This is a genomic window from Prevotella sp. 10(H) (assembly GCF_000711235.1).
In the GTDB taxonomy this organism is placed as follows: domain Bacteria; phylum Bacteroidota; class Bacteroidia; order Bacteroidales; family Dysgonomonadaceae; genus Dysgonomonas.
In genome coordinates, this window is sequence record NZ_JOMI01000002.1 from 230,687 (window position 1) to 346,029 (window position 115,343).

A 115,343-nucleotide genomic window follows, 5' to 3' on the forward strand; every position below is an offset into this window, starting at 1 on the left:
AAACGAATACTGCGAATACTGATGTTATAAATGTTGCTTTCATGATTTTATATTTTTTGTTGTTATTTTTTAATTGCTTATCTACAATATAATATGCCAAAGTCGTGCCAAAAAATATAATAGTCAGTAAATCAGTTGTTTGTTAAGATGTGATGCTTGCCGAATTGTAAACTTTTTTTACAACAGTAGTAGAATTTTATACAATTCTGATATTCTTAATGATTGTGGTTCAGGATTATGGGGTAGGAGATTATAAGTGTATTAAATGGTGTCCGCAATGTACGGATATGGACACACGTATATAAAAGCATAAGGCTGTCTTCACAGACAGCCTTAATGAAAGTTGTTTTAATTGAACCTTGCTATGGAAATTTATGTAGTGTTATCTTATTTGCTTGCCAGCGATTCTTGGCTTTCGCTATCTATATTAGCAGCGAAATATACTTCGTCACCCCAAGAGTCGTTTTTATTATCCCATTTTGTATATGTGTATGCGATATTTTTACCGGCAGTGTATTGGTATTCATATTTTGCACGTTCCTGCCAACCTTTTTCACTGTTCCATACGCTTACTACTCTTTCCAGCATGTTGCCTTCATTGTCGTAGAAGTAATATGTTTTTGAAATCGGTTTTTGATCTTTGTCTACTTTTATATATTCTTTTTTTGTGCCCGCCTCATCTTTTGAAATATTACTGAGAGTTACTCCGTTTTTTGCATTAAGACTCATTGTTGAAACTAATAATGCGATTGCTGAGATTAAAATAGTTGTTTTCATAATTGTATATTTTATTTTGTTATTATTATTAATCGTTCATCTGAAATATAATATGCCAAAGCCGTGCCAAAATTTATAATATTCAGTAGGTCAATATCTTGTGTGCTTTATGGGTATTAGCTGATTGTAAATTATTTTTACACCGACAGTCCATTTTTTTACAATTATTTCTGAGAAAGCAAAGGATAATCTATAACATTGTTGTTTACCTGCATTTGCTTTACGGAAAGAAAGTTATTGTTCTCATCGTATACGTGAACCAATATATCCGATTTGTTTGACCAGTCTTCTGCCTTGTTGTCCCATTTCGTATAAGCTACATAAGAGAGCATATCATTTTCACCGTAGATGTATGTATAATTGCTTGAATTTACCCATCCTTTTTCATTGTTCCATGTACTTGTTGTTTTTTCCAGTACATTTCCTTTTTCGTCGTAGTGGTAGAATTCCTTGCTAAGTGGTTTTGCGGTTTCTTTATCCAAAGTCACATATTCTTTTTTTGTTCCGGATTCGTTGCTTTCCACATTGCTGTAAGTTATTACATTCTTTGCGCTTAGGTTAGTTACTGAAACTAATACTGCGAATACTGAAGTTAAAATTGCTGCGTTCATGATTGTATATTTTAAAAGTTATTGTTTGTTATTTTACTAGTGTATTACTAAACTAGTACACTGCAAATGTAAGTGAAGTTTTTGACATACCAAATTTTTCAGCAACTTTTTTTAGAAAAAAATAAAAATATTTTATAATATATTGATAATCAGTAGTAACTTTGAAGAAGTTTTTTGGTAAATTATTCGTAATTTTGGAAATCTTTTAATTATAACCAATCTGATACCGAATGTATAACCTGAAAATAGCTACAGCACAATTCGAAAACAAAAGCGGGGACAAAGAATACAACCTGAGTATAATAGATAAAATGTCCGGTGGTGCGGCAAAAGCAGGAGCCGATGTAATCGCGTTCCATGAATGTTCCATAACCGGCTATACATTTGCCCGCCACTTGTCCAGAGAGCAAATGCTGGATTTAGCAGAATTGATTCCCGAAGGGGAAAGTGTGAAGCAGCTTATCAGTATAGCAAAGAAAAACAGGATAACTATCCTCGCCGGGCTATTTGAAAAAACATCAGACAGAGAGTTATATAAAGCTTATATTTGTGTCGATTCTTCCGGTATGAAAGCAAAATACCGGAAACTACATCCTTTTATAAACAAATACCTGAAACCGGGGAATGAATATGTTGTGTTTGAAATAAAGGGCTGGAAATGCGGCGTCCTTATTTGCTATGATAATAACATAATAGAAAATGTAAGGGCAACTACTCTTCTCGGCGCAGAGGTGATCTTCATGCCGCATGTTACTATGTGCACCCCTTCTACCCGTCCCGGAGCCGGTTTTGTTGAGCCTCAATTGTGGTATAATAAAGAACAAAATCCTACATCGCTCAGGGCAGAGTTCAACAGCCTGAAAGGCAGGGCGTGGCTGATGAAGTGGCTTCCTGCCCGTGCATATGATAATGGTATATATGCGGTATTTTCTAATCCTATAGGAATGGATGACGACCAATTGAAAAACGGATGCTCTATGATAGTAGATCCTTTCGGAGATATACTGGCAGAGTGTACATCATTGGGGGATGAATTTGTATTAGCTACCTGTACCCGCAATAAACTCGTCGAATGCGGGGCTTACCGCTATAAGAAAGCAAGGCGTCCCGATTTATACAGGGATATAATAGGCATGGAACATGAGCCGGAACAAAAAGTAGTGTGGCTGAATATGGAAAAATAATATCAGGCTCTGGAATAAGCCTTAATATTTATTATAAAACGCACAAGTAAATACTATTATCTTTACTTTTGTACAAAACATATTACAAAATGAAAAAGATTACTTTACTAGGTGGTTTTATCCTTTTATTTTCTTCTTTGTTTTCGCAGGAATACAATTATAAATTCCGGCTGACATTGAAAGATAAAGGACAGACGCACTACACAATTGACAAGCCGGAAGAATTCCTCTCTTCAAAATCTATCGAAAGACGTCAGAAACAAGGAATCGCAATAGATGCGACAGACCTTCCAATTTCACAGGACTACCTGAAAGCCATAGAGGCGGTCGGCGGCGTTATTGTTGCTAAAAGTAAATGGCTGGGTTCGGTAAGTGTTCATTGCAGCGACAGTGCAATGGTAGAAAAATACAAGGAACTGCCTTTTGTTTCCGATGCCTTATTTGTATGGAAAGGTAAACCTAAAGGTGAAGCCCGCAAGGATAGCATTATCAATTATCCGGCAAAAGAAATGGTTACCTTCGGAGATTATTATGCCCGCTCGGGTACAAATATAAAGATGAATAACGGCCAGTATCTGCACGATGCCGGATTTAAGGGCAAAGGTATGACGATTGCCGTTATCGATGCCGGATTCAATCATCTCCCTCAGATAGAGATGCTCGATAACCTCGATATAAAAGGCCATAAAGGATTTGTATATGAGAATGAAGATGTATACAGCAATGCTAATCAGCACGGGCTGAATGTGCTTTCATGCATAGGTACAAACAAACCGATGCAATTTGTCGGCACTGCGCCGGAAGCGAGTTTTTGGCTGCTGGGTTCGGAAGATGCCCGCAGTGAGTTCCCTATAGAGGAAGACTATTGGGCGACAGCCATAGAGTATGCGGATAGTGTAGGGGTGTATGTTGTAAATACTTCGCTCGGATATAATAATTTCGACAGTCCGGCAAAAAGCTATACACATAAAGATATTGACGGTAAAACTGCATATATTTCACGTGCAGCAGACGGGGCAGCCCAAAAAGGTATGCTTGTAGTGGTAAGCGCCGGAAATTCAGGTGACTCGGAATGGGTGAAAATTACTCCGCCGTCCGATGCTTTCAATGTGTTGACTGTAGGAGCTATCATGAGTGACTCTACTGTTGTCGGGTTCAGTTCGCGCGGACTGACTGCCGACCTTCGTATAAAGCCCGACGTTATGGCTCTGGGATTGAGGGCTGCAACGATTGCCGATAATGGCTTATTAAGTTATAAAGCGGGAACATCTTTCTCATCGCCTATCATGTGCGGCATGGTTGCCTGTTTGTGGCAGGCTTTCCCTACATTGACAAATAAGGAAATAATACAGGTAGTCAGGGAATCGTCCGATAATTATGAAACACCCGATCAGGATTATGGATACGGTATTCCTGATATGAAAAAAGCAATGGAAATAGCCCAAGCGCGTGTAGATAAAAAATCCGGAAAATGAATAACTCCGCCATCTCCCTCTACGAACTGAATAATCTGATAAAGGGTGTCCTTACAGACAGCCTACCGGAGATGGTTTGGATAAGGGCGGAGATGAGTGACGTGCGTGTTAACCAGAATGGGCACTGTTATCTTGAATTCATAGAAAAAGACCGTAAAGGAAAAACACTTGTAGCTAAAGCCCGTGGCATGATATGGGCGAATACATTCCATTTGCTCAGGGCGTATTTTGAAAATTCTACAAAGCAGACATTTTCATCGGGGTTGAAAGTGTTGGTACAGGTGAGTGTCGAATTTCACGAACTGTACGGGTTCAGCCTGACGGTTCACGATATCGACCCTAGTTATACACTGGGTGATCAGGCGTTAAACCGTGCAACTATCCTGCGGCAGCTGGAAGAAGACGGCGTATTAAATCTAAATAAAGAATTGGAACTACCCGTTCCGACAAACCGTGTAGCTATCATATCTTCGCCTACCGCTGCCGGATATGAGGATTTTCTCGACCAACTGAACCGCAATGCTTTCGGATTTGTCTTTTATACAAAGCTCTTTCCGGCAATTATGCAGGGCGACAGGTCGGAAGAATCTATTATATACGCACTGGAACGCATTTATGAATATCAGAATTGCTTTGATGCGGTAGTAATCATACGGGGTGGGGGAGCCACTTCCGACCTCAGCAGCTTCGACTCCTATCTGCTTGCTGCCAGTTGTGCACAGTTTCCTCTACCGATAATTACCGGTATCGGACACGAGCGCGACGAAACGGTGCTTGATATTGTAGCCCATACGCGGGCAAAAACACCTACGGCAGTCGCCGAATTCCTGATAGATAACCTGTCGGATACAGCTACGGAATTATCTGAGATTTCTCATGATATTGTCACATTAGTATCGCAGCGTCTGCAGGACGAAGCGGTGCTCCTGAGCGTTTTCGAAACAAAGAATACATTCATTCTGAAAGGATGGTATAAAGAGCAGGAGAGTATTCTTTCTTCCGCAAAGAGTGTTCTTAAAAAAGGTATGCTTCGTATACAGAAAGAAAACCAACAGGCATTTACTTTATTGGAAGATGTATTAAAGAAAAGGTCAAAGCAATTGGTTAAAGATGGACTGGACGAATTTGCATCTATAGAAGATACGCTGAAGAAAGGTATACAACAACAATATAAGAATGAATCAATCAAACTCGATACCCTCGAAAAACATCTTCATCTGTCTTCTCCCGAAAATATTCTGAAAAAAGGTTATACGCTGACAATGAAAGATGGAAAAGTAATAAAACGGAGCACAATATTAAATCAGGGAGATGAGATAATTACCGTTTTTACAGACGGGGAAATAGAATCTATTGTAAAGTAATATTATAGAATGAACACTGATAAGAAACCGATTCCTTACTCCTACGCATTCAGCTTTACGGATGGTATGGCGCATATCATACGTAAGTCGGGCACAGGCTTTATCAATAAATACGGTGAGCTTGCCGTGCCCTGCATATATGAGATGGCATACAGCTATTTTGACGGATTGGCACTTGTGCAGAAGAATAAGAAAGTCGGTTTTATAGATAAATCGGGGAATGTAGTTGTACCTATCGAGTACGACCATGCCGACGCTTTCTCTGAAGACTTAGCCGGAGTAATGAAAGATGGAAAATGGGGATTTATCGACAAACAGGGAAAAATTGTTATTCCATTTAAATATATAGGATGCAACTGGTTCTCAGAAGGTCTTTGCTGTGTGTTCGAAGAGGGAGTAGCAGGAGTAATAGATAAGCAAGGGAATTTGGTTATTCCTTATGGTATTTATGAAGAAGTCATGGACTTCAATGACGGGCTTGCTTATGCATACAAAGGCGGGCATGGCGGATATATAGACAGAACAGGCAAAGAAGTCATCCCTTTTATTTACGACTGTAAAGGTAGTGGAAAGGTTAAGGACGGACTTATATGTATATCCAAAAACGGTAAATGGGGCGTATTAGATAAAGACGGTAACGAAGTCATTCCGTTTATTTACGATGATATGGGATTAGAGTTTTCCGAAGAATTGCTTGCCGTGAGAAAGGATGGTAAATTTGGCTGTATCGATAAGCAAGGTAATGAGGCTATACCATTCATATATGACGACCTTTTCAGCTTTTCCGAAGGCCGCGCTGCTGCCCGCTTAGGAAATCGGTGGGGTTTTATAAATAAGGAAAATAAAGCTGTTGTGCCTTTTGCATTCGAGTCGGTTTACAGCTATTCCGAAGGATTGGCATTGGTGATGCAAAAAGGACGGAATGCTTACTTTATAGATAAGAACGGAGAAGCTGTTATTTATTTAAAAAGAAGTTATAACATACTGGATTATTCAAAGATTGTGTTTCTGGCTTTGGCTTTAGCTGCACTTATATTTATGCTGGTCAGAGCTTTTATTAGTTGACAATGGAATATTCTCGCTGTAAATTGTCAGCTATCCACTGTCAACCGTCCATTAAAAAACTTGTAACTCGTAACTGTCCGCAGTGCAAAGTAACTTGTAACAAAAAAAAATATGGCAAAGAAAGAACAAACATATGGCGAGGCCATGCAGGAATTGCAGGATATCATGTACCGCATCGAAAATGAAGACCTCGATGTAGATATCCTTCTCGAAGAAGTGAAGAAAGCTGCAACCCTTATCAAATTCTGTAAGGACAAATTGCAGAAAACGAATGTAGAAATACAAAAGATACTGGATAAAATAGAATGAGCCGGAAAAGTGTCATTATAGTTGCCGGAGGTAAAGGGCTTCGCATGGGTTGCGACCTGCCGAAGCAGTTTATCCCTGTTGCGGGTAAGCCTGTGTTGATGCGGACTATCGAAGCATTCTATAATTACGATAATAATATAAATATCGTATTGGTTTTACCCTTATCTCACCAAAATTACTGGAGGGAATTATGCGCTGAATATCACTTTACCATAGCTCATGAAATAGCTACGGGAGGAGAAACGCGTTTTCACTCTGTAAAAAATGGCCTTGCTATGGTTGAAAACGGTATAGTAGGTGTACAGGACGGTGTAAGGCCGTTTGCTTCGAAAGAAATGATTGCACGCTGTTTTGATGCAGCAGAACGATACCCTGCCGTCATTCCCGTAATCGATTCTACCGACAGCCTTCGTGAAATGGTTGGCGAAGAAAAGAGCAGGATAATAGATCGCTCGAAAATCCGGCTTGTACAGACTCCGCAGGTATTCCATACCGATATTTTGAAAAAAGCGTACGAAACCGAATATAAAGATACATTTACCGATGATGCCTCCGTTGTGGAAGCAGTGGGCATAAACGTGCATCTGGTAAGGGGAGAGGTTACGAATATAAAAATTACTACTCCGTTGGATTTGAAAATCGGGGAGTTGATAGTAGATTCACCTTTATAATAGATCTATGGATAAAGAAGAAATTATCAAAGATTTTGTGAAGCAATTCTATAAAGAAAAGCAGTCATTTTATAATACTTGTTGCGTCAAAGAATATGTAGAAGATAAAGGAGCTCTAACCACAAAACTTGTTTCGGATTTGAAACTGAGTGAAGTGCAGCGGCCTGTATTCGAGAAATTTGTAGATACATTGCTGACGGATGTGTTCTATACTATTTTGTTAGGAATAGACGGAGAATCGAGTATCGGAGATCTTTATCAGACATATAAGATAATTGATGAAAAAGGCACCGATCTTTCGGGAGGGGATATTGAGGCATATGCTTATGAATATTTTCATGGCGGCTTGTATGAAAAAGAAGATAAAAACCAAAGAAATACCTGATGCTAGATACTCTCTCAGATTTTTATCTTCAACAGGAAGAACCGCAAAGAAGCTGTTTGTTCGCTTTACGGAGCATTATTCTGAACTTGGATAACGATGTTTCAGAAACGATGAAATATGGGATGCCCTGTTTTTGTTATAGGCAAAAGATGTTTTGCTATTTGTGGACTGATAAGAAAACCAACGAACCCTATATTTTGATGGTGGAAGGTAAATATCTGGACTATCCAGAATTGGAACAGGGAGAGCGTTCCCGCATGAAAATACTTAGAGTCGACCCAAGTGAAGATTTGCCTGTTGAAACAATTGAATTAATATTAAATCATGCGTTGGACTTGTATAAAAACGGCACGATAAAAATAAAGAACTGATTATGGAATACGATATCGACGCACTATACTATAATGCAGTAGACCTGCTGAAAGAAATGATTGAAACACCTTCTTTCAGTAGGGAAGAACATAATGTAGCTGAAATAATAGCCGCCTATATGCGGAAAATGGGATTCGAACCGCAGCGGAAAGGTAATAACCTCTGGATTCAAAGCAAAGATTTTGAAGAATCGAAGCCTACTATCCTGCTCAATTCGCATATGGATACCGTACGGCCTGTTTCTGGCTGGACAAAAGACCCTTTCACTCCCGAAACAGAAGATGATACATTATATGGTTTAGGAAGTAATGATGCGGGTGCGCCGTTTGTTTGCCTGCTGCATGCATTTTTCGTATTGACTGCCAAAAAGCAGGATTATAACCTTATTTTTCTTGCATCCTGTGAAGAAGAAATTTCCGGAAAGGACGGAGCAGAATCTGTAGTTCCTCTTCTTCCCGAAATAGAATTCGGCATAGTGGGTGAACCGACTCAAATGAATCCGGCTATTGCCGAAAAAGGTCTGCTTGTACTGGATTGTACGGCCTATGGTAAAGCAGGGCACGCTGCCCGTGATGAGGGTGAGAATGCCATTTATAAGGCAATGAAAGATATCGAATGGTTCAGAACCTACCAGTTCCCGAAAGTCAGCGAATTACTCGGGCCGGTAAAGATGACCGTCAGTATGATAAATGCCGGTACACAGCATAATGTGGTTCCCGATAAATGCGACTTTGTAGTGGATGTACGCAGTAATGAACTTTATAGCAATCAGGAATTGTTCGGACTGATAGATGACCAGACCTCCTGCGAGATTAAGCCCCGCTCATTCCGGCTCAATTCTTCCCGCATTGCATTGGAAAATCCGTTTGTTCAACGAGCGATAATTATCGGAAAAGAACCTTATGGTTCGCCGACATTGTCCGACCAGACTTTTATGCCTTTTCCCACTTTAAAAATGGGGCCCGGAGATTCGGCCCGTTCACATACGGCAAACGAATATATATTGCTGAGTGAAATAAGGGAAGGCATCGAGTTATACATAAAGCTACTCGACGGATTACGCCTGTGATTCATCTCCCGATTGTTTGAGAAGTTCCTTCAATTGTTCTTCCGTATGGTCTATCTGCCTTAACGGAACTGTTTCTATTACTGCTAGTGACGGGTCGATATCATACATCTGTGTGTCGGAAGTAGTCAGTTTCTTGACCAAATTATAGCATGCCAGTATTATCTGACGGCTAGGATTCATGTGTACATTCCGGAAGATGCGGTCTACAACCATATATTTGAAATCGCCGCGCTTATCCTGTCCTTCGAGTACCGACGGATAGCGTGAACTGAGATCTACCAGCCCGTGACGTTCGAGTTCGTTAGCTATAAGGGTCACATATTTATCGGTATGGATACCTAGCTTGAAGCCTGCGCGTATATTGATACGGAATACCTTTTTCGGTACATATACCGTTGTTTCGTAGCTGAATTCGTAAGGTTCGTCTGTCCTTTTTATACGTACAAACCAGTATGTATCCGCTCTCTTAGGTGTACGCTTAAACAAGGAATAAGCGATCTTGCTTTCAAGGAAATTTTTATTATTTGCTTTAACAATATATACCAGATGTGTTGCCGACTTCGGTATTTTCTCATCTTCACTGATGCGTACAATCTGGTTTATATACTGTTCATCTACCTGATCATATACGGTGTAGTGACGCTTGATTCTCCGCCCGTTATACCATGAATACATAAGCAATAGCAGAACTCCTGCAATAATAATAGGTATAAATCCTCCGTGTGCGAATTTTTCCATATTGGCAAGGAAGAAACTAAATTCGATAAACACAAAGAAGAGTGTCAGAGGAATACTGAACCAGAGTGGCTTGTTGTTCTTCATAAAATAAAGGAACAGCAATACGCTGGTCATCAACATACTCAGGGTAATTGCAAGACCATACGCCGCTTCCAGCTTCATTGATGATTGCATGGTAAGAATGATAATAATACATAATATCATCATCATACGATTAATAGACGGTATATAAAGTTGTCCTTTAATATTTGTCGGATATTGTATCTTCACATTCGGCCATATATTCAGTGAAATGGCCTCGCTTATGACGGTGAACGACCCGCTGATAAGTGCCTGACTAGCAATAATAGCGGCAAACGTAGCCATTAGTACACCGATAAGGCTGAACCATTCGGGCATCATAGCAAAGAACGGATTGATATCGTGGGAAACCTGTGCCGGATTGTTGGTGATCCATGCTGCCTGTCCCAGATAATTAAGAATGAGAGCTGTCTTTACATATACCCATGATACACGGATATTCTTCAAGCCGCAGTGCCCCAAATCCGAATATAATGCTTCGGCACCAGTTGTACAGAGGAACACAGCGCCAAGGATAATCATTGTGTGAGGTACTTCAATCAGGAAATTAATAGCATACATCGGACTAAAAGCCCTGAATACACTGACATCGGTAATGATCTGACTCAAACCCATAACGGCCATCATCGAAAACCATATTATCATCAGGGGACCGAAATACTTACCGAGCGAACCCGTACCCAATGGCTGCACCAGGAACAGAACCAGCACAATAGCAATGGTAACGGGAATAACAGGTATATGCGGTGCAATCGTATTAAGCCCTTCGACAGCCGACATAACGGTCATCGCCGGAGTAATAATACCATCGGCAAGCAATGTCGCAGCACCTACGCCCGCCAGAATATAAGCCCAGCGGTACTTCTGTCGTATTAAAGCATAAAGAGATAATATGCCGCCCTCGCCTTTATTGTCGGCGCGCAGGGTGATAATTACATATTTGAGGGTGGTCTGTATAGTCAGCGTCCATATAACGCAGGAAACAGCGCCCAGTACATATTTGGGGTGAGTAAGTTCTCCGGCAGGAAGTGCATTCAGTATGGCTCTCATCACGTACAACGGGGATGTACCGATATCACCGAATACAATACCTATTGCCAATACAACACCAAGGGCACTAAACCGGACTTTATGACTTTCTTTCATACATTCTAGTATTGAAAAATTGCTCCCAAAAGTACAAGATTATTCTGTATTAAAGTATTTTGGACGGTTAAATTTTGAACCGCCTTTTTCTCTGTCTGTGAACAAATATCTTAAAGAGCCTGATACTTGTCGGGAAGCAAAACAAACTACTCATTAATTAACATTTTTACAGCATTAATGTTTTATACCTTGTACAAAAAGAAAAACCGGATAGTTTGTATCCGGTTCGTTATAATATATAGTCTATTATTTATTTCATTGTGAAATATTCTTTAGCTCCCTGTATCAGCAATCCGATTCCTCCACCGAGCAGGGCACCGATAATTGCCATATCTATTATTCCGCCCTTGTTCCATAAAAGTGAAGTGACGACTATACCTACCGGTGTTAATACCGCACCGATAATCATATATCTTATACCTCTGCTTTTGCGGTAACCCCGAAGTCTTTGCATTGCGTCTTCTATTGCGGCAGTATTACCCGGATAATTTATACTAAGCAATTCACGAATTTTGTCAAGACTGGTGATTTTTTTCGCTTTGAACAGGTTTAAGGCCTCCGGATAAAGGTCGGCTTTGTAATGAATATCTTCCATAGTTGTAGTGTTGTTAGATTTGTAAATAGTTTTGCAGTCGAAAGGTATGTATTTTAAGCGGAATAGTCAAGAGCTTTTTCTTATTTAAAAAACTAAAACTCTTCGAATTGCTCCTGATACAGAGAGAAATACTTTCCTTTCATAGCAAGCAGTTCTTTATGGCTGCCCTGTTCTATTATCTGTCCGTGGTCCATAACTAATATTTTGTCTGCATTACGCACTGTAGACAGGCGATGTGCTATGATGAGGCTTGTACGGCCTTCCATTAGTTTGTCAAGGCCTTTTTGTATCAGTAGTTCACTGCGCGTATCTATGTTGCTTGTAGCTTCATCCAGTAAAAGGATAGGCGGGTCGGCGACGGCAGCGCGGGCAATATTCAGTAGCTGGCGTTGTCCCTGACTAAGGTTAGCCCCGTCATTTTCCAGAACTGTATCGTAGCCCTTCGGTAAGCGTTTAATAAAAGAATGCGCAGCTGTAAGTTTTGCCGCTAAAACGACTTCCTCGTCGGTGGCATCGAGCCGTCCGAATCGAATATTTTCACGCACAGTTCCTGTGAAGAGATGTGTATCCTGTAAAACAATAGCCATAGACTGACGCAGATCTGCCCGCCTGATATCTTGTATAGAATGTCCGTCTATAGTAATTTCACCCGATCTTATATCGAAGAAGCGGGGAAGCATATTCAGTATTGTAGTTTTGCCTGCTCCGGTTTCCCCTACCAATGCAATCTTAGTGCCGGGTGAGGCATGCAGCGATATTCCTTTAAGTATGAGTTTCTCCGGTTTATACCCGAAAAATACGTCTTTCATTATCAGGTCGCCTTTTACATCTTTGAGGCTGATAGCATCCGCTGCATCTGCCTGTTCCGGCTCTTCGTCTATTATCTGGAATATACGTTCTGCTCCGGCAATGGCTGCCTGTATACTGTTATAGAGGCTGGCAAGTTCATTGATCGGACGCCCAAACTGACGTGAATATTGCAGGAATGCGGCAAGCCCTCCGACGTCGAATCCACGAAAAATAGCCAGTAAGGCACCTACGATAGTAATAATCACATAGTTCAATGTATTCAGGTTCTGCATTACGGGCATCATCAGTCCCGAATAGAATTGCGCTTTCCCTGCTTTGTCCCTTAAGTCCTGATTTAATACTTCGAAGTCTCCTTCTACTTTCTTTTCATGTCCGAATACTTTGATTACCTTTTCACCGCTTATCATTTCTTCGATATATCCGTTCACCTGCCCGAGCGTTTCCTGCTGTGCTTTAAAATATTTACGGCTTCGTTTTACAATCAACTTGGCACTAAGAAACATCAACGGAACAGTAATCAGCGTAACCAGTGTAAGTATCGGGCTGATATATATCATCAGGGTAAATATACCGATAAGCATCAGGGCGCTGGACAACATATCCGATAAGCTGTCGGTCAGAGCAGTGCTTATCTGGTCTATATCGTTCGTATATCGGCTCATCACATCGCCATGCTGGTTTGTATCGAAATATTTGATAGGCAATCGTTCCATTTTTTTGAAAAGGTCGGTACGCATACGTGTCACGGTATTCTGCCCTATCTTATTCAGTAGAATATATTGTATATAGGTAGCTATAACTCCTGCAAGGTATATACCGCCGAGGATAAGAAGTATTCTTACCAGCCCACTAAAGTTACCCGGAATGATATAATCGTTGATGATCGGACGCAGCATATATGAACCTAATAAACTGGATATGATACTGATAATTATAAGCACACCTATCAGGAATAAAAGCTTCTTGTCGCATGTCAGATATGACATCAGGCGCAAAAAAGTTTTCCTTCCCTGCTTCGGCTTGCCTGTATGTTTATAATGGTCTCCGTGCGCCATATCTTAGAATGCTATTTGCTGAGAATTATATATTTCCTTATACACTTCCGATTTTTCAATCAGTTCCGACGGTTTGCCGATAGCATCTATTTCACCGTCTTCAAGTACGATAACCCTGTCGGCCGACTGCATTGTATTAATCCTCTGCGTGATAATAAATACAGTGGTGTTACTAAGCATCTTATTCAGGTTATAACGTATTTTCTGTTCAGTCTCCGAATCTACCGCACTGGTGCTGTCGTCGAGGATAAGTATCTTCGGTTTACGCAGTAAGGCTCGGACTATGCAGATACGTTGCTTTTGTCCGCCCGAAATATTTATTCCGCCCCGTCCGAGCAATGTATCGTATCCGTCGGTAAAAGACACAATAAAATCATGTGCTTGCGCTGCTTTTGCCGCCTCTTCCACCTCTTCAATCGTGGCATCGGGTTTGCCCCATCGCAGATTCTCGAGGATAGTGCCTGTGAATAACTCGTTTTTCTGAAGTACCATTCCTATTTCGGAATGTAGTTCGTCGAGGTTATAATCCTTTACATTTACGCCGTCTATTAATATTTCCCCGCCTGTGGTATCATATAAGCGTGGAATTAGTTGAAGCATCGAGCTTTTTGCAGCGCCTGTAGCACCTACAACCGCAACAGTTTCTCCTTGCCGTATGTCGAAGCTTATATCTTTCAATACATCATTTTCTCCGCCACTATAACGGAAATAAACATTGCGGAAAATTACTTCTCCTTTGTTTATTTTATGTGTATTCTGTAGTCCGGCCGGCGTATTTTTGAGTGAAGGTTCTGTATCGAGTACTTCCAAAATTCTTTGTGACGATGCCGAAGCACGGGCGATATTCATTATTACCATGGATAGAAGCATCAGCGCCATAAGTATCTGCACAAGATAATTAACAAAGGAAATCAGTTCGCCGACCTTGAGATCGCCTGATATTACTTTTGAACCTCCTACCCAAAGGATAACTATGGTAGAAACATTCATTATCAATTGCATGACGGGAAACATAGATACAACGATATTCGATGCCCTGATTACCATATCGCGCAGGTCTTCACTGCTTCGTTCAAATTTTTTGGTTTCGAAATCTTCCCTGACAAATGATTTTACTACGCGGATATTTATCAGGTTTTCCCTGACTACCCCGTTGAGGTTATCCACTTTCTGCTGCACTTTCATAAACAAGGGAAAGCCCTTACGCAAAATAAGGAATACACTTATACCCAAGACCGGAACTACACCTATGAGAATAAGAGCCAGATCGGTATTTATCCTCACCACAAAAAAAATAGCCATTATAAGCATAAGGGGTGAGCGCAATAAAAGACGCATTCCCATTAATATTACCTGCTGTATACGCGTTATATCATTGGTCAGTCGGGTAATTAATGAAGCTGAATTAAACCGGTCGATTTCCGTAAAAGAAAGCTGTTGTATTTTATTGAATAATGTCAATCGGAGATCGGTACCGAAGCCAATAGATGTTTTAGAGGAAACATAAATATTAATAATGCTGACTATCAATCCTATAATAGATACTGCCACCATCTTTACACCGACTTCCGTTATTACCGACATGTCTTTCGGCATCACGCCGTTATCGATAATCTGGGCCATATAAAGAGGCTGAATAGTTTCACTCATGACTGTTATCAGCACCAGAAACGGACTAATAATAAGGCTGAGTGAGTATTTTTTCAGTATCTGCCAGTATTTTTTCATAAATTATCTGGTTGGCACTCTTAATTTTGTTTTGTATAAAATGCTTACAAAGATAAATGTATTTTGCTGATAAACATTTATCCTTAGTAAATTGATCACAGGTCGCGGAGATTTATTAATTTTATCCCTTTAATATTTAAAACAGAGGCATTTGATTAAAGTCGACAATATATCAAAATATTACGGGGAGCAGGTTGCCTTATCCGCTATCGATTTCTCATTGCAGAAAGGAGAAATTGTCGGTTTATTGGGTGTAAACGGAGCAGGCAAGTCTACATTAATGAAAATATTATCAGGTATAATATTGCCGGATAAAGGGACTGTAACTTTTAATGGAAAAGAATTTACAAGCCATTCTTTGGAAATAAAAAAACAGATTGGCTATTTATCAGAAGACAACCCTTTGTACGAAGATATGTATGTCAAAGAATATCTTGGGTATGTAGCCGATATTTATAGGATAAAGAAGCAGCGTATAGATGAAGTAATTGGAATGACAGGCCTGCAAAACGAATATAAAAAGAAGATAAAGGATTTATCGAAAGGGAATCGCCAACGGGTAGGCATAGCACAGGCTATTCTACATAATCCTGATTTTCTGATTCTCGATGAGGCTACTTCGGGCCTCGATCCTAATCAGCGGGAAAGCCTGAATAACTTGCTTATCGATTTAGCAAAAGACAAAGTAATTTTTTTTTCTACACATATATTACACGAAGTCAAAGATATCTGTACGCGTTTTCTGCTATTGGATAAAGGCAAGCTGATAGTTGACAAGCAAATAAGCGAAATCGATTCTATTGAAGAAACATTTCACACACTCACAAATGAAAATAATAGCCGATAAGAATATACCTTATCTGAAAGGTATAGCCGAAAAGTTTGGAGAGGTCACCTATCTCGAAGGTGCAGCCTTTACCCGCGAAGCGATACAGGAAGCCGATACATTGATTGTGCGCACAGTTACCCGTTTTGATGAAAGTAATCTGAAAGATACAAATGTCGAGCTTATTTGCTCGGCCACTATCGGCTACGACCATATCGATACGGTATATTGCGATGCGCACGGAATTGCATGGCGGAATGCTCCAGGATGCAATTCGGGCTCTGTGATGCAATATATTATTTCTTCGTTGATAGTAATGTCACGCAAAAAGGATTTCGATCTCAGAGGAAATACAATCGGTATTGTAGGTGTAGGAAATGTCGGGAAAAAAGTAGCCCGCGCTTGCCGCATATTAGGAATGAATGTTTTATTAAACGATCCGCCCCGTCAGGCAGTTGAAAAAAACGATAGCTTTGTCACTCTGGATGTGATAAAAAAGGAAGCTGATATTATCACTTTTCATAGTCCTCTTATCAAAGACGGGAAATATAAAACATATCATCTGGCAGATGATAATTTCTTTTCATCACTAAAGAAAAAGCCAATCATTATAAATTCGGCAAGAGGCGGCATAGTTGATACTGTTGCTATCAAGAGTGCGCTGAAAACCGGACAAATATCCGGGGCCATAATCGATTGCTGGGAAAATGAGCCTTTTATAGATTTGGAATACCTTAATATGGTGGATATTGCAACGCCGCATATTGCAGGCTATTCGGCAGACGGTAAGGCGAATGCAACGCGCATGTCTCTCGAATCTATTGCAGAATTTTATGGCTTTAGTAAAGAGCCTGTAAAGGAAGTAAAAGAACCTTTAGCGCCTTACCCCCTTATCTATCTTGACATTTTCAACGGGTCTGATAACCGTATCTACGATGCTATACTGGAATCATATAATCCGGTAAATGATTTTGCCCGTTTAAAGCATGCTCCCGATACTTTTAAGGATTTGAGGAATAAGTATCCACTGAGAAGAGAATATTTTGCGTATGAAGTTATAAATGCTTTTCAAGAAGAAAGAAATACATTAGACAGTTTAGGTTTTCATTAAAGATAAATTGAAATTTAATACCATGAGACTAGTTAAAGCGAAAAGGGAAGATATAGCCCAGATTTTATATATAACCATAGATACAATAAGGAAGATATATCCGAATTACTATCCGAAGGACATTGTCGATTTCTTCCTCGATTATCATTCCGAGGAAGCGATATTAAAAGATATAGAAGAGGGTAATGCCTATCTTTTGGCACATGACGGTATGTATATCGGTACCGGTAGGATACATGGAAATGAATTGGGGCGGATGTTCGTCCTGCCTGCTTTTCAGAAAAAAGGATTCGGTACTTTTATGATCGATGCCCTTGAAGAAATAGTAGGGAAGAATTATGATACTGTTTTCCTCGATTCGTCTTTCCCTGCCTATAATCTTTATCTGAAACGGGGATATACTGCCGAAGAATATAAGACGGAGAAGGTCAATAGCGATAGCGTGTTATGTTATTATGTCATGAAGAAGGACATAATACGCAAGTCACGACGTCCGATAAACCTGAATAACAAAGTCTTTATCTCCATAGAAAATACGGCTGACGGAGAAGTGTCCGAAAAAACTATTTTCAGATATCACCAGCAGGAAGATATTATATGGGCCGAATATTATGGAGGACATGTAACAAGGGGGTACCTTATCGGAAAATTCGTATCCGATACAGTATTGACTTTTGTTTATCAGCACATCAATGTTAATGAGGAAATCCGTATGGGAGAATGCAGAAGTACTATAGAAATACAGCCCGACGGGCGGCTCCGCCTTTATGAAGAATGGCAATGGCTCTATAATGATAATACATCCGGACGTTCGGTAGTAGAAGAGATAAAAAAAGAGGAGTGACACAGTGTCGCTCCTCTTTTTTCTAACTATATAAAAGAATAAAATTAATTATTCTACGGCGTCAAAGTCTACAACAGTCTTCCTTGTAGCAGCAATCCTGTCGAAATCTTCTTTTGTACCTACAACAAGTTTTTCAAACTCGCGCTGGCCTGTACCTGCAGGAAGCAAGTGTCCGCAGATTACATTTTCTTTCAGACCTTCCAGTCTGTCTACCTTCGCATTGATAGCGGCATCGTTCAGTACTTTTGTTGTTTCCTGGAACGAAGCGGCAGACATGAAGCTTTGTGTCTGAAGGGCTGCACGTGTAATACCTTGAAGTATCTGGTTAGCTGTAGCCGGAATAGCATCTCGCACTTCTACCGGACGAAGGTCTCTACGTTTCAGCATAGAGTTTTCATCTCTCAGTTTACGTGCCGTTACAATCTGGCCCGGCTCGAATGTAGCAGAATCTCCGCCGTCGACAACGACTTTTTTACCCCAGATTCTGTCATTCTCTTCCATCACATCGTATTTGTCGATAACCTGTTGCTCGAGGAAGCGTGTATCTCCCGGATCGATCACTTCTACCTTGCGCATCATCTGACGCACAATTACTTCGAAGTGTTTATCATTGATTTTTACACCCTGCAGGCGATATACATCCTGTACTTCGTTTACAATATATTCCTGAACGGCAGTCGGCCCCATGATAGCCAGAATATCCGAAGGAGTTGTTGCTCCGTCCGATAATGGCATACCTGCTCTTACGAAGTCATTTTCCTGTACAAGGATTTGCTTCGATAGCGGAACAAGGTATTTTTTCACTTCACCGAGTTTCGATGTTACGATAACTTCCCTGTTACCACGCTTGATCTTACCGAATGAGATTTCTCCATCGATTTCAGATACAACAGCAGGGTTTGAAGGGTTACGCGCTTCGAACAATTCGGTCACACGCGGAAGACCTCCGGTGATATCGCCAGCCTTACCTACAGCGCGCGGAATCTTAACAAGGACATCTCCCGCCTTAATGGTGTCGTTATCGTCTTTCACGATGTGGGCACCCAGAGGTAAGCTGTATGTCTTGATTGTATTGCTCTTCTCATCGGCGATATGTGCTTCAGGAGCTTTCGTCTTATCACGCGATTCGATGATAATCTTCTCTTTCAATCCGGTCTGCTCGTCCGACTCAACTTTGTATGTTACGTTTTCAATAACATTTTCAAACTTGATGCGTCCTGTAGCTTCCGAGATGATTACTGCGTTGAATGGGTCCCATTCGCAGATCAGGTCATCTTTTTTCACTTTGGCTCCGTCTTTAAAGTAAAGTTTGGAACCATAAGGGATATTATGAGTAAGAAGTACAATCTTAGTATTAGGATCTACCAGACGAAGTTCAACCAGACGGCTGACAACGATCTGTACTTTCTTGCCTGTTTCGTCCACTGTTTCCACTACGCGCAGGTCGTCCATTTCGAGCACCCCGTCGTATTTGGCAATAATATTACTTTCGGCAGCAATGTTGGAAGCGATACCCCCAACGTGGAAAGTACGTAGTGTCAACTGTGTACCCGGCTCACCGATCGACTGTGCGGCAATTACTCCTACAGCCTCACCACGCTGAACCATACGGCCTGTTGCAAGGTTACGTCCGTAACATTTGCCGCATACGCCTTTCTTCGATTCGCAGGTAAGTACCGAACGAATTTCCACACTCTCGATAGGAGAATTCTGGATAGCGTTGGCTGCATCTTCTTTTATCTCTTCACCCGATTTCACAATGATTTCGCCTGTCATCGGATGCTGTATATCATGTACGGAAACACGTCCTAACATACGTTCATAAAGAGAAGCAACAACTTCTTCGTTGTTTTTCAACTCTGTACAAACAAGTCCGCGCAGTGTACCGCAGTCTTCTTCGTTAATGATAACGTCCTGTGAAACGTCTACCAGACGACGGGTCAGATATCCGGCATCGGCTGTCTTAAGGGCGGTATCGGCAAGACCTTTACGCGCACCGTGGGTAGAGATAAAGTACTCCAGCACCGACAGACCTTCTTTAAAGTTGGAAAGGATAGGGTTCTCAATAATCTGAGCACCTTCCGCTCCGCTCTTCTGAGGTTTGGCCATCAATCCACGCATACCTGACAACTGGCGTATCTGTTCTTTCGAACCACGGGCGCCCGAATCCAACATCATATACACAGAGTTGAATCCCTGATTGTCTTCCGATAATTGTTTCATCAGGATGTTAGACAATCTCGAGTTGATGTGCGTCCATGTATCGATAATCTGGTTGTAACGTTCGTTGTAGGTAATGAATCCCATGTTATAGTTATTCATTATCTGCTCAACCTCGTCGTAACCCTCAATTACCAGTTCGTCTTTTTCTTCCGGAATAATAACATCCTCAAGGTTGAACGACAGACCTCCGCGGAATGCCATTGTATAACCAAGGTCTTTGATATCATCGAGGAACTGGGCTGTTTTGGCAACTCCGGCTACTTTGATAACATTACCGATAATGTCACGAAGCGATTTCTTGGAAAGTACTTCGTTAATGAAACCAACTTCTACAGGAGTTTTCTCGTTTACAAGAACACGTCCTACAGTAGTTTCGCGCATCATGCGTGCTACTTTTCCTTCTTCGTTCAGGTCGTTTACATATACTTTGATAAGGGCGTGAATGTCTACTTTTCCTTCATTGTAAGCGATGATCGCTTCTTCCGGTCCGTAGAATGTAAGGCCTTCGCCTTTCGCACCCTTACGTATTTTTGTAATATAATATAGTCCGAGAACCATGTCTTGTGAAGGTACGGTAATCGGCGCACCGTTCGCAGGGTTGAGGATGTTATGCGATGCAAGCATCAGCATTTGCGCCTCAAGGATAGCTTCGTTACCTAACGGCAAGTGAACAGCCATCTGGTCACCGTCGAAGTCGGCATTGAATGCGGTACATGATAGCGGGTGCAACTGGATTGCCTTACCACCGATCATCTTCGGCTGGAATGCCTGAATACCCAAACGGTGAAGGGTAGGGGCACGGTTGAGAAGAACAGGGTGTCCTTTCATTACGTGTTCCAATATATCCCATACCACAGGTTCCTTGCGGTCTACTATTTTCTTTGCAGATTTTACTGTTTTAACGATACCGCGTTCGATCAGCTTACGGATGATAAACGGTTTGTACAGTTCGGCTGCCATATCCTGTGGAATACCGCACTCATGCATCTTCAATTCAGGGCCAACGACAATTACCGAACGGGCCGAATAGTCGACACGTTTACCCAACAGGTTCTGACGGAAACGTCCCTGTTTACCTTTCAAGCTGTCTGAAAGTGATTTCAACGGACGGTTAGCATCTGTTTTCACTGCGCTCGATTTACGCGAGTTGTCGAACAGTGAATCCACAGCTTCCTGAAGCATACGTTTTTCATTACGCAGGATTACTTCCGGAGCCTTGATATCGATAAGTCTTTTCAGACGGTTGTTACGGATAATAACGCGGCGATACAGATCGTTCAGGTCGGATGTTGCAAAACGTCCACCATCGAGCGGCACCAACGGGCGAAGTTCCGGCGGAATAACAGGAACAATCTTAACGATCATCCATTCCGGTTTATTCTTGCCTTTCGATCCGCGGAATGCTTCTACAACCTGAAGCTGTTTCAACGCTTCGTTTTTACGTTGCTGTGAAGTATCTGTACTTGCCTTATGACGCAGTGTATTTGCCAGCGAATCGAGATTGATGCGCGACAACAGGTCATATACGGCTTCTGCTCCCATCTTGGCGATAAACTTGTTAGGGTCTGTATCGTCAAGCAGCTGGTTTTCTTTCGGAAGCTTATCAAGGATGTTCAGATATTCTTCTTCTGTAAGAAGGTCTTTTTCTGCTATTCCTTCTTCTACTGCAGCACCCGACTGTATTACTACATAGCGTTCGTAGTAAATGATAGAATCGAGTTTCTTCGTAGGTATACCCAACAGATAACCCATCTTGTTAGGCAGAGAGCGGAAATACCAGATATGAGCTACCGGAACTACAAGGTGGATATGTCCTGTACGTTCGCGGCGGACTTTCTTTTCTGTAACTTCAACACCGCAACGGTCGCAGACAATACCTTTGTAACGGATTCTCTTATATTTACCGCAATGACATTCGTAGTCCTTTACAGGGCCGAATATACGTTCGCAGAAAAGTCCGTCACGTTCAGGTTTGTAAGTACGGTAGTTGATTGTTTCGGGTTTCAAAACTTCACCGCTCGATGCTTCCAGAATCTCTTCGGGAGAGGCAAGGCTCACGGTAATTTTTGAAAAGCTACTCTTTACTTTATTTTCTTTTCTAAAAGCCATATTACTTTTTTCCTTTAAAAGCTGTTAGCCGTTAGCTATTAGCTTATAGCTGTTGTTAGAGTATTATTTGAAACCATCAGCTAATAGCTAAAAGCTATCAGCTAACGGCTATAAGTATTTAGTCGAGGGATACACTTAATCCCAGTCCGCGCATCTCATGCAGCAATACGTTGAGCGATTCAGGTATGCCCGGTTGTGGCATCGGTTCACCTTTAACGATAGCTTCATAAGCTTTGGAACGTCCTACAACGTCATCCGACTTGATGGTAAGGATTTCTCTCAGGATATAAGCCGCACCGAATGCTTCCAGTGCCCAAACCTCCATTTCTCCGAAACGTTGTCCCCCGAATTGAGCTTTACCACCCAGAGGCTGTTGCGTGATAAGAGAGTAAGGCCCGATAGAACGCGCATGCATCTTATCTTCCACCATGTGTCCGAGTTTCAGCATGTAGATAACACCTACCGTTGCATGCTGGTCGAACTGGTCTCCTGTACCTCCGTCGAACAAGCGAACTTTACCGTAACGAGGAACGTTGGCTTTGTCAGTCCATGCGTTCAGGTCGTCCAGACTGGCTCCGTCGAAGATAGGGGTGGCAAATTTCACACCCAGTTCTTTTCCTGCCCAACCCAGTACGGTTTCGAAAATCTGCCCGAGGTTCATACGAGAAGGCACCCCTAGCGGATTCAATACGATATCCACAGGTGTTCCGTCCGGTAAGAACGGCATATCTTCCTGACGAACTATACGCGATACGATACCTTTGTTACCGTGGCGTCCGGCCATCTTATCACCTACCTGTACTTTACGTTTCTTAGCTACATAAACTTTAGCAATCTGAACGATACCGGAAGGAAGTTCATCCCCGATAGTCAGGTCGAAACGTTTACGTTTCAGTTCGGCGTCGAGTTCTTTATATTTACGCAGATAGTTTACAACTACGTCGCGTATCAGGTCGTTTTTATGAGCATCTGTTGTCCAGTTGCTTACCTGAATTGTTTCGTAGTCGATGTTATCCAATGCGCTCTTAGTAAACTTAGTACCTTTGGCAATAATCTCTACATTCAGATAATCTTTTACTCCCTGCGATGTCTTACCTTCGGTCAGTACGAGTATTTTATCTACAAGTACGCCTTTCAGCTTAGCCATCTTTTCTTCGTACTCTTCATCCAGTTTCGGAAGCAATGCCTTGCTCGAAAGTTTTGTCTTCCCTTTCTTCGATGCTTTAGAGAACAGGTTAGTTCCCACTACCACACCTTTCAGTGAAGGAGAAGCTTTCAATGAAGCATCTTTCACATCACCGGCCTTGTCACCGAAGATAGCGCGAAGCAGTTTTTCTTCCGGAGAAGGATCCGATTCACCTTTCGGAGTAATCTTACCGATCAGGATATCTCCCGGGCCTACACGTGCTCCGATACGGATAATACCTCTTTCGTCGAGGTCTTTAGTAGCATCTTCGCTTACGTTAGGAATATCGGAAGTAAGTTCTTCCACACCGCGTTTAGTGTCGCGAACTTCGAGTACAAATTCTTCTACGTGAACGGAAGTGAATACATCTTCACGGACGATACGTTCGTTCAATACGATCGCATCCTCAAAGTTATATCCTTTCCAAGGCATGAATGCTACTTTCAGGTTTTTACCTATAGCCAACTCGCCTTGTTCGGTAGAATATCCTTCTGTCAGAATCTGATCCAGCACAACCCTGTCACCTTTGCGGCATGTAGGGCGAAGGTCGATAGTAGTATTCTGGTTGGTTTTTCTGAACTTAGGGATGTAATATGTTTTGATAGCATCATCGAATGCGACAAAGTCTTCATCGGATGTACGGTCATATTTAATTTTAATAGTGCTTGCATCCACATACACCACTTCTCCGGCTCCTTCTGCAACAATCTGGGTACGTGAGTCGCGGATCAGCTGTCCTTCGATACCTGTTCCCACAATCGGAGCTTCGGTACGCATCAACGGCACAGCCTGGCGCATCATGTTCGAGCCCATCAGTGCACGGTTAGCATCGTCATGCTCAAGGAAAGGAATCAATGAAGCCGCGATAGAAGCGATCTGTGTAGGAGATACATCCATCAGTTCGATTTCTTCCGGAGCTACTACCGGATAGTCTGCATCCTGACGCGCTTTTACGCGTTTAAGGATGAATGAACCGTCATCATTCAACGGAGCATTACCCTGTGCAATAAGCTTGTCTTCTTCCTCTTCGGCTGCAAGATATACGATACCTTCAGGAGATAAGTCGACTTTGCTGTTAGCAGCCTTGCGGTACGGAGTCTCGATAAATCCGAGATCGTTTATCTTCGCGTAAACGCAAAGAGACGATATCAGACCGATGTTCGGACCTTCCGGGGTTTCTATCGGACAAAGACGGCCATAGTGAGTATAGTGAACGTCACGCACCTCGAAACCTGCTCTTTCACGGGAAAGACCGCCGGGGCCGAGTGCCGACATACGGCGTTTGTGAGTAATCTCAGCCAGCGGATTCGTTTGATCCATGAACTGAGACAGTGCATTCGTTCCGAAGAATGTATTAACAACGGATGAGATAGTTTTCGCATTGATCAGGTCGATCGGCGTAAATACCTCATTGTCGCGAACGTTCATTCTTTCACGAATGATACGCGCCATACGATTGAGACCAACTCCAAACTGGTTGAAAAGCTGCTCACCAACAGTACGTACACGACGGTTGCTCAAGTGGTCGATATCATCAACTATTGCTTTTGAGTTTATCAACTCGATAAGGAATTTGATGATCTCGATGATATCCTCTTTCGTTAATACGCGGATATCCGTACTTGTTGCCAAGCCCAGTTTCTTGTTCAGCCTGTAACGTCCTACCTCTCCGAGGTCGTAACGTTTTTCTGAGAAGAACAGGTTGTTGATAACCTCGCGTGCACTGGTATCATCGGCAGGTTCTGCACTACGCAGCTGCCTGTAGATATGACGAACGGCATCTATTTCGGAGTTACTAGGGTCTTTCTGCAATGTATTGTAGATAATAGCAAAGTCAGAAATGTTTTGAGAATCCTTGTGTAACAGGATAGACGGCACGTTAGATTCCAGTATCAGGTCGAGATGCTCTTTGTCCAGCACTGTTTCACGTTCAAGAATAACTTCGTTACGTTCGATTGAAGTCACCTCGCCGGTGTCTTCATCTACGAAGTCTTCCATCCATGTTCTCAGAATTCTGGCTGCAAGCTTACGTCCTGCTACTTTCTTTATATTTTGTTTAGTAACTTTTATTTCTTCTGCCAGGTCGAATATCTCAAGGATATCGCGGTCGCTTTCGAAACCGATAGCGCGAAGCAATGTAGTTACAGGTAATTTTTTCTTACGGTCGATGTATGCATACATGACATTGTTGATGTCAGTCGCAAATTCGATCCATGAGCCTTTGAACGGAATGATACGCGCCGAATAAAGCTTGGTGCCATTGGCATGCATTGTCTGTCCGAAGAATACACCGGGTGAACGGTGCAATTGTGAAACTACTACACGCTCTGCTCCGTTGATGACAAAGGTACCTTTCTCGGTCATATATGGAATCAGCCCCAGGTATACATCCTGAATGACTGTATCAAAATCTTCATGGTCAGGGTCGGTACAGTAAAGCTTTAATTTGGCTTTGAGCGGAACACTGTATGTTAAACCCCTGTCGATACACTCTTCGATAGTGTAGCGCGGAGGATCAATGAAGTAGTCCAAAAATTCTAATACAAAGTTGTTTCGTGTATCGGCTATAGGGAAGTTTTCAGCGAAAACCTTGTATAAGCCTTCTTTTTTCCTTTTCTCAGGGGGGGTATCAAGCTGTAAAAAATCGCGGAACGATTTCAGCTGTACTTCGAGAAAATCCGGATATGGTAGCGGATTCTTAATTGAAGCAAAATTGACTCTTTGATTTGTATTTGTTGAAGACATGGATTACCAATTTTATTGAACTAATTATTTTTGACGCAAAAAGGTTAAGAACCCTCTTTCATGAAGGTTCCTAACCAAATATCCTTTCTCAGGACTTATCTTTACTTAAGTTCAATTTCGGCTCCAGCTTCTTCTAGTTGTTTTTTCAATGCGTCTGCTTCATCTTTAGTCACTCCTTTTTTAAGTTCGCTAGGAGCAGCATCCACTAGATCTTTAGCCTCTTTCAAACCAAGTCCTGTAAGTTCTTTTACAGCTTTAACAACCTGCAATTTGTTAGCACCTGCCGATTTAAGAACAACATCGAATGCTGTTTTTTCTTCTGCAACTTCAGCTGCACCACCGGCAGCAGGAGCAGCAACTGCAACAGCAGCAGCGGCTGGTTCAATACCGTATTCAGTTTTTAGAATTTCAGCTAATTCGCTTACTTCTTTTACTGTCAAATTTACTAGTTGTTCTGCAATAGCTTTGATATCTGCCATTTTTGTATAAATTAAAATTGTTATTATTCTTTTGTTATAAGTAAATTATTTCTTAGACAATGTTTCTAAGACGCCATGGATTGTATTTCCACCCGATTGAAGGGCAGAGATAACATTCTTGGCCGGAGATTGAAGCAATCCGATAACTTCGCCGATAAGTTCGTTCTTGCTCTTGATGTTTTCCAGTGCGGAAAGGTTTTCCGATCCCACATAGAAACTTTCCTGAACATACGCGGCTTTAAGCGCAGGTATTCCTTCTTTTTTGTATTTAGCGATCAGCTTAGCCGGAGCATTAGCCGAATTAGAGAACATGATAGCAGTGTTTCCCTTAAGCGCTGCGTTCAACTCTGAATAATCGCCTTCAAGGCTTTCAAGAGCTTTTTGCAACAGGGTGTTTTTTACAACCATCAGCTTAATTTCCTGCTTAGAACATTCTCTTCTCAATGCGCTTGTTTTAGCAGAATTGAGAGTAGCAATGTCGGTAAGGTAGAAATGCTCGTAGCCTTTGATTGTGGCTGCTATAGTTTCTATGATAGTGCTTTTATCTTCCTTTCTCATAATTTTCAGTCAATTTTTGATTAATTTTCTACTGATTTAGGGTCGATTTTAATACCCGGGCTCATAGTACTTGAAAGACAAACACTTTTTACATAAGTTCCTTTAGCTGCAGTAGGTTTCAGTTTGATAAGCGTGTTGATAAACTCTTTCGCGTTATCTCTGATTTGCTCAGGAGAGAAAGTAACTTTACCGATAGAAGCGTGGATGATTCCGGCTTTGTCTACCTTGAAGTCAATCTTACCCGATTTTACTTCCTGTACGGCTTTAGCAACGTCTACAGTCACAGTTCCGCTCTTTGGGTTAGGCATCAGACCGCGAGGTCCTAAGATACGTCCCAGAGCACCAACTTTACCCATGATAGCAGGCTGAGTGATGATAACATCGATATCAGTCCAGCCACCTTTTATCTTTTCGATATATTCGTCCAGTCCTACATAGTCGGCGCCTGCTTCTTTAGCAGCAGCCTCCGCGTCAGGAGCACATAATACCAAAACTCTAACTTGTTTTCCTGTTCCATGAGGAAGAGATACTACACCTCTTACCATCTGGTTAGCTTTACGTGGGTCTACACCGAGGCGTACATCTATATCTACTGATGCTTCGAATTTAGTTGTAGTGATCTCTTTTACAAGAGCCGTTGCTTCGGTTAATGTATATAGTTTCCCTGCTTCAATTTTGCTGAAAGCTAACTTTTGATTTTTTGTAAGTTTACCCATTTCTAAATTGAAGTTTAATTATTGAACATCCGGGAAAGCCCCTTTTACAGTAATACCCATACTTCTTGCTGTACCAGCAACCATTCTCATGGCTGATTCGACTGTAAAACAGTTAAGGTCGACCATTTTATCTTCGGCGATAGCTTTTACCTGTTCCCAGGTAATTTCTGCTACTTTCTTACGATTTGGTTCGGCCGATCCACTCTTTGTCTTAGCTGCTTCAAGTAATTGAATTGCTACAGGTGGCTGTTTTACAATGAAATCGAAAGACTTATCAGCATAGTAAGTAATTACCACAGGTAATATTTTACCAGCCTTGTCTTGAGTTCTGGCATTAAATTGCTTACAGAAATCCATGATGTTGATACCTTTCGAACCTAACGCAGGCCCTACCGGAGGAGATGGATTTGCTGCACCGCCTTTAATCTGTAATTTTAATTGTCCAGCAATTTCTTTAGCCATTTTTGTTTTAATTTTTAGTTTTTGTTAAAACTTAAGATCGAGCATTCGAATGCGTAACCAGACTTACTGCTCTTTTTCGACTTGCATGTAATTCAATTCGAGCGGAGTTTTCCGTCCGAATATCTTTACCATTACTTTCAGTTTCTTTTTCTCAGCGTTCACTTCTTCAATAATTCCCGAGAATCCGGAGAAAGGACCGTTGGTCACCTTCACGTTTTCGCCGACAATGTATTGAACGTCCATGCCCACTTCCTGCTCGTCCAGTTCGTCCATTGTGCCCAATATGCGGTTTACTTCCGACTGGCTCAACGGCTGGGGATTGGTAGTGTTGGGTAAGAAACCCGCTACGTAATTGATATTACGCAGTTCATGGATCACTTCACCTATCAGGGCGGCTTCAATCAATATGTAGCCGGGAAGGTAAGCTCTTTCTTTAAGAACTTTCTTTCCGTTACGCATGATATAAGTCTTTTCTGTAGGGATAAGAACTTGAGAGATATACTTTCCTAATTCAGTCTTTTTTATCTCAGCCTCAAGATATTCTTTGACTTTATTTTCTTTTCCACTAACAGCACGTAGTACGTACCATTTTTTTTCGATTTCAGTCATAGTTTCTGATGAGGATTACTTAATTTAACAGACCGTAGAAAAGCTTGACAATAGACTCGAATGCAGAATCGATACCCCAGACAATCAGTGCCATGATAATGGAAGCGATCATGACAATAACCGCACTACTGGTAAGTTCTGCCCGACTAGGCCAAGAAACCTTGTATACAAGCTCGTTATAAGAATCTTTTACGTAATTAATTATCTTTTTCATTACTCTCTTTGAGTTTTTTGGCACGGGCGGAGAGATTCGAACTCCCGACATTTGGTTTTGGAGACCAACGCTCTACCACTGAACTACGCCCGTAAATTAAAGTCGGTTATATCGCAAACCGACTTTAGGATATTTGATAAGAAATTTCTTATTCGATAATTTCTGTAATCTGTCCTGCTCCTACTGTACGTCCACCTTCGCGGATAGCGAAACGAAGACCTACGTTACAAGCTACTGGATAGATTAGTTCAACAACGATACTCACGTTGTCACCAGGCATAACCATGTCTGTTCCTTCAGGAAGAGTGATTTCTCCGGTAACGTCTAGCGTACGCAGGTAGAACTGAGGACGATATTTGTTGTGGAATGGAGTGTGACGTCCACCTTCTTCTTTCTTCAGGATATACACCTCAGCTTTGATCTTAGTATGAGGAGTGATTTTTCCCGGGTGAGTGATTACCATACCACGTTTGATCTCTTCTTTGTCGATACCACGAAGCAATAGACCTACGTTGTCACCAGCCTGTCCGTCGTCAAGAATCTTACGGAACATTTCTACTCCTGTAACAACTGATTTTTTTGCTGCAGCTCCAAGACCGATGATTTGTACTTCTTCACCAGTTTTGATTTTACCGGTTTCGATACGGCCTGTTGCTACTGTTCCACGACCTGTGATAGAGAATACGTCTTCAACAGGCATAAGGAATGGTTTGTCAACATCGCGTGGAGGAAGTGGAATCCAAGTATCCACAGCGTTCATGAGTTCCATTACCTGGCTAACCCAAGGCTCAACACCGTTAAGTGCACCTAGAGCAGAACCGCGGATAACCGGAGTATTGTCGCCGTCGAACTCATAGAATGAAAGAAGTTCTCTCATTTCAAGTTCAACAAGTTCAAGCATTTCTTCGTCTTCAACGATATCGCATTTGTTCATGAAAACAACCAGTCTTGGTACGTTTACCTGACGTGCAAGAAGGATGTGCTCACGAGTTTGAGGCATAGGACCATCAGTAGCAGCAACTACGATGATAGCACCGTCCATCTGAGCAGCACCAGTAACCATGTTCTTTACGTAGTCGGCGTGTCCCGGACAGTCAACGTGCGCATAGTGACGGTTAGCTGTTTCATACTCTACGTGAGAAGTATTGATTGTTATACCGCGTTCTTTTTCTTCAGGAGCGTTATCGATAGAATCGAATGAACGAGCTTGAGAAAGACCTTTGTCAGCCAGTACTTTAGTGATAGCAGCAGTCAAAGTAGTTTTACCATGGTCAACGTGACCGATTGTACCGATATTCACGTGCGGTTTCGCCCGGTTAAAATGTTCTTTTGCCATAATTAATCTTCTATTATTTAGTTAAATGTATATATTTAATTCTAATTGAATCCGTTTACAAATAGAGCCCATGACGGGATTTGAACCCGTGACCTCTTCCTTACCAAGGAAGTGCTCTACCACTGAGCTACATTGGCATAAATCTTTCGATTTATTCTTCAATAAAAAATCACCCTTCGTCTTGCTTAACTCAGGTGTTTGTTCTTTATCGAATTAAAAAAGAGAAGCTGAACTCAAAAAACGTTAAACTAAATAGCTTTTCCGTTGTTCTATCTATACTTCTTATTTTATACCTGAGCCTCTTGTCGGATTCGAACCAACGACCCCGAGATTACAAATCACGTGCTCTGGCCAACTGAGCTAAAGAGGCGTAAAAACTAATTTTGCCGTCATTTCTGCTTTTTTCATAGCGAAACGGCGACAAAATTAGAAATTATTTTTTAGAATCACAATACTTTATGTATTTATTTTTCCTTAGTTCTTCGTTTTGGAACATATTCCTCTATCCTTTGGATGGAAAAGGGATGTATAAGAGATTTCTTATTGTTTGATCTGAGCTTTTTCTTTCACTTTCAGTATTTGCTTTTCGAGGGCTTCCACGTTGAGCATTACTGCTTCTTCGAAGGTGTCGGCCACTTTATTGGCAAACAGCTCTCCGTTCTTGATGTTCAGCTTTACCGAAGCTTCCTTGTTGTTTGCTACTTCCGGTTTCACCACCTTGAGAATTACATCTGCGTCTACGATCAGGTCGGAAAATTTATCGAGTTTAGATAGTTTCTTTTCGATAAACTCTTTTAATTGAGCGCTTGCTTCAAAGTGCACAGACTGAATTGCAATATTCATAATATTTCCTCCTTTAATTTTAGGCTCTTGGATGAGCCTTGTTATAAATTTTCTTTAGTTCTTCAAATGAAGTGTGCGTATATATTTCGGTAGCCGCGAGGCTCGAATGTCCAAGTAGTTCTTTTACTGCGTTGATGTCAGCCCCGTCGTTCAGCATGCTGGTGGCAAATGAATGACGCAGGACATGCGGGCTGGTTTTGGATAATGTGGGTACCTGCTTCAGGTTTTCGGTCACAATGCGGTGTACCAGCATGGGATAGAGCTGTTCACCGTCGTTTTTTACAAACAGGTATCCTGATAAATTTTCTATCTGGGTATTCCTTATAGTTATATATTGGCTAAGGAGATCTTTCATGCCGTCGCTGAATGGGATAAGGCGTTGCTTGTTTCGTTTTCCCGTTACCTGTATCGTTTCGGCGCTGAAATCTACCTCCGTATCTTTGAGTCCGATCAGTTCGGCGCGACGGATACCTGTAACGTAAAACAACTCGATCATAATATGGTTTCGCAGCGATTCGAAACTGTCGTCGAAATTCGTTTCATCCAGCACCTTGTCCATATCCCCGTTGTTTACGAACGAAGGGATCGGTTTAGGCGTTTTCGGTCCTGTTATTTTCTTTACCGGATTTGTGGAAACTTCATTTATCCGCAGCAGGTATTTGTAAAATGATTTTAGTGTGCTCAACTTGCGGTTTACCGACCGGGCTGATATTTTCGCTTCCATCAGTGAAACTATCCACATGCGTACGATGTCGCTGTCTACATTCTTGATATCGGTGTCAGGGAAGTGCTGTTGCAGGAACTCAGCGAATTGATGAAGGTCTGTAGAATAAGAAATCTCCGTATGTAAAGAGAAGTTCTTTTCATAACGGAGATATCTTGTATATTTCTCTATTAGTAACATCATCTATCCGAATTGTAATCCTGAATGACGAAGTTAATAATATTATGCGAAAATGGCAATAGCTATTTATTCTTCTTCGCGGTGCATCGCCTGCACGTATACAGCGTGTAATTTTTGTTCTCTTTTTACTACCGACGGCTTGCGGAATTCCTGACGACGTCTAAGTTCTTTTACTACACCTGTTTTTTCGTATTTTCTTTTAAATTTCTTCAAGGCTTTTTCGATATTTTCGCCTTCTTTCAATGGAACAATAATCATAAATGTTATTCTGTTTTTTTATTATTTTTTGTTTTGTTTAATCAATTTAAAGATGTCGCTTTCAGCAGCGGCATATTGTTTATTCAGTATTGTGGATTTTTTATGTATAATAATCTTTCGAACACCGTTACGATGACGGTATTTCATTCACATGATATGTTTTGTTCAAAAGATCATTAAACCTCCCTTCTGTTTTCGGGTTGCAAATTTATTATTTAATTCTTTAGAAACAAAGATTTTATGTGAAATAATTCTTGTCAACGTCAAAAATAGCGCATTTGAGATAGTTAAAATAGAGGCTGAGAAACTGTGGATAAACAATTAATAATCCTCTCCGGTCCAACTACACAACGAAGACCGGAGAGGCTATAATCAGCAGAACAAATCTCGGATTGCTATTTTCACAAACCACAATCGATGATGAAGACAAATTAAAAAGACAAATAATAATCTGCTGAGATTTTTATCATAACCGGTTTGTGTTATTTTTATAGGGTTTTAGTCATTTTGTTTACACCTTACGGGATGCAGGTAGCTGCGCTCGGGCGAATGCCGCCTTACGCGTACGCTATATGTGTTTGACGGGCTTTGGTAACCACCGCTGATGTTGTACTCAAAAAGCCTAGTATATGCATTGCCTGCGCCCGAGGCACTGCTTGTCCACAGCTGGGTTGTTTCCCCGTAATTGTGTACGCTGCCGTTGTATATACTTCCTGTAATTATAATATCGAAGCCGCCTTCTATCGCCGTCAGGCTTTTCCCTGTATACAGTGGGGTAGGTGCTCCCGGCATCATGCATCGTCCTATCATTGCTAAGCCATGGCCTTTGTCGCTGCCCGACCCCCTGAGTGAATTCCGATCGGGAAATGTCGCCGTTTCCCATATACTTTCCCATCCCGTAACGGGAGAGGAGGGGATAAAGCCACTCATATCAGTATCATTGTATGAGCTGTACAGGCTAGCATTATTATATAGCTCTTTTTCCAGTGCGTTCCATTCCCTGTCGCTGGGCAAGTGCCACCCTTCGGGGCAAATACCTTGTATGATGTAATTCCCTTTACTGTCTTTTGTCCCGATATTTGAATCCGATTCCACCTCATCGTTTCCGGGTGCTACACCCGATGCCGTACTCTGAATCTGGTCTGTAGCCGTCGGGGTATATTTTCCGGTTGCGGCTGCCCAGCTGTACAGCATTCCCTGTTTGCGTGCCCATGCTGCCGGTTGAGAAGCGGATAATGTGTTCGACGGATAGGCATATTCCGCATTTGCCGGATTTATACCACCTGTATGTATATTCAATACCGGTGGTGATGCAATATTAGATGCGTAACTTTTTACAGCAAGGTTCTGTATCATCCATACTCCGGCCGAACCGAATCTGCGTGCTTTGAATTCCTTTCCTTCCTGATCTGTAAAGACCATAGTTCTGTCATTGCCGTCGTGAAGAAGTTCCCATCTGTCGCCATGCCAGACATACAAGCCCGGCGGTATAGGAGTGGAATCATCGCAGGGATCGGTAATCTCCTTACCTACATTATATACAACCAGTCCGATATGCGTATTTATTTCGAAATTATCGCCCGGTGTTCCGATAGATGCTGCCAGTTCGGCATCTGTAGAAGGCGTAAGATTATTTATTATTACGCGTGGCATGGACAGGCCGCGCACAGCATTGGTGTTGTCGGCTGTGGGTGCGTATTGTTTCAGGTCGAGTAGCGAACCTTTGTTGGGTTCCATATCTGCCCCGATTGTTACCTGTGCCGATGCATTATTAATAGAAATGATGTATATCAAAAATAAAAATACACCGGCAGCAATTCTGAGACTTCTCTGTTTCATTTGTTTGTGATTAGTTGAATTGAATATATTTAAAGTGCTAAAGGTTTATTAGTATGGAGAGAGTATCAGGCTCTTTTTTAATCATCTTTTTTACAACGTACAGATTGTAACATATACTTATATGTATGCAAGCGCATTACCTGTCCGAAATCATATGTAAAGCCTCTGGTCCATGCTCCATTGACTATACCGCTACTTGTCCAGAATCTTGCCGAGCCATAATAAGTATGCATCATAGGGCCCATACCCCAGCCTACACACATAACGTTAAATCCTCCTAAGGCAGGTTCTTTGCTGTAGCCATATGAATAAACCGAGAAATTGGCTTCGAAATCTCTTACCGGACATATCTCTTTGAAGACTCCGGCATAACCCTCATTCATAATAGAACTTCCTCCGCGCCAGCCTCTAGCGGTTTCGAAATTGGGATTCCACGTTGCAGGATTAAAAGTGTTGATAAGGTCATCCGTATAGTCGCTGTATTTTTTCGGATTATTGTAGAGTTCCCGTTCCAGTTCGTTCCATTCCCTGTCGGTAGGCAAGTGCCATCCTTCAGGGCAAATGCCTTGTATTTTTCCGTTTTTAGCGCCGGACGTTGTTTCGTAAATGCTTTCGATTTCATTTGGTCCGGCAGGAAGTTCGAGACCGGGTGTCGCCTGCCCCTGATTGAGTATGTAGGACTCATTCAGGTTTGTAGCGGCGTACCATGAATAAAGTACTCCCTGTTCGGAATACCACGGCTGTCCATAAGCAGCGTGTCTGATAGGAGGTGTGCCCCATCCTTCAGCACCAACTTTCCTTATAGTATCGTTTTGCGTGGGATTGACAACGTGGATATAGCGTGGATAGCCATATACCCGCGCCGAAGTATTGCGGGTAGCCAGACTGTCGCCGCTATATACTCCTAGTGGTGCGCCTCCCATATTATCTGCATAACGTGTGGCTGCCAGATTGGTAGTCATCCATCGCCCGGCATTACCGAACGATGCCGAGTAGAACCTGTTGTCTGACTGATCTTTGTGATAAAGAACCTTGTCCTGCCAGTCTGATACAGGAATGGCATCGCCATCCTGAATGGAGGAAAGATCGGGTAGGCCTGCACATTGGATAAGTGTGACGACGATGGAGTCGAAGCGATGATTGGGTGCAGGGATACTATCATAGAATGTTAAGGTAGCTGCTGTTTTGTACTGGTTCCTTTCAGCCACATAGCTGTCGGATGAACTGTTTGTTCTTACCGATCGATTGTTTCTTATCGGTGTATAACGTTGGAGTGTCGGCTCGTTGCCATAAGCAACGTTATAGTTAGTCACTTCTTTCCCCCCTTTAGACGGAATTACGATATTGCTAATGATATTGGGGGTTACTACCCTGTATTTGCTTGTCCATGAAGCGTTGGAAGCGATATCGAAAAAGAAATAATTAGCACTCCATCCGGGAAATGTTTGAGTATCTATAACAGTTATCAGATGCCTGAAACTTGTCCTGTTTCTGTAAGGTGACCATTGATGTGTGCTATTATCGACTGTGAGAGCGTAGTTGGTCTGATTAAGTACAAATGTCCTTTCTGCCGAGTCGCCGCATTCGTCCTGCGATGTTGTAAACTTTATGGTTGTTTCGCGGCTTTGCCATGGTTTATTGATAATATCTACTACATTGCTCATATTATTGAGGCCGAAACTGAAGTTGGTCGGATTTGTACTTAGCGGAGTCGTCCATCCCGAAGGGGGATTGGAAGAAAAAGAGAGGCCTCCGCCAACTGTATTCGTTATGTTTGTAATGGAGGTGGTAAGGCCGGCGGATTTCCATGCGATTTTCATGTTCTGAGTAGAAGCCAGCGGTGATTGTCTTCCCAATCCGCTAAGAATCGGAATAATAGTCTTGGTCCCCGGCATTTTGGTTTCGTCGTTCCACAAGATTTCCGCCACTTCTATCCCTTCATTCCTTGTGAGTTGTTCCCATTCGTTACCTTTCCAAATATATACTCCTTTGGCAAAACCCTGACATTGGTTCAGGTTGTATACAATAAGTCCTACATGTCTTTTGTCTTCTTCCTGTTTTTGCAATGCTGTCTGGTAGTCGCTGTTGGGGGTTCCCGAGCCGGGAGTATTTTCCAACATGGGATAAAGATTGTTTTTGTCGGTCAGTTTGACCCTTGGTAATGCAAGTCCCTTTGATGATGTGACCATATTATGATCGTTCGTATATTCTTTAAGGTCGAGTAGTGAACCGCTATTCGGATTTTTATTAGATCCTACTGTTACCTGTGCCTGCAACCCATAAAAGGTCATCCATAAAAGTGTTAATAATGTAATCTTTACAAATTTCATAGCAAGTATGTTTTGTGTACGTGTCTGTTAAATCAGAATGAAGTAAGTAACCGGAGCTAGTTTGTCGGATTGTAGGTGTTGTTGCCTTCAATATTTGTATGTTCCTTACGTGTCTTCTTTTCTTTACCGCAGACCAAAGGAAATATGCTTTTTTTTTAGAACAAAAAAAAAGTGATATTATCCCCTGAAATTGTGACGAATGGTAATATTTATATCATTCGTCACATGCTCTTTGTGACGAATGAGCAAGGGTGTTTTCGGGTAATTGGAGAGTTACAAGGCTTTTTATTGTTTTAAGATACGACCTCGATACCGGTATTTCGGCATTGGTTTTAGTGAGAGTAAGAGTGTAGGTCTGTGACTGACTGCGGATATTACAGATATAAGATGTATTGACAATATATGTCCGGTGGCATCTTGCAATTGAGAAATGTTTGCACAATATTTCGGTCATATTGGATATTGTTGCTCTCGACGATTTGCGCCGGACTTCATTGTTGTCTATATAGAAAATGATTACATAATTGCCTTGAGCTTCGGCATAAAGAAAATCTTGAGGAATGATTTCCAGTTTTTCTCTTGCATTGATTGTTATAGAAATAATATCTTCCCTCTCTTCGGTTTCCTCGATACAAGAAATTTCACTACTAGTAATGGCTTCATCCTGTTTCTCTGTGGCCCAAGTCTGCTTCACCTGAATAAAAATAATCAATGTGGGAACGATAGCGATAAACCATGCTATAGGAAACCAGAAGAACATCAGTTCGGTTCTTGTATGAATGATATTGGGGCATTCTTTCAGATAAATAGAATAGACATAATAAGTGGTGGCCGGAATGCTGAGAGAGGAAATGAATAAGCCGTAAGACAGGAGCTTATATATTTTCCAATTCTCCGGATTATAGAATTTTTTGAATATACGGGGGAAAATGTAAACGACAATAATTGCCGAAATGGTAGTGATAAGGGTAATTATAATAACAACCTTAAGCTTGTAGGTTATGGAACTGAGTCCCAGTGGTTCGAGTATATAAGTAAGCAGAAAAATCCATACAGTTGGTGCAGCTACTATAAGCCAGTTCTTATGGTAGTAGGGAAAAGGTTGTTTCAGGTAGTCTATAATATTTTTCATTATGACAGAATATACCAATCAATTAAATCTGGGCTATAAAATTATGTTAGCTTATAATGGATTATTGTCTTATATCAGGATAAGGCGTAACTTCTCTTTACAATAATGTTATATTTATTGACCCGCTCTTGTTGCTTCGAGTAGCAAATATAATATTAAAAATATAAGATAGCAACTAATTGTTTCTAAAAGAAACTACTATAATGCAGCTGGCTGGGTTTTGTATAGAAACTCGTCTAATTTGTTTATGGGCAAAATAAAAAAAGTAAAGCTTTGGTATTATTCTTTTCTCATTCTGATATGTGGTATGCCGTCTTCCATATATGTATCGGATACTTTGACGAAGCCATGGCTTTCGTAGAAGCGTTGCAGGCGTTCCTGAGCCGAGATAAGGATAACTCTTTCAGTTAATAAGACATTTGCCAGTTCAATCGCTTTTATCATAAGGTCGTGCCCGTATCCGTATTGCCTGTATTCCTGCGCTACTATCACACGTCCGATGCTGGCCTCTTCGAAATAATCGCCTGCGCTGAATATACGGCAGTAAGCAATGAGTTTACCGTCGATATAACCGTGAAGATGTACAGCTTTCTGGTCTTTATAGTCCATATCCAGATAGGGGGCATCCTGTTCGAGTACAAATACCTTGCATCTGAGATGCAATATTTCGTATAGCTCATCTGTCGATAGTTCGTCGAAGCGGCTGACTTTCCAGCTTATATCTTTTTTCATTGTTTCTTTACTTTAGAGGGCAAAGATAAGTATTTTGGAAAGAAATTTATTTATAAAATTGAAACAGGCTGTTACATACTAACTTAAATCCGTATTTTTACATTTTCAAGATTTACTCATATGGATAATATCAAAAAGATAAAGAGGACGGCGCGGGTTGCTGCCGTACTTTCTAAATACGGATTTGAAACACTGGTAACACAGACAGACCTGAAAAAACTTATCCCCGATGCCTACATCGAGCATAGCGAAAAGCGTAAAGAAGCTTTTTCGCTCAGTATCTACGAGCGTATACGCATGGTACTGGAAGAACTGGGCCCCGCTTATGTAAAACTGGGACAACTGATGAGTAACCGCGACGACCTGCTGCCGGAAGAATTGATCGTAGAATTGCAGAAACTGCAGGATCAGGTGCAGGCGAAAGATATAGATTTACGCGCCACACTGAAAGAAGAACTGGGAATAGAGCCCGACGATATATTCGAGGAAATAGATTTAGAACCGATAGCTGCCGCCTCACTGTCGCAGGTATATACTGCCGTAATGAGGGAAGGACAGAAGAAAATTATAATTAAAGTAAAAAGAAAAGGCATCCGTGAAATAATAGAGGCGGATATCCTTATCATGAAAGATTTGGCTAGTATCCTCGAAAAATATTATGATGCAGCAAGAAAAGTCGGATTATATAATATTGTCTGCACGTTTGAAAAAGCCGTGATAACCGAGTTGTCCTTTACGCAGGAGTTGGCAAATATCGAGCGTTTCAGAATTAACTTCAAGAATAACGATACAATATATGTGCCCGCCACTTACAAGGAACTTTCCAACAGTAATATATTATGCATGGAGTTTATCGACGGCATAAAAGTATCTGATAAGCAGCAACTGCTGGACAGCGGACTGGATACGAAAGTACTTGCCGAACGGATTGTCGACCTGTATCTGAAGCAGATTATCGACTACGGATTTTTTCATGCAGACCCGCATTCGGGGAATATATTTATTCTGCCCGACGGTAAAGTTGTCTTTATCGATTACGGTTCGGTAGGTAAACTGTTGCCGAAAGATAAGGAGAATCTGGGCGATTTTGTTATCTATGCTCTCCGCAAGGATGTGAAGCGGCTTATCCGCATCATTAAGAAGGTAGCTGTAAGGTATAGTATAAAGAATGAGGAACAGTTGGGGCGTGACCTATATGAACTGCTATATATAATGGATAATACTTCCATAAAAGAACTCGACCTGAAAGATATAGCGAAAATGGTTTCCCGCCTGCTGAATGAAAATGAAACCATACTGCCCGATTATATATACCTGCTTGTGAGAGGGATTATCCTACTCGAAGGCATTGGTCGCGAATTGGGTATAGAAACCAATATAATCGAGAATGTAAAGCCTTATGGTATAAAGTTGATGAAGCAACGGCTGAATCCGAAACATCTCACCAATAAAGTCCTCGATAAGCTTTACGATATGGGCGACAGGCTCGAAGAACTACCGGAAGATATTCATTCTCTCGTTCAGAAGGTGAATAACAACGATCTGGAGATAAATCACAGATTGAAAGGCCTCACAGATATCCGCAATACCATGAATCATCTGGTTATCGCCGTTATTATCGCCGCCTCTACTATCGGCTCGGCTATACTTATACAGGCAGCAATGCCGCCTACTGCATGGGGTGTATCGGTGCTGGGCTTTCTCGGATTCTTGGTTTCCGGTATAATGGGAGTGATTGTTATACTCTCCATTTTGCGGAATAAGAAGTCGGACTGACGCCTACTTTTTGAAAACCAGATATACGGCTGCGATAAGAAAAGCGAATGCCAGCAGGTGATTCCATTTGAAAGCTTCCGTCTTGAAAGCCAATGTGCTGAACAGGACAAATACGGTAAGGGTAATCACTTCCTGTATAATCTTCAATTGCATAAGCGAAAACGGGCCGCCGTTGCCCTCAAAACCTAATCTGTTGGCAGGAACCTGAAAACAATATTCGAAAAATGCTATTCCCCAACTGATAAAAATTACTCCTGCAAGCGGCAAGGCTGCAAACCATGAGTATTCCTTCATTTTGAGGTGTCCGTACCATGCAAATGTCATAAAGACATTGGATACGATAAGTAAAAGTACTGTATATAAGCCCGCTAAGTTCATATTCTACTAATTCGTTATATTCGTTTTTTGCGATGCAAAAGTAAAGCAAATTCTGATATCTGCATCATCTTATAATTTAAATTTCTTATCTTTGAAACCATTAATTATAAGGAATAGTTTATGAAAACGATCTTTATTTATATAGTGCTTTCCCTATGCTGTCTGCCGGCCTTGTATTCACAGACGCTGGCCGAAGCTAAGGCGCTTTACCTCAAGGGTGAATATGCGCAGGCATTGCCCGTATTCGAAGCCGAATATGCCGCCAAACCAAAGGATGCGAATATAAATCAATGGTACGGTGTCTGCCTGTACGAAACAGGCGGAGATATAGCTCTGGCTGAAAAATGCCTGTTGGTAGCATCACAGAAAAAAATACAGGATTCATTTTATTACCTCGGACAGATATATACAGATCAGTTCCGCTTTACAGAAGCTGAAGAAAATTTCGACAAGTATGAATCACTGTTGAAGAAGAAAGACGACGATGCCCGTGCCCGCCTCGAAGAAAGACGGAAGTATATGTCGCGTATGCACCGTGTGGTATCCAATACGGAAGATATACAGATTATCGACAGCATGGTAGTGAATAAGTCCGATTTCCTTTCGGCTTATAAGCTGAGCCTCAGTTCGGGGCGCATCGATTATTTCAATAAGGTCTTTACCTCGAATAAGCCTGTGGATGCAACCGTTTATTTCAATGAGAAGGAAACAAAAATATATTATTCGCAACCCGATAAAAACGGTTCTTATTCATTGTATTCGATGGAAAAGCTGCTGGATGAATTCGGTAATGAAAAGAAATTGTCACCAAATAATTTCAATCTCACCGGAGATATCAATTATCCATATATGATGACCGATGGCGTTACTATTTATTTCGCAGCCAAAGATTATGAAACACTGGGCGGATACGACCTCTTTGTATCTCGTTACAATATGAATAACGATACATATCTGGCGCCGGAACGACTGAATATGCCTTTCAACTCTGTATACAACGACTATATGATGGTGGTTGATGAAGAAAAAAATGTAGGATGGTTTGCTTCCGACAGATTCCAACCAGAGGGGAAAGTATGTGTGTATACTTTTATCCCTAACAATGTGGTGAAAATCGTACAAAGCGAAGATGAAAAATATGTAGCCGACAGGGCGCGTATAACATCGATAAAGGACTCGTGGGCAAAGGGCCAAAATTACTCGCAGCTGATCGCTTTAGCACGCAAAGCGCCTAAAGAAGAAGTGAAAGTGGTACACGACTTTGTTTTTGTAATTAACGATGCCAATACATATTACAAATTGGCTGATTTCAAAAACAAAACGGCACGCGATACTTACTACAGGGTAGTGCAAATGAAGTCTGATCTGAAATCGACAACCGATAAACTAAACGCGCTCAGGGATACATACAGCAAGGCTTCGGCAGAAGTAAGGCGCACAATGGCTACCGAAATACTCGACATGGAACGCAAGCAGGAACAACTGCGTAGCCAGATACAGCCGCTGGAAATGCAGGCCCGTAATCAGGAAATACAGAATCAGTAAGAAGCAAAATATTACATAAATATGGGGTAAAGCATGGATGTGCTTTACCCCGTATTCATTTTTGACGCGGCATTATTTATGCGACCTGCCCAAATAATAAGATAAAATGAGTGAGCCTGCCTGTATGGCAATTAATGCCCAGATCATATTCTGTCTTCTGTTTTTTCTTTTCAGCGCTTTCAGTTCTTTGTCATGCTTGTCATCAAATTCAAAATCTTCCATAAGTATATCTTTTTTATTATTTAATCAACTGTTAATATATAGAGTTTATCTTATATCAACAATCCAACTAACATTTTTGATTTGAGAAAAAGTTAATTTTTTTATTTTGATAGTAAAAATGGTATGATATTGAGGTTTTTAAGTATTTTATTTTTGAAAGTTTATCTATATTGTTTTATAGCTTTTAGCTATTACTTATAATTTAGTTATATATGTTTTTAAACACCATGAATATTTATCACAAGATTTGCATGCTTTAAAAATGTAAAGTATATTTGTCTTTTAGTAAAGTTTATTTTACAATTTTAATCTGATATAATATGAATAATAAATTACGTTTATTTCCGCATTATTTTAAGTACATAGGGATTGCCCTTTGTTTTATAAATCCTGTGTCATTTTTCTTTTTATTGAATACTGTTTTTAAGGGAGTGGATATAGATCTTATTAAGTTCTTTTCTTTTAGCTTGTTAACATTGGGATTGTCATTTATAGCCTTTGCCCGCGAGAGGGTGGAAGACGAAATGATGGTATCGATACGCTTACAGGCGATAGTATTTGCTTTTATTTTTTCCGTCTTTTATTTTTCCTTTATGAAACCATTGATGAGCTTTCTTCTCGAAGGAACTATATCTCAGGTAAATTCTAATGGTATAATAAGTACAATGTTAGTGGCTTATATCCTAATATTTTACTTTCTAAAATGGCGGCTTAAATGAAAAATACTATAAAACTGGAACGTGCGCGACTGAACTTCACCCAGCAGGAACTGGCCCGACAAGTAGGAGTTTCGCGTCAGACTATCAACTCGATAGAAGCCTGTCGCTATATTCCCTCTACGGTCTTGGCTCTTAAATTGTCTGCTGCTTTCGGCAAGCCTGTAAATGAAATATTTGAACTGGAAGATGAGGATTAATTCGGGTATGAAATGTGTTACTTTTGTTACCTTTTAACATTTTATCTTGCAAAGACGCAAGGACGCAAAGATATGTTGTTAACTGATAACTGTTGACTGACAACTGAATTATCCGTTACTTTCGTTACTTTTTAACTAAACATAGTTAATATATGTAAATAATATGGGTGCTTATATCACTAACAAAAGAATGACTATAGGGATAGCGGGGAGAGAACGGGCAAGGTAATAGGAGAAGCCTTTGGATTTCGGAGTAGAATTATTCCCGAGTGACAATTCACCTGAAGACTTGTATGCCTGCCATCCCGGATCGGCGTTATCATTATAACTCCAAAAATCTTCTACCGTAGAGTCGGGGAAGTAGAAGAGTTCCTGACAATAGCCGCTCAGTCTTCTCTTCTTTACTTTAATAGGATTAACAGAACCGATGCAGTCTACATCGCAATGATATACTATATCTTCTTCGATGCCATATTCGTTGACGGCACGGAACTTATAGTAGGTATAGCATTCTTTCATGTAATACTTGCCGTTGGCAGCTTTGGCAAATTCGAAACGGCCGATTTTTCTCAGTACCTGAACAAGTTTGCCCATGTAGCGCTTGGCAGGTTGAGAAGCTAGGACAGAATCGACAGATTCGATTTCCATTGACTTTATAGTCATATCGTCTTTGTTGATGAGTACTTGGCCGTTTGCCCAGCCATCTTTTCCTATCAGCGGTTCTATGTTAAGGATTATAAGCGAGCTGTCCGATGTGAAAGACCTGCTGGTTTCATTGTTGACGCTTTTGCCGAACGAAAGCAAGTGGGAAGCATGGTATTCCGCCCCGTAGAGCTCGGATGTGGGAGTGACCGATTTTTGAAGCCTTCTGATGTCTACAATGTTGTATATGTAAGGTATACGCTCTTTCTTCAGGCTCTTTTTCAGTGTCTTTTCGTCGAGGGAAGTAGTGTATTTCAGGTATATCTCATTTTGCAGGGTGTCGGTAGTTTTGGTTTGAAGGAAGTGTAGCAGATATCCGATTGAAGTTCCGGTTACGAGATTCTTCTTGGTATTAAGCATTACTTCTTCCAGCAGTTTATCTGCATCATAAGGACTGATAACTACCGGAGCCAACGATACAGGATTGAGCTCCATAACGACAATGGATTGTCTTTGCAAGGTGGCTTTAAGTACAGACTTTGATTTGTAGCCGATGCATTGGAAATAGATGATATCCTCGCTGTTGGCAGGAATCGAAAACTGTCCTTTATGGTCTGTATAGGCATAGTCTTTGGAAGTAGCGCCGTATTGGACGATAACATCAGGCACGGGCTTGTTCGTATCCTTGTCTATAACTGTTCCTTGTATGGAGGTTTGGGCACTGATAGTTATACTGGATAACAGAAGGAGTATGATTGTTTCTATTCTCTTCATTACGCTTTCCGGTTTTTAAGTATGAACGGATATATTGTCATGATATTTTATGGCAAAAATGAATAAGAGTTAATTAAGATATTATATTGCCTGTGTGAATATATCTTTCAGAACTAAAACCTGTGTTTATATAGTCTTTTTAATATCTTTGCACAGTTATTAAAATTAGTGCGTATGACATTCAATGTAGCAAATATTCTGCCTCTTATTATTATTGCTCTTACCGTTCTGACCAGTATAAAGGGTTTTAACGATATGGCTTTTTTCGACAGATACAAGTTTAATGTCGGGGCCATTCTCGGCAAATCGAAGCAATGGGATAGGCTATTGACCTCGGCTACACTTCATGGAGATTATATGCACCTTATCTTCAATATGCTTACGCTGTACTTCTTTTCGGATGTAATAATAGCAGCTTTCGGGATATGGCAGTATCTTCTCATTTATTTTTTATCTATAATAGGAGGAGGATTGCTTTCGCTATGGGTGCACAGGAGAGAATCCTATTATAGTGCAATCGGTGCCTCGGGTGGAGTAGTAGGAGTTTTATTCGCTTCCATAGCCATTTATCCGACAATGGGCATATACATGTTCTTTATACCTATTCCTATTCCGGGCTGGATTTTCGGGCTAGTCTATCTGGCTTATTCTATTTACGGCATGCGTACACAGCAGGGGAATATCGGGCACGACGCGCATCTTGGTGGTGCGGCTATAGGACTTATACTTGCTCTGATTTTCAGTCCTGCCCTTTTGCAGGAGAACACGCTATATATAGGTATTATGATCGTGCCTTTGATTATTTTGGCATATCTTGTTTTGAAAAAAAAATAATTGTACTTTTGTTTCGTTCTTAACACAAACAAGATACCTTACACAGGTCGCGCCTCTGTAAAAAACTATTCGTTTATTGAACATAGCACTTATTACTTTGTTATAAAAAATATATATATATCTTATAAATAAAATGTAATAATAATGGGCAACGAGAAAGACCTTATACAGTATGACGAAGATGATGCAGTAAAATTTATACAAAACTATCTTCCACAGGAAATGAAGGAAAAATATACCGATGATGAGATAAACTATATCATCGACATTGTATATGATTTCTACGACGAAAAAGGATTTATGGACGAAGACACTGATGAGAATTCAGTGGTGGATATCGATGAAGACGAGATTGTCGCATATGTCCTCAAATACACCAAGAAAGATAAGGTTAATAATTTTACCGCAGACGATATAGCCTTCATTATACAGGGAGAACTCGCCTATTGCGATTCTATAGGTATATTCGAATAAGAGACAATAAATCACAAACAATAATCATTTAATTTATATTAATTATGAAACAATTTTCAGTTTTAGCAGCAATCTTTATGAGCTGCGCGGTCATATTTTCTAGTTGTGGAGCTAGTGACACAGTCAAAGGCGGAGGTATCGGTGCTGGTGCCGGAGGTGCATTGGGTGCTGGTATCGGTGCTATCATCGGAGGAGGTAAAGGTGCTGCATGGGGTGCCGGTATAGGTGCTGTGCTTGGTGGTACTGCAGGTGCTGTTATCGGTAACAAAATGGAGAAACAAAAGAAAGAACTGGAGCAGATCAATGGCGCTCAGGTTGAAACTATCAATGACGGACAGGCTATTAAAGTTACTTTTGAATCAGGTATCTTGTTTGCAACTAATTCAAGTACATTGAATGCTGCTTCTCAGAGCTCATTGACAAGCTTTGCCAATTCTTTGAATAACAATCCTGATACGGATGTACAGATTTACGGACATACCGATAATACAGGTTCTGACGCTATCAATAATCCTCTGTCGGAAAAACGCGCTCAGTCTGTATATAACTTCCTTATGACAAAAGGTGTAGCAGGGAACCGTATGGTATCTCAGGGATTCGGTTCTACTCAGCCTGTGTCTGACAACAGCACAGTTGCAGGTCGTGCACAGAATCGCCGTGTTGAGATCTATATTCTTCCTAACGAGAAGATGATTCAGGATGCTCAGAAGCAAGCCGGAAAATAATTGCAGGTCTCAAATATAATATAGAAAGGTGGTCAGTTTTTGATCACCTTTTTTATTATAAAGATCAGGATATAAGAACATTTTCAGGATGAAAGATGTTATATAAAAACCTGCCGGAAATGAAAGCAGCAAACTACAAAGGTTAATAATTTCCCAGTATTAATCAGTTATTACGCACTGATTTGTTTGCGTAAGCATCAGTTCACTTTTATACAAGGCATCCTTATTCATTAGAAATTAAATAGTGTTTAATAAATAAAATAAAGAGTTATGAAGAAAGTATTAGTCGGAGCTGCACTTGGCGCTGCAGCAATATACGCCGTTTCAAAAATGTATAAACAAGGTAAATTGAATACATTGTGCAATGATGTAAGCGATATGGCAATGAAAGCAAAACGCAATCTGAGAAATGTTGCCGATATGGGTAAAAACCAGGTTGAATATGTCAAAGATCGCGTTGAATACGAATTCACAAACGGTAAAGAAGAGAAATAATCTTATCTTTTAGAATGTATAAATACAGGATGATTCTATTTGAATCATCCTGTATTTTTTATGCTCAATTCTTAAAGTCCAGTTCCCCGTCTCTCATATCTACCACAATCTTATTCTCCTTATCCACTGTACCTGCAAGTAGCTGCTTGGATAAGGTATCCAGTACGGTACGCTGAATAACACGCTTCACCGGACGGGCACCGAACTCGGGGTCATATCCCATCTGCGCTATCCATGCAATGGCTTCTTCGGTGAATTCGAGACGTACGCCATTGCCTTTCAGCATCTTTATCACGCTATTGAGCTGAATGCGCACTACTTGTTCTATTTCATTCAGTGTCAGTGGCTCGAACATCACCGTTTCATCGATACGGTTCAGGAACTCCGGACGCATATTCACTTTCAGCATATCCAGCACCTGACGTTTGGTTTTCTCCACTATCTCGTCATGATTCTTCGGCGTTATGCCTGCAAAATTCTCACGGATAAGTGGTGAACCCATATTGGAAGTCATAATGATAATTGTATTCTTAAAGTTTACCACACGGCCTTTATTGTCTGTCAGACGTCCGTCATCCAATACTTGCAGCAGTATATTGAATACATCGGGATGCGCCTTTTCTATTTCATCGAACAGCACTACGGAATATGGCTTACGGCGTATGGCTTCGGTCAATTGCCCCCCTTCATCATAACCCACATATCCCGGAGGCGCTCCGATAAGGCGTGTGGCACTGAATTTCTCCTGATATTCGCTCATATCGATACGGGTCATCATATTTTCGTCGTCGAACAGGAATTCAGCAAGCGCTTTTGCCAGTTCTGTTTTACCTACTCCGGTAGTACCTAAGAAGATAAATGAACCGATAGGGCGCTTTGGGTCTTGCAATCCGGCACGACTACGGCGAATAGCATTTGATACAGCAGAAATCGCTTCATCCTGACCTACGACACGTCTGTGCAGTTCAACTTCAAGGTTTAATAACTTGTCTCGTTCACTTTGCAGCATCTTATTTACAGGGATACCTGTCCAGCGTGAAACCACATCAGCAATATCGTATGCATCGACTTCCTCTTTTACCATCGCCTGGTTTCCCTGCATTTCGTGCAGTTGGTTCTGTAGTGTTTCGATACCGTCTTCCAGTTCTTTCAGTTTGCCGTAGCGCAGTTCGGCAACCTTGCCGTAATCGCCTTCGCGCTCGGCTTTATCGGCCTCGAATTTGGTATCTTCTATCTCTATCTTATTTTGCTGTATCTTGTTGATAACCTCTCTCTCCGATTGCCATTTGGCTTTCAGTTCGGTTTCTTCTTCTTTAAGTTTACTTATTTCTTTCGAAAGTTCCTCTTCTTTCAATTTGTCATTTTCGCGGCGAATAGCTTCGCGTTCGATTTCAAGCTGTTTGATACGGCGGCTTTTTTCGTCCAGTTCTTCGGGTACTGAATCTACTTCCATACGCAGTTTGGCGGCAGATTCATCCATAAGGTCGATAGCCTTATCCGGAAGAAAACGGTCGGAAATATAGCGGCTCGATAACTGCACGGCAGCAATTATAGCCTCGTCTTTGATACGCACCTTATGATGGTTTTCATACTTCTCTTTCAGTCCGCGCAAAATGGAAATCGCATCCGCTTCTGTCGGTTCGTCTACCAATACGGTCTGGAAACGTCGCTCGAGCGCTTTGTCCTTTTCAAAATACTTCTGGTATTCGTCCAGTGTTGTTGCACCTATCGAACGCAGTTCGCCACGTGCCAATGCAGGTTTCAGAATATTTGCTGCATCCATGGCACCTTCGCTTTTTCCTGCCCCGATAAGGGTATGGATTTCGTCAATAAAGAGAATAATCTGACCTTCCGATTTCGTCACTTCATTCACTACAGATTTCAGCCGTTCTTCAAATTCACCTTTATATTTTGCACCCGCTATTAAAGCACCCATATCGAGGGAATAAATCTGTTTGCTTTTCAGGTTTTCAGGAACATCTCCGCGTACAATGCGGTGTGCCAGTCCTTCGGCAATAGCAGTTTTTCCTGTACCCGGTTCGCCGATTAATATCGGATTGTTTTTGGTGCGTCGGCTCAGAATCTGCAAAACACGGCGTATTTCATCGTCGCGACCGATTACGGGGTCTAGTTTACCATCCTTAGCTCGCTGAGTCAGATTGATTGCATATTTTTCCAAAGCCTGATAGGTATCTTCTGCAGTCTGGCTTGTTACATTGCTGCCTTTTCTGAGTTCTTGTATAGCCTGTTGCAGTTCTTTTTCAGAAATGCCTGCATCTTTCAGCATTTGCGCTGCCGAACTTTTACCGGACAATATCCCTAAAAGTATATGCTCGAGAGAAATATACTGGTCACCCATTTTCCGGGCATATTCGGTAGCCTTGTCTAATGCAGCATTGCTTTCGCGGCTGAGGAATGTTTCTCCACCGCCAGATACTTTAGGGAAAGAATCTATTTCCCTGCTCAACACATTTGTTAGATTACCGGGATTCGCCCCCAGTTTTTGAAAAAGGAAGTTGACAACATTCTCTCCGGTCAGAATCACACCCATAAGGATGTGAGCCGGTTCAATAGCCTGCTGCCCTTTTTCTTTTGTAACCTCGATAGCCTTCTGAATAGCTTCCTGAGATTTGATTGTAAGATTATTGAAATTCATATATTTAGTTTTTTCGTTTGCTATTAATTAAATTAACTATTGTTTGTTTCTACTTGTTCAAAATATTTGCCAAGTTAGTGTTTTTGACAAAATGACAGTGGTAATTTTCGTGATTATTAATTTAGTATTTGTTAACAATGTTTGGTTAAAAAGTAACGAAAGTAATGGAAATTTCAGTTGACAAGTAAACAAGATACGAGATACGAGTTGAAGACTCGTCTACTTGTTTACCCGTTTACTTGTATCTAATCGAAAGATTTTACATTCATTAACCATATATTGTTAAAAGGTAACAAAAGTAACAGATTTTTCAAAGAGCTAATAGCCATCAGCTAACGGCTAAAAGCTACCCTAATATAGATAAATTTCTTTCTCAATATTTTGCTTAACTCTTGTCGCTTCAATTATTTTATGTAAGTTTGCACGTCACTGTTAGGGGTGTTCTTCACGGAAGAGCTGAGATTAAACCCTGGAACCTGATATGTTGTAATTGACATCGGAGGGAAACGGTAAATTGAAGCCTATAATTGTTAATAACATATTATTGCAAGCCGTTTCGAGCAGTCGAAGCGGCTTTTTATATTATAAACTCTTAGAAAATATGATAAATATCCAGTCTTTAGTTCGCGACCTGAATGCAGTACGCAGCAAGTCACCCCTTATTCATAACATTACCAATTATGTAGTGATGAACAATACTGCCAATGGCTTGCTGGCTGTCGGTGCATCACCCGTTATGGCTCACTCCTTGGAAGAAGTAGCCGAGATGGCTTCTATCGCGTCTGCTTTAGTGATTAATATAGGTACGTTGGAGCCGCAATGGGTAGAGGCTATGCTTATCGCCGGAAAAACAGCTTTGGCAAAAGGTACGCCTGTCGTATTCGACCCTGTAGGGGCGGGAGCAACCAAGTATAGAACGAAAGTTTGCAAACGGATAATAGAAGAGTGCCTTCCGTCTGTTATTCGTGGTAATGCTTCCGAAATAATGGCTTTGTGCGATGCAAATGTGCAGACTAAAGGCGTAGACAGTACCGATTCGTCGGATACAGCACTCGGGTCAGCAAAAGCTTTAGCAAAACAGACACGCGCGGTTGTGGTTGTAAGCGGTCAGACCGATTATATCACTGACGGAATAAATACCCAAACTGTAGAGAACGGCAATCCAATGATGGCACGTGTTACAGGTATGGGTTGTACGGCAACGGCGGTTGTGGCTGCTTTTATGGCTATCAATCCCGATATAATGCAAGCTGCCACGCATGGCATGGCTGTAATGGGTATTGCAGGAGAGATAGCTGCCCGTCGTTCGTCAGGAAACGGAAGCATGCAGGTCAACTTTCTCGATGAGCTTTACAATCTCAACGAAGAGACAATAAGGACTAATATAAAACAAACTAAATAAAATGCCGGCATTCGATTTGAATCTCTATCTGGTTACAGACCGCTCTCTTTCTCTAAACCGCCCATTGGAACTGGTAATAGAAGAAGCTGTGAAAGGCGGTGTAACTATGGTACAACTACGGGAAAAAGAAGCTTCCACACTCGAATTTTATAATCTTGCGGTAAGGCTAAAGGAAATACTCAAACCGAACAATGTACCTCTGATTATAAATAACAGGCTCGATATTGCTTTAGCTTGTGATGCTGAAGGATTACATATCGGACAAAGTGATATGCCTTATAATATCGCACGAAAAATTTTAGGAAAAGATAAGATTATAGGACTTTCAGTAGAAAGTATCGAAGATGCCGTTAAAGCGAATAAACTAGATGTAGACTATATCGGAATTTCTCCCGTCTTCGGCACTAAGACAAAAACAGATACCGCACCTGCTATCGGCCTCGAAGGTATAAAAGAAATAACCAAGATAAGCGTACATCCAAGTGTAGGCATAGGCGGTATAAACCTGTCGAATGCAAAGGATATAATACAGGCCGGCGCTGATGGTATATCGGTTGTGTCGGCAATTATGTCGGCAGAAAATCCGCAGGAATCTGCCTGTCAGTTGAAAGAAATAATAGTAAAATCAAAAAACAGATAAATTATGAAATGGAGTGAACAGGCATGGAATGCGGCAAAGCCAATTTATGATAAGATATTGGAGCAACCTTTTATACAAGGTTTGATAGACGGTACACTGGATAGGGAAAAGTTTATCTTCTATATTCAACAGGATGCTCTTTATCTGGCTGAATATGGTAAAGTACTGACAGGCATAGCATCAAAACTGACTAATCCCGAACATATAGAAGCATTCATCCATTTTGCCGGAGATAGTATGGCTGTGGAAAAGGATTTGCACGAAAGTTTTGTAAGCAAGATTGCTTCTGCATCTAAACCGGAACCCTCTCCGGGTTGTTTAATCTATACTTCATTCTTGTTGAGACAGCTGGCAAATTCTCCGGTTGAAGTTATTGCCGCAGCAGTATTGCCTTGCTTCTGGATATATAAAGAAGTTGGGGATTATATCATCGAGCATCAGACGAAAGGAGAGAACCCTTATCAGGAGTGGATAAATACATACGGAGGAGAGGAATTCGAAGCATCGGTGAAATCGGCAATCGCTATTTGCGACGAACTAGCGGATAAATGTACTGCGGAGCAACGGCAAGCAATGACTGATGCCTATGTCATGTGTTCCCGTATGGAATGGATATTCTGGGATAGCGCATGGCGATTGGAAAAATGGCCTGTGTAACCACAAAAGAATTATTGGTATATGAAACACTATAAAATTGCACTATCCATTGCGGGAAGTGACCCCAGTGGCGGGGCAGGTATACAGGCCGACCTGAAAACGTTCTCGGCATGCGGTTGCTACGGAGCAACTGTCATTGTTGCCGTAGTAGATGAAAATACGGTAGGAGTGACGGATGTTCACCCGGTTCCCGTTCCATTTGTATCAGGGCAGATAAAGTCGGTACTGGACGATATCGGGGCTGATGCGATAAAAATCGGTATGCTCCATTCTTCGGAGCTTATATTGGCTGTAAAGGAAACATTGTCGCGTTACGATATTAAAAATATAGTCCTCGATCCTGTCATGGTTGCTACATCGGGAGATAAGCTATTGCAGGATGAAGCCATAAAGACTTTAAAGGAAGAACTTATACCTTTCGTCAGGGTAATAACACCGAATGTTCCCGAAGCCGAAATTCTGCTGGGGAAGAAGATTTCTTCCCAGAAAGAACTTGCTGCCGTTGTAAAAGACCTCTCTTTCGGGAATCAGGTATCGGTGATGCTGAAAGCCGGACATCTGACAGAGGACAAACTTACCGACGTATTCTATAATGCCGAAACCGACGAAATAATCGAACTTAGTTCGCAACGTATCTCAACAAAGAATACGCATGGAACAGGCTGCACTTTTTCATCTGCTATTGCCGCGTTTCTTGCACACGGCCTGCCACTGAATGATGCGGTAAGGCAGGCGAAAGATTATATAAATAAAGCTATCGCTGCCGGAGCCGATTATGAAATAGGGAAGGGGCACGGGCCTGTGCATCATTTTTTTAATTTCTGGGAGTAGGATAAATTCATTGTGCTGTATTATAATTATTTCCTATATTTGAAAAGGTATAAAAGTATAATGCATGCATAACACAACCCGTTATCTTTTAATCATCTTATCTTTTCTCTGCATATTTATATCGTGCAAAGAGAATAATGAGAGAAGTTACATCGCCGCTTTTTCTATTCAGGGTCAAAGTGATAGTGCCCGCATAGATACTCTTTCCCGAACCGTTTATTATAAGATGCCGGCAGATGTAAAATCCGGTAAAGGGCTTGTTCCGGTATTCAGTTTATCCGGAAAAGGTAAGATTTATGCAGACGGCGAGGAACAAGTAAGCGGAGTAACGCAAGTAAACTTTGAAAGGCCTGTCGAATACACTATAGTCAGTAAAAATAAGAAGGACACTGCAAAATGGAAAATTGTTATAACCAATAACGATACCACTTACAAATGGGGCATGGGACGGTTCCTCTCACAAGCTAAAAGTAATGATAGCACCCGCCCCGGAGGATGGTATGTAACACAAAAACGAACAGGGAAATTTGCCTCGACTAATTGTGGCCCCGCCTGTGCCATAATGGCTGCAAAATGGAGCGATGCAGCATTCTCGAAAAACGTTGAAGATGCGCGCAATTCCTGCACAAGAAATAAATATTGGTATTTGGAGAATATCTGGAATTATCTGAAAGCGAATCACATTCCTTATACTGTAGACTTTCGCAAAGAAAATAACAGAGAAACTTTTTTTGATGATATAAAAAAACATATCGATGAAAATAAGATAGTAGTTGTAGGTCTTAATATGAAATACATAAGTCGAATCTTCGGACCGGCAAAAAATTATATGCAGGAGGGTGGACATTTTGTTATAGTTAAAGGTTATTGGATCGTTGATGATAAGACTTATTTGGAGATTTACGATCCTGAGGCATGGCAGGTTGGAAACTCTTATTACAAGGCAGAGGAGGTTTATCAGGGAGTTTTGAACCATGGCAATATACTCCTGATAGTATCACAAAAATAAAATAGACGATAGTTGCGATTGTTTAGTAAATAAAGAGGCATTTAGTCTATTCTTTTTATACCTTTGAGCCCGAATTCAAATGTCATAAACCGATGCCTCAAAACCACTCTCAGAACAAAAAGTTTTCTACACGAATCATAAGTGAAAAATTTAAGAAGCAGGATGTGCACGGTGCTATATCTATGCCCATATATCGTAATGCCGCATTCGAATTTCCCGATTCGGAAAGTATTGCCGCCGCTTTTCAGTATAAGGAAGAAGTTGCTTCACATACCTATACAAGGATAACGAACCCTTCGGTCGAAAATCTTGAATGCAAGATAAAAGCCGCATCGGGTGCCGAAAATGTAATGGCGCTGGCTTCAGGCATGGCGGCTATATCGAATACATTTCTTACAATAGCTTATACAGGTAGTAATATTGTGACTTCACCGCATCTTTTCGGGAATACCTTTTCCCTGTTCAACTTCACACTTGCGGCTTTTGGCGTAGAAGTACGTTTTGTAAATACGGATAATATTGAAGAAGTCGCTTCTGCTATCGACGAAAATACATGCGCTTTCTTCTGCGAACTGATAACAAATCCTCATCTCGAAATAGCAAACCTGCCCGAAATTTCGAAGATATTGAAGATGCGAAATGTGCCGATGATTGTAGATGCTACGGTTATCCCGTGGTGCGGATTCGATGCGCGCAAGGCAGGTGTGGATATCGAAGTGGTATCGACTACAAAATACATCTCGGGGGGAGCAACAACTATCGGCGGTGCTATTGTAGACTATGGAACTTTCAATTGGGCACACAATAAACGGCTTTCAACTGTGATAAAAAAAGACGGAATGTCGCAATTCTCATTCAAATTGAAACGCGAAATTGCCCGTAACATGGGCGCGGCTATGGATCCCGAAACGGCTTATTTGCAGGCATTAGGAATGGAGTCGTTGCAACTGCGTTTTGAGAAAATGTCTACTTCGGCATACGATCTGGCAAAATTCCTTTCCGAACAAAATAAAGTGGTTAAAGTCGGTTATCCAAAGTTGGAAAGCTCTCCGTATAAAAAGATATCAGACAGTCTGTTTTCAGGTAATCCGGGTGCAATGCTGACATTCTGCCTTGAAAATAAAGAAGCATGTTACAAGTTTATGGACAGGCTACAGATTATCCGCCGGGCAACAAACCTTTTCGATAATAAAACGCTGATTATTCATCCTGAATCTACAATCTACGGTACATTCCCGCCTGAAATGAAAGGCCTGATAGGCATAGAAGATAACCTGATGCGTTTATCTGTCGGATTGGAAGATGTGGCCGATTTGCAGGCTGATATTATACAGGCGCTCGAAGATAAAAATTAAGCTTTATTTTTCACATTAATTGTAAGATAATAGTTACTACTTTCAAAGAAAAATAGTACTTTTGTCCTCTAAACTAATAAAATAGCGCAATCCGGCGCTAATTATCTGATTAATAATGAAGATACTGATAATAAACGGTCCTAATCTGAATCTGCTGGGAAAAAGGGAGCCCGATGTATACGGGAATACTTCTTTCGAAGAATACTTCTCAGGCTTGCAGCAGACTTACAAGGATTGTGAATTATCATATTTCCAGTCCAATCATGAAGGAGCGCTTATCGATAAGATACACGAAGACGGATTTACGTGCGACGGCATAGTCCTAAACGCAGGAGCATACACGCATACATCCGTTGCGCTTCACGATGCTATAAAAGCGGTGACTACACCGGTTATTGAAGTTCATATATCCAATATTCATACGCGGGAAGAGTTCAGACATAAATCACTCATTGCAGCGGCCTGCAAAGGATCGGTCGTTGGCTTGGGGCTTTTGTCTTATGAACTGGCAATAGATTATTTCCTGAAAGCAGGAAAAGCTATATAAAACAGAATTGAAAAGAAACAATATACATTAATTAAATTGCATTTATGACTCAGAAGAAAACGAAAATTGTAGCTACAATTTCAGACATGCGTTGTGATGTTGATTTTCTGAAATCGTTGTACAACGAAGGAATCAACGTTGTTAGGATGAACTCTGCCCACATGACAGAAGAGGGCTTTATTCAGGTAATGACAAATGTACGCGCGGTATCTCCTCACATTGGTATTATGATGGACACAAAAGGTCCGGAAATACGTACCGCTAAAAATGCGTCGGGAGAGAAAATCGTTGTAAAAACAGGAGATAAAATCAAGGTCGTAGGAGACCTCAATTTCCTTTCTACTCAAGAACAAATAGGTGTTTCTTATCCTAGTATTGTTCAGGATGTGCCTGTAGGTAGCATACTTCTCGTTGACGATGGTGAAACTGCAATGAAAGTTATCGACAAAACAACTGACTACCTTCTTTGCGAAATTCAGAACGATGGTACTATCGGTAACCGCAAGAGCGTAAACATTCCGGGAGTAAGCGTAAACCTTCCTTCTATTACTGCAAAAGATAAAAGAAGTATTGAAATCGCAATCGAAAACAAAGCCGATTTTATCGCTCACTCATTTGTAAGAAACAAACAGGATGTATTAGATGTACAAAAAATCCTCGACGAATATAACAGCCCTATCAAGATTATCGCTAAGATCGAAAATCAGGAAGGTGTTGACAATATCGACGAAATTTTTGAAACAGCTTACGGTGTAATGGTTGCCCGTGGTGACCTCGGTATCGAAGTACCGCAGGAAAATATCCCTGCTATCCAGCGTTTACTTATCCGTAAAGCTATTGAATATAAGAAGCCGGTTATCGTTGCAACGCAGATGTTGCACACTATGATCGAGAATCCACGCCCTACACGTGCAGAGGTTACAGATATCGCTAATGCAGTATATTACGGAACTGATGCCGTGATGTTGAGTGGAGAAACAGCCTATGGTAAATATCCGTTGGAAGCTGTTCGCACAATGGCGCAAATTTGTGCTACTACAGAGCAGTCTAAACTGGACGAAAAAGTTATTCCTGTACCTTTCAAAGATGAAGAATACGATACTACATCTTTCTTGGCGAAACAAGCTGTTAAGGCTGCAACACAGTTAGGTCTTGCTGCTATTATTACAGATAGCTATACAGGGCGTACAGCACGTACGATTGCTGCATTCCGCAGTAAATGTCCTGTCTATGCAGTTTGCTGTAGCGAAGAAGTTGCACGCCAGCTTTCTGTATGCTATGGTATACAGGCCAGCTATCAGGAATCAACAGGGTTTACTACTCATCAGCACAAGCAATATTTCCTGAAAGCTCTTAACTCTATGCTGGAAGGCGGTCTGGTAAATAAAGAAGATCAGGTTGCTTATCTGAGCGGTTCGTTCGGTGAAGGTAAAGGAACATCATTCCTTGAAATCAACGGAGTTGGCCGTGTTGTAGATGCAGGTGATGCTTTTGAAGTGCCTGTAGATTAAGACTCGAAATTATAAGTGATGAATTAAATTATAAGTTTTAATTTTATTGCTTACCAAAATAAAAAGGGATACATTCTGATGTATCCCTTTTTCATTATTCTAAATCTGTCCTGTCGTTAGTTGTGTCATTGTCGGGCTGCGAAACGAGCAGAAAATCAATTGCTTCAGATGATTCATTAGCTATATAATGCCTCATCATCGGTTCTATAAGCACTCCTTGCTGTTCTTTTAGTGTCACGGTCTTGCCGTCCACTTTGATTGTTGCCGTACCTTTGAGAATAAAGAAGAATTGCCGCGATGAAGAATGGAAGTGTAATGTTTCACGTGTTCCGGCGGGCATTGTTTCAATTTTCACTGACAGTGAATCTCTGTTCATGAGAATCCAACTGCTGCATTTGTCACCCCAGAAATAATGAGGGGCTGAATTCTTATCTATCACTCTGCTCATAATACTACAATTTTAAAGGTAAAGTGTCTTAAAATTAAGAAATAATTTGGATAATATCGTTATTTTATCGATTTATATCGGATAAATAACGTATTGTATTTCTGTAAAACGAGTAGAGATAAATGTTTATTCTATCCTATTCTTTGAAGTATTTCTTGGCGTTCAGCTCACAACCATCCTTATAGGTTATAATATCATCATCGAATTCTTTGGATTCATGAAAACTTTTTCGTTTTACAGTCCAATATTCGTTCAGTACCGAACGGTAGCAGATTTCCATTTCCAGATTAAGAAATTTGGGATACATATATTGTAATATATCAGGACTTTGCAACCAGCTTATAATAACTATCATTTGGCCCGGCATAATAACTTTATTTCTCAGCGGTTCTATTTCAGGAGAACTCTTAATATGTTCAGGTATTTGCATCTGCTTGCGCAGATCAGACCACGATTCTATTTCAACGCCATCCAGTCTCATTACTACCTTTTCGATAATGGCAGGTCCGTTACCCTGATTGGTAATATTTATATCGAATTCGGTTGGTTGACCCTCGCTTTGGAAGCCTACACCTCTTCCGATATATAAATGAGGCCATGTGGAAGCTTTATTTTGTTCTATCAGAATATCGGTCTGCCTTGTCAGAAGGGCGGTTTGCTGTATGTACATTATCAGTGTAAAAAGGCTTACGGCAAGGGCCATGATAGTCAGTAAATTACTTTTTAAAAACCGTCCTGTTTTGTCTTTTTCCATGGTGTGTTAATCGGTATGAATAGTATTATTTATATGTCAGATTGTGAAATTACGGAAATATTTCATTTATGCGAACAATCTTCAGATAAATCATATCTTTTTGTTTAATTCTGAAATCATTATCTTTACTTTGTATCGTTTTAATAAATATAAGGAATGTCATTAGATAGAAACGAATCCATCGAGGAATATATACTTTCCCATATCGACGAAGAAAGCGATCTGCTGAAACAACTTAACCGTGATGCGCATGTCAACCTCTTGAAACCGCGCATGCTTTCGGGTCATCTGCAAGGCAAGATGCTGCAAATGTTCTGCAGGATGATGCAACCGAAATATATTCTCGAAATAGGTACATATACCGCCTATGCTACTCTTTGCCTTGCCGAAGGGGCTACCGATGATGCCGAAATACATACCGTCGAGGTAAATGACGAACTGGAAGATTTCATTATGAAATATCTTCATCAAACGAAACTGAAAGATAAGATACACCTGCATATCGGCGATGCAATGGAAATTATTCCACAAATCGACAGAATTTTCGACCTCGTTTTTATCGATGCCAACAAGCGACATTATATTGAGTATTATAATCTCATTTTCGATAAAGTTCGTTCCGGCGGGCTTATCATTGCAGATAATACGCTATGGGACGGGCATGTGCTGGAAAAACCCAAGCCATCGGATAAACAGACTATCGGCATACAGTTATTCAATGATATGATTGCTAAAGACGACAGGGTGGAAAAAGTTATTCTGCCTGTAAGGGACGGATTGACACTGATATGGAAAAAATAAATTGACTAATTAAAATCCTGAAATCAGAGATAACCATTGTTAACTGTTGACTGCTCACTGTTAACTGAAAAATATTACCTTTGTACCCTAAATTATACAAAATGGATACAACCAGACAACAAAAGATAAATCGCCTTATTCAGAAGGAACTAAGCGAAATATTCAGGAAACAGACACAACAAATGCGCGGTGTACTTGTTTCTGTAAGTACGGTGCGTGTAAGTCCCGATCTTGGTATTGCCAAAGTATACCTGAGTATTTTCCCGTCCGAAAAGGCTGAGGAGTTACTTGAGAATATAAAGATCAATGTAAAGACCCTGCGTTTCGACTTAGGGCAAAAGGTCGGCAAACAGTTACGCGTCATTCCCGAATTGTCATTCTATCTCGATGATTCCCTCGATTATCTTGAGAATATAGATAAGCTGCTCGGTAAAGAAAATAACAGCAAAGACGAATAAATTGAACCTTCCGTTTCATATAGCCAAACGTTACCTTTTTGCGAAGAAGTCGCATAATGCAATCAATGTCATATCGATGATATCGGTATGCGGCATTACATTGGCTACTGCTGCGTTAGTGTGTGTCTTGTCTGTATTCAACGGTTTTACCGGAGTGGTGGATAAGACGTTCAGCTCTTTCGATCCCCAGTTGCAGATAACTCCTGTACAGGGAAAAGTTTTCAATCCCGATACTCCTGAAATGCAGGAGGTAGAGCAGCTTCCCGAAATAGACTTTACATCCGAATCCCTCGAAGAAAACGCCTTATTGATGAATGGTGGCAGACAGGAGCCGATTTTGCTTAAAGGTGTTTCGGAAGGATTTGAAAAACTCGCTGATATCGACAGCCTTATTATTGACGGGCATTTTCTGTTGAGAGAGAAGACTGCAGATGCGGTGCATGCTACAGAAACAGATTCCGTAAGTGAATGGCATATCGATAACGGTGTTATCGGTGCAGGACTTGCCATGTTTATCGGTGTACGGGCAAATTTTGTCGATCCTGTAGAAATTTATATGCCGAAGAGGAATGTAAGGGTTAATCCTGCTAATCCGTCTACGGCATTTGACAGGGCTAGTGTATATATAAGCGGAGTATTTGCTATTAATCAGGCAAAATATGATGATCAGATACTGATCATATCTATCGAACTGGCAAGGGAATTGCTGAACTACGAAAAAGAAGTTTCTTCTATTGACATAAAACTGAAAAATGCCGGGGAAGTAGAAAGTGTTCAGGCAAAAATAAAATCCATATTAGGAGATAATTATTCGGTAAAGAACCGTTTCGAACAGCAGGAAAGCATGTTTCGCATGGTAAGTATCGAAAAATGGATGACATTTCTTATACTGGGTATAATTCTTATTATAGCTACATTTAATATTGTAGGGTCGCTGACCATGCTCATATTTGAAAAAACTGACGATATTACTATCCTTAGAAATATGGGAGCAGATAATAGGCTGATAACAAATATATTCCTGTTTGAGGGCTGGTTGATAAATATCAGCGGTGCAATAGCGGGACTGGTTCTGGGCATTATTATATGTGTGCTTCAGCAGCATTTCGGCTTACTTAAACTCGGTTCGTCCCCCGGAGCTTTTATTATGGATGACTATCCTGTTTCAGTAAATTTGATGGATATTCTTCTGATATTTGTAACGGTGAGTATTGTCGGATTTCTTGCCGTGCTTTATCCGGTGAATAATTTGAGAAAACGTTTATAATATCAGTTGCCAGAATTCGACGTCTATCAACTTGCCGAATTTCGTTCCCGCTTCTTTAAAATTCCCAATCAATTCGAAGTTAAATTTGCGGTGAAGTTTTTGACTTTCCGGATTTGGAAGTGATACGACCCCAATCAATGAATGAATATTTGCTCTTCGCGCGCGTTCAATTAATTCCTGATAGAGTATACTCCCTGTTCCGTGACCCGTCATTGTGTGGTCGAGGTAGACACTTGTTTCCATTGTGATGTCGTAGGCGGCTCTTTCGCGCCAGTTCGCGAAGTAGGCGTAGCCTGTTATTATGCCTCTCTCTTCGTATACAAAAAAAGGAAAATTTTTCTGTTCTATTTTTTCTATACGCCGCATTATATCTACATCTGTGACCGGTTCGTATTCGAAAGTGATAATCGTGTTTTCGATGTAGTAATTGTATATTTCTGCAATTCTCTTTGCATCGTTAAGATTTACATTTCTTATCATAATTCTTTACTCTGTTTGTGGAGGCATCTCATTCATGTCTTTATGCACTTCGAAAGGTTCGGCCGACACAATGCTATCCACTACGAATTTCGAATAGCCGCGCCAGGGCAGTCTCCCGTAATATTCTTTATAGTGAAGCTTCACATTCTGTCCGCTCATTCCCATCAGCTTTTTGGCTAGGTCGCTGTCGTCTATCGAAAACTGGAATTCATTCGACTGCAAGCCCTGCATTCCCTGCCCGAAGCCCGATTGGATAAGTTCCCCTTCGTATGTTTTGAATACAACGCCTTTGTGTTTTACATTATTCAGTGTTCCTGCCTTTACGCCCGAGTCGCTGAAAGGAACAAAATACCATACATATCCGAAAATAAGCAAACCTGCTATAATGATGGCTGCAATTATCGTAATAACCTTCTTTGCTGTCATAACCTTAAATCTTAAATATTTATAAGGTAAACAACAAATGAGATGTTATGTTCGGTAAACAAAGATATTCATAATTTTAGACTATTTTTGTATTGTAAAACAAAAAGCAACCGTATGAACGTTGAAGAATTAAGGGACTATTGCCTTTCGGTAAAGGGTGCGACCGAATCACTCCCTTTCGATGACAAAACATTGGTCTTCAAAGTTGTGGGTCGTATGTTTGCATATATTGTCCTCGAACCTAAAGACGGTGTATTTAAGGTTGACCTTAAATGTGATCCTGAGAAATCGGCAGATTTGCGCGAGCGTTATGAGGGGGTGCAAGGCGGAACCCATACGCGACACCTGACGTGGAATACTGTGTATATTGAAAGCGACCTCTCGGACAGTATGATAAAAGAATTGATCGATCATTCGGTGGATGAAGTAATAAAGAAGCTTTCGAAAAAGAAAAGAGAAGAATATTTAAACTCGTAAACAGAAAAGAACTAAATATGATTATAAAAGATGCTCAGTTTGTAATAAGTAATACCGATTACCGTAAATGTCCGCAGGACGGGAATCCCGAATATGCATTTATCGGGCGTTCGAATGTCGGCAAATCTTCACTTATTAATACGCTGACAAACAGGAAAGGTTTGGCAATGACGTCGTCTAAACCGGGGAAGACGCAACTGATAAACCATTTTATTATAAATAACGAATGGTATCTGGTCGACCTTCCCGGATATGGTTATGCACAACGGGGTAAAGAGGGGCGCGAACAAATAAGGAAGATTATCGATAGCTATATCCTCAAAAGAGAAGCGCTTACTTGTTTATTTCTTCTATTAGATAGCCGCCATGAGCCGCAAAAGATAGATATCGAATTTATGAACTGGCTCGGAGAGGAAGGTGTACCTTTTGCCATTGTATTTACAAAGATAGATAAGTTGAGTAAGGGTGCTCTGAAAAAGAATACCGATTCCTATATTGACACTTTAAAAGAAACATGGGAAGAGCTTCCACCCATATTTTACACCTCTTCGGAACATCGGATAGGCATTGAAGATGTACTTGGTTATATAGATCAGATAAATAAAAGCCTGTAAATAAAACTGCATACTATGTTATCAGTGCCAATGGCATATGTCAGAGAAGACGATTACTCATCAGTGATCGGGGCTTTGAAGCATGCAGACGAAAATAAGATTTCCTGTGTAAATTCGCCGCAACTATATCCAGCAATTCCGAAAGTAATATTTAAGATTCTGCACAACGACACACATCTCTTTCTGCAATACTTTGTAGAAGAAGATGAAATTCTGGCAGAGGTTACAGAAGATAACGACCGGGTGTGCACCGATTCATGCATTGAGTTCTTCGTCTCTTTCGGAGCGCCTTATTATTACAATCTGGAAGTTTCCTGCATCGGAACTGCTATGATGGCTTACAGGGAAATGGGAGAAGAAAAAGTTTATGCACCGATGGAAGTCCTAGCATCGATTAAACGCTATCCGAGTCAGGGTCGCGAACCTTTTGGTAAAATCAGAGGCGATTTTAAATGGGATATACTGCTTATCATTCCGGTGTCGGCATTCTGGCAATCGGGATTAGAATCGTTTAAAGGAGTAAAAGCAGAAGCAAATTTTTATAAATGTGGCGATAATCTGACGCTTCCCCATTACCTGTCATGGCAGCGGATAAAGTCGGAAAGTCCTAATTTTCACCTGCCTGCTTTCTTTGGCGAAATACATTTTGAATAAAAATTCACAATAGCAGCTAAAGTGCATTATTTTAACAAGATACATCCTTTATTTTTGTGTTAAAAATGCTTTCATCGTATTGATTTTTTTTTATCTTTGCATGCGCTTAGGAGAGCGGAATTTCCGCAGACCCGTCAAATATGGATATATTTAATTTTTATGAAAAATAATTTCTTCGATAGGTTCAAGCCTAAAGAAAACAAGTTCTTTCCTTTAATGAGTGAAATGGCTCAGGTAATTCTGGCCGCGTCTGATCTGATCATCGAATGTGTTCAGGTAACAAGCCACAACGAAGCTGTGGATTATTACAAAAAGATCAAAGAGCAGGAACGGAAAGCCGATGCCATTCAAAACCAGATTTTTGAAGAGTTAAATGAAACGTTTATCACCCCATTCGACAGGGAAGATATCAATCACCTGTCGTCAACAATGGATGATGTAACCGATCTGATCAACAGTTGTGCAAAACGTATTATGCTTTACAGCCCTAAGGTAATGCCCGAGGCAGCAACACGTCTGGCAATGTTTGTCCGCGAGTCGGCCGGTTTCCTTGTGCAGGCGATAGACGAACTGGATGTATTGAGAAAAAGTACCGTAAACATCAAAGAATACTGTGAGCAGTTGGGCGTTGTGGAAAAGAAAGCCGACGATGTTTACGAGCATTTCCTTATCGACCTGTTCGAAAATGAAACGGATGCCATCGAAGTGATTAAGCTGAAAGATATTCTTCACGAGCTCGAACGGGCCACAGACGCATCCGAAGCCGTAGGGAAGATTATTAAAACAATGATTGTAAAGTATTCATAACCAATACAACAGATGACATTACTGATAATAATTATTGTTTTAGCAATAGTTTTCGATTTCATTAATGGATTTCACGATGCAGCTAACTCGATAGCAACCGTCGTATCCACAAAAGTTCTTACTCCCACACAAGCCGTTATCTGGGCGGCATTCTTCAACTTTGTAGCCTATTTTATCGCCAAATTTATAATCGGAGGTTTCGGTATTGCCGATACTGTATCCAAAACGGTGGATATGAGTTTTATAGCCAATCCTTCGCATGTGATTATTGCCGGACTGGTTGCAGCCATCGTATGGAACCTGATTACATGGTGGCTGGGTATACCTTCTTCGTCATCTCACACCCTTATCGGTGGATTTGCAGGTGCAGGTATAGCAGCATCGGGATTTCAGGCGGTACATGCCGGAGTTATCGGCGTGATCGCTGCATTTATTGTTATTGCACCGCTTATAGGTATGGTCGGTGGTAATATGATTACTTTACTTACCTTACATCTGGTGAAAAAGGCCAAGCCCGGAAAAGCCGACCGATGGTTTAAGAATTTGCAGCTTATATCTTCCGCCATGCTCAGTATAGGGCACGGGTTGAACGACTCGCAGAAAGTAATGGGTATTATTGCTGCGGCATTGATTGCCTTTACGCAGACGAATCCCGATGTACATCCGTGGCTGTATATGAATTCCATGGATGATATGCACGACTGGGTGCCGATAGCCTGTTTTACAGCAATAGCATTCGGTACGGTTTGCGGCGGATGGAAGATCATGAAGACAATGGGTAACCGTATCACCAAAATAACACCTATCGAAGGATTCTGTGCCCAGACAGCAGGTTCACTGACTTTATTTATAACCGAAATACTGCACGTGCCTGTAAGTACAACGCACGTTATCACCGGTAGTATTATCGGGGTAGGCTCTGTGAAACGTTTGTCGGCAGTGCGTTGGGGTGTTACGAAAGACCTGCTTGTAGCATGGATTCTTACTATTCCTGTGAGTGCGGTAATGGCAATGCTTTGCTATTACGGACTCGGACTGCTCATAACAGATTGATATAAAAAAACAATCACACAGGCGCAACTACATAATATATTGCATAATTTTGTAGATTAATTTATGCAAAGATTCAGCATATGAATAAGGAGCAGGATTCTTCTAAAGTTCTTGCAAAGGATAATAAGATATACTTTCCAAATCTCAATGGATTGCGATTCTTCGCGGCTTTCGTTGTCCTTTTGGGGCATCTGGAGCAGATGAAGGAATATTATCTGGATATAGAGCCCTACCAGTTTCTTAAAAACCCCGATTCGGGGCAACTGGGAGTGATTTTATTCTTTGCCTTGAGCGGTTTCCTTATTACTTATCTGTTGCTTCTCGAAGAAGATAAGACAAAGACAATTTCCATTAAGGATTTTTATATCAGGCGCGTACTGCGTATATGGCCGTTATATTATTTCCTTATTTTGCTGGTTTTCTTTGTGCTGAGATATATCCCGTTCTTCGAACTGCCTCATGTGGATGTCGACAATGCCTATTCACCGCGGAATCTTATGCTTTATCTGATGATTCTTCCGAATGTGGTTATTCACGCATTCGAATCCGTCATTCCATATATAGGCCATTCGTGGTCGATAGGGGTAGAGGAGCAGTTTTATATTATCTGGCCGCTATTGATGAAGTTCGTGAAGAAGAAAGAACGGCTGCTTATCGGTGTCATAGTTGTTTATCTACTGATGAAATACGCTCTATTACCTGTCCTGCACGATGTTACAGGGAATTATCATCTTTATCTTTTCTATAAGATATGGAATAAGTTTAGTATCAGTTGCATGGCTATCGGCGGCTTGTTTGCTGTGTGGCATTATAAGAAAAGAGCGATAGTCAAAGTATTGTACAACCCGATTTTGAACTGGTGTATTGTATTGTTTTTATGTACGACGCTTTTCACTACTTTCCGCCTGCCATACCTGAATTATGAATTCTTTGCCTTGCTATTCGGTATATTGATATTGAATATGGCGACCAATCCCAATCCTATCATAAATTTCGAGAACCGTGTATTTAATTATCTGGGTAAGATATCATACGGTTTGTATATGTATCACATTATTTGTGTGGTTATAGCTGTGAAATTATTAGCCTATTTAGGTATCTATGCATGGGAAATTCAGGTGATTTTCTCACTTGGGATTACAGTACTGGTATCGAGCCTGTCTTATTACGGCTTCGAACAGCGTTTTATCCGTATGAAAGGCCGTTTCTCAAAGATATTGAGCGGTGACAATGCTGCCATTGGTAAAAAAGATGAATAATTTATACCCTCCTATTGCTTTATATCCTGAAAAACAATATCTTTGCACCGCTTTTAAAGCAAAAAATGTTTAACTTTTTAATGATACTGATCAGGACAGGCGCCAGATCGAATTTGAATGATTGATAATTTAAAAAATGTACAGCCGGTTGCAGACTTCGACTGGGATGCGTACGAAATGGGAGACTCTTACACAGGTAAGAGCAAAGACGAATTAGTAGAAACCTATGACCAGTCGTTGAACAAAGTAAACGATAAAGAAGTGGTAATGGGTAAAGTAACTGCTATGAACAAACGCGAAGTTGTTGTTAATATCGGTTACAAATCAGACGGTGTTGTTTCGATGAATGAATTCCGTTACAATCCTGATCTGAAAATCGGCGACGAAGTAGAAGTATACATCGAAAGCCAGGAAGATAAAAAAGGACAGTTGATCCTTTCTCACAAGAAAGCCCGTGCTACACGTTCTTGGGATCGTGTTAACGAAGCTCTTGAAAAAGATGAAATCATCAAAGGTTACATCAAATGCCGCACTAAGGGTGGTATGATCGTTGACGTATTCGGTATCGAAGCATTCTTGCCGGGTTCTCAGATCGACGTGAAACCAATCCGCGACTACGATGTATTCGTTGGTAAGACTATGGAATTCAAAGTGGTGAAAATCAACCACGAATTCAAAAACGTTGTTGTTTCACACAAGGCTCTTATCGAAGCTGAACTTGAACAACAGAAGAAAGACATTATTTCGAAACTTGAAAAAGGTCAGGTACTTGAAGGTACAGTTAAGAACATCACTTCTTACGGTGTGTTTATCGACCTTGGCGGCGTAGACGGACTTATCCACATCACAGACCTTTCTTGGGGACGCGTTCAGCATCCTGAAGAAGTGGTTAAACTGGATGAGAAAATCAACGTTGTTATTCTTGACTTCGACGATGATAAAAAACGTATCGCTCTTGGCTTGAAACAGCTTACTCCTCATCCATGGGATGCTCTTAGCTCCGAACTTAAAGTTGGCGATAGAGTGAAAGGTAAAGTTGTCGTTATGGCTGATTACGGTGCATTTATCGAAATCGCTCCGGGTGTAGAAGGCTTGATCCACGTATCGGAAATGAGCTGGGCTCAACACTTGCGCAGTGCACAGGACTTTATGAAAGTTGGCGACGAAGTAGAAGCTGTAGTGCTTACACTTGATCGTGACGAACGTAAAATGTCATTGGGTATCAAACAACTGAAACCGGATCCATGGGAAAATATCGAAGAAAAATATCCTGTGGGAAGCAAACATACAGCTAAAGTACGCAACTTCACTAACTTCGGCGTATTCGCTGAAATAGAAGAAGGCGTAGACGGCCTGATCCACATTTCTGACCTTTCTTGGACTAAGAAAATCAAACACCCTAGCGAAGTTACTTCTATAGGTGCCGATATCGAAGTTCAGGTGCTTGAAATCGACAAAGAAAACCGTCGTTTGAGCCTTGGTCACAAACAACTTGAAGAAAACCCTTGGGATGTATTCGAAACTATCTTTACAGTAGGTTCTATCCACGAAGGTACAGTTGTGGAAATGGTTGACAAAGGTGCTGTAATCTCTCTTCCTTACGGTGTTGAAGGTTTCGCAACTCCAAAACACTTAGTGAAAGAAGACGGTACTCAGGCTAAAGTGGACGAAAAATTAGACTTCAAAGTAATCGAATTCAACAAAGACTCTAAGAGAATTATCGTTTCTCACAGCCGCGTGTTCGAAGACGAAAGACCTGAAGCTAAAGAAGCTGCAGCTGAGAAGAAAGCAAGAAAAGCTGCTAAGAAAGAAAAAGACGAAACAGTTAGCCAGTCATCCAGTATGGAAAAAACCACATTGGGCGACATCGAAGAACTAGCTGCTTTGAAAGAAAAACTTTCAAGTGGTGATGCCAAATAAGCATTGAAATATTATTATAATAGAAGAGGGTAGCTATTTTTAGGATAGTCCTTTTCAAGAGTAATAGACTGTATATCAGATGTAGATATTTGTGGTTTTAGCCATATCCTGCATATGTTTCTACATAATGGCTTGGTTATTACTACAATTTTATAAATACAAATATATACAGTTTGTTTTAATCTAAAAGCCTATAGATGAAAAGATTTTGAAGTCTTACATTTATAGGCTTTTTGCTTTTGTTTGCTTGGAAATTATTTTTCTACATAACTAATTTCGCTTTAGTTGGTTGTAGTGAATGGAAGTAAAAAAATAAGCTATTGGTAATACTCAGTTCTGTTGTTCTGAAAAATCAATCCATAAATGTCTCAATTGGATATTATCATCATATACTCGATATGAAATAGAAGAATAACTAGACAAAGTATCGTTCTCGTTATTTATCACAAGTAAGTCATTCTCTAGCCAAGTTAATTTATCATCATTTGCGTTCTTAATTTGCTCCTGTATCCAATTATTTACTTTTTGAATCCAATACTTTGGAGAATCTGTCTGAATATATCCTATAATTCCAGCATAAACAACATCCTTGCCATGACGTCCATTCTTAAAACGTTCGATACCTCCTGAATTTTTTACACATTTATTATTTTGATATTCTCCACAAACATATTCCTTCTCTCTGTTTTTAGGTAGTTTAGAGTTTAATCTTTTAGCTTCAAATTTAATCAGTGAAGGAGAATCATCATCAATATTATTCTCTTGAGCATATGCATGAGTTCCAAATACAGCAAAATCTGTTGATGTATTTTCTTTATCATCTTCAATATTTTGATGATGAAAATAAAATGGATATTCAGACGGTTTTTTAGAATTCAGAGTTTTACAAAGTCTATTTGTTATCGCATTTTCATTTTCGTCATTTTTACCTTTAAAACCAATTAAAATCAGTGATAAGTAGTCATAAACCTTGTTGATTATAGTATTGTCAGGAGCACTACTTAATGTACCAAATGTATTATTTATTATTTCTCGCATCACTTCCCCTGTTTAAATAGATCAACAAATGTTTCATCCGCATCTCTCACAGCAATAGAAGGTAACCAATACCTTCTTTGATTGGGTTTGTATAAAAATATTACATTTTTATGATATACTTTTACTATTCGTTTAATCCATAAATTATATCCTTGTTTGCTATTTATTAGGTTTTTCAATTTAGATTCAATTTCTTCGATAGATGAAGGAATATCTATTTCTGGTTTATCTCCTAAAACAAAGGGATACGCAATAAATTCATTTCCTACAATCGGAGTGTAAGGTTTGAAATTATCATATATAGAATTAAGAATATCACAATACATTTTCCCATAGACTTCTAATTCTTGGAAATCAACATGAGCTAATACTATGCTCTTTTCTCCTGCTTTTCTAAAATCTGCATAATAATCAACTATATCATTCAATAATATTTTCTCTATATTATCCAAAGGAATTTGAGGATATGGCAAGTTTAGAATATCTCCTTTTAAAGGAACACCTTCTCTAGAAGTTAAAACTTGTCCACTTAGTAGCCACATTAAAGGAACACAATTTTCATCTTTTAGATAACTTCCGAGTTTATGTAAATCTGAAATATCACTTTTAGGTGAGTGGATTCCAAATATTTTATCTTTAAAAGTTAAATATTGATCACTATAAATTACCGGAATGGATCTACCAGTTACACTTTCCTTTATTAATAAATGCGGCGGTTGGAATATTTCTTTATTTTTTTTTCGAGGTCTCAAAAAATATTTACTCGTACATATTTCTATTTTTGAAATTCCATTCTCTGTAAAACCATCTGTTTCTACATAATTATAGTTTGTGATCCAATCTGCTTTATACCTTTTCTCTAGATTGTTCAGCTCCTTAATTTCTTCTTCTATTTTATTTTCCTTTAATGAAAGATTTTTAACCCTTTGAATATTTTTTGAATTCGCTGATTCTATCCAACCTTCTGCAACTTTCCAATTGTTGTTTTGCACTCTTTCATTCAAGTATTTTCCAACTGTTTGAATATCCTTAGCTGTGATTTTATCTAATAGCTGATGAAGTCTTCCTCCACCCAAAAAATTTGCCTGCCATACTCCAGGGAGTTTTATTGCTGATTTATAGGGTACCTTATGAATATCATAATGATCAATTTCAAAATCAATTTTTTCACCTGAAGCTTTTGTTCTTCTAAAAATGTTATGGAAACATGGTTTGCCAGGATTAGCTGCTTTTTCTGCAAAAACAGAGACTACTGCGGGCTTAGCACTAGAACTACTTCCGATAAATAACTTGGCTCTTAATGATGTAAAATCAAAAATACCCTTAATATAATATTGCTCAAATAAATATTTTCTAAAATCATACGTATTGGTATTATATAAAACAGGACCAGAAGGCAATATTAGACAACAATTTCCTCCCTCACTTAATAATTTGATAGATTGTTCTAGGAATAGTAATGCAATTTGATTGTCTGGTACAACAGGACGATCCTGATTATTCTCTTTTTCTTGTTTATCTACTGTATTTGCCCAATCAGTAAATTCAGAGTTAAAGGGAGGATTCCCAATTATGAGTTGAAAATCAGATTTTATTTTTTCTTCTTGTAATGTCTTAAAGAAATCACCTTGATATAAATTACAGCCAATAAGATCATCAAAATGTACATTCCTCCATATCTCTCTTGGTGACAATGAATCTAATAAAGCAAGCCCAAGACTGAAATAAGATAGGGTGACAGCTTCATCTTCTAAATCGCAACCGAAAATATTTTTTTGTAATAAATCTTTAAGCTCTTGAATGTTTTCTTTTTTAGGTCTCTTCCAATTATTTTGAACTCTCCACCATTGAATCATTCTTTTAAAAGCTCCGACAAGAAAAATTCCAGAGCCACAAGCCGGATCTAAAATTTTAAAATCTTTTTTAGGTTTTTTCAATGGCATGCATTGGTCAATAAGAAACTGAACTAAATATGGAGGGGTATAGACTACTCCTTTCTTCTTTTGTCCGTTCTCATCAGCTAAAAAATCTTCATATATATGGCTTATTAACTCAATTGGAAGGTAATTAAATTGATATAATCGCCAAAGGCTCATTTGCCCTATTCCTTGGTTACCTTCCGCAAAAAATGAAACATCTCCTCTGACAAAATACTGGAAAAGGGTAAGATCTATTTTCTTTTTGAGCGTTAATAGTTCGTTATCATCCAAATAAAAAATTTGCCCATTAAAATGTTCTTCACTAGAAAGCTCCTTTAGAACATTAACAAACGTATCCACATTCTCTAAGACTCCTTCTAATGTTGGATTATGAGGATTGTATGCTTTATAAAATTCGTTAGGATTCAATGCTCCGTTACCATCCTCATCTTTTCTCTCTTCAAGATACTTTATAAGTATCAGCATCATTAAGATTCGTTTAACTAATGCTGAATTTTCATTTCCTAGACGAGAAATTATATTTGACTTGACATTTTTTAGTTGGGATAGTAATTGTTCATATGCACCCTCTTCATATTTGAATTGCTTACCTTCATTAGAATCCCAGAATAAACCAGAATCGAATTGACGAACATTATAAATATCCAATTTCTGTTGTATATCATCTAACAAATCAATAAAATCATGAGGCGATGTAATAAATTCGCTCCCATCCGTATCCCATTCTGGTTTTTTACCACAATTATATATTAGAATTTGAGATGCCCTAATAATGAAACAAAAAGGAACTATTCCTGCATTCCACAATTTATGATGAATATCAGCTTCAGGAGTATTCAAATTTTGTCCAGACTCATCATAAATATAAATCTGGGGTTTAGGGGGGCGATTGTCATTATAGAATCGAAAATAAACAGCCGTTGCTTCAAATTCGTTAGCTTGTTCTAATGCTAGAAATAAATCTGGATCATTTTCGTCAGCTCTCTGAGAGACTAAACGCAAACCAGAATATCTATCATTAGACATTCCCAATTTACCTAAAGCAGAATGAAATGGTATGTTGGAACCGACACTCATTATACTAAATTATTATATAGACGAAATAAGATATTAATAAGCTATTATTTACTTGACAATTATTTATACTTTTCAATATAGTCTCTTATTATTTGTACATCCAATTCTGGAGAGAAACCAAGTCTTATAGTTTCTTTCCAATAAGGCTCTGAGTTGCAAGGATTATTACCTGTTCTGAATTTAACATGGAATAAATCTGCTGTTTCAGATCTTTCAAATATATCCATTATCAGATAATCATCATTTGCTAATTTTAAGAAATTCATATTACTCTTTGAACATTCTTGAAATCCAAAATGAAATAATATGGACTCTATTTTTTGTAATATACTCATAATATGGACTTTATTGAAAATTTCACTCTGTTCTTCGTATAATTGCTGGATAAAATTGAATAACCATGATAAAGATAATATAAACTTTTTTTCATAAAAAATCATTTTCTCTAAACCTTCCCTATCCTGACCTCCTATTCTTATACAAATTAATCGGTCCCAAGTGGGATTATGTCAAACAATTTAATTTTATAAGAATGGAAAACAATTCAAAATCAACAGTTTCAGAAGTTATCGATCACCTGATCGAAAAATTCAACACACAGGTCAGAGTAAAGAACGGAAAAGAGGTCATAGGTTCCACCAATGCCAAAGACTATAAGATGTTGAAAAACTCATTGGAGAAATTCGTCTCGGAAAATTATAAGAAACCTTTAGCTGGTTTTACCTTTAGGCAGATTGATTCTGATTTTCTGTCCGGTTATATTGAGTATCTTGAAAGACGCGCTGCTAATATGGGAACAAAGGGAGCTCTACCCAACCGTCTGAAAAAACTTCAGGCTGTATTCAACCACGCTCGTGATATGGGAATTAAGGGCACTGATTCAACTGTATTCAGTCATATAACAGAACAGATGAAAATATCAGGGGCAACACCCTTAATTCTTTCTGCTGATATAATGAGTAAGATAGAAAACATCGACCGTTCGTTTTTTTCTCGTACAGAACTGTTTCATATTGACCTGTTCCTGTTCAGTTATTATTCCGGAGGAATGAGTTGTTCCGATATGGCCTATCTAACTTATGGGCAGATCAAGAAAGGCATTATTACATACGAAAAGATGAGAACCCGAAAGACTATAGTTGTTCCTCTTATTACAAAATCTCAGGATATTATAAACCGTTATCGGGATAAATGTTATTCAAATTATGTCTTACCTATATTCTCCGCAAAACACCTGACAGAAAAACAACAGCGCGAAAAAATAGACCGTTTGGCATTCAATATCAACCAGACATTAATCAAAGTTCGGAAGCATATTAAGTTCCAGAAGAAAATAACACTAAGCTCCACGCAGGCTGCTTTTATTGCCAGACTAAAGTCTGCTGATGCCGGAATATATCATATAATCCAAAATACAGGATGCACAATGGAATATATCTGTAAACATTTTCTATAATGTCATACTATTATCTTATAGAATAAAGATAAAGATCTTTGTGAAAAGATTATTTTTTAAGTAAAAATTTAAGTTAGTAGGTTATAGGGTGTACAGTGCAACCAATATTTTAGGTTGCACTGTATTTTATTTATGTATGTTCAGAACAATTCATTCAGATGTATCCGCATCTGTTCCTTATTTGTGTTCACATAATAATATTTATAAATTGTCTGCGGGTTATTACCTACCTGTTCCGCTATTTGTAAAGGATGATAGCCCTTGTCAATCAGCATGGAGATAAAACAACTGCGGGCGGTACTCCATGTAACTTTTTCCCTGATATGTTCATTGCTACATATCTTGTATAGTGTTTTATTTACTTTCATGGTAAGCCTGCAAACCAGTTCATATTTATGTTTTTCGGACTGGTTGTATCTTTTGAAGATAGGAAAAACATAATTCATGTAAGCTTCTTTTCTGTATTTTTCGATTAGGTCTTTTGCCTTGTCTATTACTATTAATATTACACGGACCTGCTTGTTGCATTTTATCCTTTCAAACACCAGTTCGTCTTTTTTCACACACAAGCGTGTAAGAAAGCATATATCAATATTGGATATCCCGCCGGCATAATAACTGAAAAGGAACAGATCTAAATGGAACTGTTCGCATCTGCTCAGAAAGGATCGGTCTGTATTTTCGATTAACCGCATAGATTCGGATGTAATAGCTTTAGGTATGAAAAAACGGGATTTAAATTTATCACGTATAGGATCAAAGGCAGAAATATCTACCCCATATATTCCTTTCTTTCTGGCATATGTAAAAGTGGCACGAAGGTATTTCAGTTTGGCATAAACACCTCCGTTATTACCTTTTTTTGCTCCCTGCTGCTGTACATAAACACCATATTCTGTAATGAATTTCTCATTTATATCCCGAAACAGGAATTTGGAGAATTCTTTCCGGTACTTAAGTCTGGTAAAACTTTCAAGTGATCTCTTAAGAATTTTATAACCTTTGGCCGTATTGGCACTGCTGAGAGTTATTCCGTTTTTCACACGCTTACGATTCATGAAATAATCGATAATATGATCTAGCATGGAAGAAACCGTTGTAAACCGGTCTTTATATTTCCTGTGCTCGTCATAATAATGGGATAATTCCAAAGGCGTCCATTCCTTGCCTTGAAATTCCCATCTTTCTGCTACCTTCAGATATTTCAAGATTATTTTCCGAAGCAGATGATTCTTTGAGTTGATCTCGGTAGTATTTCCAGCAAAACACTGTTTCTTCTGATTCCAGTCTTTGTATAAACCGGATATACAGATAGCCTTGGTAATTCGTGAATAACCGGTTCGGTAGAATACAATTTTCAGGCGAACCATTTGGATGTCTTTTGGAGAACGCTCTCCTTTAATGCGGATAGTAAACATAGCTGATAATTTAGTATTGAAACAATAAAATGTCAGCATGAAAGAAAGTAAGTAAAATTTGTAATAATATGGAAAAATGTAAAAAAAGAAAGCCAAGAAATCAGAACGGTTTTTCTTTTTATTGAAGTCTGTACTATAAAATGGTGTAAACCTATTGTTTTAAAGCAAGTTACATAGCATCAGCTGTATATATTAAAAATACAGGTTGTCTCCCGACAACCTATTTATTTATAGAATATTAAGTGTATTTCGGATTCTCTTATTTTATGTATTAAATTGATAAACTGAGTTTTATACATTTTGACATTCTGCAGCCATTTTGAGGTGTAAATTGACAAAAAGAGAGAAAATACTCTTTAAATATTATATCTAAATCTCAATTAAATCAGTATGTAATGCAATACACAAAAGTGTTTGTAAAGATACATATAGTGTGCCATATTTTAAAACATCTCATTCATATGCTTAAGTACGTCATCTTTATGAGTCTGATCCCAATAATGCTTATAGATTGTATTGGGGCTATTGCCTGCAAATTTTGCCACAGCAATCGGATGGTATCCTTCATCAATCATCTTGGTAATAAAGGTACCCCTTGCTGCATACCAGGTAAATTCTTTTTCAAGTTTTAATTCCCGGGCAACTTTCTTTAATGTCCTGTTTACTTTCTCCTGAAGACGCTTTACACGTTTGAATTGCTGGTGTTCTGTTTTGTGCTTAACCGTAAATATAGGGAGTACATAGTTTTGGAAACATTTATCCTTATACTTTTCTACAATAGCTTTAGCCTTTTTATTGAATGGCATCTCAGCCTCTTTCGGGAATTTAGTCCGTTCATAAATGATTATATCATCCACAATACAATCCCATATCAGATAACAAACATCGATACTAGCCATACCTCCGGTATAGAAACTGAATAAAAAAATATCTATCCAGAAGATCTCTTTTTTACTGAATATGGATTTATCCATTTCTTCCATCTGTGTAATAATTTTGTAGGGAATTGTCTGAGGTGGATTTTCTTTCCTTTTGAAATGCTGACTGACACAATCAAAAATTCTCTTATCCGTATAGGGTTGTCCCATCAGGCTGGCATTATAAAATACACCGACAAACTTCTTAAGTCTTTCAGGAAGTCCTGCACTTGTTCCTTCTTTAAGCCCTCTTTCCTGAAGATAGAAGACAAAATCTTTCAGGAATTTCTCATCTATATCTCTGAAATAGTAAGTAGAAAAACTTCTGTCATATACTTCCTGTGTAAATTTTTGTAGCTGTGATCGAAGATAATAATATTGCCGAGCATTATTAACACAGGATATGAACTTACCGTTCTTGAGCCTCTTCTGGTCTTTCATATTCTCTATGATGATATCGATACACTGTGATATTGGTAGGACCTTTACCTTTTTCGTCCGTATATTTTTGTCTTCCGTATCGAAATAATGTGACCACTGGACAGGTGACCATTCAATGCCTTCAGCTTCCCATCCTTCGGCAACCTTCTGATATTTGAGCCTAAGATCGATAAGAATTTTATTCTTTCCGGCTGCATCTTTTGATTTGGGCTTAAAGTTTTGCGTTGCCTGATCCCAGTCTTCATACCTTCCCGATACATTTAATGCTTTAGATACTCTGGGATAACCTGTCTGGAATAAAATCATATCCAGTTTTACCAGCTTACCGTCTTTAGGGTGTGGTTTTCCTTTGAAGTTAATTGTATACATTATTAAGTGGTTTTAATTGCCATTTATGTAGGATTAATTCCTACATATTATTCTACATGAGAATAGGGCTATACCACGAAAAAGGTTTACTCTGAGTATATTTTAGTATATAACCCGTACGAGTAAACCTTTTAAATATCTTACAATCTTTTGGTTACAGAATATTACTCTGTATATATATGAAAAAGAGGCTGTCCTAAAAATAAGCTACCCTCTTTTTTTATTACCTGTTTGTTATTTCTTTATGTAATCCTGCAATGCTTTTACATATTTATCGAATGCATCTATACCGACTTCGGTGATTTTGCATACTGTACGTGGCTTTTTTCCATCGATGAATTTCCTGACACTTATATAGCCTGCTTCATTCAATTTATCTATCTGCACACTCAGGTTCCCTGCAGTAGCATTCGTTTTCTCCTTGATAAAGACAAAGTCAGCTTCCTCCACTGATAAAAGTAAAGACATAACAGCCAACCGGAGCTGAGAATGCAAAAGAGGATCCAGATCTTTAAACATGTTTTTTTGCTTTTCTGTTCGCTATATGGCCGGGGATGCTTAATCCCGCAATGACACAGGCAGCTAGTATAATAAATTGAAGAGAGCTGTCTCCCGTGAAATAGGTTGCGACAGATAATATTGCCCCTGTCCAGAAAATAATTGCTCCGTAAAAGTACAATCTGAAACGGCAGGCAACCGATGTAACAAATTGTGCCGTTCCCATCATCAGCAAGATGCACGGGGTGATGATGATAGTTAATGCGGCTGTTTTTAGTATACATGCACTTCCGAAGATGACAAGGATGAAGACAATTACCGATATGGCAAATGCTTTCCATATATTCGATACTATCTTATCTATATGAGTAGTTACAATAGCTTCTCTTTTCTTCTTTCGGTTTATGAATGCAACTATTGCCATCATTGGAATCATTAATATCCATACCCAGAACGATTGGCGCGGCTCACTCAGTGTATGCAGGAGAATGTAATTAAATATAGCTGTAAGCGCTACGAAATATCCGCAGAATATGCTTGTGTTACCCGCTCCTTTCCGAAAGTTATTCTGAGCCTGAGTAATCATCTCGTTAATTAAATTCAGGCTATCCTGTTCTGAAAACTTTTTTTCCATAGTTTATTGCTTTATTGCGGATACCAGATTTATGGATGTCGAGGTATTTCCATCTACCGTAAACTTGCATTCCTCAAATACAGGCGGTCTTCTAAGTGTTGCCGGATCGATATTATTGCTGAAACCGTACTTTTCTGTCGGTATTCCGTATTCTCCCAAATCCAGTTTTCCGTTGTCATTCTCGTCCTGAAACATTGTAATTGCGTAATCACCTTTTTTCAGATCATCGAATTTTACTTCCGTTTTACTACCCTCTATCGGTATTACTTTTCCTGTCCCTTTATTGCTGAGGAAAGGGGTTTCAGAATCGAACAAAGCTATATACAGCTTTCCCGATTGATTTTTTATGCCTGTTATTTCGACCGTCACGCTATGCTGGGCTTCAATCATGCCTGAAATAAACCCTGCTAAAAATAATATAAATATAAATCTTTTCATAATTTAATTTGTTTAAGCATCGTCCAACATTTGAATTATCTAAATCATGATTTATTGCAAATATAAACTAGTTTATAATATAAACCAAATTATTTCATAAATAAATATCAAATATTGAACCTATTGTTTGATTCAAAGGTTTTAATTATATTTATAAAAGGTATTAACTAAAAGGATTATGATATGGATGAACTGGTTACTGTAAAAACTTCTGATTTTGAAGCTGATCTGGCTATAGCAAAATCGTATCTTATAGATAATGGCATTGACTGTGTTGTCAATGGAGAATATATTACCATCGGTCTGCCTGAGGGTGGGGGAGCGAGATTGCAGGTAATGTCCGATAATTACAACCGTGCAGTGGAGTTGCTTGTCCAAGGTGGATTTCTCAGAAGAGAAGACGTCAAATAGTAGGCATCTTATGAAAAAAAACGACTATTCAGTTTTGAATAGTCGTTTCAATTTAGAAATATTATTAATCTTCGAAGGATAGCCATTTAAATTTAAAGTAACTAAGACTGGATGTGTTGACGAAATTAATTTACACGAGTATTATACAATAAATCAAAATACGAACAAGTTATTATTAGGTGGCTTATACTTAATCCACAAAATTCAGGCTTATGTACAATTTTAATCTTAATGAAAATGAGAAAATTATTGATTATTATTTTGATTTCATTAGCAGGTATGAATATGAATTTATTTTCGCAGGAAAATGATCAATGATTTTCTGTATCTATTGATTCAGTGAAGACAAAAGGAGATAATATATTGAATAAGGTTCTTCTTTTTTACGTATCTATTAAGAATCATTCATCAAAAAAATTAGAATTTCACCATACTCCTATTTACATGTCTGCCAATCAGGGTTGGAATATGATTTTAAAAAAGAATAATGTGGTAAAAGTTGAATGGGATGATAGTCGCTATATGGGTGATATTTATCGTCGCCTTAAAACTTTTATTATAGAAGGGAATAAAGAATTTAATGTAGAATTTCCAATACAAATATCTTCTATGGTAGTTTCTGGCTCTAATGACAATTTATCAGGGAATGATACTTGTCAATTGATATTATCTACTGCTGAATCAAGGGAAAATAACACATGTTCGGTAAGCAGTAATGTTATTGGATTTGAGATAAAATGATGTTTTATTTATATTTATTAAAAAGAGAGGATAATTTGTATTGTCCTCTCTTTTTTATCATACCATCCAATATTACTGCTGAATTACTTTCATTAAGTTGAAAATCAACCTTAAAATATTCCCCAAATATTTTTCACATTACTTTTCGCAGTATTCCACACCTCGTCGCCGCGTCCGGCTAATATCAGTTTTATCATAGCTTCTGCAAAACCTTTCATCTGATCGAACTCGACTTTTGGGGGCATTGCCAATGCATTCGGGTCGGTTTGCACACTAACAAGCACAGGTCCCTGAATAGCGAAAGCTGTACGCAAAGTTTCTTCGACTTTATCAGGTTCGTTAACTGTAAGACCTTTCATTCCCATTGCTTCGGCTATTTTTACAAAGTCAGGATTATACATATCGGTTTGCCAGTCTGGTAAGCCTGCAACTTCCATTTCCAGTTTTACCATACCCAGTGTCCTGTTATTGAATACGATCAGTTTTACAGGCAGATTGTATTGTACGATTGTTGCCAGATCTCCCATCATCATCGATAATCCGCCGTCGCCGCAAATTGCAACAATCTGTTGGTTAGGGCGTGCCATTGCTGCCCCTATCGACATTGGCATGGCATTTGCCATCGATCCGTGATTGAAAGAGCCGAGCATTTCGCGCTTGCCTGTAGCTGTCAGATAACGGGCACCCCATACGCAGCACATTCCCGTATCAACGCAGAATATAGCATCGTCGGTAGCTATTTTATCTATGAGGGTGGTTACATATTCAGGTGCTATATTTCCTTCGGTTCCGTTCTTTTCGGCAATCGATATCATATTATCTTTTACCTTTTTGTAGAGTTTAAGCTGACTTTTGAGAAAGCTGTCGTTGCTTTTCGTTTGTACCAACGGAATCAATACTTCAAGTGTATCCTTAACATCTCCGCCTAGCCCGAGATCGACTTTAGCACGGCGTCCTATACGTTCCGGTCTTATATCGAGCTGTACTATTTTACATTTGTCGGGCATAAAACTTACATATGGAAAGTCAGTTCCCAGTAATATAAGTAAATCGCAAGCATGCATAGCTGCAAAGGCCGACGGCATACCTAATAGTCCGGTCAGACCTACTTCATAGGGATTATCATACTGAATAGCCATTTTCGATTTAAAGCTGTAACCGACAGGGGCTTTTATTTTTGCTGCCAGTTCTACAATCTCATCATGTGCATCTTTCGCTCCCAGACCGCAATATATGACTACTTTTTCGTGTACATTAATCATGTCTGCCAGTTTTTGAATCTCTGACCTCCTAGGGTGATACACACCTTTGCTAGGAAGGGCAAAAGAAGCTGTCGGGCTTTCTACTGCTTTGCTGGCTGCCAGATCGCCGGGCATGCCGAGTACTGATACTTCTTTTTTGTGTATAGTGTGCTGAAGCGCTCCCTGCAGCATTCTTGAAAATTGGGTAGGAGTGACTGCCAGTTGATTATATCCGCTACAATCGTCGAATAATTTTACAGTACTTGTTTCCTGGAAATAAGATGTACCGAACTCATCGGAAGGGCAGGTAGAAGCCAGAACAAATACCGGAGCATTGCTTCGGTGTGCATCGTAAACACCATTTATAAGATGTACGTGTCCCGGACCACTGCTTCCGGCGCAACAGGCTATGCCGTTTAATTGTGCTTCAGCTGAGGCTGCAAAAGCGCCTGTTTCCTCGTGGCGTACATGTACCCATTTTACCGTCTCTTGTTTTCTTACCGCATCGTTTACTTCATTAAGGCTGTCGCCTGTGACAGCATAAATTCTTTTGATCCCAGCTTTATCTAATGTTTCTACAAGCTGTTCCGCAACTTTTTTACTCATAACTTTATAATAATTTTATCTGATAATCTTCTGTAAAACAGAAAATCCCTCCTGGAAGGAAAGAGGGATTTTCTTCATGTCAACTATTTTGTATGTAAATATCTAAGTGTGATTAATTGGCAGTAGCCTTTACCCTGTCTTCCTGACTCATTGCTGCCAATCCTTTCACTTTTTCTATATCTAATCCTAAACCTTGTGCCACGCGCGTTCCGTATTCAGGATGCGCTTTGTAAAATATGGCGCATTGACGGTACTGGATGCGTTGCTGTGCATTTTTAATATGCCCTACAATATTGCTTACAAGGTTGCCTCTGTCGTAATCGGACATTACGCGCGAATATAATTCGCCTGCCTGTATATAATCTATATCACCTAACGGATACTCATGACGTGCCGCCATTCCCTGTACATTTATGGACGGAGGAGTGAACGATACATCCAGTGTGGCACCGTTGAAAGAGTTCGGATAATAATTAGGAGCGGCGTCTTTTCCGAGATTCATATGTCCGTCACGCTGGTAATTATGCATCGGACATTTTGGTGCATTTACCGGTAGCTGTTCGAAGTTTGTTCCCAAACGGTGACGCTGTGTATCGGGATAGCTGAACAGACGAATCTGAAGCATCTTATCCGGAGAGGATGCTATGCCCGGCACAAAGTTGCTTGGTGAAAATGCAGCTTGTTCGATTTCATTGAAATAATTCTGCGGATTCCTGTTCAGCACGAAACGTCCTACCGGAATCAGTGGATAATCGCTGTGATACCATACTTTAGTTATATCAAACGGATCGAACTTATAATTGTCGGCCTCTTCGGGTTTCATTATCTGCACATAGGCTGTCCACGACGGGAAGTTGCCTTTTGCTATATTGTCGAACAGGTCGCGGGTGGCGTAGTCGGCATCCGTTCCTGCAAGTTCCACGGCTTGCTGATCGGTCAGGTTTTTAATTCCCTGATCAGTTTTAAAATGCCATTTTACCCAGAAGTGTTCACCTTTTGCATTATACCACATATAGGTATGGCTTGAGAAACCGTGCATATGGCGAAAACCGTCGGGAGTACCACGATCTGAAAAAAGGATTGTCACCTGATGGATACTCTCAGGTGTCAAAGAAAGAAAATCCCAGAATGCATCGGCATCTTTCAGGTTCGAAAGAGGGTTTCTTTTCTGAGTGTGAATGAAATCAGGAAATTTTATACCGTCGCGGATAAAGAATGTAGGCGTATTATTTCCTACCATATCGTAATTACCCTGATCAGTATACAGCTTAAGGGCGAAGCCGCGCGGATCGCGTGCAGTATCGGCAGAACCTTTTTCTCCTCCTACGGTAGAGAAGCGGGCGAGCATCTCTGTCCTCTTACCAACTTGTGAAAGGAAATCGGCACAGGTGTACTGCGTGACATCGTGAGTTACTTCAAAGTAGCCGAATGCTCCCGACCCTTTTGCATGTACTACTCTTTCAGGGATGCGTTCTCTGTCGAAATGAGCCAGTTTTTCTACCGTATGCACGTCCGACAATAATGTCATTGTAGGATTTTGTGTGGTGATAGAAGCCTGATCATTGTCAACAGGATTTCCCTGATTAGTGGTCATAATCTTTTTGTTTTCTTGCATAATGTAGTATGTTATGATTAGTATAAGTATAAGATCGTTTTGTGTAATACATATCCTGCCTGTATTGTTAACATGAAAATTATATATTTTGTTTAAAGGATATTGAATAAAATTTCCGCTAAAAAGAATTTACCGGGTAAAAATTTTTTTGCACAACTGACGGAAATTTGTTATATTTAGGGGAAGACAAATAATACACAAGCCTATGAATGATCTGGTTACCATAAAAATATCGGAAATACCCGGAGAACTGGCTATAGTAAAAAGTTATCTGGATGATAAGGGAATATTCAGTTACCTGAAAGACGAGCTTATGTTTCAGGTTCACCCCTATGCCATAGGAGGAGTAAAACTACAAGTGAAGGAAGAAGACAGGGAAGAGGCGATTAATTTTCTCATTGAAGGCGGCTTTGCCAAAAAAGAAGATTACGAAATCCCTCAGTCTACCCTGAAAATGGCAGACTTATATGAAAAAATAAGCCGTTGGTTTTCCGGAAAATAATAAAGCTGGTTTACTGCTTGTTCCTTGTCCTTACTTTATAATTCGGATCATAATTGCGTATCCACCATTTATACATGAATACGGCCGTGATGCAGTATACTCCTGCCTGTATCCATAAAGTAATGTATTCGAACCATACATCCGACAGGGTCGAACCCATTGTATTAATTTTAATAAACCCGTGTATGCCCGGTGTGGAAGGTATGATATACGCTATTGACTTTAACGGTGCAGGTATGGCAGTCCACGGCCATGAGATGCCCGACATGAATATGAAAAGTACGCTGGTAAACACAAACAGCATCATACTGAATTCGCGCTGTGAGCAGAAATAAGACAATGTCATGGCGAAGAAAGTTGCAGCCAGCAGGAACGGCATAAGGAATGCAGCTATAATAATAGGATCGCCTATCTGTGGAAACTTGAATATGTAAGGAACCACTCTCAATATCCAAACAGAAATAATCATATACAGCGAAACATAGCAGAAAGCTTTCCCGATAGTCAGTTTTACGGAATGCACATTCCGGCCCTCGGCAGTATGGGAAGCAATGGAAAAACGCTTCTTATCGTTGTGAGTTCCTACTATAGTAGCGATACCGAGAATGAGCGTCTGTTGTATAATCAGAATAAGTATGGCAGGCACCAGAAAACTGGCAAAACCGTTTTGCGTATTATACAGGGGAATCCATTCGTTTTCTACTGTCTGACGTGTTGCAGCTTCTTCTTCCTGACTGCCGCCGCCTGTTTCAGCTACACGTATATCTGCTCCCATATCAAGAGATACTTCTGTGGCGCTTAATAACATAGCCTTATAAAAGAGCAGGCTGCTCATGTCAGAGAATACACTCACCTGTGTCTGCTGCTGTGTATTGATTTTCTTACTGAAATCGCGTGGTATATACATGATGCCGTATGCTTCCTTGCGTCTCATGGCTTCTTTGGCTTCTTCCATATTGGTAGCGTAGCCAATTATATTTACATCGGCTGTAGCATCTACTTTTCTTTTGAACTCGCGGGAAAGAGCCGATTGTGAATCATCTACGACAACAACTTTAACTTCGTGTACCGTTTCATTGTTATAGATAAAGCTATATAAAACAGGATAAGCCAGCGGAACTATAAAGAAGAGCAGTACGATAGCCTCATCCCTGAAAACAACTTTAAATTCGTTGATCCAGACGTAATATATATCAAGTAATAATTTTTTCATATTATCATCTATATTTTCAGGCTCTACTCTTCATACAAATTATAAGCAAGCAATTTTCTTATTACTCCCAAGAAAAAGACCGACACTAAAGCAAAAGCTATCAGAGCGGCATACTGATACATCGAATATCCTACCGGAATACCATTCAGCGCCTGATCTACATATATAAGAAAAAAATGCCGCAACGGGAATATATTACTCAATGCACTCAGGCTGCCGTCCATTGCTAATGTAGAAAAGGAAAATCCTGTAATAGAGAACGATACCATTCCGATAAGGCTGGCAATACTCAAAGCCAGACGGTAATTACGGAATATGCCCAATAATATAATACCCGTTCCCTGTGCTGCAATTATCAGGCAGAAATAATTGAAGAACATCGGCCAGAAACCGCTATGCAACGGGAATTTGTTGTAATAATAGAATACCGACATGAATAATAAAGCAATTACGGTATAAAGAATCGTATAAGGCAATAATTTGCCCGTAACAACTTTTACAATCGAATTATCTCCCATATTCATTAAGAGACTTCCTGTGCGGGATTTTAGTTCCGAACCCAGACAGGATACTGTAAACATCAGTATTATGAGTTGAAGTATCCCCGGCAATATGATGTTGTTCAAATATACGGAATAGTTCAGCCATGGATTACCCAAGGGATGTGTATCTAATGTTATCGGCTGCAGGATAGGCATTATCTGGTTTACCGTAAATCCTTTTGCCTCGGCCGTTTGTAACCCTACCGATGCGGAAGCTAGTGTAGATATTGTCCTTAAATCCTGAAACAGAAGAGAGCCGGATATCAGAAATGCATTATTCGTATAATATACCAGCTTTGGGCGATCACCCGAAATAGCATCCTTTGCAAAATCTTTGGGTATCGTCAATACGGCATATACCTCCATTCTTTCCATCTGCTGACGGGCTTCCCTGAAAGAAAGGCTTTTATATTTGATATTGGTTTTTTCGAATGCATCCAGTTGGCGTACTAGGGCGCGGCTGGTAGTTGTATTGTCCATATCTACAACCGCAATAGGAATACGTGACGGCAAACCGCTGTGCATCATCCATACGAAGATAACAAGGCATAATATGGGTGTGACAAATAAGCCCCAGATACATATCTTGGATGAAGAAATGCGCAGCCATTCCCTCTTGAATATAGCCCATATGCCTTTTCTGGACTCCATCTATACTTATTCTTTTATAATGAGTGACATTCCGGGCAGTACATCGATCGCTTTATCCTTGAAGCGTGCTTTTACTTCGAAAGTCTTCCGGTCGTACTGGCCTGTTGTTTTTGTCGCTTTCCATGCAGCATACGAGCCTAAGTCTTTTACATAATATACAGTCATTTCCACATTCTGGTCCAGAGCGGGAACATAGGCAGTTATAGTAGTTCCTATATCTTTATAGTTCTTAAGCCTGTCTTCGCGAATGTTGAAAGAACCCCATTTGTCATCCAGTTTAGCAACATTCATTATCGGAGCACCTGTCCCTACAAGTTCACCCTCATTCGGGAACTTTTCGGTTACCTTGCCATCTGTCGGAGAAATAAGATAGCTTTCATCGATATAAGATTCTACTTCCGCTACAGCACCTTTTGCCCTGTCGAGCATTGCCAGTGCAGCTTCTTTATCTTCTCTCTCGGCACCGTTAACAGCCATGGTGTATTGCGATTTGGCTGCTTTTTCGGTAGCAACTGCCGCATCGTATTGTGCCTGTGCTTCGTCACGTTTTTGTGCAGTAACAACTCCTTTTTCGTATAGGTTTTGCACACGGATATATGATTTTTTGGCAATGTCAACACCGACAACAGCCTTTTGCCACATCTCATAAGCTCCCTGTATTTCTTCCGAGCGAGCACCTTTTATTGCTTTCTGATTTTGTGCTGCAGCTCCCTGTTCGGCAGCGCTCGCCTGTGCAAGTTTGGCTTCTACGTCAGGGATGCTAAGAATGGCAAGTGTATCGCCCCTTTTTACATAGCTTCCTTCATCTACAAGGTATCTTGCTATACGTCCGGGAACTTTGCTCGATATGCGAACTTCCGTGACGTCTGCTTCTCCCTGTATGATGTTATCTTCCTGATTCAGAAAGAAGAATCCGTAAAGTCCTACGATTATGATGACTGTAGCGAAAACCAAGATAGGTATGAGTTTCGACCCTGATTTTTTGTTCTCTGTATCCATATTTTTGTTTATTACGAGTTATCGGTGATTATTAATGTCTGTCTTGCTAACAGATAGTTAAAGTTTGCGACCCAATGCTTTGTTCAGATAAATCCTGCAAAGAATAATATCTATCTGTGCATCGATCTGATCCGAATGTGCTGAAAGCCATGCCGTATGTGCAGCCATAACATCTGAAGCAGAGATTACACCTTCTTCAAATCCTACAGTAGCATAACGCAGGTTTTCATCGGCTTTTTCGGTGTTTTTCTGTGTTGTGGCCAGTTTTTTATTCGCTTCGGACAGCTTGTATGCGGACTGGTTTATTTGAAGTGTGATTTTTTCTTTAGCATCTGCCAGTTGAAACTGTTTTATACGAGTTTCAGTCTTTGCTACGTTTAGTTTAGCTGAATTGGAAAAGAAATTCAGTGGTACTTTTACGATTACTCCTACATTCCACATGCCGTCGAACTTCTTTTCAAATCCGGCCGAGAGATTAGGATTTGTCCACAGATAATTCGCAGTAAGTGCTACATTCGGCATAAAGTCCGCCAACGCAATTTTCTCCTGCTTGCCTGAGATTTTTGTTGCCAGTTCGAGGCTTCTTATTTCTGTCCTGTTTGCCAGCGCTTCGTCTATGTTTGGAATGGTATCGTTGTCGGTAGTTATTCCCAGATTATCCAGATTTTCGTCTTTAACTGTAATTGCATTGCTGATCGGTAGCCCGCAAATCTGCGATAATAACATTTTGGCAAGGCTAAGACCATTTTCCGCTTTGGTGAGGGTCATTTCGGCTTCGTTCAGTTTTACGTTTACCGATAGCCTATCAGCCTTTGTAGCAACACCTTCTTCTTCCATGGCCGAAATATCGTAATCCATCTTCTTCATCAGTTGTACATACGATTCGGCGAGTTTCTTTTTATTGGCAACCGATACCACTTGCCAGTAGGCATTATCCACTTCTACGATGACGTCGGTCATCTGGGTTTCCTTCATTGTTTTGGCAAGCTCCTGCGCGTACGATCTGAGGTCGTTGTAGGCAATGATCTTACCTCCCATAAATATTGGTTGGGTAAGGTTAAAACCTCCGGCCCATACATTTTTTATATCTACTTCTCCTGCTTTATATATTCCATTCCTGATATTATCATCGAGAGGAATAGAAGTGATATCTCCGATCGGTATAGGAAGAGCTATTTCAGGAGGGAGCATAGGCAGCAGGTGCAGGCTTTTTTGATTACGCAGATATCCTCCTACAAACTGTATTTCGGGAAAGAACTTAGAGAGCGCCTCCTTCTTGTTGTAGTAGGCTGTCTTTTCCTGTTCGGATGCTATCTTGAGCGCCTTATTATTGTCGATTGCCAGTTGCCGGCATTGCTCCAGAGTTAATAGTTGCTGGGCAGCAATATTAATGTTAAGGGCAAATATGAAGAGGAGCATTGCTCCCAAAATCCTTTTCATCATATCGGGGATATTCTTTTAATTTTTCAATTGGTTGTCTGTGCAACTATTAAGCAAAATTATACACAGTTTTCTAAACCTACAATGCTTGCATTTGTTTTTTATTAATATTTTAACATCTTATAAATAAAAAGGTTCACTTTTTATTATTCTATTATCCTCGCATGAAATATAATGTATGTGAAATGAAGATTTTGAAAAAGATAATTATTTTGTTACTTCGTCTATCAGGTAGAATATAGATTTGAAATTAATATCGCTGTATTCACTTAGTCCGATCTCGCAGGTACGGCTGGTCGAATACCCATCTTTGCAGTCGGCAGGAACCTGTTCTGAGAGGTGTCTAAGCCCATGTTGGTTAAGTTCAGGATAAGTAAACCCCCTGTCCCCTGCAAATCCGCAACAATTACTGTCGACAAAGGCAACCTCTTTCGAACATAAATGAGCGATATGCAGCAGTTTCTCTTCCATACCAATTTTCTTCACAGAACATACGGGGAATATTGTAACTATGTCCCGTGGATTTTTTATAGTAAGTTTAGGCATTACAAAATCCAGCATAAATTCAATAGGGTCGTATATCCGCAGGTTTTTGTTTTCGTAAGCCTCATGAAAGGTATAAAAACACGGGCTCATATCGAACAGTACCGGATATTTGCCGTTCTCCGATGCTTTCAATAAAGCATTTTCGAGTTCTTTTGATTTACGCGAGCCTTCTTCTTTCAGTCCTTTACTGCTGAAGGCCATGCCGCAGCAAAGACTATTCAACCCTTCGGGATATACAATGGTAAAGCCTGCCCGTTCAAGCAGTTCTTTGGTTTTTTGAGTTAGTTCGACGTCGCCTTTTTCATATCCGTTCGATTTTCCCATCGAGCGGTTGATGCAGGAAGGAAAGTAGACAACTTTGTCTGCTTGTGTTGTATCGGTTGCTATATCCTTAATTTTATGCGCGCCTTTCGGCATATCCTTATTCCATTTAGGAATGGTCTTAAAAGATACAGTCCTCATTGCCGAAGCAATTCCTCCCATAAGTGTATCGCCTAGTACGGTATGAAAGAAGTGGACAAAATTAAGTCCGCCGCGCATCGCTGAGGTTGTTCCTGCCATATGGTTACCGATAGACGAAGCTATGCTTTTTGCCATGCCTGAAGCCTTGTCGTGTCGCCAGTCTTTTACATATTTGCCCGTATCTATCTTTACAGGACAGGCAATGCCACATAGACCGTCGGTAGCACAGGTTTCATCGGAGTAATACTGTGCATCGTGTTGCATTTGTTTCAAACGTGCGGGATTTTCCATTGTTGTCTTTAACCGTGAAATCTCGCGGGCAATGACGATACGTTGACGCGGCGAAAGCGTCAGTCCTTCCGATACACAGTGAGGTTCACAAAATCCGCATTCCATGCATTTGTCTACGATTTCATTGACGGCAGGCAGCGGTTTCAGGTTTTCCAGATGTATTTTTGGATTCTGATTGATTACTACACCCGGATTAATAAGGCGATTGGGATCGAAAATATCTTTTATTCTGACCATTATCTTATAGGCGGCTTCTCCCCATTCCTTTTCTACAAACGGTGCCATATTACGCCCTGTTCCATGTTCGGCCTTGAGTGAGCCGTCGAATTTATTGACAACAATATCTGCCAGTTCGTCCATCATATCCGCATATCGCTGCACTTCACTCGGAGTATTGAAATCCTGTGAAAAGACAATATGGAAATTGCCGTCGAGGGCATGCCCGTAAAGTACGGCATCCGCATAACCCGACCGTTTGAAAAGCTCTTTGAGGGCAACGCAGGCTTCGCCGAGCCTTTCCACCGGGAAAGCTACATCTTCTATCAGGCAGGTAGTCCCTGTCTTGCGCAGGCCGCCGATAGTAGACAATAAGCCTTTGCGTGCTTTCCAGTTAAAATTATATTCTTTTGGGTTGGAAGTAAAGCGATATGGCTGTAATGTTTCAATATAAGAAATAGTATTGCGCACTATCTTTTCCTTATCCGCCATTTCATCTTCATTGTTTCCTTGTATCTCTACTAATAGCAAACAAGCAGTTTCGGGCAATGTGCGGAAATAAGAAGGTGCTTCCGGATCATCTTCGATAGAACGGATAGAATCCCTGTCAAGTAATTCTACTGCCGAAACCGGAGTTTGTTTTAAAAGGGGAACAACACTACAGGCTTTTTCTATAGTATCATATATCATCAGGGTACAGGCCTTGTATTTTTCATCCACAACTGTATAGTATGTTATATCGGATATAAAAGCAAGCGTACCTTCCGAACCTATCATCAGATGTTTTATAATATCGATAGGGTCGTCGTAATCGACAAGTGCATTAATACTATATCCTGTTGTATTCTTAATCTTAAATTTATGCCTTATGCGTTCCGATAAATTAGGATTCGCCTTTATTTCATCCCGCAAAGACTCGATTTCCCTTATCAGGTCAGCATGTGTTTCTCTGAAACTTAGCTTGCTGGCTTCGTCGGCAGTATCCAGAATCGTGCCGTCATATAATACAATCCGGATATCGGCAATGGTTTTATATGAATTCTGATCGGTGCCGCAACACATACCACTGGCGTTATTAGCTGCTATGCCACCTATCATGGCTGCATTGATAGAAGCGGGGTCAGGGCCTATTTTTCTACCGAAAGGCTTTAAATAAATATTTGCCCTTGCTCCCGTAATGCCCGGTTGCAGTTTTATTTTCAATGCATCATCATCCAGAATGGTATATTTACGCCATTCGTGTGTAGCTACCATAAGCACTGAATCAGATATCGCCTGTCCCGAAAGGCTAGTTCCGGCAGCGCGGTAAGTGACAGGTATATTTAGCCGTCCTGTTTGGCGGATCACTTCCACGGCTTCTTCTTCGGTATGTACCTGTACCACAATCTTTGGAATCAATCGATAGAAACTGGCGTCCGTACCATATGCAAGCAATTGCAAAGGGTTTGTTATGATGCGTTTTACAGGAATAGTTTTTGATAATTCTTCTTTCAGTTGCTGATAATTTGCTGGTAACATAGCCGGTCTCTTAAGCGGATTCAATAGATTAAATACTTTGCAAGTTATAAAACATAATCGAGATATCCTTTTGCTGCGAAAAGAATATCCGGACAGTATATACATTTCATTAATTAACAAAAACATCATAAAGCGGTTTAATCAGTATAAAATCTTTGTGTGTAAATTAATGTCAAAGGGGCGATTAAAAAAATACAAAACTCATAAATAACATCCGTATAGTTCTTTATATATAATAAAAATGACTAATTTTGTGCGTCAAATTCAGCAAACGAAAAAACGAAATATTATTCATTTTTAAATTAATTAGAACAATGAGAATCGAGAAAATTTTCGCACGTGAAATCTTGGATTCAAGAGGAAATCCTACAATCGAAGTTGACGTAACGCTTGAATGTGGTGTGCTTGGCCGCGCTGCTGTGCCTTCAGGTGCTTCAACAGGAGAAAACGAAGCTTTGGAACTTCGCGACGGTGACAAAAAACGTTACGGTGGTAAAGGTGTAGTTAAAGCTGTAGATAATGTAAATAAAGTTATTGCTCCTGCTCTTTTAGGTGAGTCTTCTCTTGACCAAAGAGGAATCGATAATAAGATGCTTAAATTGGACGGAACAAAAACTAAATCTAAACTTGGTGCAAATGCTATTCTTGGTGTATCTCTTGCTGTAGCTAAAGCTGCTGCTAACTACCTTGAAATGCCGCTTTACCGTTATATCGGCGGTACCAATACATATACCCTTCCTGTTCCGATGATGAACATCATCAATGGTGGCTCTCACTCTGATGCTCCTATCGCGTTTCAGGAATTTATGATCCGCCCTGTAGGTGCAAAATCTTTCAAAGAAGGTTTGAGAATGGGTGCGGAAGTTTTCCACGCTCTTAAGAAAGTTCTTCACGACCGTGGTCTTAGCACTGCTGTAGGTGACGAAGGTGGTTTTGCTCCGGCTCTTGAAGGAACAGAAGATGCTTTGGAATCTATCCTTGCTGCTATCAAAGCTGCAGGTTACAAACCGGGCAAAGATATCACTATCGCGCTTGACTGTGCTGCTTCTGAATTCTTCGATAAGAAAACAAAAGTATATGATTATACTAAATTCGAAGGTAAGAAAGCTGCTAAACGTAAAATCGCAGATCAGGTTAAATTCCTTAAGGAACTTACTGAAAAATATCCTATCGATTCTATCGAAGACGGTATGGATGAAGGAGACTGGGACGGATGGAAAAAACTTACAGACGCTATCGGCGACAAAGTTCAGCTTGTAGGTGACGACTTGTTCGTTACTAACGTTGAATTCCTTCAGAAAGGTATCGAAAGCGGATGTGGTAACTCTATCCTTATCAAAGTAAACCAGATCGGTACACTTTCAGAAACTCTGGATGCTATCGAAATGGCTCACCGTGCAGGTTATACAAGCGTAACTTCTCACCGTTCGGGTGAAACTGAAGATGCTACAATTGCTGATATCGCAGTTGCTACAAATTCAGGTCAGATCAAAACAGGTTCGCTTAGCCGCACAGACCGTATGGCTAAATACAACCAACTTCTCCGTATCGAAGAAGAACTTGGAGACAAAGCTGTTTACGGTTGGAAGCGTGTACAACGTACAAAATAAGAAGTAAACTCTTTATATAGAAAAGGCCGGCACTCAAGTGCCGACCTTTTTTCTTTCACTTACAAACTTTTAATTTATAAATATGTGTGGAGCTAATACTATAAATACTATGAAAAAACTAATCTTTTTATTTTTTATTCTTTTTGCATTTGTTGCGTGCGGTAATGATGATGATACGGAGGTGATTGTGGAAGAGCCGCAAGAAGACTACACTAAATATGTAGGTTATAAGCTGGAATATTATGATCTTAAAGCAGATGTAAAGTCGGTAGAGCGGGTGTATTATAATATAGAAGGCGGTAACATTGATACTAAAAGGCCCAGCCGGAAGGAGAGATATTATTTTGATAAAAACGGAGTTCTTGTTAAAGCTGTCGGATACACCCTAGAGCTTGTTTCTATTTCCGAAGCTGGCGAATATGAATACAGGTTTAAATTATCAACAGAACAATTATATACATATGATGAAAAATACAGACTCACAGAACATACTTATACCCAATATAATTTCAGGGTATCAAAGACAATATATACTTTTGATGAAGAAAATAAAACGGCTGTTGGAATTGAATATGAAGTTAATAGTGACGGGCTAACGCCTAAACAAAAATATAATTATGTATTGGATGAGAACGGAAGAATAAATACAGAAAGTATTAGTGTTTATCTACCCAAAGAGAAAAAGTCGGAAACTTTAGTTGATAAAAGAGAGTATAAATACATAAAGGAAATAGATTTAAAAAGTAATGCAGTGTTGTTTTACGGAAATCATTTGAATGCTATGGGATATAATCAGATATCAGATTATTATGAGCAATCAATCGAATACTATGATGGAACTTCTGGAGGGTCTACAATAAGAGAAGAAACTATACCCCGTTCAAATGCATATGGAGTTTCAAAATATTCTGATTACCAGCTTAATGGTAATGCAAAATCTTTAATAGAATTTGTTTATACAGATGGAGAATTGGTCTGGGACAATGAAGATAATATTTTGGAAACAGGTCATCCTATCACTAAGAAGATTATGAATTTTGACTCGAATGGTGTTTGCATTGAATATACTAGTTTTAGAAGGGAATTTATAGAATATATTAATAATGTTCCTAGATTTGGTAGTCTCAGAGAAGAAGGTTATTTCAAGTATGAATATGATTCAAAATTTAGGATAACATCTTTGTATGACGAATATTTTTATTATGAAAATGTAGAAACGACCACTCCCAAAACGATTGATAAATCAATACGAATAATAACATATGACGATACTAAAAACACGGCAACAGCTCTAAATTATTTGTATGATGGAAACAATATATGCGAAAAACCATATAGTAAAACTGTATATAACCTTGACCCGGCAGGATTTATCAATATGTTTAATTATGAAGAATATAGTATTTCCGAAGGGAAAAAGACAAAAAATCAATTAACAGGAGATATAAATGAATTTAATGAAACACCATATGTGAAATCCGCCCTTATTAAAAGATTTGATACCCAAAAAAATATGATTGAGCAATATAATCTAAATAAATTTTATAATGAGGATGGAAGTATTGATAAAACAGAGATTCGTTCTTATAGAAAAAGAGAAATCACCTACTACTAAATATTCAACATAAAACTAAAAAACCGACAGTATAATCTTCTGTCGGTTTTTGTTTTAAATACGAATCTCACTATATTTGTGGCACAGCAAGTCGAAGCCTATGAACCGGATCTACATTATACTTCTCTTTTTGTTTTTTGTTTCCAGCGTCAACCTTTTTGCGCAAAAGGATAAAGATACACCACGAAACGGAGAAGGGATTCATTCTTTTCTGAAACGTAACAAGCGGAATGCCGACGATCACTATGATCTTTTTCGCCAACTCAATAAAGGGAAATTCGGTAAAAAGAATTCTCTTCTGAAAGGTGTAAGCTATACTCTGCCTTCTTTATCCGATAAGAAGAAAACAATAGATAACTCTTCAACAAATACTCAGTCCGGAAAAACGCGGACATATAAACTCTTTGGTAAAGACTATGAAAAATATACTGTTAAATCCAATAAACTTAAAGGCGCCTGTTTTTATCTATCCAGCGGACATGGAGGTCCTGATCCGGGTGCGGTAGGAAAAATAGACGGTTACGAAGTTCATGAAGATGAGTATGCTTATGATATAACTTTGCGCCTTGCCAGAGCGTTAATGGAAGAAGGGGCTACCGTTCATATGATTATTCAGGATGCAGTCGATGGTATTCGTGACGACAGGTATCTGGCTAACAGTAACCGTGAAACCTGTATGGGAGAAGCGATTCCTCTTAATCAGGTAAAAAGACTGAGACAACGCAGTAATAAGATTAACAGCCTTGCCCGACGATCAAAAGAAAAATATAAACGGGCAATCTTTATCCATGTCGACAGCCGGAGCCAGAATAAGCAACTCGATGTCTTTTTCTATCATGCAAAGAACAGCACGGCCGGTAAAAAACTGGCAACCAGAATGAGGCAGACCTTTAGCGAACACTATGACAAACATCAGCCCACACGCGGATTTACAGGAACGGTTACTCCACGTAGTTTGTATATGCTCGATAACACTTCACCTGTAGGCATCTATGCTGAACTGGGTAATATACAAAACAGTTTCGACCAGCGGCGGTTTCTCGATCCGAACAACAGACAGGCATTAGCCAACTGGATGTGCAGGGGATTTATAAAGGATTATGAAAGTTGGAAAAAAGGAAACTAGCAGATTTATCACCTGTTATTTAGATTAAATCGATACATTTGTTGCAATAAAAATATGAAATCATGAGACTATTATTAATTAGTAATTCAACAAATCCGGGAGAAGCCTATCTCGACTATCCGAAAAGCAATATTAAAGAGTTTTTGGGTGACAAGCCTGTAAAAGCTCTCTTTATTCCTTACGCTGCCGTTACTTTCTCTTACGACGAATACGAGGCAAAAGTCAATAATCGTTTTGCAGAAATAGGGCATAGTGTGGTAAGCATTCATCATTTCAGCGATCCTAAAAAAGCCACAGAAGAAGCCGAAGCTATTGTAGTAGGTGGTGGTAATACATGGAAGTTGGTGCGTATGATGCGCGATAACGGGATAATAGGACCGATACGCAAAAAGGTAAAATCGGGCACACCGTATATAGGATGGAGCGCCGGCTCGAATGTGGCCTGTCCCACTCTTCGCACAACGAACGATATGCCGATTATCGATCCTAAAGGTTTCGATGTTATAGACCTCGTACCTTTCCAGATCAATCCTCATTATCTCGATGCTCACCCCGAAGGACACGGCGGGGAAACACGTGAAGACCGCATTAGGGAATTTATTACTGAAAATCAGGATATGTATGTTGTCGGTTTACGCGAGGGTACTATGCTAAACCTTGAAGGAGATACTCTAAAAATGATAGGGATGAAAACAGCCCGTATATTTAAGTACGGACAAGATTCGAAAGAATTGACAAAAAATGATGATTTCAGTTTTTTGATGAAGTAATATATATTTGCTAACGGGGGAAGTCGTTCAGGCTTCCTCTAAGCAAACCATCACAAATTCTTTTTCCACCTTATAATAAGCCGTAAATCTGTGTTGAGAATCGGTGCGGGATTCCATAGTTGTAAATATTCCTGATTGTTGAGGTACAAACTTATTGACAAACAAATGTTCCCTGAAATCGATGCTGTCCGCATCGAGAAATTTAAACATCGCTTCTTTGGCCGACCAGTGTAATAGCAGGTGCACCAGTTCATGGCTTTCATCTACATATTCTTTAGGGCCAATAATGCGGCTCTGCACACGTCTTATCTTATCCGAAATTTGCTCTATATCTAATCCTATCGGCTTTTCTTTATTGATGGCAACAGCAACAAATCGCTTGGTGTGCGATATGCTGATGTAAGATGAGTTATCTGCAAAATATGGCTTTCCTGTATTATTATATAAAATTTCTTTTTCCTCGCCTGTCAGTTCTTTTATCAACAATCTGGCGGAAAGGATTTCCAGTATGCGGGATTCTGATTTAATCGAATATATATTACTGACCCATTCTTTATGGATTAACGACGTCAGAAGTTCTTCCTTTGTTTCTTCAATCTTCCACACGCCGAGTAAAGTCGAGGGAGTAATATATTCTTTGTAATAAAGCATTATGGCTTCAAAGGTAAAACTTTTTTCATCATATCGGTAAAGATAGCCGCCATGCGTTGCTGAATGTATTGCTCTTTTCCTTCATGCGGATGCCAGCCGAATTCTTCTCCATGAATAGATTCATTGTTATGCGCGTAAAAAGTACTCCATTGAGTTTCCGTTACAGGATGCAGGTGATTCTTCGAAAAACCGATGTATTTGTCGAATTCCACAACAGGAAAGCCCCATTTTTCTCCTAACTTGCGAATGGAAGAATTAAATGTAACCCGCCCATCGTGCCAATGCGTACAAAGAACGACTACGGCTGGCTTACCGTTTTCAGTTCCATAGTATTTGGATTCTTTATCGAATTTCAGATTATAGCATTCTGTCAGATAACGTTTGATTACATAATCGTAAGCAGTGGCATAATTAGAACGGTCGAAAGGAGTTGTATATTCCGTATAATCATTCTTTAATCCGACAGTATCCAAGACCTCTCTGTTATGTACATGCATGATGACAAATGCATCCATGTTTTCGAGTTCTTGCTTTGTATATAGTTCTCCGTTCGACATCTTATTAGCTGCGTCTACGATTGCCATACCGCCTACAGAAGGGTTGATCGGTTTTGCATTCAGATGTTTACATGCCAGTTCAAACCAGCCGTTATTCGCTGATGCAAATGATGCTCCTGTGATAAATAAGGTGTATTTAGTGTCTTTCTCTGATGAGCCTTTATGACATTGTGTTATAGATATGGTCAGAACAGATAATACCAGATAAAGCAATAGTTTTTTCACAGCAAGATTTCTTTAGTAATGAAGAAAATAAAAGGAGTTCTACTTTCATAAAACTCCTTTCAGTATTTAATTATAAGATATTAGTTGATATATGCTAATACTTGGTTCTTTTGCACTTTAGCTCCCTGTTTTGTTTCAATTTGTATGATTTTACCGGATGAAAGGGCTTTCACTTCCTGTATACCATAGTAAGTCTGAATGAAACAAACAGTATCGCCTTCCTTCACTGGGGTACCAATTACCGGAGCGGTAGATACATCATCCACATCGATCTGCCAGATTACCTGACCGCTTACAGTTGCTTGCAATGGCTTAGCGTCCGGATACTTCTGCTGGATAGCCTCTGCATCGAATGCAGGAACTTCAACTACCTGACGGGTAACAATGATAGGAGCGCCTGCTTTTTCTTTCTCTTTTTCAAGGTCGGCATTGAAACGTTCCTTAGCCAGTCCTGATTTATAATCGCGGTATTGGCGGTCGTGCATAGCCAGTTCGAACAATTCTTCGTCATCCTGTCCGTAATCCCATCCCTTTTCGTCCATTTCCTTACGGTATGTATCGAGAGCGTCAGGATATTCATCCTGAGGATTACCAGTATAGAATTCAAGATTTTTTGATTTAGCCAAAGCAATGATTTCATCGTCAAGTTTACCCGGAAGCGTACCTGTCTTACCCAAAATCATATTCCAGCTATCTTTGTCGATGTTGGAGAAACGAGGTTGTCCCTGAGCCATAGCGAAGATATTCATCAGCGCGATATTCTTCACATACTGGCTGAACGGTGTTACCAATGGCGGATAACCAAGTTTAGGCCATATATATTCTACTTCTTCGAATAGTTGTACTACGAGGTCGTTCAGTGTTACTTCAGCCTTGCCGTTGTTGCGCAACGCCATATTGATAGCAGAGTGCATACCGCGAAGGTCGGCCATCATTGATCCCATCATACCGCCCGGAAGCCCGCAACCTACAAGAAGTGAGTTCATGATCTTGTTGGAAGGGTCGATCCAGTATCCGAGGAAATCATCGATGAAAGACTGTGTCAGTGCACGGGCTTCCATATATGCGCTCATATTGATATCAGGAACAGAGAAGCCTGCATCTTTCAGCATAGCCTGTATTGTAATCACATCCGGATGTACCATACCCCACGCCAACGGCTCGATAGCCGTATCGAGATAATCGGCTCCGGCACGTGCTACTTCGAGCATAGAAGCTACGGAGAATCCCGGGCCAGTGTGTCCGTGATATTCGATTGTAATATTAGGATGCCTGTCTTTAAGTGCTTTCACCAGCTTACCGAGGAAAGCAGGACGGCCTACACCGGCCATATCTTTAAGGCAAAGCTCGTCGGCGCCGAAGTCCACCAGCTTGTCTGCAAATTTTACGTAGTAGTCAACAGTATGGATGGGAGAGTGTGTAATACAAAGTGTTCCCTGTGAAATCATCCCTGCTTCCTTAGCATATTTTACGGACAATTCGAGGTTGCGCGCATCGTTCAATCCGTCGAAAGAACGTGCTATATTTGTTCCCTGAGCCTTTTTTACCTTAAACATCAACTGACGTACATCTTTCGGAACCGGATACATACGCAATGCATTCAAGCCGCGTTCAAGCATGTGCGTCTGTATGCCTACCTTATTGAATGGGGCAGTCCATTCGCGAACCGATTTGTTCGGATTTTCGCCGTAAAGCAGGTTTACCTGCTCGAAAGCGCCACCGTTAGTCTCAACACGGGCAAAACATCCCATATCGATGATGACTGGTGCAATTTGTGTCAGTTGGTCGACACGCGGCTGGTATTTACCCGAAGACTGCCACATGTCACGATAAACAAGGCTAAATTTAATTTCTTTTCCCATGACTGTTTTTAAAGATGTTATATTGAAAAAGAGCAGCATAAAAATATCTTATACATGCTCTAAAATCTATTAATTCATTATCTGTATATCAACCTTTTGATTGCATTACAAATTTAGTTTTTTATATCTGAATATAAGAATAAAACAATTATTAAAATTATCAATTTGTCATAAAAAATCCATAATAACCGGACTTTTCCTTAACCATTTTTCCATATTGCACAAATGAGTTAAAAGTGAGCAATAAAAAGTTAGTGATATTTTTTATTAGCTATTTTTAGCAGGTATTCTAAAAACTTCTTAACCGCAAATACGTTAACATTAGAAATAAATTTATAAAACGAAAAAATAGAGATATGAAGAACGGGGTAATGATACAGTATTTCGAATGGAACCTTCCTAATAAAGGTGAATTCTGGAATCAATTGAAAAAAGATTCAAAGCATCTGCACGAAATAGGGGTAACTTCGGTATGGATACCACCCGCGTGTAAAGCTACGACTTCCGATGATGTCGGTTATGGGATATATGATTTATATGACTTAGGCGAATTCGATCAGAAAGGTTCTGTAAGGACAAAATACGGCACAAAAGAAGAACTTAAGGCGGCAATAGAAGAATTACAAAAAAATCAGATATGCGTATACTTCGATGCGGTAATGAACCATAAAGCCGGAGCGGATTATACCGAAAAGTTTTTAGTTAAGGAAGTGGACCCGAATGATCGCGAAAGACAAATTTCGGATGCATATGAAATAGAAGGCTGGACGGGCTTCGATTTTCCGGGCCGCGGCGATAAATATTCTAACTTCAAATGGCATTACTATCATTTTTCGGGAACCGATTTCAATCAGGAAAACGGAAAAGTGTCTATTTATCAGATTCAGGGAGACGGTAAAGCATGGGCTGAAGGTGTAGACGGCGAAAATAGCAATTACGATTATCTGATGTTTGCCGACATTGATTTCGACCATCCCGAAGTTATAGAAGATGTAAGCAATTGGGGTAAATGGGTTGCGAATGAACTTAATCTCGATGGATTCAGACTGGATGCAATTAAACATATAAACAGCAAATTTATAGGGCACTTCCTCGATACGGTCAGAAAGGAACGTGGCGAAGAATTTTATGCTGTAGGCGAATACTGGAGAAAAGATGTGCAATCGTTGAATGATTATCTGGCAGCTCTGGATTATAAGGTTGATTTATTCGATGTGGCACTGCATTATAATTTTTATCAGGCATCTAAAAAAGGAAAGGATTATGATTTACAGCATCTGATGGATGACACGCTTGTGAAGAATCACCCTGAAGTGACGGTAACATTTGTCGACAACCACGATTCCCAGTGGGGCAGTTCCCTCGAATCGCAGGTAGACGGCTGGTTTAAACCTCTTGCGTATGGATTGATACTTTTACAGAAAGAAGGTTATCCATGTGTATTTTACGGGGATTATTACAGCATAGGTGATAAACAGTCGCCTCACCACCTGATTATAGACATCTTGCTAGATGCCCGCCGTAAATTTGCATACGGAGATCAACAAGACTATTTTGATCATCCAAATACAGTCGGTTTTTACCGTACAGGGGATGACAAGCATCCGGGCTCGGGACTTGTATTCCTTATGTCGAACGGAGAAGAAGGGTTCAAAACCATAAATGTAGGAGAAAACCGCAAAGGTGAAGTCTGGTATGAATTTACAGGCAATATAAAAGATGAAGTAACTATCGATGAAAACGGAAACGGTACTTTTACTGTAGAAGGTGGAAACCTTGCCGTTTGGGTAAAGAAAGGATAATCGATTTAATGAGTTATAAAAAAATAAGATGACAGTTATTTGTCATCTTATTTTTTTATTAAGATATTAAAACTTACTCTTTATATTGTATTGCTTTATCCATAGCTACCGCCGCTTTGCGGCCGTCACCCATGGCAAGGATTACAGTAGCTCCTCCGCGTACAATGTCGCCTCCGGCATATACTTCCGGTAGTGCTGATTGCATGGTGTCCTGATTGACAACGATTGTTCCCCATTTGGAAACTTCCAGCCCTTTAAATGTAGAAGGGATAAGCGGGTTAGGGGATACCCCTACACTTACGATTACCTGATCTACGTCGAACCATTCGGTAGCACCCTCGATCGGCACTGGTTTACGGCGTCCGGATGCATCCGGTTCACCTAACTCCATTTTTTGAAGCAGCATACGTTGCACATGGCCTTTGTCGTCGCCTTCGTATCTCAGCGGATTATGTAATGTATGGAAAATAATTCCTTCTTCTTTGGCGTGTTTCACTTCTTCGATACGGGCCGGCATTTCTTCTTCCGAACGGCGGTATACGATATATGCTTTCTCCGCACCAAGGCGTTTGGCAGTACGTACCGCATCCATCGCTGTGTTTCCAGCTCCGATAACAGCTACTTTTTTGCCCATTTGCACAGGGGTGTCACTTTCAGGATTAGATGCATCCATAAGGTTGACGCGGGTAAGGAATTCATTGCAGGACATAACACCGATAAGGTTCTCACCCGGAATATTCATAAAGTTAGGAAGTCCGGCGCCACTCGCAGCAAATATACCTTTGTATCCTTCTTCTAACAGATCTTCACGGGAAATTGTCTTACCTACAATGCAGTTGTTTACGAATTTCACACCCATTTTGCGTAATACGTCTATTTCGACGTCTACTATCTTATTCGGCAGACGGAATTCCGGTATGCCGTATTTCAAAACGCCTCCGATTTCGTGCAATGCTTCAAATACTGTGACATCATATCCCAGTTTAGCCATATCACCTGCAAATGCTAATCCGGCAGGGCCTGAGCCTACTGCAGCTATTTTTATACCGTTAGCCGGAGCCATTTCAGGCATGGATACCTGTCCGCTTTCGCGTTCGTAGTCGGCAGCGAAGCGTTCGAGATAACCGATAGCTACCGGTTCTTTCTTCATTTTCTGTATATAGATGCATTTTGCTTCGCATTGTTTTTCCTGTGGGCATACACGTCCGCATACAGCAGGCAATGCACTGGTTTCTTTCAGTACTTTCGCTGCTTCGAGGAAATCGCCCCGCTCTATATTTTTTATAAATGACGGTATCTGTATTCCTACAGGGCAGCCTTCCATGCATGTAGGGTTAGCACAATCGAGGCAACGTCCTGCTTCGAAAACGGCCTGATCTGCCGATAATCCCAGATTTACTTCTTCCTTCAGGGAATGGCTGCGGTATTCGGCATCCAGTTCAGGCATATGTACACGCGGTCTCTCGCCGCGTTCTTTGGCTTTCACACTTTTGCGGAGTTCTTCTCTCCACGGTTCACTTCTTCTTGCCAGTATATATTCTTGTTCTGTCATTTTTTAGTTACGAGTTACGAATTACAAGTTACGAGTAAATAAAATTTGAGGGTTACAAGTTTGTTTGCATCCGTTACGAATCATCAAATGTAATACTCGTTTTTTACATCTTGTAATCCGTAACTGGTAACCTGTAACTAATTATATGCCTTCAATCTCATTAGCATTTCGTCGAAATCGACTTCATGCGCATTAAATTCAGGCCCGTCGACGCAGACAAATTTTGTTTTGCCTCCGACCGTAATACGGCATGCACCGCACATTCCCGTGCCGTCTACCATAATGGTGTTCAATGAGGCCATAGTCGGGATTTCGTATTTCTTAGTGAGTAACGAGACAAATTTCATCATGATAGCAGGCCCGATAGTAACACAAAGGTCTACCTTCTCGCGGTTTATAACCGTTTCGATACCGTTTGTGATCAATCCTTTCTGGCCATAAGAACCATCGTCGGTCATTACAATTACTTCATCGGAATATTCCGCTACTTGTTCTTCAAGAATTACCAGATCTTTTGTACGTGCAGCTATAACGGAAATAACTTTATTCCCTGCTTTTTTCATGGCTTCGATAATCGGCAACATCGGTGCAATACCTACACCGCCACCGGCGCAGATAACCGTACCGTAATTTTCGATATGCGTAGCTTGCCCGAGTGGACCTACAACATCGGTTATATAATCGCCGATATTGAGCGCACAGATTTTTTTCGAAGAGGCGCCTACTGCCTGTATTACAATGGTTATTGTGCCTTTCGCTACATCAGATGCAGCAATTGTGAGAGGAATACGCTCTCCTTTTTCGCCTACCCGCACAATTACAAAATGTCCGGCTTTCCGACTTCGCGCTATGAGAGGTGCTTCCACCTCAAATTTTACTACATTTTCAGAGAAATACTCTTTGTCAACAATTTTATTCATTCAGAATGTCAGGTTTAGGAACTTATATTAGATGTTATGCTTAGTTTTTTAGTGACCGGTGAACCTTTAAGTGTTTACATTTATTATAATGTATGATTTTATAATGTTAAAACGATAAAATGTCGCCTTTTTGCCGAAAGAATGTGAGGATAAATGTTTAAATTATCCATAATGTGTTACATTGCTATTTTTTTGAAATGGCAAAGTTACGATAAAGTTTAATTATAAGAACATTATATTCTTATAAAATATGGTATAATTTGTTAGTTAACATTTTTATGGAGAAATTCCACCAGATTTCCATAGCCTTCTATGCCCAGCTTTTTGCGGATAATGGATTTTTTCATTTGAATCGTATTGAGGCTGAACTCCATTATGTCGGCAATCTGACTATTGTTCAGTCCTCCGTATTCGAGGCAACAGATGCGTATTTCGGTTTCGTCCAGATGACTGTATTTTTTGCGCAGGGCGTCCGGGAAGCCTTTGTAAAGTTGGTTCATAATGTCAAATAGCATATTCCAGTCGAGGCGGTCCTGATTGTATACTATTTCGTACATTTTCTTTAGTAATCTTGCACCGTGCTTTTTTTCTTCTTCATTCCTGAGGGTATTTTTCAATAAGGCTACTTTTTTAAAGATATCAAAGTGCTGAAAAAGTATTCTTCGGAATGAATCCTCTTTCTCGTTGAGCTTATCCAGTGTATTTTGTAATTGCAATACCTTTTTCTGTTCTTTTGCCAGAGCTGCTTTGTTTTCTGTATCTTTTTTATGAGCTTTATGTATAATGCCGAATATGGCGATTATCAGCAAAAGAATAATACCGCATGCAATGAGCATCTGTATCGAAATGTCTGTATTACCTTCATTTGGTAACGATTGAAAATTGTTCGGGTTTGCAGATTGTGTACTTGATGCCAGTAGCTTAATGCCGCTTCTTGTTGCTATCTCTGTTACCTTTTCGAATCCTTTGACTGAGAATTCGTAATTATTATTTGAAGTACATGAACTACATATACTAAAAATGAGTAGTAGAAGTATGAAAAATGCGCCTTTCAACATATGGGATTTTATTCTCAAATTAACTAAAAAGAGTTCATAGTTAAATATAAAAATTTAAATATACAACTTTTTTTAACTAAATTCTTTTATGAAAAAATCTATATCAAAATTATCAATAAAAAACATAATTGATTATGAATGTAATATTTATAAAATCGGTTCTATTGTAAAATCTATATAAGATAAAAAATCGTTGTTTTTAACTATACCATCTGCTAGTTTTGTGTCGAACTTAGAAGTTCAGCCCCGCACTCTATAAAATCAGACTATGAAAAAATGTTGTGTATTGTTGTGTGTGTTCGTTGTTTCATTATTTATTAGTACATGTATGTATTCATTTAATAGCCTGAATTCTTATTCTGTTTTGGGACATGCTGACGAGAATGAAGATTGGGAAATTGATGTTAAAATCCTTAAAGGATCAATTAAATCACAGTCAATCTCTGTTCCTGCTTCTAAAATAGTTCCATTGTTTAAGCCGTATTATGTTTTTCAAAATAATTATTGCATAAAATTAAAATTTTTTACTGGTAAAAAGGTAAATATTAAGATAAATGATGTTACAGGATATCCTGTTTATCTGCGTCAGTTTTTACCGGGTAGTTCTGATAACACCATGGAGATAAATACTTCCGGGTGGAACGGTGGGAGATATGCTCTCGCTTTCACAGACGCTATCGGAACAAATTTTGCTATCGGAGAATTCGATATACGTTAGGTTTATTAGGCAAAAAAACTTTTCCCACAAGACTTAGCTTACTTACAATTACAATTTATTTTGGGGAAGTCTTTTGCAACAGCTAAATGCAAATAGCTATGGAGAGGGTGAATCTGGACAGATTTGCCCTTTTTGTTTTAAAAGACGTATATAATCCAAAAATAAGATAGTATTGCTATAATTGCCCACAGTATTATCCCCAGAAAAAATGTATTAATGCCTGTTTTCCTTACTTCTTTTATATTTATCGATGCTCCAATAAAAAACAGCGATATCATCATTCCTTTTTTACCCAGCCAGCTGAGATGTTTATTCGTTTCTTCCATATCCGGAATATAATTGCCGATTATAATGGCTATTACAAATAAAAATATGAACCACGGAATATTAATTTTCGTTGTTTTATTTTTATTGAAAAGGGCGATTAACAAAGCCAATGGTATAATCCATAATGTACGTGTCAGTTTTACAGTGGTGCCTACCTGCAATGCCTCTTCGCCGTATGCCGAGCATGCTCCTACTACTGAACTGGTATCGTGTATGGCAATGGCAGCCCAATAGCCGAAATGTGTCTGATCCATTTGAAGCAGATGCCCGAAAATCGGGAATATAAATAAGCCGACCGCATTCAAAACAAATATAACTGCTAATGAAAAGCTGATTTCGTTGTTTTTAGCATCCAATACCGGAGCGATAGCAGCAATGGCACTTCCTCCGCAGATGGCTGTACCACCCGATATCAGTGTCGTCGTATTCTTCTGCACTTTCAATATCTTGCCTAATGCAATACCGCAAAACATGGTGACAGCAACGGAAACAATTGTAATCATAAATCCGGACTTCCCAGTTTGCACCACATCATGCACCGACATGGAGAATCCCATACAAACAATGGATGCCTGCAAAAGATATTTTGTCAGCTTTCCGGTTTTTACAACCTCTTCACCTTTATAAAATACAGCAAGCAGTATTCCGCAAAACAGTGCAAGCGGTGCTGAAAAGAATGGGAATAAACAGCAAATAGGAATGATGTAGTATAGTTTGCCCAAATACTTTTGCATAGCTTTATTTTTGCAACATTTCGAGAGCCCTATTCTCGCACTCTGTCATATGTTTTCGTTCCTTCGGGCTCTTATCGTTTATGCCACATAAGTGAAGTATGCCGTGTATTATTATACGGTGTATTTCATCGATAAAATCGGTCTTGAACTGGCTGGCATTGCTTTTTACCGTATCTACACTTATAAATATATCTCCCGATATTATATCCTCTTCCGTATAATCGAAAGTAATAATATCCGTATAATAATCATGCTGCAGATATTGGTTGTTTATTTCCAGTATTTTTTCATCCGAACAAAAAATAAAAGCGATTTCACCGGTTTTTTTACCATATGTAGTCGCAATAGACTTAATCCAGTTTGATGTCTCACGTTTTTTTATCGCAGGAAGTTTTACTTCTTCTGCCTGATATATTATAGCCATAGCTGATTTGATTAATGATTTTACAAAGGTAGATTTAAATCAATAGCAGATATAGAAATCACATAAAAAAGCATGGAAATTCTCTTAAGAGTGAACATAGATTCCGTTTATGTGTTGATAAATAAACATTATTTAACAAAAGGCTAAAGGATATAAATATTACTTATCTTTGAAGCATTAGTAACTTCACATAATTATGAAAGATAATATGAAGAATATAGCAAGAAAAACCCTCGATGAATTCATTATCGAGAGGCAAGAGGATTTTAAGTATTCTACAGGGGAATTGTCGCGCCTGCTCAATTCCATTTTGTTGGCTGCGCGTGTTGTAAGCTATAAGGTGAATAAAGCCGGACTGGTCGACATTCTGGGTACTGCCGGAAGTGTCAATGTACAGGGAGAAGATCAGAAAAAACTGGATATATATGCCAACGATGTATTTATACAGACATTGGTGAATAGGGAGATTGTCTGCGGTATTGCTTCCGAAGAGAACGACAACTTCATAACGATACAAGGGCTCGACGAAGGACATAATAATAAATATGTAGTACTTATGGACCCGCTCGACGGCTCGTCAAATATAGAAGTGAACGTATCGGTAGGTACTATTTTTTCTATTTATCGCCGAATATCACCAATAGGCTCTCCTGTAACGATGGAAGATTTTCTTCAACCGGGGGTGAATCAGGTAGCAGCGGGATATATTCTCTATGGAACATCTACTATGATTGTTTATACTACAGGTCGCGGAGTGAACGGTTTCACACTGAATCCGGCTATCGGTAGCTTTTACCTGTCGCATCCGGATATGCGCTGCCCGAAAAATGCAAAGATATATTCGGTAAATGAAGGTAATTACGTGCATTTTCCTCAGGGGGTTAAAGATTATATTAAATACTGTCAGGAAGAAAAGGATGACCGCCCTTATACGGCGCGTTATATTGGTAGTCTGGTTTCGGATTGTCACAGGAACCTTATCACAGGCGGTATCTATTTTTATCCGTCTACGCATAAATCACCGAAGGGCAAACTTCGCTTGTTATACGAATGCAATCCTATGGCATTTATCACCGAGCAGGCCGGAGGGAGCGCTACCGACGGCAAGAACAGAATATTGGAAATACAGCCGAATGAGTTACATCAACGCACACCGTTCTATTGCGGCAGTTCGAATATGGTGGAAAAACTAAAGGATTTTATTGCGAGAGCGGAAGAGAGGGAAGGAAATAAATGAATTAAGAGGTCTTTATAAAAACTAAAAGAGTTGATTCAGAAAAAATCAACTCTTTTTTATTATTCTTACGTGTCATATTTTCATAGTCTGGTATATTCTGTTAAATGTGGAACTGTTTATGGATTATAGTATTAAATTGTCGATAAAAAGTCTTTTAGCAAATTTCACATTTAGTTAATTATTTGTCCCTAAAAATGTAAACTCAAGTTTGCATTTTTAGTATATTTGCGCACACTATTTATGTAGGGAATTTTTATCTTTTTAGGGCGGGTATACAATAAATAAAATATATATGGACTTAATTAAACAAATCGTAGAACGTGCGAAGGCGAATAAACAACGTATTGTTTTGCCCGAAGGCACTGAAGAAAGGACTATTACAGCCGCAGATCAGTTGCTGGCTGACGGAGTTGCAGACATTATCCTTATCGGAAATGAAAAAGAAGTAAAAAATCTGGCTGCAAAACTAAACCTGAAAAATATAGATAAGGCGACGATACTCGACCCGCTGAATTACGACAAAAAGGAAACTTATACCAATCTTCTTTTTGAATTGAGGAAGGCAAAAGGGATGACAATAGAGCAGGCTGCCAAGCTGGCCGAAGATTCTCTTTATATTGCCTGCCTTATGATAAAGAACGGTGATGCCGATGGTGAAATAGCCGGTGCAAAAAATACGACAGGCGACGTGCTTCGTCCTGCCCTCCAAATTATCAAAACAGCTCCCGGTATCAGTGTGGTATCCGGTGCTTTCCTGATGTTCACTACGCAGAAGCAATATGGTAAAGACGGATTGCTGGTAGTAGCGGATTGTGCTGTTACCCCTGATCCTACTGCATCGCAACTGGCAGAAATTGCTGTGGCTACAGGCCATACGGCACGTGCACTTGTTGGGGAAGAACCGCAGGTTGCTATTCTCAGTTTTTCTACGAAAGGTAGTGCAAAACATCCGATGGTAGATAAGGTTATCGAGGCTACACAGCTTGCACAGAAACTAGACCCAACTATGAATATCGACGGTGAACTTCAGGCAGATGCTGCTCTGGTTCCTTCCGTTGGAAATCAGAAAGCTCCGGATAGTAAAGTTGCCGGACATGCCAATGTGCTTGTATTCCCTTCTCTCGAAGTGGGTAATATTGCTTATAAACTCGTTCAGCGTCTGGGTGGTGCGGAAGCTGTAGGCCCAATCCTTCAGGGGATGGCTGCTCCGGTGAACGACCTTTCGCGCGGTTGTTCGGTGAGCGATATATATAATATGGTAGCCATAGCGGCTAATCAGGCTATTGCCGCAAAAAATAAATAAACAGTTACAAGGGAAAAGTTATGAGTAGCTTGTAAAAACTCATAATTTATAACTTATAATTTATCACTATAAAAATTACTTATGGCAGAAATCATAGAACCTATTGAAGAATACGGGTTAAGCAGTAAACATAAGAAAAGATCGCTGTTTTCCAAGATCGGGGTAGTCGGTTGCGGACGCGACGGTAGGCATATCGTTAGCCTCACGGCTTTATCCGGAATGGAAGTCGTTTTTATCGAAGTTTCGGAAGAAAGGATAAGCGAAGCGCTTAAAGATATAGGTCACGGCCTCGATACTAAAATCGAAAACTGGGGCCTGACTCAGGGTGAAAAGCGTGCAACTATGGGGCGCATAAAAGGCTCGTTGAATTATAATGACCTTAAAGGTTGCGACTTCGTTATCGAATGTATTCGTTATGAAGCTAACGGGGAACGTAGTATAGAGTTGCGTAAAGAAGTTTTCAGGAATCTGGAACAGGTGCTGGCTCCCGATGCTATTATCGCTACCAATGCTACTACTGTTATCATCAGCGAACTGGCTGCAGAACTTACTCATAAGGAACGTTGTATAAGCCTGCATTTCCCGATTACACATACCGAAGCCCGACTTCTTGAAGTAGTGAGAGGTACTTTTACATCACAGGAGGCAATAGATAAGATATATCTGTTTGCCCATATGATTAAGTATACACCTATTGCTGTTCATGAAAGTAGCGGCCTTGTCAGCTTCCGTCTGATGATTATCATGTTAAATGAAGCCTGTGAAATATGGATGGAGAATGTAGCTTCTATCGAAGATATAGATAAGGAGTTTACTATTATTTACGGGCAGCGTTACGGTATTTTCCATTTGGCGGATATTATAGGTATTGAGAAGCTTGTGATGATGATGGAAGATATGTTCCACGAATACGGGGATAAGAAGTATAAGGCTTCTCCTGTTCTTTGGCGTCTGTACCGCTCAAAACAGCTTGGAAAATCTTCCGGCAGGGGATTCTATATTTACGATGAGAATGGAAAACAACTTGGTCCGAACAAATTAATTTAATAGTATGAAAATATTAGTATTGAACTGCGGAAGTTCGTCTATCAAATATAAACTCTTCGATATGAAGAGTAACGACGTTTTGGCTCAGGGTGTTGTCGAAAAAATCGGTCTGAAAGGTTCTTTTCTTAAATTCCCTTTACCAACAGGAGATAAAGTAGTACTCGAAGGTGAAATCCTCGAACATCAGGCGGGTATAGAATATATTCTCGGTGTGCTAACCAGTGACAAATACGGCTGTTTAAAATCCCTCAGCGAGATTGATGCTGTAGGGCATCGTGTCGTTCACGGCGGTGAAGAATTCAATAGTAGTGTGTACATCACCGACGAAGTAATAAAGAAAATGGAAGAGTGTATAGAGCTCGCCCCTCTGCATAACCCGCCGAATCTGGCCGGTATTTATGCCGTCAGGGAACTGATGGGTGATATTCCACAGGTAGGGGTGTTCGATACGGCTTTTCACCAGACAATGCCGCCTAAGGCATATATGTACGGTTTGCCATATTCTTTATATCAGAAATATGCTATCCGCCGCTATGGATTCCACGGAACCAGTCACCGCTATGTTTCTCGTAAGGCATGTGAAATATTAGGAGTTCCATATGAAGAACAACGAATTATTTCGGCGCATATCGGTAATGGAGGTTCACTTGCTGCAATAAAAGGAGGTGTTTCTGTCGATACATCGATGGGTATGACCCCTGTGGAAGGTCTGCTGATGGGAACACGTTCAGGTGATGTGGATGCTGGTATTATTTCCTTCATCATGGAAAAAGAAAATATCGGCACACAGGCTATTTCTACACTTGTAAACAAGCACAGCGGATTGCTGGGTGTTTCCGGTGTATCATCCGATATGCGTGAAATCCGCGCTGCTATTGCAGAAGGGAATGAAAAGGCAAAACTGGCCTACGATATGTTCCTATACCGCATAAAGAAATATATCGGAGCTTATACCGCTACTCTGGGTGGAGTAGATATACTGCTTTTCACAGGAGGGATAGGAGAAAATGCTGTTTATCTCAGGGAAGAAATCTGTCAGGATCTTGAGTTTTTAGGAATTAAACTCGATGCGGAGAAAAACAGTAAAATCTTCGGGGAAGAAGCCGTAATTACAACACCGGATTCTAAAATAAAGGTGATGGTGGTTCCGACCGATGAAGAGTTTATGATTGCTTCCGACACAATGGAAATTGTAAACAAATGATTATTATCTGAAAATCAGATATTTATATAGACGGCTCAACATTGAGCCGTTTTTTATTTGTTTGGTAATTGCAAGGTAATTTAACATTTCAATTAACGTTTACCCGCTCTCCGTTAAACTAATTTAAACTGTTAAAATAACATATGACATTATTTGGAATATTCCCAAACGCCCCCTATCTTTGTAATGTGTTTTTCATAGTATTAGATTTAAGGTTAACAATGAAGATTGGTTGTCGTGAGACAACCTTTTCTTTTTTATATAAGTTTGATCAATAAACGCTATTAAAAAACTGCAAAAACCATATAAATAACCGGAGGCCTTCATAATAATCAAATAATTAGTGTGATAGCCTTTTAAAGGCAGTTCTATAGCCATTATTTTAATTTAAATTCGTTTTATTTTAAAATATAATTATAAGTTTACATTTTGAAATGCTATTGATCTATTAAGTAATAAAAACAATCCTATTTATAGTACTTTAAACTGATTCTGTTTAATCTTATGGATAAAAAGACCCTGCACGAACAATTAATCGAAGAATTGAAATTCCGAATACCGAACAATTCTGAATTAGTAAATAAACTGAGCGATATTCTTTATCTGGGAAGAGAAGCCATATACCGAAGGATGAGGGGTGATGTCCATTTTTCGCTTGAAGAAGCATCGATCATTTCTGAAAAAATGGATTTATCCTTAGACAGCCTTAGTAAAATATCGGGCCTGAAGAGGCCGTTTGTATTTAAAATAGCTAATTTTTCAAACCCAGAGGAAATAGATTATAAACTCATAAACGAAACTGTTGAATTTCTGGATTTTGTAAAAGATAGCCCTGACAGTGAAATGGGCACAGCGGCCAAACTCATACCTGATGCTATTCACTTAAGTTATGATTATATAACGCGATTTTATCTCTTCAAATGGATATACCAATATGACAATCAGAGCCAGATAAGAAAGTTTGAAGATGTGAAAGGTACCGACAGGTTATTGAAGATTCTGGGTAATATGACAAACCGGATACAGCACATAAAAAATTCATATTATATATTCGATAAAAGAATATTCGAATATTTGGTAGATGACATAAAATATTTTGAGAGTATAGGATTGATTACTCAGCAGGATATAAAATTGTTGAAAGAAGATTTATATGCATGTATTAACGATATTGAACTACAGGCTGCAAAAGGAATGAACAGTATGGGAAATAAAACTCAGATTTACCTTTCAAACCTTAACTTCGAAGCCGGCTTTTCTTATGTGAGATCTGATAATTATAATTTAAGCACAATAAGAGCATTTACTATGTATGATATTACCAGTACCGATAATGCCACATTTGCCAATTCCATGAAATGGATGCAATCCTTAAAAAGGGCTTCCTCATTGATTTCACAAAGTGGTGAAATAGAAAGAATGAATTTCTTCAGAAAGCAGAATGATATTGTGGACACATTATAGTGTAACGGATTAATATCGCTGTCCGATAATTTTTTAGTACTTTTGATTCCGTAGAAAATTTGGAGAAGTATTTAATTATGTCAGTATTACCTTTTAAAAAACTAAATGCGGCAAATGCCCCCGCTTATATATTAGCAGCGATTATAATTACCATTACGGGATTTATATTCTTATATAATTATCTATATCCTGCCGTAGAAGATGATTGGTTTTATGCAT

At 39.8% G+C, this 115,343-nt stretch carries 108 protein-coding genes, 3 tRNA genes and 1 riboswitch (2 of these 112 running past the window's edge); of the genes, 54 read left to right on the forward strand and 57 right to left on the reverse strand.

Translation table 11 applies throughout. The annotated features are described in order from the left end of the window. The 3 genes from K348_RS0104490 to K348_RS0104500 form a co-directional block, all read right to left on the reverse strand. Nucleotides 1-100, reverse strand: partial view of a DUF3836 domain-containing protein gene (locus K348_RS0104490; RefSeq protein ID WP_029903337.1) — the 5' end (the start) only. The gene continues 404 nt to the left of window position 1, outside the view; the window shows 100 of its 504 coding nt (coding positions 1-100); the start codon lies at nucleotides 98-100; its stop codon lies beyond the left edge, outside the window. Nucleotides 101-387: 287 nt separating this feature from the next. Further along, nucleotides 388-777 carry a DUF3836 domain-containing protein gene (locus tag K348_RS18360; RefSeq protein ID WP_081852513.1) on the reverse strand — a complete coding sequence of 130 codons (390 nt, stop codon included), beginning with the start codon at nucleotides 775-777 and terminating at the stop codon, nucleotides 388-390. Between the two features lie 164 nt (nucleotides 778-941). Beyond that, entirely contained in the window at nucleotides 942-1,388 is a 447-nt protein-coding gene (locus tag K348_RS0104500) for a DUF3836 domain-containing protein (protein WP_029903339.1), read from the reverse strand. 230 nt (nucleotides 1,389-1,618) lie between these two features. Between K348_RS0104500 and K348_RS0104505 the strand changes: the two genes are divergently transcribed. The 9 genes from K348_RS0104505 to K348_RS0104545 all read left to right on the forward strand — a co-directional run bounded on the left by K348_RS0104505 (nucleotide 1,619) and on the right by K348_RS0104545 (nucleotide 9,282). Further along, nucleotides 1,619-2,572: a nitrilase family protein gene (locus tag K348_RS0104505; RefSeq protein WP_029903341.1), complete on the forward strand. Its 954-nt coding sequence runs from the start codon at nucleotides 1,619-1,621 to the stop codon at nucleotides 2,570-2,572. 89 nt (nucleotides 2,573-2,661) lie between these two features. Next, nucleotides 2,662-4,047, forward strand: a complete 1,386-nt coding sequence (locus K348_RS0104510; protein WP_029903342.1) for a S8 family serine peptidase — start codon at nucleotides 2,662-2,664, stop codon at nucleotides 4,045-4,047. Continuing rightward, nucleotides 4,044-5,411 (forward strand): exodeoxyribonuclease VII large subunit, encoded by a 1,368-nt coding sequence (gene xseA / locus K348_RS0104515; protein WP_029903344.1) that lies wholly within the window; start codon nucleotides 4,044-4,046, stop codon nucleotides 5,409-5,411. The genes K348_RS0104510 and xseA overlap by 4 nt, the downstream gene beginning before the upstream one ends. A 9-nt stretch (nucleotides 5,412-5,420) precedes the next feature. After that, complete coding sequence (locus tag K348_RS0104520) at nucleotides 5,421-6,476, forward strand: WG repeat-containing protein (RefSeq protein ID WP_029903346.1); 1,056 nt, start codon at nucleotides 5,421-5,423, stop codon at nucleotides 6,474-6,476. Between the two features lie 111 nt (nucleotides 6,477-6,587). After that, nucleotides 6,588-6,785, forward strand: coding sequence for an exodeoxyribonuclease VII small subunit (gene xseB, locus K348_RS0104525; protein WP_029903348.1), 198 nt, complete (start codon nucleotides 6,588-6,590; stop codon nucleotides 6,783-6,785). Continuing rightward, nucleotides 6,782-7,456 carry a 2-C-methyl-D-erythritol 4-phosphate cytidylyltransferase gene (locus K348_RS0104530; RefSeq protein ID WP_029903350.1) on the forward strand — a complete coding sequence of 225 codons (675 nt, stop codon included), beginning with the start codon at nucleotides 6,782-6,784 and terminating at the stop codon, nucleotides 7,454-7,456. Before xseB ends, K348_RS0104530 begins: the two co-directional genes overlap by 4 nt. A 7-nt stretch (nucleotides 7,457-7,463) precedes the next feature. Further along, on the forward strand, nucleotides 7,464-7,841 hold the full coding sequence (locus K348_RS0104535; protein ID WP_029903352.1) for a hypothetical protein: 378 nt from the start codon (nucleotides 7,464-7,466) through the stop codon (nucleotides 7,839-7,841). Then, nucleotides 7,841-8,212 (forward strand): DUF1801 domain-containing protein, encoded by a 372-nt coding sequence (locus tag K348_RS0104540; protein WP_029903354.1) that lies wholly within the window; start codon nucleotides 7,841-7,843, stop codon nucleotides 8,210-8,212. The genes K348_RS0104535 and K348_RS0104540 overlap by 1 nt, the downstream gene beginning before the upstream one ends. 2 nt (nucleotides 8,213-8,214) lie before the next feature. Beyond that, complete coding sequence (locus tag K348_RS0104545; RefSeq protein ID WP_029903357.1) at nucleotides 8,215-9,282, forward strand: M20 family metallo-hydrolase; 1,068 nt, start codon at nucleotides 8,215-8,217, stop codon at nucleotides 9,280-9,282. Here K348_RS0104545 and K348_RS0104550 read toward each other — a convergent pair. The 4 genes from K348_RS0104550 to K348_RS0104565 all read right to left on the reverse strand — a co-directional run bounded on the left by K348_RS0104550 (nucleotide 9,271) and on the right by K348_RS0104565 (nucleotide 15,435). After that, nucleotides 9,271-11,247, reverse strand: a complete 1,977-nt coding sequence (locus K348_RS0104550) for a KUP/HAK/KT family potassium transporter (RefSeq protein ID WP_029903358.1) — start codon at nucleotides 11,245-11,247, stop codon at nucleotides 9,271-9,273. The two genes, K348_RS0104545 and K348_RS0104550, sit on opposite strands and share 12 nt — an antisense overlap. A 250-nt stretch (nucleotides 11,248-11,497) precedes the next feature. Beyond that, nucleotides 11,498-11,842 (reverse strand): hypothetical protein, encoded by a 345-nt coding sequence (locus K348_RS0104555; RefSeq protein WP_029903360.1) that lies wholly within the window; start codon nucleotides 11,840-11,842, stop codon nucleotides 11,498-11,500. A gap of 92 nt (nucleotides 11,843-11,934) precedes the next feature. After that, nucleotides 11,935-13,707, reverse strand: a complete 1,773-nt coding sequence (locus tag K348_RS0104560) for an ABC transporter ATP-binding protein (RefSeq protein ID WP_029903362.1) — start codon at nucleotides 13,705-13,707, stop codon at nucleotides 11,935-11,937. Nucleotides 13,708-13,710: 3 nt separating this feature from the next. Further along, entirely contained in the window at nucleotides 13,711-15,435 is a 1,725-nt protein-coding gene (locus K348_RS0104565) for an ABC transporter ATP-binding protein (RefSeq protein ID WP_029903364.1), read from the reverse strand. Nucleotides 15,436-15,586: 151 nt separating this feature from the next. On the opposite strand from K348_RS0104565, the gene K348_RS0104570 reads away from it, so the two are divergent. Genes K348_RS0104570 through K348_RS0104580 form a run of 3 tightly spaced genes read left to right on the forward strand, consistent with a single transcriptional unit; the run spans nucleotide 15,587 to nucleotide 18,216 of the window. Then, entirely contained in the window at nucleotides 15,587-16,282 is a 696-nt protein-coding gene (locus K348_RS0104570; RefSeq protein WP_029903365.1) for an ABC transporter ATP-binding protein, read from the forward strand. Next, nucleotides 16,263-17,372, forward strand: coding sequence for a 4-phosphoerythronate dehydrogenase PdxB (pdxB, locus tag K348_RS0104575; protein ID WP_029903367.1), 1,110 nt, complete (start codon nucleotides 16,263-16,265; stop codon nucleotides 17,370-17,372). Before K348_RS0104570 ends, pdxB begins: the two co-directional genes overlap by 20 nt. 22 nt (nucleotides 17,373-17,394) lie before the next feature. Then, nucleotides 17,395-18,216, forward strand: a complete 822-nt coding sequence (locus tag K348_RS0104580) for a GNAT family N-acetyltransferase (protein WP_029903369.1) — start codon at nucleotides 17,395-17,397, stop codon at nucleotides 18,214-18,216. Between the two features lie 48 nt (nucleotides 18,217-18,264). Here K348_RS0104580 and rpoC read toward each other — a convergent pair whose 3' ends face one another. The 19 genes from rpoC to K348_RS0104680 all read right to left on the reverse strand — a co-directional run bounded on the left by rpoC (nucleotide 18,265) and on the right by K348_RS0104680 (nucleotide 38,891). Beyond that, entirely contained in the window at nucleotides 18,265-22,548 is a 4,284-nt protein-coding gene (gene rpoC / locus K348_RS0104585; protein ID WP_029903370.1) for a DNA-directed RNA polymerase subunit beta', read from the reverse strand. 118 nt (nucleotides 22,549-22,666) lie between these two features. Further along, entirely contained in the window at nucleotides 22,667-26,479 is a 3,813-nt protein-coding gene (gene rpoB / locus K348_RS0104590) for a DNA-directed RNA polymerase subunit beta (protein WP_029903371.1), read from the reverse strand. A gap of 101 nt (nucleotides 26,480-26,580) precedes the next feature. Next, on the reverse strand, nucleotides 26,581-26,958 hold the full coding sequence (gene rplL / locus K348_RS0104595) for a 50S ribosomal protein L7/L12 (RefSeq protein WP_029903373.1): 378 nt from the start codon (nucleotides 26,956-26,958) through the stop codon (nucleotides 26,581-26,583). Nucleotides 26,959-27,003: 45 nt separating this feature from the next. Then, nucleotides 27,004-27,516: a 50S ribosomal protein L10 gene (rplJ, locus tag K348_RS0104600; RefSeq protein WP_029903375.1), complete on the reverse strand. Its 513-nt coding sequence runs from the start codon at nucleotides 27,514-27,516 to the stop codon at nucleotides 27,004-27,006. A gap of 20 nt (nucleotides 27,517-27,536) precedes the next feature. After that, nucleotides 27,537-28,232: a 50S ribosomal protein L1 gene (gene rplA / locus K348_RS0104605; RefSeq protein ID WP_029903377.1), complete on the reverse strand. Its 696-nt coding sequence runs from the start codon at nucleotides 28,230-28,232 to the stop codon at nucleotides 27,537-27,539. Between the two features lie 18 nt (nucleotides 28,233-28,250). Further along, on the reverse strand, nucleotides 28,251-28,694 hold the full coding sequence (gene rplK, locus K348_RS0104610; protein WP_029903379.1) for a 50S ribosomal protein L11: 444 nt from the start codon (nucleotides 28,692-28,694) through the stop codon (nucleotides 28,251-28,253). 63 nt (nucleotides 28,695-28,757) lie between these two features. Continuing rightward, nucleotides 28,758-29,303, reverse strand: coding sequence for a transcription termination/antitermination protein NusG (gene nusG / locus K348_RS0104615; protein WP_029903381.1), 546 nt, complete (start codon nucleotides 29,301-29,303; stop codon nucleotides 28,758-28,760). A gap of 19 nt (nucleotides 29,304-29,322) precedes the next feature. After that, a complete protein-coding gene (secE, locus tag K348_RS0104620) occupies nucleotides 29,323-29,517 on the reverse strand; it encodes a preprotein translocase subunit SecE (protein WP_029903383.1) in 195 nt (64 codons plus the stop codon). Between the two features lie 18 nt (nucleotides 29,518-29,535). Beyond that, nucleotides 29,536-29,610, reverse strand: a tRNA-Trp gene (locus K348_RS0104625). A gap of 55 nt (nucleotides 29,611-29,665) precedes the next feature. Then, nucleotides 29,666-30,853 carry an elongation factor Tu gene (gene tuf, locus K348_RS0104630; protein WP_029903384.1) on the reverse strand — a complete coding sequence of 396 codons (1,188 nt, stop codon included), beginning with the start codon at nucleotides 30,851-30,853 and terminating at the stop codon, nucleotides 29,666-29,668. Between the two features lie 65 nt (nucleotides 30,854-30,918). Further along, nucleotides 30,919-30,990, reverse strand: a tRNA-Thr gene (locus K348_RS0104635). A 159-nt stretch (nucleotides 30,991-31,149) separates the two neighbouring features. Further along, nucleotides 31,150-31,223 (reverse strand) — tRNA-Thr (locus K348_RS0104640). 170 nt (nucleotides 31,224-31,393) lie between these two features. After that, nucleotides 31,394-31,696, reverse strand: coding sequence for a ribosome hibernation-promoting factor, HPF/YfiA family (gene hpf / locus K348_RS0104645; protein WP_029903385.1), 303 nt, complete (start codon nucleotides 31,694-31,696; stop codon nucleotides 31,394-31,396). A 19-nt stretch (nucleotides 31,697-31,715) separates the two neighbouring features. After that, nucleotides 31,716-32,603 (reverse strand): tyrosine-type recombinase/integrase, encoded by an 888-nt coding sequence (locus K348_RS0104650; RefSeq protein WP_029903387.1) that lies wholly within the window; start codon nucleotides 32,601-32,603, stop codon nucleotides 31,716-31,718. 63 nt (nucleotides 32,604-32,666) lie between these two features. Then, on the reverse strand, nucleotides 32,667-32,858 hold the full coding sequence (gene rpsU, locus K348_RS0104655; RefSeq protein WP_029903390.1) for a 30S ribosomal protein S21: 192 nt from the start codon (nucleotides 32,856-32,858) through the stop codon (nucleotides 32,667-32,669). Between the two features lie 498 nt (nucleotides 32,859-33,356). Further along, nucleotides 33,357-34,697 (reverse strand): FISUMP domain-containing protein, encoded by a 1,341-nt coding sequence (locus K348_RS0104665; protein ID WP_029903392.1) that lies wholly within the window; start codon nucleotides 34,695-34,697, stop codon nucleotides 33,357-33,359. 77 nt (nucleotides 34,698-34,774) lie between these two features. After that, nucleotides 34,775-37,027, reverse strand: coding sequence for an FISUMP domain-containing protein (locus K348_RS0104670; RefSeq protein ID WP_081852514.1), 2,253 nt, complete (start codon nucleotides 37,025-37,027; stop codon nucleotides 34,775-34,777). 214 nt (nucleotides 37,028-37,241) lie between these two features. Beyond that, the gene (locus K348_RS0104675) at nucleotides 37,242-38,159 is read right to left on the reverse strand and encodes a LytTR family DNA-binding domain-containing protein (RefSeq protein WP_029903396.1); all 918 of its coding nucleotides are present in this window, start codon (nucleotides 38,157-38,159) and stop codon (nucleotides 37,242-37,244) included. Nucleotides 38,160-38,438: 279 nt separating this feature from the next. After that, nucleotides 38,439-38,891: a GNAT family N-acetyltransferase gene (locus K348_RS0104680; RefSeq protein WP_029903398.1), complete on the reverse strand. Its 453-nt coding sequence runs from the start codon at nucleotides 38,889-38,891 to the stop codon at nucleotides 38,439-38,441. 120 nt (nucleotides 38,892-39,011) lie between these two features. On the opposite strand from K348_RS0104680, the gene K348_RS0104685 reads away from it, so the two are divergent. Further along, nucleotides 39,012-40,667 (forward strand): AarF/ABC1/UbiB kinase family protein, encoded by a 1,656-nt coding sequence (locus tag K348_RS0104685; RefSeq protein WP_029903400.1) that lies wholly within the window; start codon nucleotides 39,012-39,014, stop codon nucleotides 40,665-40,667. A 3-nt stretch (nucleotides 40,668-40,670) separates the two neighbouring features. Here K348_RS0104685 and K348_RS0104690 read toward each other — a convergent pair whose 3' ends face one another. Beyond that, nucleotides 40,671-41,045, reverse strand: coding sequence for a DMT family protein (locus tag K348_RS0104690; protein WP_029903402.1), 375 nt, complete (start codon nucleotides 41,043-41,045; stop codon nucleotides 40,671-40,673). A gap of 120 nt (nucleotides 41,046-41,165) precedes the next feature. On the opposite strand from K348_RS0104690, the gene K348_RS0104695 reads away from it, so the two are divergent. Continuing rightward, entirely contained in the window at nucleotides 41,166-42,590 is a 1,425-nt protein-coding gene (locus K348_RS0104695; protein WP_029903404.1) for a tetratricopeptide repeat protein, read from the forward strand. A 72-nt stretch (nucleotides 42,591-42,662) separates the two neighbouring features. Here K348_RS0104695 and K348_RS19290 read toward each other — a convergent pair whose 3' ends face one another. Next, entirely contained in the window at nucleotides 42,663-42,812 is a 150-nt protein-coding gene (locus tag K348_RS19290; protein WP_197027631.1) for a hypothetical protein, read from the reverse strand. A gap of 320 nt (nucleotides 42,813-43,132) precedes the next feature. Here K348_RS19290 and K348_RS0104705 point away from each other — a divergent pair, with 320 nt between their 5' ends. Further along, entirely contained in the window at nucleotides 43,133-43,531 is a 399-nt protein-coding gene (locus K348_RS0104705; protein WP_029903406.1) for a hypothetical protein, read from the forward strand. Continuing rightward, nucleotides 43,528-43,728: a helix-turn-helix transcriptional regulator gene (locus K348_RS0104710; protein ID WP_029903408.1), complete on the forward strand. Its 201-nt coding sequence runs from the start codon at nucleotides 43,528-43,530 to the stop codon at nucleotides 43,726-43,728. The genes K348_RS0104705 and K348_RS0104710 overlap by 4 nt, the downstream gene beginning before the upstream one ends. 171 nt (nucleotides 43,729-43,899) lie before the next feature. On the opposite strand, the gene K348_RS0104715 is transcribed toward K348_RS0104710, so the two are convergent. After that, a complete protein-coding gene (locus tag K348_RS0104715) occupies nucleotides 43,900-45,144 on the reverse strand; it encodes a carboxypeptidase-like regulatory domain-containing protein (RefSeq protein ID WP_029903409.1) in 1,245 nt (414 codons plus the stop codon). 174 nt (nucleotides 45,145-45,318) lie between these two features. On the opposite strand from K348_RS0104715, the gene K348_RS0104720 reads away from it, so the two are divergent. The 4 genes from K348_RS0104720 to K348_RS0104740 all read left to right on the forward strand — a co-directional run bounded on the left by K348_RS0104720 (nucleotide 45,319) and on the right by K348_RS0104740 (nucleotide 47,672). Then, nucleotides 45,319-45,978: a rhomboid family intramembrane serine protease gene (locus tag K348_RS0104720; protein WP_029903411.1), complete on the forward strand. Its 660-nt coding sequence runs from the start codon at nucleotides 45,319-45,321 to the stop codon at nucleotides 45,976-45,978. 144 nt (nucleotides 45,979-46,122) lie between these two features. Then, nucleotides 46,123-46,452, forward strand: coding sequence for a hypothetical protein (locus K348_RS0104725; RefSeq protein ID WP_029903413.1), 330 nt, complete (start codon nucleotides 46,123-46,125; stop codon nucleotides 46,450-46,452). Nucleotides 46,453-46,496: 44 nt separating this feature from the next. Then, nucleotides 46,497-47,177, forward strand: a complete 681-nt coding sequence (locus K348_RS0104730) for an OmpA family protein (protein ID WP_029903415.1) — start codon at nucleotides 46,497-46,499, stop codon at nucleotides 47,175-47,177. 270 nt (nucleotides 47,178-47,447) lie between these two features. Further along, on the forward strand, nucleotides 47,448-47,672 hold the full coding sequence (locus K348_RS0104740; RefSeq protein ID WP_029903417.1) for a hypothetical protein: 225 nt from the start codon (nucleotides 47,448-47,450) through the stop codon (nucleotides 47,670-47,672). Nucleotides 47,673-47,736: 64 nt separating this feature from the next. Here K348_RS0104740 and clpB read toward each other — a convergent pair whose 3' ends face one another. After that, a complete protein-coding gene (clpB, locus tag K348_RS0104745) occupies nucleotides 47,737-50,328 on the reverse strand; it encodes an ATP-dependent chaperone ClpB (RefSeq protein WP_029903419.1) in 2,592 nt (863 codons plus the stop codon). Nucleotides 50,329-50,752: 424 nt separating this feature from the next. Beyond that, a riboswitch (TPP riboswitch) is annotated at nucleotides 50,753-50,850 on the forward strand. 79 nt (nucleotides 50,851-50,929) lie between these two features. Here clpB and thiM point away from each other — a divergent pair. The 8 genes from thiM to pyk all read left to right on the forward strand — a co-directional run bounded on the left by thiM (nucleotide 50,930) and on the right by pyk (nucleotide 58,280). Then, nucleotides 50,930-51,730, forward strand: a complete 801-nt coding sequence (gene thiM / locus K348_RS0104750; protein WP_029903421.1) for a hydroxyethylthiazole kinase — start codon at nucleotides 50,930-50,932, stop codon at nucleotides 51,728-51,730. A 1-nt stretch (nucleotide 51,731) separates the two neighbouring features. Beyond that, nucleotides 51,732-52,370, forward strand: coding sequence for a thiamine phosphate synthase (gene thiE, locus K348_RS0104755; protein WP_029903422.1), 639 nt, complete (start codon nucleotides 51,732-51,734; stop codon nucleotides 52,368-52,370). 3 nt (nucleotides 52,371-52,373) lie between these two features. Then, nucleotides 52,374-53,027: a thiaminase II gene (tenA, locus tag K348_RS0104760; RefSeq protein WP_029903424.1), complete on the forward strand. Its 654-nt coding sequence runs from the start codon at nucleotides 52,374-52,376 to the stop codon at nucleotides 53,025-53,027. Nucleotides 53,028-53,048: 21 nt separating this feature from the next. Continuing rightward, the gene (thiD, locus tag K348_RS0104765) at nucleotides 53,049-53,858 is read left to right on the forward strand and encodes a bifunctional hydroxymethylpyrimidine kinase/phosphomethylpyrimidine kinase (RefSeq protein WP_029903426.1); all 810 of its coding nucleotides are present in this window, start codon (nucleotides 53,049-53,051) and stop codon (nucleotides 53,856-53,858) included. Nucleotides 53,859-53,922: 64 nt separating this feature from the next. After that, on the forward strand, nucleotides 53,923-54,867 hold the full coding sequence (locus tag K348_RS0104770; RefSeq protein ID WP_156032780.1) for a C39 family peptidase: 945 nt from the start codon (nucleotides 53,923-53,925) through the stop codon (nucleotides 54,865-54,867). A 92-nt stretch (nucleotides 54,868-54,959) separates the two neighbouring features. Beyond that, nucleotides 54,960-56,222, forward strand: a complete 1,263-nt coding sequence (locus K348_RS0104775; RefSeq protein ID WP_029903430.1) for a PLP-dependent transferase — start codon at nucleotides 54,960-54,962, stop codon at nucleotides 56,220-56,222. Nucleotides 56,223-56,337: 115 nt separating this feature from the next. Next, nucleotides 56,338-56,769, forward strand: a complete 432-nt coding sequence (aroQ, locus tag K348_RS0104780; protein WP_036930185.1) for a type II 3-dehydroquinate dehydratase — start codon at nucleotides 56,338-56,340, stop codon at nucleotides 56,767-56,769. A 44-nt stretch (nucleotides 56,770-56,813) separates the two neighbouring features. Then, nucleotides 56,814-58,280 (forward strand): pyruvate kinase, encoded by a 1,467-nt coding sequence (gene pyk, locus K348_RS0104785; protein WP_029903433.1) that lies wholly within the window; start codon nucleotides 56,814-56,816, stop codon nucleotides 58,278-58,280. Nucleotides 58,281-58,374: 94 nt separating this feature from the next. Here pyk and K348_RS0104790 read toward each other — a convergent pair whose 3' ends face one another. Together K348_RS0104790 and K348_RS0104795 are read right to left on the reverse strand one after the other, a co-directional pair. Beyond that, entirely contained in the window at nucleotides 58,375-58,728 is a 354-nt protein-coding gene (locus K348_RS0104790) for a cupin domain-containing protein (RefSeq protein ID WP_029903434.1), read from the reverse strand. 136 nt (nucleotides 58,729-58,864) lie between these two features. Next, nucleotides 58,865-59,482 (reverse strand): hypothetical protein, encoded by a 618-nt coding sequence (locus K348_RS0104795; protein WP_029903437.1) that lies wholly within the window; start codon nucleotides 59,480-59,482, stop codon nucleotides 58,865-58,867. A gap of 156 nt (nucleotides 59,483-59,638) precedes the next feature. Between K348_RS0104795 and K348_RS0104800 the strand changes: the two genes are divergently transcribed. From K348_RS0104800 to K348_RS0104810, 3 genes are all read left to right on the forward strand, one after another. Then, nucleotides 59,639-60,283, forward strand: coding sequence for an O-methyltransferase (locus K348_RS0104800; RefSeq protein WP_029903439.1), 645 nt, complete (start codon nucleotides 59,639-59,641; stop codon nucleotides 60,281-60,283). A gap of 101 nt (nucleotides 60,284-60,384) precedes the next feature. Beyond that, nucleotides 60,385-60,741: a 30S ribosome-binding factor RbfA gene (gene rbfA, locus K348_RS0104805; protein ID WP_029903440.1), complete on the forward strand. Its 357-nt coding sequence runs from the start codon at nucleotides 60,385-60,387 to the stop codon at nucleotides 60,739-60,741. A 1-nt stretch (nucleotide 60,742) separates the two neighbouring features. Further along, on the forward strand, nucleotides 60,743-62,008 hold the full coding sequence (locus K348_RS0104810) for an FtsX-like permease family protein (protein WP_029903442.1): 1,266 nt from the start codon (nucleotides 60,743-60,745) through the stop codon (nucleotides 62,006-62,008). On the opposite strand, the gene K348_RS0104815 is transcribed toward K348_RS0104810, so the two are convergent. Both K348_RS0104815 and K348_RS0104820 read right to left on the reverse strand, forming a co-directional pair. Beyond that, nucleotides 62,003-62,488, reverse strand: coding sequence for a GNAT family N-acetyltransferase (locus K348_RS0104815; RefSeq protein WP_029903443.1), 486 nt, complete (start codon nucleotides 62,486-62,488; stop codon nucleotides 62,003-62,005). The genes K348_RS0104810 and K348_RS0104815 overlap by 6 nt on opposite strands. Before the next feature lie 6 nt (nucleotides 62,489-62,494). Further along, nucleotides 62,495-62,914: a hypothetical protein gene (locus K348_RS0104820; protein ID WP_029903446.1), complete on the reverse strand. Its 420-nt coding sequence runs from the start codon at nucleotides 62,912-62,914 to the stop codon at nucleotides 62,495-62,497. Between the two features lie 114 nt (nucleotides 62,915-63,028). On the opposite strand from K348_RS0104820, the gene K348_RS0104825 reads away from it, so the two are divergent. From K348_RS0104825 to rpsA, 7 genes are all read left to right on the forward strand, one after another. Beyond that, nucleotides 63,029-63,391: an MmcQ/YjbR family DNA-binding protein gene (locus tag K348_RS0104825; protein WP_029903448.1), complete on the forward strand. Its 363-nt coding sequence runs from the start codon at nucleotides 63,029-63,031 to the stop codon at nucleotides 63,389-63,391. 17 nt (nucleotides 63,392-63,408) lie between these two features. After that, nucleotides 63,409-64,005 (forward strand): ribosome biogenesis GTP-binding protein YihA/YsxC, encoded by a 597-nt coding sequence (gene yihA, locus K348_RS0104830; RefSeq protein WP_029903450.1) that lies wholly within the window; start codon nucleotides 63,409-63,411, stop codon nucleotides 64,003-64,005. A 15-nt stretch (nucleotides 64,006-64,020) separates the two neighbouring features. Further along, nucleotides 64,021-64,659 carry a carbohydrate-binding family 9-like protein gene (locus K348_RS0104835; protein WP_029903452.1) on the forward strand — a complete coding sequence of 213 codons (639 nt, stop codon included), beginning with the start codon at nucleotides 64,021-64,023 and terminating at the stop codon, nucleotides 64,657-64,659. A gap of 159 nt (nucleotides 64,660-64,818) precedes the next feature. Continuing rightward, the gene (locus tag K348_RS0104840; RefSeq protein ID WP_029903454.1) at nucleotides 64,819-65,466 is read left to right on the forward strand and encodes a DUF47 domain-containing protein; all 648 of its coding nucleotides are present in this window, start codon (nucleotides 64,819-64,821) and stop codon (nucleotides 65,464-65,466) included. A 12-nt stretch (nucleotides 65,467-65,478) separates the two neighbouring features. Next, entirely contained in the window at nucleotides 65,479-66,519 is a 1,041-nt protein-coding gene (locus tag K348_RS0104845) for an inorganic phosphate transporter (RefSeq protein WP_029903457.1), read from the forward strand. An 80-nt stretch (nucleotides 66,520-66,599) separates the two neighbouring features. After that, the gene (locus K348_RS0104850) at nucleotides 66,600-67,778 is read left to right on the forward strand and encodes an acyltransferase (protein ID WP_029903458.1); all 1,179 of its coding nucleotides are present in this window, start codon (nucleotides 66,600-66,602) and stop codon (nucleotides 67,776-67,778) included. A gap of 120 nt (nucleotides 67,779-67,898) precedes the next feature. Then, a complete protein-coding gene (gene rpsA, locus K348_RS0104855; RefSeq protein WP_029903460.1) occupies nucleotides 67,899-69,698 on the forward strand; it encodes a 30S ribosomal protein S1 in 1,800 nt (599 codons plus the stop codon). A 330-nt stretch (nucleotides 69,699-70,028) separates the two neighbouring features. Here the strand turns inward: rpsA and K348_RS0104860 are convergent, their stop codons facing one another. Genes K348_RS0104860 through K348_RS0104870 form a run of 3 tightly spaced genes read right to left on the reverse strand, consistent with a single transcriptional unit; the run spans nucleotide 70,029 to nucleotide 74,088 of the window. Next, nucleotides 70,029-70,736: a hypothetical protein gene (locus K348_RS0104860; RefSeq protein WP_029903462.1), complete on the reverse strand. Its 708-nt coding sequence runs from the start codon at nucleotides 70,734-70,736 to the stop codon at nucleotides 70,029-70,031. Continuing rightward, a complete protein-coding gene (locus tag K348_RS0104865; RefSeq protein ID WP_029903470.1) occupies nucleotides 70,736-73,753 on the reverse strand; it encodes a class I SAM-dependent DNA methyltransferase in 3,018 nt (1,005 codons plus the stop codon). The genes K348_RS0104860 and K348_RS0104865 overlap by 1 nt, the downstream gene beginning before the upstream one ends. A gap of 59 nt (nucleotides 73,754-73,812) precedes the next feature. Continuing rightward, nucleotides 73,813-74,088, reverse strand: a complete 276-nt coding sequence (locus K348_RS0104870; protein WP_029903472.1) for a hypothetical protein — start codon at nucleotides 74,086-74,088, stop codon at nucleotides 73,813-73,815. Between the two features lie 197 nt (nucleotides 74,089-74,285). Between K348_RS0104870 and K348_RS0104875 the strand changes: the two genes are divergently transcribed. Next, complete coding sequence (locus tag K348_RS0104875) at nucleotides 74,286-75,209, forward strand: phage integrase SAM-like domain-containing protein (RefSeq protein WP_029903474.1); 924 nt, start codon at nucleotides 74,286-74,288, stop codon at nucleotides 75,207-75,209. Between the two features lie 140 nt (nucleotides 75,210-75,349). Here K348_RS0104875 and K348_RS0104880 read toward each other — a convergent pair whose 3' ends face one another. The 5 genes from K348_RS0104880 to K348_RS0104900 all read right to left on the reverse strand — a co-directional run bounded on the left by K348_RS0104880 (nucleotide 75,350) and on the right by K348_RS0104900 (nucleotide 79,924). After that, entirely contained in the window at nucleotides 75,350-76,627 is a 1,278-nt protein-coding gene (locus K348_RS0104880; RefSeq protein ID WP_029903477.1) for a phage integrase SAM-like domain-containing protein, read from the reverse strand. 443 nt (nucleotides 76,628-77,070) lie between these two features. Beyond that, on the reverse strand, nucleotides 77,071-78,354 hold the full coding sequence (locus tag K348_RS0104885) for a phage integrase SAM-like domain-containing protein (RefSeq protein WP_029903479.1): 1,284 nt from the start codon (nucleotides 78,352-78,354) through the stop codon (nucleotides 77,071-77,073). 234 nt (nucleotides 78,355-78,588) lie between these two features. Next, nucleotides 78,589-78,873, reverse strand: coding sequence for a transcriptional regulator (locus K348_RS0104890; RefSeq protein WP_029903481.1), 285 nt, complete (start codon nucleotides 78,871-78,873; stop codon nucleotides 78,589-78,591). After that, on the reverse strand, nucleotides 78,866-79,486 hold the full coding sequence (locus K348_RS0104895; protein ID WP_029903483.1) for a hypothetical protein: 621 nt from the start codon (nucleotides 79,484-79,486) through the stop codon (nucleotides 78,866-78,868). The genes K348_RS0104890 and K348_RS0104895 overlap by 8 nt, the downstream gene beginning before the upstream one ends. Nucleotides 79,487-79,489: 3 nt before the next feature. Further along, nucleotides 79,490-79,924: a DUF2141 domain-containing protein gene (locus K348_RS0104900; RefSeq protein ID WP_029903485.1), complete on the reverse strand. Its 435-nt coding sequence runs from the start codon at nucleotides 79,922-79,924 to the stop codon at nucleotides 79,490-79,492. Nucleotides 79,925-80,107: 183 nt separating this feature from the next. Between K348_RS0104900 and K348_RS0104905 the strand changes: the two genes are divergently transcribed. Next, complete coding sequence (locus K348_RS0104905; RefSeq protein WP_029903486.1) at nucleotides 80,108-80,335, forward strand: hypothetical protein; 228 nt, start codon at nucleotides 80,108-80,110, stop codon at nucleotides 80,333-80,335. Nucleotides 80,336-80,674: 339 nt separating this feature from the next. Beyond that, the gene (locus tag K348_RS0104910) at nucleotides 80,675-81,076 is read left to right on the forward strand and encodes a hypothetical protein (RefSeq protein ID WP_029903487.1); all 402 of its coding nucleotides are present in this window, start codon (nucleotides 80,675-80,677) and stop codon (nucleotides 81,074-81,076) included. A gap of 110 nt (nucleotides 81,077-81,186) precedes the next feature. Here the strand turns inward: K348_RS0104910 and K348_RS0104915 are convergent, their stop codons facing one another. Together K348_RS0104915 and K348_RS0104920 are read right to left on the reverse strand one after the other, a co-directional pair. After that, nucleotides 81,187-82,923, reverse strand: a complete 1,737-nt coding sequence (locus K348_RS0104915) for a thiamine pyrophosphate-dependent enzyme (protein ID WP_029903488.1) — start codon at nucleotides 82,921-82,923, stop codon at nucleotides 81,187-81,189. A gap of 112 nt (nucleotides 82,924-83,035) precedes the next feature. After that, the gene (locus K348_RS0104920; protein ID WP_029903489.1) at nucleotides 83,036-84,538 is read right to left on the reverse strand and encodes a catalase; all 1,503 of its coding nucleotides are present in this window, start codon (nucleotides 84,536-84,538) and stop codon (nucleotides 83,036-83,038) included. Nucleotides 84,539-84,743: 205 nt separating this feature from the next. On the opposite strand from K348_RS0104920, the gene K348_RS0104925 reads away from it, so the two are divergent. After that, complete coding sequence (locus tag K348_RS0104925; protein WP_051697628.1) at nucleotides 84,744-85,040, forward strand: hypothetical protein; 297 nt, start codon at nucleotides 84,744-84,746, stop codon at nucleotides 85,038-85,040. Nucleotides 85,041-85,050: 10 nt separating this feature from the next. On the opposite strand, the gene K348_RS0104930 is transcribed toward K348_RS0104925, so the two are convergent. From K348_RS0104930 to K348_RS0104950, 5 genes are all read right to left on the reverse strand, one after another. Continuing rightward, nucleotides 85,051-86,253 carry an ABC transporter permease gene (locus K348_RS0104930; protein WP_029903493.1) on the reverse strand — a complete coding sequence of 401 codons (1,203 nt, stop codon included), beginning with the start codon at nucleotides 86,251-86,253 and terminating at the stop codon, nucleotides 85,051-85,053. 23 nt (nucleotides 86,254-86,276) lie between these two features. Beyond that, nucleotides 86,277-87,446 carry an ABC transporter permease gene (locus tag K348_RS0104935; RefSeq protein ID WP_029903495.1) on the reverse strand — a complete coding sequence of 390 codons (1,170 nt, stop codon included), beginning with the start codon at nucleotides 87,444-87,446 and terminating at the stop codon, nucleotides 86,277-86,279. A gap of 6 nt (nucleotides 87,447-87,452) precedes the next feature. Beyond that, nucleotides 87,453-88,445: an HlyD family secretion protein gene (locus tag K348_RS0104940; protein ID WP_029903496.1), complete on the reverse strand. Its 993-nt coding sequence runs from the start codon at nucleotides 88,443-88,445 to the stop codon at nucleotides 87,453-87,455. A gap of 57 nt (nucleotides 88,446-88,502) precedes the next feature. Beyond that, nucleotides 88,503-89,885: a TolC family protein gene (locus tag K348_RS0104945; RefSeq protein WP_029903498.1), complete on the reverse strand. Its 1,383-nt coding sequence runs from the start codon at nucleotides 89,883-89,885 to the stop codon at nucleotides 88,503-88,505. A gap of 207 nt (nucleotides 89,886-90,092) precedes the next feature. Continuing rightward, complete coding sequence (locus K348_RS0104950; protein ID WP_029903500.1) at nucleotides 90,093-92,918, reverse strand: FAD-binding and (Fe-S)-binding domain-containing protein; 2,826 nt, start codon at nucleotides 92,916-92,918, stop codon at nucleotides 90,093-90,095. Nucleotides 92,919-93,232: 314 nt separating this feature from the next. Here K348_RS0104950 and eno point away from each other — a divergent pair, with 314 nt between their 5' ends. The 4 genes from eno to pepE all read left to right on the forward strand — a co-directional run bounded on the left by eno (nucleotide 93,233) and on the right by pepE (nucleotide 98,039). After that, nucleotides 93,233-94,528, forward strand: a complete 1,296-nt coding sequence (gene eno / locus K348_RS0104955) for a phosphopyruvate hydratase (RefSeq protein ID WP_029903502.1) — start codon at nucleotides 93,233-93,235, stop codon at nucleotides 94,526-94,528. A 109-nt stretch (nucleotides 94,529-94,637) separates the two neighbouring features. Beyond that, complete coding sequence (locus K348_RS0104960; RefSeq protein ID WP_156032782.1) at nucleotides 94,638-96,143, forward strand: hypothetical protein; 1,506 nt, start codon at nucleotides 94,638-94,640, stop codon at nucleotides 96,141-96,143. Nucleotides 96,144-96,243: 100 nt separating this feature from the next. After that, entirely contained in the window at nucleotides 96,244-97,269 is a 1,026-nt protein-coding gene (locus K348_RS0104965) for an N-acetylmuramoyl-L-alanine amidase (protein WP_029903506.1), read from the forward strand. Nucleotides 97,270-97,331: 62 nt separating this feature from the next. Further along, a complete protein-coding gene (pepE, locus tag K348_RS0104970; RefSeq protein WP_029903507.1) occupies nucleotides 97,332-98,039 on the forward strand; it encodes a dipeptidase PepE in 708 nt (235 codons plus the stop codon). Between the two features lie 27 nt (nucleotides 98,040-98,066). On the opposite strand, the gene K348_RS0104975 is transcribed toward pepE, so the two are convergent. The 3 genes from K348_RS0104975 to K348_RS0104985 all read right to left on the reverse strand — a co-directional run bounded on the left by K348_RS0104975 (nucleotide 98,067) and on the right by K348_RS0104985 (nucleotide 101,334). Further along, nucleotides 98,067-98,690 (reverse strand): 4'-phosphopantetheinyl transferase superfamily protein, encoded by a 624-nt coding sequence (locus K348_RS0104975; protein ID WP_029903519.1) that lies wholly within the window; start codon nucleotides 98,688-98,690, stop codon nucleotides 98,067-98,069. Continuing rightward, nucleotides 98,690-99,472 (reverse strand): DUF5040 domain-containing protein, encoded by a 783-nt coding sequence (locus K348_RS0104980; protein WP_029903522.1) that lies wholly within the window; start codon nucleotides 99,470-99,472, stop codon nucleotides 98,690-98,692. Before K348_RS0104980 ends, K348_RS0104975 begins: the two co-directional genes overlap by 1 nt. A gap of 80 nt (nucleotides 99,473-99,552) precedes the next feature. Next, entirely contained in the window at nucleotides 99,553-101,334 is a 1,782-nt protein-coding gene (locus tag K348_RS0104985) for a biotin/lipoyl-containing protein (protein ID WP_029903524.1), read from the reverse strand. A 356-nt stretch (nucleotides 101,335-101,690) separates the two neighbouring features. Here K348_RS0104985 and K348_RS0104990 point away from each other — a divergent pair, with 356 nt between their 5' ends. Further along, a complete protein-coding gene (locus K348_RS0104990; RefSeq protein ID WP_029903526.1) occupies nucleotides 101,691-103,136 on the forward strand; it encodes an alpha-amylase in 1,446 nt (481 codons plus the stop codon). 73 nt (nucleotides 103,137-103,209) lie between these two features. Here the strand turns inward: K348_RS0104990 and gltA are convergent, their stop codons facing one another. From gltA to K348_RS0105005, 3 genes are all read right to left on the reverse strand, one after another. After that, complete coding sequence (gene gltA / locus K348_RS0104995; RefSeq protein WP_029903528.1) at nucleotides 103,210-104,688, reverse strand: NADPH-dependent glutamate synthase; 1,479 nt, start codon at nucleotides 104,686-104,688, stop codon at nucleotides 103,210-103,212. A 137-nt stretch (nucleotides 104,689-104,825) separates the two neighbouring features. After that, a complete protein-coding gene (locus tag K348_RS0105000) occupies nucleotides 104,826-105,608 on the reverse strand; it encodes a sulfide/dihydroorotate dehydrogenase-like FAD/NAD-binding protein (RefSeq protein WP_029903530.1) in 783 nt (260 codons plus the stop codon). Nucleotides 105,609-105,871: 263 nt separating this feature from the next. Then, complete coding sequence (locus tag K348_RS0105005) at nucleotides 105,872-106,666, reverse strand: LuxR C-terminal-related transcriptional regulator (protein WP_029903532.1); 795 nt, start codon at nucleotides 106,664-106,666, stop codon at nucleotides 105,872-105,874. A 328-nt stretch (nucleotides 106,667-106,994) separates the two neighbouring features. Between K348_RS0105005 and K348_RS0105010 the strand changes: the two genes are divergently transcribed. Then, nucleotides 106,995-107,384, forward strand: a complete 390-nt coding sequence (locus K348_RS0105010; protein ID WP_029903533.1) for a hypothetical protein — start codon at nucleotides 106,995-106,997, stop codon at nucleotides 107,382-107,384. A 137-nt stretch (nucleotides 107,385-107,521) separates the two neighbouring features. Here K348_RS0105010 and K348_RS0105015 read toward each other — a convergent pair whose 3' ends face one another. Together K348_RS0105015 and ybeY are read right to left on the reverse strand one after the other, a co-directional pair. Further along, entirely contained in the window at nucleotides 107,522-108,445 is a 924-nt protein-coding gene (locus K348_RS0105015) for a YeiH family protein (protein WP_029903539.1), read from the reverse strand. A gap of 4 nt (nucleotides 108,446-108,449) precedes the next feature. Further along, nucleotides 108,450-108,869, reverse strand: a complete 420-nt coding sequence (gene ybeY, locus K348_RS0105020; protein WP_029903541.1) for an rRNA maturation RNase YbeY — start codon at nucleotides 108,867-108,869, stop codon at nucleotides 108,450-108,452. Between the two features lie 196 nt (nucleotides 108,870-109,065). Here ybeY and fbp point away from each other — a divergent pair, with 196 nt between their 5' ends. From fbp to K348_RS0105050, 6 genes are all read left to right on the forward strand, one after another. Beyond that, a complete protein-coding gene (gene fbp, locus K348_RS0105025; RefSeq protein WP_231496747.1) occupies nucleotides 109,066-110,106 on the forward strand; it encodes a class 1 fructose-bisphosphatase in 1,041 nt (346 codons plus the stop codon). Nucleotides 110,107-110,398: 292 nt separating this feature from the next. Next, complete coding sequence (pta, locus tag K348_RS0105030; RefSeq protein WP_029903548.1) at nucleotides 110,399-111,409, forward strand: phosphate acetyltransferase; 1,011 nt, start codon at nucleotides 110,399-110,401, stop codon at nucleotides 111,407-111,409. 81 nt (nucleotides 111,410-111,490) lie between these two features. Beyond that, on the forward strand, nucleotides 111,491-112,456 hold the full coding sequence (locus K348_RS0105035; RefSeq protein WP_029903563.1) for a 3-hydroxyacyl-CoA dehydrogenase family protein: 966 nt from the start codon (nucleotides 111,491-111,493) through the stop codon (nucleotides 112,454-112,456). 4 nt (nucleotides 112,457-112,460) lie between these two features. Then, nucleotides 112,461-113,660 carry an acetate kinase gene (locus tag K348_RS0105040; RefSeq protein ID WP_029903564.1) on the forward strand — a complete coding sequence of 400 codons (1,200 nt, stop codon included), beginning with the start codon at nucleotides 112,461-112,463 and terminating at the stop codon, nucleotides 113,658-113,660. Nucleotides 113,661-114,164: 504 nt separating this feature from the next. Beyond that, nucleotides 114,165-115,124, forward strand: a complete 960-nt coding sequence (locus K348_RS0105045) for a hypothetical protein (RefSeq protein ID WP_029903565.1) — start codon at nucleotides 114,165-114,167, stop codon at nucleotides 115,122-115,124. A gap of 77 nt (nucleotides 115,125-115,201) precedes the next feature. Further along, a protein-coding gene (locus K348_RS0105050; protein WP_029903566.1) for a DUF6056 family protein crosses the window boundary here: on the forward strand, nucleotides 115,202-115,343 show its beginning. It continues 1,328 nt past the right edge of the window; 142 of the gene's 1,470 nt are visible here — the first part of the coding sequence; its start codon is at nucleotides 115,202-115,204; the stop codon falls past the right edge of the window.

Bases quoted from the DNA above. Each gene is read 5' to 3' on its own strand.
- K348_RS18360 (WP_081852513.1), bottom strand. From the start codon at position 777: ATGAAAACAACTATTTTAATCTCAGCAATCGCATTATTAGTTTCAACA.
- K348_RS0104500 (WP_029903339.1), bottom strand. From the start codon at position 1,388: ATGAACGCAGCAATTTTAACTTCAGTATTCGCAGTATTAGTTTCAGTA.
- K348_RS0104505 (WP_029903341.1), top strand. From the start codon at position 1,619: ATGTATAACCTGAAAATAGCTACAGCACAATTCGAAAACAAAAGCGGG.
- K348_RS0104510 (WP_029903342.1), top strand. From the start codon at position 2,662: ATGAAAAAGATTACTTTACTAGGTGGTTTTATCCTTTTATTTTCTTCT.
- xseA (WP_029903344.1), top strand. From the start codon at position 4,044: ATGAATAACTCCGCCATCTCCCTCTACGAACTGAATAATCTGATAAAG.
- K348_RS0104520 (WP_029903346.1), top strand. From the start codon at position 5,421: ATGAACACTGATAAGAAACCGATTCCTTACTCCTACGCATTCAGCTTT.
- xseB (WP_029903348.1), top strand. From the start codon at position 6,588: ATGGCAAAGAAAGAACAAACATATGGCGAGGCCATGCAGGAATTGCAG.
- K348_RS0104530 (WP_029903350.1), top strand. From the start codon at position 6,782: ATGAGCCGGAAAAGTGTCATTATAGTTGCCGGAGGTAAAGGGCTTCGC.
- K348_RS0104535 (WP_029903352.1), top strand. From the start codon at position 7,464: ATGGATAAAGAAGAAATTATCAAAGATTTTGTGAAGCAATTCTATAAA.
- K348_RS0104540 (WP_029903354.1), top strand. From the start codon at position 7,841: ATGCTAGATACTCTCTCAGATTTTTATCTTCAACAGGAAGAACCGCAA.
- K348_RS0104545 (WP_029903357.1), top strand. From the start codon at position 8,215: ATGGAATACGATATCGACGCACTATACTATAATGCAGTAGACCTGCTG.
- K348_RS0104550 (WP_029903358.1), bottom strand. From the start codon at position 11,247: ATGAAAGAAAGTCATAAAGTCCGGTTTAGTGCCCTTGGTGTTGTATTG.
- K348_RS0104555 (WP_029903360.1), bottom strand. From the start codon at position 11,842: ATGGAAGATATTCATTACAAAGCCGACCTTTATCCGGAGGCCTTAAAC.
- K348_RS0104560 (WP_029903362.1), bottom strand. From the start codon at position 13,707: ATGGCGCACGGAGACCATTATAAACATACAGGCAAGCCGAAGCAGGGA.
- K348_RS0104565 (WP_029903364.1), bottom strand. From the start codon at position 15,435: ATGAAAAAATACTGGCAGATACTGAAAAAATACTCACTCAGCCTTATT.
- pdxB (WP_029903367.1), top strand. From the start codon at position 16,263: ATGAAAATAATAGCCGATAAGAATATACCTTATCTGAAAGGTATAGCC.
- K348_RS0104580 (WP_029903369.1), top strand. From the start codon at position 17,395: ATGAGACTAGTTAAAGCGAAAAGGGAAGATATAGCCCAGATTTTATAT.
- rpoC (WP_029903370.1), bottom strand. From the start codon at position 22,548: ATGGCTTTTAGAAAAGAAAATAAAGTAAAGAGTAGCTTTTCAAAAATT.
- rpoB (WP_029903371.1), bottom strand. From the start codon at position 26,479: ATGTCTTCAACAAATACAAATCAAAGAGTCAATTTTGCTTCAATTAAG.
- rplL (WP_029903373.1), bottom strand. From the start codon at position 26,958: ATGGCAGATATCAAAGCTATTGCAGAACAACTAGTAAATTTGACAGTA.
- rplJ (WP_029903375.1), bottom strand. From the start codon at position 27,516: ATGAGAAAGGAAGATAAAAGCACTATCATAGAAACTATAGCAGCCACA.
- rplA (WP_029903377.1), bottom strand. From the start codon at position 28,232: ATGGGTAAACTTACAAAAAATCAAAAGTTAGCTTTCAGCAAAATTGAA.
- rplK (WP_029903379.1), bottom strand. From the start codon at position 28,694: ATGGCTAAAGAAATTGCTGGACAATTAAAATTACAGATTAAAGGCGGT.
- nusG (WP_029903381.1), bottom strand. From the start codon at position 29,303: ATGACTGAAATCGAAAAAAAATGGTACGTACTACGTGCTGTTAGTGGA.
- secE (WP_029903383.1), bottom strand. From the start codon at position 29,517: ATGAAAAAGATAATTAATTACGTAAAAGATTCTTATAACGAGCTTGTA.
- tuf (WP_029903384.1), bottom strand. From the start codon at position 30,853: ATGGCAAAAGAACATTTTAACCGGGCGAAACCGCACGTGAATATCGGT.
- hpf (WP_029903385.1), bottom strand. From the start codon at position 31,696: ATGAATATTGCAATTCAGTCTGTGCACTTTGAAGCAAGCGCTCAATTA.
- K348_RS0104650 (WP_029903387.1), bottom strand. From the start codon at position 32,603: ATGATGTTACTAATAGAGAAATATACAAGATATCTCCGTTATGAAAAG.
- rpsU (WP_029903390.1), bottom strand. From the start codon at position 32,858: ATGATTATTGTTCCATTGAAAGAAGGCGAAAATATCGAAAAAGCCTTG.
- K348_RS0104665 (WP_029903392.1), bottom strand. From the start codon at position 34,697: ATGAAACAGAGAAGTCTCAGAATTGCTGCCGGTGTATTTTTATTTTTG.
- K348_RS0104670 (WP_081852514.1), bottom strand. From the start codon at position 37,027: ATGAAATTTGTAAAGATTACATTATTAACACTTTTATGGATGACCTTT.
- K348_RS0104675 (WP_029903396.1), bottom strand. From the start codon at position 38,159: ATGAAAAATATTATAGACTACCTGAAACAACCTTTTCCCTACTACCAT.
- K348_RS0104680 (WP_029903398.1), bottom strand. From the start codon at position 38,891: ATGAAAAAAGATATAAGCTGGAAAGTCAGCCGCTTCGACGAACTATCG.
- K348_RS0104685 (WP_029903400.1), top strand. From the start codon at position 39,012: ATGGATAATATCAAAAAGATAAAGAGGACGGCGCGGGTTGCTGCCGTA.
- K348_RS0104690 (WP_029903402.1), bottom strand. From the start codon at position 41,045: ATGAACTTAGCGGGCTTATATACAGTACTTTTACTTATCGTATCCAAT.
- K348_RS0104695 (WP_029903404.1), top strand. From the start codon at position 41,166: ATGAAAACGATCTTTATTTATATAGTGCTTTCCCTATGCTGTCTGCCG.
- K348_RS19290 (WP_197027631.1), bottom strand. From the start codon at position 42,812: ATGGAAGATTTTGAATTTGATGACAAGCATGACAAAGAACTGAAAGCG.
- K348_RS0104705 (WP_029903406.1), top strand. From the start codon at position 43,133: ATGAATAATAAATTACGTTTATTTCCGCATTATTTTAAGTACATAGGG.
- K348_RS0104710 (WP_029903408.1), top strand. From the start codon at position 43,528: ATGAAAAATACTATAAAACTGGAACGTGCGCGACTGAACTTCACCCAG.
- K348_RS0104715 (WP_029903409.1), bottom strand. From the start codon at position 45,144: ATGAAGAGAATAGAAACAATCATACTCCTTCTGTTATCCAGTATAACT.
- K348_RS0104720 (WP_029903411.1), top strand. From the start codon at position 45,319: ATGACATTCAATGTAGCAAATATTCTGCCTCTTATTATTATTGCTCTT.
- K348_RS0104725 (WP_029903413.1), top strand. From the start codon at position 46,123: ATGGGCAACGAGAAAGACCTTATACAGTATGACGAAGATGATGCAGTA.
- K348_RS0104730 (WP_029903415.1), top strand. From the start codon at position 46,497: ATGAAACAATTTTCAGTTTTAGCAGCAATCTTTATGAGCTGCGCGGTC.
- K348_RS0104740 (WP_029903417.1), top strand. From the start codon at position 47,448: ATGAAGAAAGTATTAGTCGGAGCTGCACTTGGCGCTGCAGCAATATAC.
- clpB (WP_029903419.1), bottom strand. From the start codon at position 50,328: ATGAATTTCAATAATCTTACAATCAAATCTCAGGAAGCTATTCAGAAG.
- thiM (WP_029903421.1), top strand. From the start codon at position 50,930: ATGATAAATATCCAGTCTTTAGTTCGCGACCTGAATGCAGTACGCAGC.
- thiE (WP_029903422.1), top strand. From the start codon at position 51,732: ATGCCGGCATTCGATTTGAATCTCTATCTGGTTACAGACCGCTCTCTT.
- tenA (WP_029903424.1), top strand. From the start codon at position 52,374: ATGAAATGGAGTGAACAGGCATGGAATGCGGCAAAGCCAATTTATGAT.
- thiD (WP_029903426.1), top strand. From the start codon at position 53,049: ATGAAACACTATAAAATTGCACTATCCATTGCGGGAAGTGACCCCAGT.
- K348_RS0104770 (WP_156032780.1), top strand. From the start codon at position 53,923: ATGCATAACACAACCCGTTATCTTTTAATCATCTTATCTTTTCTCTGC.
- K348_RS0104775 (WP_029903430.1), top strand. From the start codon at position 54,960: ATGCCTCAAAACCACTCTCAGAACAAAAAGTTTTCTACACGAATCATA.
- aroQ (WP_036930185.1), top strand. From the start codon at position 56,338: ATGAAGATACTGATAATAAACGGTCCTAATCTGAATCTGCTGGGAAAA.
- pyk (WP_029903433.1), top strand. From the start codon at position 56,814: ATGACTCAGAAGAAAACGAAAATTGTAGCTACAATTTCAGACATGCGT.
- K348_RS0104790 (WP_029903434.1), bottom strand. From the start codon at position 58,728: ATGAGCAGAGTGATAGATAAGAATTCAGCCCCTCATTATTTCTGGGGT.
- K348_RS0104795 (WP_029903437.1), bottom strand. From the start codon at position 59,482: ATGGAAAAAGACAAAACAGGACGGTTTTTAAAAAGTAATTTACTGACT.
- K348_RS0104800 (WP_029903439.1), top strand. From the start codon at position 59,639: ATGTCATTAGATAGAAACGAATCCATCGAGGAATATATACTTTCCCAT.
- rbfA (WP_029903440.1), top strand. From the start codon at position 60,385: ATGGATACAACCAGACAACAAAAGATAAATCGCCTTATTCAGAAGGAA.
- K348_RS0104815 (WP_029903443.1), bottom strand. From the start codon at position 62,488: ATGATAAGAAATGTAAATCTTAACGATGCAAAGAGAATTGCAGAAATA.
- K348_RS0104820 (WP_029903446.1), bottom strand. From the start codon at position 62,914: ATGACAGCAAAGAAGGTTATTACGATAATTGCAGCCATCATTATAGCA.
- K348_RS0104825 (WP_029903448.1), top strand. From the start codon at position 63,029: ATGAACGTTGAAGAATTAAGGGACTATTGCCTTTCGGTAAAGGGTGCG.
- yihA (WP_029903450.1), top strand. From the start codon at position 63,409: ATGATTATAAAAGATGCTCAGTTTGTAATAAGTAATACCGATTACCGT.
- K348_RS0104835 (WP_029903452.1), top strand. From the start codon at position 64,021: ATGTTATCAGTGCCAATGGCATATGTCAGAGAAGACGATTACTCATCA.
- K348_RS0104840 (WP_029903454.1), top strand. From the start codon at position 64,819: ATGAAAAATAATTTCTTCGATAGGTTCAAGCCTAAAGAAAACAAGTTC.
- K348_RS0104845 (WP_029903457.1), top strand. From the start codon at position 65,479: ATGACATTACTGATAATAATTATTGTTTTAGCAATAGTTTTCGATTTC.
- K348_RS0104850 (WP_029903458.1), top strand. From the start codon at position 66,600: ATGAATAAGGAGCAGGATTCTTCTAAAGTTCTTGCAAAGGATAATAAG.
- K348_RS0104860 (WP_029903462.1), bottom strand. From the start codon at position 70,736: ATGCGAGAAATAATAAATAATACATTTGGTACATTAAGTAGTGCTCCT.
- K348_RS0104865 (WP_029903470.1), bottom strand. From the start codon at position 73,753: ATGAGTGTCGGTTCCAACATACCATTTCATTCTGCTTTAGGTAAATTG.
- K348_RS0104870 (WP_029903472.1), bottom strand. From the start codon at position 74,088: ATGAGTATATTACAAAAAATAGAGTCCATATTATTTCATTTTGGATTT.
- K348_RS0104875 (WP_029903474.1), top strand. From the start codon at position 74,286: ATGGAAAACAATTCAAAATCAACAGTTTCAGAAGTTATCGATCACCTG.
- K348_RS0104880 (WP_029903477.1), bottom strand. From the start codon at position 76,627: ATGTTTACTATCCGCATTAAAGGAGAGCGTTCTCCAAAAGACATCCAA.
- K348_RS0104885 (WP_029903479.1), bottom strand. From the start codon at position 78,354: ATGTATACAATTAACTTCAAAGGAAAACCACACCCTAAAGACGGTAAG.
- K348_RS0104890 (WP_029903481.1), bottom strand. From the start codon at position 78,873: ATGTTTAAAGATCTGGATCCTCTTTTGCATTCTCAGCTCCGGTTGGCT.
- K348_RS0104895 (WP_029903483.1), bottom strand. From the start codon at position 79,486: ATGGAAAAAAAGTTTTCAGAACAGGATAGCCTGAATTTAATTAACGAG.
- K348_RS0104900 (WP_029903485.1), bottom strand. From the start codon at position 79,924: ATGAAAAGATTTATATTTATATTATTTTTAGCAGGGTTTATTTCAGGC.
- K348_RS0104905 (WP_029903486.1), top strand. From the start codon at position 80,108: ATGGATGAACTGGTTACTGTAAAAACTTCTGATTTTGAAGCTGATCTG.
- K348_RS0104915 (WP_029903488.1), bottom strand. From the start codon at position 82,923: ATGAGTAAAAAAGTTGCGGAACAGCTTGTAGAAACATTAGATAAAGCT.
- K348_RS0104920 (WP_029903489.1), bottom strand. From the start codon at position 84,538: ATGCAAGAAAACAAAAAGATTATGACCACTAATCAGGGAAATCCTGTT.
- K348_RS0104925 (WP_051697628.1), top strand. From the start codon at position 84,744: ATGAATGATCTGGTTACCATAAAAATATCGGAAATACCCGGAGAACTG.
- K348_RS0104930 (WP_029903493.1), bottom strand. From the start codon at position 86,253: ATGAAAAAATTATTACTTGATATATATTACGTCTGGATCAACGAATTT.
- K348_RS0104935 (WP_029903495.1), bottom strand. From the start codon at position 87,446: ATGGAGTCCAGAAAAGGCATATGGGCTATATTCAAGAGGGAATGGCTG.
- K348_RS0104940 (WP_029903496.1), bottom strand. From the start codon at position 88,445: ATGGATACAGAGAACAAAAAATCAGGGTCGAAACTCATACCTATCTTG.
- K348_RS0104945 (WP_029903498.1), bottom strand. From the start codon at position 89,885: ATGAAAAGGATTTTGGGAGCAATGCTCCTCTTCATATTTGCCCTTAAC.
- K348_RS0104950 (WP_029903500.1), bottom strand. From the start codon at position 92,918: ATGTTACCAGCAAATTATCAGCAACTGAAAGAAGAATTATCAAAAACT.
- eno (WP_029903502.1), top strand. From the start codon at position 93,233: ATGAGAATCGAGAAAATTTTCGCACGTGAAATCTTGGATTCAAGAGGA.
- K348_RS0104960 (WP_156032782.1), top strand. From the start codon at position 94,638: ATGAAAAAACTAATCTTTTTATTTTTTATTCTTTTTGCATTTGTTGCG.
- K348_RS0104965 (WP_029903506.1), top strand. From the start codon at position 96,244: ATGAACCGGATCTACATTATACTTCTCTTTTTGTTTTTTGTTTCCAGC.
- pepE (WP_029903507.1), top strand. From the start codon at position 97,332: ATGAGACTATTATTAATTAGTAATTCAACAAATCCGGGAGAAGCCTAT.
- K348_RS0104975 (WP_029903519.1), bottom strand. From the start codon at position 98,690: ATGCTTTATTACAAAGAATATATTACTCCCTCGACTTTACTCGGCGTG.
- K348_RS0104985 (WP_029903524.1), bottom strand. From the start codon at position 101,334: ATGGGAAAAGAAATTAAATTTAGCCTTGTTTATCGTGACATGTGGCAG.
- K348_RS0104990 (WP_029903526.1), top strand. From the start codon at position 101,691: ATGAAGAACGGGGTAATGATACAGTATTTCGAATGGAACCTTCCTAAT.
- gltA (WP_029903528.1), bottom strand. From the start codon at position 104,688: ATGACAGAACAAGAATATATACTGGCAAGAAGAAGTGAACCGTGGAGA.
- K348_RS0105000 (WP_029903530.1), bottom strand. From the start codon at position 105,608: ATGAATAAAATTGTTGACAAAGAGTATTTCTCTGAAAATGTAGTAAAA.
- K348_RS0105005 (WP_029903532.1), bottom strand. From the start codon at position 106,666: ATGTTGAAAGGCGCATTTTTCATACTTCTACTACTCATTTTTAGTATA.
- K348_RS0105010 (WP_029903533.1), top strand. From the start codon at position 106,995: ATGTATTCATTTAATAGCCTGAATTCTTATTCTGTTTTGGGACATGCT.
- K348_RS0105015 (WP_029903539.1), bottom strand. From the start codon at position 108,445: ATGCAAAAGTATTTGGGCAAACTATACTACATCATTCCTATTTGCTGT.
- ybeY (WP_029903541.1), bottom strand. From the start codon at position 108,869: ATGGCTATAATATATCAGGCAGAAGAAGTAAAACTTCCTGCGATAAAA.
- fbp (WP_231496747.1), top strand. From the start codon at position 109,066: ATGAAAGATAATATGAAGAATATAGCAAGAAAAACCCTCGATGAATTC.
- pta (WP_029903548.1), top strand. From the start codon at position 110,399: ATGGACTTAATTAAACAAATCGTAGAACGTGCGAAGGCGAATAAACAA.
- K348_RS0105035 (WP_029903563.1), top strand. From the start codon at position 111,491: ATGGCAGAAATCATAGAACCTATTGAAGAATACGGGTTAAGCAGTAAA.
- K348_RS0105040 (WP_029903564.1), top strand. From the start codon at position 112,461: ATGAAAATATTAGTATTGAACTGCGGAAGTTCGTCTATCAAATATAAA.
- K348_RS0105045 (WP_029903565.1), top strand. From the start codon at position 114,165: ATGGATAAAAAGACCCTGCACGAACAATTAATCGAAGAATTGAAATTC.